We start from the raw sequence: 115,343 nt of genomic DNA on the forward strand, positions 1-115,343 counted from the left end.
ACCTCGGCACAGGTCACCGATACCTATCTTCTTGCGCTCGCCAAGGCGCATGGCGGCCAACTTGCGAGCTTTGACCGCAAGCTGTCGGGGGCGGCGGTGAAGGCCGGGAAGACTACACTGCACCTGATCCCCACAAGGTAGACCGCGGGGCTCTTCGGTGCAGTCTGCCTTTCGATCTTCTTGGCTTTGAATTGAGGATTCCGCAACTTGTCGCGCTCAGCGCACTCCAGTGGATCGCGAGCGGCTATCTGACCATAGTTTGCGGGGCATTCATCTCTCCCCTGCGCGTTCGCGCTTGGACGCGCGGCGCTGACACTCGTCGCCGTCTCTGTCGCCGTAAGACGACAACCCGATCACACGATCATGTCACCCATCACTTCCCCAGGCCCGCTGCCCATCTGGACAGTTCGGCCTTGCCCCAATTGCCCTTTCAGCTGAAACGATTAGGGCGGAAGGTCGCAAGCATGGGATGCGGATTGCCTGAGGCGATTTCTTTGGCAAGCAATTCGCCGACGATCAATCCAAGCGTGGCGCCGCTGTGGCTAAAGGCGACGTGAAGCCCGGCGACGGTCTCGACGGAGCCAAGCACTGGCTCGCCGTCGCCCGGGATGGGCTTCGGGCCAACTGCATAGGTAGCGAGTTGGAGCCGCGGATTGCCCTGGAGCACCGCACTAGCCTCGTCGAGCAGTCCTTTGATGGTCTTGCCGTGCACGGTGTAGGTGCCGTCCGGGTTGACCACGACTTCTTCCTCCGACCACGCCGAATCCAAAACAAGTGCGCCATCCGACGCCGGGCGCACCGCCACGCGCGGCGTATTCAGCACGGCACGGAGCTCGGTCCTGATCGGCTTGGTTTTCAAGAGGAGTGAAATCGGCGTAGCGTCGGGGATATGGACTCCGATCTCAGCAAGCATAACAGGCGTCGCTGGCCCAACGGCAAGGACCACTGCATCCGCCTTTATCGGCGCACCATCGGCAGTGACGACGCCACGCGCGCGACCACCTGTGGCACCTATCCGCACGCGTCCGGCGTTCTGGACGAGCTTGCCGCCGCGGGAGCGGAACTCATTGAGCAGCAGATCGATCAGGCAGGGCAGGTCAACCCATCCTTCGCCAGGATTGAAGATGGCACCCTGCGGGGTGATGGCGCTGGCGTTGACGCCGGGCGTCACTGCGCCGACTTCGGCAGGGCCGAGCAGAAGCGCGTCATAGCCAATATCCTGCTCCAGCTGGCAGATGGACGCGATCTGGTTCGCCTCATCATCCCGATCCCAGGTGAGGCCGCCGTCAAAGCGAAGCCACGACGCCGTTTCCGGCCTTGTGGCGGCCAGGGTCCGATAACGGTCGATGCCTGCAAGCCTCAAGCGGTGGTAGGCAGTGTCAGCACGTCGCGCTGAGTTCAGCCAGGAAAGTGAACGGCCGGATGCACCGTTAGCCGGCGCGCCGTCGTTGACAATGGTTACATCAACGCCAAGACGAGCAAGGTGCAACGCGGAAGAGATGCCGAAGATGCCCGCGCCGATAACAACGACATGGCGCAGCTTTGGGGAGGCAGTCATAGAGATATCCTTCTTCGCAGAAGACGGGCTGGGGGTTGTTGGATCGCTGCAGAGCGCGGCGGAACTAGTAGTCGGTGAGCTTCTTCATGTAGCGCCGGCCCTCAAGCATTGGCCGGCCGCGCAGACCGGCCAGCTCGTAGGCAAAACGCCATAGTGTGTCAAAAAAGACCAAGGGAACGAGATAGGGTTTGATGTGTTCTGACATACCACTGAGGTCGAGTTCCGTTCCATCGAGCACCAGGATGTTTTCCCGGCTGCCGTGCTTGAAAAGGAAATCGCGAGCGCGTTCCGTAAGGTGCCTCGTCTCGTCCAAACCCAGCAAGACCACGAAGCAAGCGTCCCGGTTCACCACCTCAAATGGGCCGTGAAAGAACTCGTTGGCGTGTATGGCTTGCGAGTCGTACCACTGCATCTCCATCAACACGCAGATGGCGTAGGAATACGCCGCACCATAGCTGGCACCGCTGGCCAGTGTGTAGATCGCATTGCGCGGCGCGAAACGGGGGGCGAAGGCCTTAAACCGGTCGGCATAGGTCCGGTGCGCACGCTCTATCGCCGGCTGAAGATGGCTCAGGCTCATCAGCACATCGGCAGTTAGCCCGGCATCCCCCCGAGCATCGATCAGGCCGGCGAGCAACATGTAGAGCACGCCGTAGTTGCTGCAGGCTGCATCGATTGCTTTGCCCGTCGTGTAGGAGGCCTGGTAGGCGACGGCGTGGTCGACCGCCCGCGCGAGGGGCGATATCTGGTCGAGCGTCATGCCGATTGTCGTTGCGCCTCGATCCTTTGCATGATTGGCCGCTCGCACGGTCTCGTGGGTGGTGCCGGTCTGCGAGCAAAGGACAACGAGCGCGTCGGGTCCCAGCCGTCGCGGGTCTCGGCAGACGAACTCATCCGCGTTGTAGATGTCGCAGGCGAATGTGCCGCTGTGACGGTCGACGAAGTATTTGCCTGCCATCATGATCGAGAGCGAGCCGCCGCACGCCACGAGGAATAGGTGCGAAAACTGCCTGCCCGCCGTAGCGATCAGGGCGCGTTCCACGTCGGCGGGCAGGGCGAAAATCATGAGGTTCCTCTTCTCGTTGACAGAGCGTGGGCCGGCGCACAATTGACAATGGCGGGCCATTGTGCGAACGTTATCACACCCTTTAAACTGAAAGTCCTGCGATGGTCAAGATTGCCGCGATGGGCGACAACGTGGTCGATTGTTATCTCGCTCGCGGCGAGATGTATCCTGGCGGAAATTGCCTCAATGTCTCGGTCTATGTCAGCCGCTTCGGCGGGCAGTCGGCCTATGTTGGGGCGATCGGCAAAGACCGGGCAGGGGACTTGATTCACGCCGCACTCAAGTTCGAGCGCGTGGACGTCACCCGATTGCGGCGCCTTGAAGGGCCGACCGCCTACTGCCTCATAGGTCACCGCAACGCCGATCGGATTTTCCTGGACTTCGATCTCGGAGTTTCGGCGTTCACGCCGACGCAAGAAGATCTGGATTTTCTCTCGGGTTTTCAGGCCGTCCACATCGGCCAGTCCAGCGGTCTGGACCCCTGGGTTGCCGCTGTATCAAGTAAGTCACTGTTGTCTTATGATTTTTCCACCCGGCGGGAACCGGGACACCGACGCGAGATTGGGCCCTATTGCTATCTGGCTTGCGTCTCGGGTGACGGTCTCGACGACGAGGAATTGGCCGCAATCGCAGCCGAATTGCTTGCATTTGGTTCAAAGTGGGTTCTTGTAACTCGCGGTCGGGCCGGCGCGGTGCTTCACGGCGCCACCGTCTCTTACCGAACCCCGGCGCGGTTGGTCGAACCCGTCGACACCCTGGGCGCGGGCGACACCTTCATCGCGAGGACGCTATTCGGCCTGCTTAAGGAAGAGACGCCTCAGGACATTCTTGGCCAAGCCGCGGAGGCGGCGGCTGCTACCTGCCGGTACTACGGGGCCATCGGCTATGCGGCGGCAATCGATCTAGGAAAGATCACGCCGGAGGTCCTCCGCGGAGCTCGGCGCATTCAAGACGAGAGAACTGTCTAGCTGCGAAATTCAACTGAGCAATTGACGCGAGAAATGGACAATGCTAGTTCAAGTGATAACGTTCTCATTCATCCAATCAACGCCATGAAAGAGCGTTTTGATGGATGAGTCGTCGAGTGGGACCGCAGGCCGAGTTCGGCCAATCGTAAGAGGAGAAGACATGCAAACGAATTCGAGCAGGCGCCAATTTGTGAAATCCGGTCTGGCGCTGACGATCGCGCTGGTGACAGGACTTGGCACGTTGGCCGCATCAACGCAGGCAAAAGCGGCCGACAACCCCTACAACCTCATCGACCCGACGATGATCAGCGTCGGAACCATGGGCGATGCGAAACCCTATGTCTTCACCGACGCCAACGGCAACTTCACCGGCTTCGACGCTGAACTCTTCCGCGACGTGGCGCGCCGGCTCGGGTTCAAAGAGGAGCAGGTCGTTTTCACCGGCCAAGAATTCTCGGCGCTGCTGCCGTCTGTCGCCAACGGCCGCTTCGACGTCGCTGTCGCCGCCATTGGCACGACCGCGGAGCGCAAGAAGACCGTGGATTTTGGCGACGGCTATCTCGCTGGCTACCTGTCGATCATTTCGGCTGATCCGGCTCTGACGACCAATGAGAGCACCGCCGGAAAGCGCATCGGCGTGATCCAGGGAACGCTGCAGGAAATCTATGCTGAGAAGAACCTGAAGGGCGACATCGTCAAATTCCCCGACAACAACACTGCGGTGGCGGCGCTGAACAACGGGACGATCGATGGCCATTTCACCGACTATGAGTCGGCCAAGCAGTATGTGGAGCGCTACAACAACCTTAAGATAACAATGAATGTGCCGTCCTTCGACGCGCCTGCCGGGTTCGTGGTCAAGAAGGGCAACGACGCTTTCCGAGAAGCGCTAAACAAGGCACTGCGCGAGGCCATGAACGATGGCACCTGGAAACGGCTTCACGAGAAATGGTTCCCGGGTACCCCGATGCCGGATCAATATCTGCCAAAGAAGTAAATTCGCACGTCTCGTTATCGTTTCCGGCCGGGCCCGTGAGCAACGGTGCCCGGCCGAGTTATAGATGGACTTGATATGAGCTGGTTCGACAACTTCGCCCGCAGCTTTCTTGATTTCCAGGCGATGGCAGAAGTTCTGCCAAACATGGTGATGGTCGGCCTCAAGAACACTTTGATCCTGGCCCTTGCCTCGACGTTTTTCGGGACGCTGATCGGTATCGTACTCGCCATGATGGGGATTTCCGAGAACCAGCCGCTGAAACTCCTTGCCCGAGTCTACACCGATATCTTCCGCGGGCTTCCTGCCATTGTCACAATCCTAATCATTGGCCAAGGCTTCGCGCGGTTGGGCCGAGATCTGTTCGGTCCATCGCCTTATCCGCTGGGCATTCTGGCGCTCAGCCTGATCGCCGGCGCCTATATCGGGGAGATTTTCCGCGCCGGCATTCAGAGCGTCGAGCGTGGTCAGATCGACGCCACGCGCACTCTCGGCATGACATATGGCCAAGGCATGCGCCTGGTGGTGATCCCGCAAGGCATCCGCCGCGTCCTGCCTGCACTGGTCAACCAGTTCATCGGCAACGTCAAAGACTCCAGCTTGGTCTATTTTCTTGGTCTGCTCGCCTCCGAACGCGAATTGTTCCGCGTCGGCCAGGACCAGGCCGTGCTGACCGGCAACTTGTCGCCGCTGTTGCTGGCCGGCGTGTTCTATCTCGTGATCACGGTGCCGCTGACCCATCTCGTCAATTACATCGACGCGCGCATGCGCGTCGGCAAACGTATCACCGCTGCGCAAAGTGGCCTCAAGGAAGTCGCCGAGCTTGCCGAAGCGGTCGTGCCGGGCACAGAGACGTTGCCTGCAGCAGCGCCCACACGCTTCAAGGGTGGCGGTATTGAGGTCAAGAATATCGACATGGCCTATGGTGTCGTCCAGGTCCTCCATGATGTCAGTCTGAAAGTAGAGCCGGGGACCGTCACCTGCCTCATCGGGCCGTCCGGCTCGGGCAAGTCGACCTTGCTGCGTTGCCTCAACCGCCTCGTAGAGTGTCGAGCCGGTGACATTCTGCTCGATGGCGAAAGCATCTACAAACAGACCCCTGACCAACTCCGGCGGCGCGTCGGCATGGTTTTCCAGCAGTTCAATCTGTTCCCCGACCGCAGCGCGCTCGCCAACATCACCTTGGCGCTTCGCAAAGTTAAACGCATGTCGCGCGAGGAGGCTGAGGGCGCGGCCTTGGCGAGGCTGAATGAAGTCGGACTGCTGGAGCGTAAGGACCATCGGCCGGCCAATCTCTCGGGCGGGCAACAGCAGCGGGTGGCCATCGCGCGCGCCCTGGCCCTCGAACCCGAGATTATGCTGTTCGACGAAGTCACCAGCGCGCTCGATCCGGAATTGGTCAAAGGCGTCCTGAACTTGATGGCCGATCTTGGTCGGGGCGGGATGACGATGGTGGTCGTTACACACGAGATGAACTTCGCTCGCAAGGTCGCGAACCAGGTCGTATTTATGGACGAGGGGCGGATTGTCGAGGCAGGCCGACCAGAGGACCTATTCGATAACCCGCAAAGCCCGCGTCTTCGGCGCTTTTTGTCCGAGGTGCTGTGATTGCAATGGTGTGCGCAACGGGGGCTGTTGCGGTGTTCGCCCTTGCGGACGGGCTTAACTGCCGCTAGGTCGCCGGCACAACGCGCGCATGGGCGCTAGGTTTGCCGAGTGACTCAAAGATCACCCAAAAACGCAACTATCATAGAGGTCGCTCGCCGGGCCGGGGTGAGTTCCGCCACGGCCGGGCGTGTTCTTGGTGACTACGGCTACAGCAGCCCCGAGGTTCAGGAGAAGGTGCGCGCCGCAGCAGTTGAGCTGGGCTACCGCCCCAATCGCCTTGCCAAAGGTCTGATCACCGGTAAAACGCAGACTATCGGCGTAGTGGTTGGCGACATCGAAAGCCCATTCTACGCCAGCGTGCTGCGCGGAATAGGGGATGTCGCGCGCCGTGGCGGCTTCGGGGTTGTCGTTACAAACAGTGATGAAAATGCCGAACTCGAGCAAGAGGCGGTGCAACTGCTGCTGGAAAAGCAGGTCGACGGTTTAATTGTCTCATCGACCTTCGTGGACGAGCCGGATCACCTTCATGAAGCAGTCGCGGCTCGCTGTCCCGTCGTGCAGTTCGACCGCATGGTGGCGGGCCTGGAAACCGATTCAGTCGTGGTCGACAACGTTTCTGTAACGCATAGCAGCATCGCGGCGATGATAGCGGCCGGACACAGCCGCATCGGAATATTGGCGGAACTCGGGCCGGGCCAACGCGACGATGTTGGCTCGTTTGTGGCAAACGTTGATCTCTCCAGCGCTGATCTTCGCTACCATCATCCAAGCTGGCAGAGGCTATTGGGTTATCTCGAAGCCCATCGCGCCGCGGGCATTACGCCGGATCCGCAATTGATCCGTCGCGTGGCGCTCTATTCTAGCGAGGCAGCCCGCAAGGAGGCGCTCGATCTGCTGACAATGCGCAATGCACCGTCCGCTCTGTTTACGGCCGATGGTGTGATGTCGACAGGGGTTCTGGAGGCCATTTCCGCATTGAAGCTTGCGATTCCAGGAGACGTTTCGCTGCTCTGCTTCGACGATCTCGACTGGATGCAGTTCGTGGCCCAGGGTATCACAGCCATCGCGCAGCCGGCACATTTGATTGGAGCGGCGGCAGCGGAGCTTCTCTTGAAGAGGCTGGCGGAGGCCACGTTACCTTTCGAGCACCGTGTCCTTGCGGCCCGCTTGGTGGAGCGCAATTCAATTGCGGTTTATCTCACCCGCGAGCCCGTCTGATCCGGCCGCAACGGTCTATAGCTGGGGCTGAATTGCAGCCCCTCTCTATATCGAGGTCGATGCCATACAGGGATATTGACCTGCCGTATGTTTCTTCGCTTGCCTACACGCCATCGGCCATCTGCGGCTCGGCTCGGCTGAATGACAGCCCACCGCGGAACGCTGGATTTCAAAGAGGAATGTGTTCGGTGTGGTTCGGCCGACTATGTCCAGGATCACGGTTTTGATCCGCTATTGCGTGCAACAGTCCTAGCATGCTGCCGGGCGCAGGCCCCTTCAGGAATTTGAGTAGTCCTGAAACGCTGGTTCGCGCCGCCTCATCCAATAGGAATATGCTCGCCGATGGCCCAAAGGAGATCTCGTGCAACCAGGGCCATTTGCATGCTCCAAGATGCGTTCTGCTCGGGCGCCAACAACAAGGATGGGGCTACAAGATGCCGTACCCATTCAGGTTTTCCCTTCCCCGAGAATGTGTCGAAGAAAGGTGTTTCGGGACGCCTGGCTCAGCTTCTTAAAGGCATTCTAGTGGATCGAGAGCTATCCGCCGACCGCCCGTCGGAGAAAGGGATGATAGACTGTGCCGCGTTCGTCTTGGATGCGATGGGAATATGGCATGTACACAACCATCAATACCCTCGTGCGAACGATCGACGGCGGACGGCAGGTCTCGTGATACAGCAGATGGTTCGTCTACAGGACGAGAGGACGTTTTCGGGCCGATATCGACGACCATGATCTCCGGCGACACGCCGAAGCGCACCGGCAGCCATGATACGCCCAAACCCCCGGATACGATCATGTGCCTCCCACCCTCGACGACATGCCCATAAGCGAAGCGCTGTCCGTAGGCTGAATTGATGATGGGGGGGCCAACGAATGGCAAGCGCACCTGTCCGCCATGTGTATGGCCGCATAACGTCAGGCTGACACGGTCAGGGACAGTAATGAAGATGTCCGGTTCATGCGCAAGGAGCAATATCGGATTGCCGTCGTTGGGTATTCCGGCCATTGTTCCAGGCAGATCGTCGACGCCCTTGTACACGCCGCGAGAAAACTGCATGGCCCACTGGTCGCCAAGACCCGCGAGCCAGAATGCTGGGCCATCCTGCTGACGGATAAGCGTGGCGGTGTTCTCGAGGACCGGAATGCCATTGTCGACGAGGGCTGCGCGGACACTATCGACACCGTGCCACCAGTCGTGGTTGCCGAGAATGGCGTGGCAGCCGAGTGGCGCCGAAAGTTTCGAAAGAGAATTCCCCCAAACAGTGTCGGGCACGATCCCGGTGGCATAGCGTGGCAGCACGCCCATCACGTAGTCGCCAAGGAGAAGGACGATGTCGGGCTGCAGGCTATTCGAAACACCAACGATCTCGTCGATCCTGGAAACCGGCATCCAAGGCTCGCAGGCATGGATGTCAGCGACCACGACGATGCGCAGGGGCTTGGCAGTGGTCGGCCAGCGCGGCGGAAGGAGCTTGTAGTGCGTGACACTCAGTCGAAACCGAGGCTCAATCGCGATGGCATAACTCGCCAGACCGAATGCCGCGAGCGACACGGCGCCAAAGAGCTTCAGGAATGAGCGCCGCGACGTCAGCACTTGTGTTTTCCAGCAGAACTAGGTTGGTACTAGAGATCGCTGCGTATTCAGCTGCGGCAGCCTGGACCACATCAACCGCGTGAGAGGCCTCGCTGGTCAATAGTTTCCCAAATTGGCATCACCTGCAAGCATTGGTCTTTATTGCGCAGGGAAGGGAGCTCGGGCTAGGACCAGTCAACTGCTCCGAATTGCCACTGATCTCGGGCGGATGGTGCAGTTCCATTCCGGATGAATGCGTCGCCTTAGATGGCGAGCGCCTCCATCTCGACATCGTTCATTTGATCCCGTTTTTCGTCGGCCGCGGAATCGACCGCGCGCCCGCTTCGGGTCCGCTTGGTTGTCGCGACTGCGATCAGCTCGACCAGGGCCACGCGATTGAGGAGGCGCCGTCCGCGCCAGCTTTGCGTGATGCGGCAGAACAGGGGTGTTCGATGTTGCGCCATGTCGATGTGCCCGTCGGATGGTGATGCAATGTGGAGCGCAAGGCCTGTCTCGCGAGTGAGTTGTTGCAGTTCGACCTTCCACAACCGGCTATGGTCATCCAGCTTCGAGCCGACCGCTTCCCGCCTTTGACCTATCGCCTCGACAAGATTGCGGCGCTCTCGAGTTGAAGCCGGAGGGCGAACTTTCGTCGGCTGCAAACCGGCTTCTTACCGCTCTCGCAGTGTTTCCTGCTTGTATCGCATCATTGGCGAGAGAAAGTAGCTGATGATGCTGCGCATGCCAGTCTGGGATGGTCATTCGGACCCGAAGCTTGGTAACTCCAGTCTCCTCGGTTCGGTCCGAATGGACAACCTGCGCAAAGCTCACAACTAGAGCGGTTCCATCCCGATGGCATCGGGATGGAACCCCATCTCTTTTGCTTGAGCAGATCATCGCCGAAAACCGGGCTCCCGCCTTTGGTACGCTGACTTCGGTTCGGCACCATGGCTTTGAGGTGCTGTTCATCCAGTCCTTATTTGGCCATGGCAGCCCCGCGTAGTCCTTCAGGTCACATAGAACGAGGCTGCGCTGAGCGACAGATGTGGGGAAAGGCTGGCGAACTGTATTTGAGATGCGCCGCCGGCCCCGTCACTGTCGAAAGAGAGCGCCCCGGTTGCACTGTCGTAGATGATGTGATCGGAGCTGTCATGCGCGGCTGCACCAATAAAGAAAGCTTTGGATGGAAGCCCTCCCGGCTGAAGCCCGGCAAAAACGGTATCGCTGAGATGGAACGTATCCTGGGAGCGCTTGAAGTCGGTGATCTTGTCGACATTACCGGCTCCAAGAGCAGTATTGAACGAGAAGGCATCGTGGCCTCCGTAGCCGGTCAAGACGTCGGCGCCGAGGCCGCCGTTAATGACATTGTTGCCGGCATTGCCCTGGATGGTCTGGGCGAACTCGTTGCCGGCGAGGGTCATTGCTTTCGTGCCTGACGCGTTATTGGTAGCGAGGAGCTCGATCTCCGAGCCGGCGGAAAGCGCATAGCTCACCGAGGCGAGCACACTGTCGTTGCCGCCGCCCACCGCCTCAACCACCTTCTCGTTGGCATTATCGACATAATAGGTGTCGTTGCCGCCATAGCCAATCATCGTGTGGCCGCTGGTTCCGTGTAATACATCGGCGTCGCTGGTGCCGTACAAGGTGCCATCGCTGGTGCTGCCGGAAGAAGGAACCGTCCCGGTGCCAGACACGGGCTCGGTCCCGGTCGAGCCAGTGATTGGGGGAGTGACGTTAGCACCCGTCACCGTGTCACCGCTGCCTGCCTTCTGGTAAAGCTGAATCTGATCGACTTGCATCTGCATCGACGAAGGAGTCGAACCATCCAGAGCCGTATGCCATCCGGTCACGTTCGAATTCGCGACCCCATTGTTCATGATCAATTCCATCGGTTCATCCGGGATCGGCGCCTGTGCGCTGGTCACTTGCGCCATCTGATGCCCGTCGAGATACCAGGTGATCGATTGACCGGGCACCCAGTTGATGCCGTACGTGTGGAAGCCGGCCGTGAGGTCGGTCCCCGTATCAATGCTGTTTCCTACCCACCCTGACGGCGAGTGGAGGTGCCAGGAGAACATCTGGTCCGCCGGCCCCGAACCGGTAAATCCGCCCTCCTGCATGTCGATCTCGAAATTGTCGCCGCTGCTGCCGGCGCCATGGCCGGGCAACAGCCAAAGGGCCGGCCATGCGCCATCGCCGCTTGGCGCCTTCATGCTGATCTGAAGGTAGCCGCCATTGAATTCGAAGTTGCCGTAGCTGCTGACCGCGCCGGACGTGACCGGGTATGTCTGTGTGGTCCCCTGATTTATGCCGCTGATGGGCTGCTTGATCGCCGTGAGATCCAAGGCCCCGTTGCTCACGGAGACTTGGCTCGGCACATCGTAGTCGGCATAATATTGCGAGCCTGCGTTGCTTCCTCCTGATCCATTACTATTCCATGGCCAGCCATTGGCGGCATTGCTGGTGATGTAGGTATGCCAGTCGCTGTCGAGCGCCGTACCGGAGAAGTTTTCCTCGAAGACGAGATCGCTAGAGGCAAAGCCTGCGGGGGCGGAAAGAGTCATTCAGTGATCCTCTTTGGTGTTGAAAACAGGGAATTCCACTGCCGCGCATCGCCAAGGCGCGCGGCAGATCGCATGCTCGCAGTTGGGCACTGCGAACGGAGTTTCAAAGTAGCGGAGATTTGGAAGTCCTCGCCCAGACATTATTGTCGAGCAAGCTGAACGTTGAACTCGCCATCCGAAGACGAATTTTGTCGAGGGTGCTGCCGCGCACGCAAGCTGTTCGGCGGTTCCAGCCGCAGCCAAATTGAAGTCGAGCGCAGCTCTTCCGGCACCGCCGAGCTGTTTAGTAAAAACACGGTGTATCCTTGGTTAGTTGTGTTTTTTGTTGTAATTACGCCTGCGCCCTAAGTAAAACGCAGGCATTCCGCTCGTTGGACTTATCCCGCCTACCGTCTTATACTATCGAGAAGTGATTAATCTGAGGACGATGTATCGAGCTAACACGAGCTTACTGCCATTTGCGGCGAGAATGAGGCTCAGTGAGAACTTATTAACACATTCTAATGTAGGACGTGTGTCGAACGGCCGCACCGAAGCGCCCTTCCGGACGTCCTACCAAAACCGTGTCCGTCGGCTGAAATGTTGCGCCGGTTTGAGCGCATGTGTTCGCGGGGTCGTTCGCATGTGAGGTCGTCGACAAGGATGGCCAGGATGTCTTCCGAGTTGCGTGGCGGACGAGCCGTCGAACCTATGGCTGGCGCTGCCGGTCCGAAGTTCGACCGTGCCGTTTGCGCGGCCGATGCAGTCTCTACACGTATTGCTGAGGGATCTCGCCAGCGCCACGGCGGCGATGTCCCACATGATCCGCCTTCAATGATCGAAGGTGAGAGCTGGCCCTGCTATCGAGTGCAGGCCTTACAGCGCCGACAGGCCGTTCAATCGAAACGCCAGCGTGCCTGCATGTAACGCGCCGAACCTGCAACCGCATCCAGGGGAAGTGCGATCGCTTAAGCGGCTTGTTGAAGTGGCTGATACTTGACCCCTATGGCGCGGCGCGTTCTCGCCGCGTGGCGCCTGCCGCGAGTCTGAACCGCGCAGCCAGTGGCCAAAGCTCCACCTGGGGCACAGTCGATTAGCGTGCTCTTTTGCTGCATGGTCGTCTATGCAGGTTGACCGTCGTTCAGAACGTAAAGCCGACAATGCGGCATCGCTTGTCCCTGATCGGCGAAAATTTCTGCCAGTCAGCCTCGCTGTGGAACGAGAGGAGTTGGATTCCCATGAGCTACCTCAGATGGGCCGCGTGCCTTACGGGACCTCCCCGGAAGCTTCGCCGCCGGCGGCTTGACGCCATCGAGAGTGTCGTTACATTTGTAATGGCTAGGTTTTGCTTTTATCCGGTTGCGCCACTGAGATGCGCGGTTCGCATGTAGCGTGTAGCCCCGAGGCAACGGAGGAACCCTGAGCGACCTCAAGACTGGTGCGGCTGCCTAACATTCGTCCATTCCCGAAATGTGAAGTGCGATCGACAGGACGACTTAGGATCCCCTTCTGGACCTGGCCTTGTGGCCATGCAGCGACCTCGATCGCTGGTCGATTTCAAGCCAAAAGAAACTATTAGTAACACCGAAATATTTGAAGAGGCAACTTAATCTGGCTCAACCACAAAAGGTGGCAGAGATGATGTCAAGTAATGACCTCTATACCGGAATAGATTATGCCGCTGCTAATCCGACTTGGCATGACGAAGATGGCGGTGTTAAGGCCGCGAACATCGCCAAGATCGTGCGCGCCAACAACATCAGTTGCCAGAAAATCGTCGATACAGGTTGTGGGACGGGAGGCGTTCTGGATGCTCTTCTTCGGCATGATATCTTCCGTGATTCAACAGCCATCGGCTACGATATCGCTCCCTACGCTATAAATTTGGCCAAACACCGAGAAAAAAACAACCTCAAATTTCACTGCGGCGACTTCTTTCAGACCGGCGAGAATTGCGATCTTCTTTTGTGCATCGATGTTTTCGAGCACGTTGATGATTATATTGGCTTCCTTCGAAGACTAAGAGGACGATCAAGATACTATACGTTCCATATTCCACTTGACATGAATGTCGTCGGACTTCTACGTGGTCAGCATCTTAAGCAACGCAAGGAGGTTGGTCACCTGCATTACTTTGATCAGGCAACGGCGCTAGCGACCCTGCGCGACACAGATTTTAAAATTATTGACGCACAGTACACTAGGACCGCGGAAGATATTCTGCAGATCCATCCCGAATGGAGAACCACTACAGCCATCCTCGGTAATGCCGCCCGAGGCATTGTCCGGACTATGGCCGGAGAGGACCTGTCGGTGCGCTTACTCGGCGGCGCCTCGTTGATCGTCCTCACGAGCTGAGGTGGTGTTCGTGCGCGTCGAGCGCGAACCGACCTTTGTGTGCTGGAGGCTCACGAAGGTGAAAGTTGCAGTGCCCGGGAAGTGTCAAAACGCTGTCACCCGCAGGGCTGGGCAAATCTCCCATATTTTTAACGTCGATCTCCGTCCAGCGAGAAGCTTCGAAACCTGATTCCGAGCTGCTTGAGCTGCCCTACCCCGGGAACCTCTGCCGCCGGGTGCACGAGCCCCAGGATGGAGTCGGATCGGAAGGGTAGGGGGACGTGCAGGGCCTCTCCTGCCCGGAGCATGCAACTGACAAGCTGCGAGGGCACCGGGACGGCACGCAGTGTTCTGCCTTGTGACGCGGCGATCTCGTTCATGAGCCGTCGGAACGGCACCGGTTCGGGGTTGGCCAGCCCTACCGGTTCCGGCAGGGGCATGTCCGACTCGGCAATACGCACCATGGCGGCTGCCATGTCTGCCTCATGCACGGTGAACTGATGGGAGCGCGCCCCGATGAGAGGTGTAACCGGCAGTTTGGTGAGTTTGCGCAGCGCGCCGGCCATCCCGGCCCAACCGGGGCCGTAAACCAGTCCGAGGCGGGTGGAGACGCCTCCCATACTGCTGGCTGTGCGCTCACACGCCAGCTTGGCCTGGCCGTACAACTGTCGGGTTCCCTTGTAAGCGGACATCGAGGAGATGAAAATGACCCGGCGAACCCCTGCGTCGGCGGCATTGCGGAGGAGGTGCTGCGAGCCGGACACATTGACACCCCATACATCGCCTGCACTAATGAGACTCAGGTCCCATGCACTATGTATGAGCACATCTAGGTCGCTGAATGCGGCCCCCGACGGCGGGCGCTTAATCTCATATGGACGCCATTCGGCGACGCCGGCCATTGCGGCGGCAGATGCGGAGGTCGCCCGGTTCGGGCGGGCGAACGCGATGACCTCATGCCCTTGCTGGGCGAAGGTAGCACGCAGGATGGACCCGACATACCCAGTCGCTCCGGTGATGCCGACCCGCATTGATGCTCACCCCGTCAGTTCCATCGCCTCGCAGGCGATGCGATGAGAATTGGCCATCACAGTCAGCGTAAAGGTAGTCGCCGGAACATTTGGGAAAACCGAACCGTCGATAAGATGAATCCGGTCCCAACGCGCCAGCCGCCCGACGCGGTCTGTCGTCGCACTCCGGGCGTCCCGCTCACTAGCGTGGGGAAAGCTGCCGCCAAAGTGGTAGCTCTTGGCCCCACCCGACCACAGCATTTGCGACGTGACCGGCCACAAATCAAGGTAAGGTGCTGCCCTATAGATGCGCTTTATTACGTCAGGCAGCGTCGGAGGCACGTCTTTGCCCCTGACCCTGGTCTCGCTGAACCCCTCGGAAGTAAGGGTAATCCGGGGTAGCTCATCAGGAGCTGCGGGCACCTGGGCTGTGATCCGTATCTTGGGTGACGCCCAGGATGGCAAATAGCCGAGGCCTACCGTCAATCGGCTCAGCAGCCGATCTGTCGCGAAGGCGGCGGCGGGATGTTGGAGGAAGCCGGGCAGCGCATCGTAGTATGCGTGGTTGAACGGGTAAAAGTGAACCTGTGAGACGTCGAAGCCTTCGTCGTCCCGGCCGATGACCATGTTGAACTGGTTGAGTGTGAACTCGCGCCTTGTACGTGGGTCGGGAGTCGGCTTCACGGACATCATTGGAAGAACGAACTGAGCCGATTCCGAAAGATGGACCGGCTGGTCCGATCCGAGCGAGCCCAGGATCAGCCGAGTGGTGCCGATAGCTCCGCAACCCACGAAGACCCGGTCGGCTGCGAATCGCTGGATCCGGCCGCTGGATAGCTCCCGAGCCTCCACGACTGCCGTGTCGGCCTCCTGGCCGACTCGAACCGCGAGCAGCCCGCTGTGGTAGTCAATCCTCCCGCTGCGCCTGAAGCGGTCGAAGCTGTGCGAGGCCGAGTAGATCAGCGACCTCGGGCATCCAGTCATGCACAGGCCGCAGGGCTGGCATTCGGGCGCCGAGAAAGCGAGCCGCGCGCGCCCTATGGTTATTCCGGTGGAGCGTACACGATCGCGGTGCCGGTCGTAGTTGGCCAGCACCATCTGCGTCCGCGGTGCCAGCGGCGGAAGCGGGTGCGGAGATCCGATGAGCGGAAACCACTCATCGAGATCGTCGGACTCTCCGGCGAACGGAATGTGACCAAGGATCGTCCGATAGTGCTCTTCCATATCCGAGAAACCGAACGGCCATCTCTTGAATGTGGCAGCGCTGAAGGGCATGATCTGGGCCCCCCAGACGTTGCTGAACCCTCCGTAGGCGCATGAGATCACAGCAGAGTTGACTCTACCCTGGGAGTGGACTCCGTCGAGTTGGCCCTTGTTGACAAACGGAAAATCGGATCCGTAGCTTCTCTTTTCAGGGAGCGAATCCGACTGTACGCGCTTGGGTTGCAATCCGATCCGGCGGACGTCCTCCTCATCCCAGTCGCCGACACGCAGCTTGGACAGCCTGGAGATTACCTCTTGCGTCTGGACGTCCAGCACGGTGCCCGGATCGAACACAGTTATCTTCTCGTCAGACTTCCCGGACAGCGCCAACACGGCGGCGGCTGCAGCCGGACCCGAACCAATGATTATCGAAGAAGGCATTCACTTCTCTCGCCCATTGGCTCGCGCGGCTGTGTTAAATACCTGCCTGGTGGCCTGTCGGCGCTGCCGGCGCAATCGCCGCGCCCGCTCGACATGACCGGCGACGTGGCCTGCTGCGGCCAGACCTATGCCAATGATTATGGCCGAGGACCGGACCAGCCCGTGGGGGTCACCCTTGGCGGCTTGCCAAATCCCTCGCGGTACGCCCTTGGTCAGCGCGTACCAGACGAAGCGGGTTTCCGCACCCAGAGTTGCGGCGTCGCCCATCTGGGCAAGAGCCTCGATCTTCCCCTTGTTGACGAAGAAGCAGCGGCGCCAGAAGTACTTCCAACTCGGCCGTGAGGCGGGTACAAAGTGGCGGACGGTCGCTGCCGGTTCGTAGATGACAGCCTCACTACCCTTGATCTGCGCCACGCGGTGGCACATGTCCATGTCGTCGTGATTGTCGGAGTGGAACCCTCCCACCTGCTCAAGGAGGGTTCGCCGCACCGACATGTTGGCACCTATAAGATGAGCCAAGGGGCCTCGGCTTGTCGGAAGACCGTCATAAGCGCATCCGAACACCCAGTCGAACTGCACGGGAAACCAGGCCGGGCGGCTAGACTCGAAAACCGGTAGGGGGCGCCCGCCGACGGCGCCGATGCGCTCATCCTGGTACGGGTCTGTGAGAATCCCGAGCCAGTCCTTGTCGGCCGCTGCATCGTCATCCAAGAACGCCAGAATGTCTCCCGCTGCTCTCTCGGCTGCAGTGTTTCGGGCCGACCCCAGGTGCCCGTCATACTTGTTCTGGATCACCCGAATCGGAGGGGTGGATGCGGCGAAGCCAGCCCAGTACGCGGCACAACGGTGAAACAGGATTTCATTGTGGTCGATGCATACGATGATCTCGCAGGGTTGCAAGGTCTGCTCCTGAACCGAGGCCACCGACTGAAGCATCAGCTCCCATCTGTCCTCGGTGTAGGCACAGATAATCACCGAGATCGTGGGGGGGCGCGGGACCTGCCGGCGTTCGCTGGTGACGCCATGCTCGGTCTGCCCGGTTTTCGATCCAGGCTGACCGGTTGTGGCAACGGCAACGTCATTACCGCGGCGGGCGAAACCGATACTTAGGTTCCGGACGTGGCCCCGCTGGCCAACGCCAATCGGCGTGCAGGATTGCGCAAGCATCAGAATACGCATCTAGGAATTCTCCCGACTTGAGCTGCCAATGTCTGCCCCAAGCTTTTCGATAGACGATGCGATAAAGCCAGACTTCCACGCGCTGGATTCGGCTTACCCGGAAGCCGGCTCTCAGCATAAAGAAACCACGAGGGCCGAGGTTTGCGCCACAGAGGCTCGAGGCGGCCGCCGACGCCAAGCACGCGCGGGTCGGCGTAGGGCATCAGCAACTCGTCCAGCCAGCGCTCATCGGCGATCGCATCGTCATCGAGAAACGCCACGACCGGCGCGGCCGCCAATCCGGCTCCCGTCGTGCAACCGCCGCACAGTCCACGCACGTTGGTATTAGGTGTGACGACGACACCTTCGATCTCGCGCCGGGCGCGCTCCAAGAGCGCCTCATCGTTGTCGACGACGAGGACGATCTCGCGGGCCGGGCAGGTCTGGCGGCGCACCGACGCGATGGCCGCGTTCAAATCGTCCCAGCGATCGAGTGTGTCGGCGCAGATCACGACGGAGGCTTCGGTCATGGCAACTGCCGGCTGGTTTCTGAGGCCGGGCTGGTTTCGCGTGTCTGCGTCGCCCGAGCCGTGGCGGCTTTGAGGATGTTCCAGAGGGGACCTCCGTCGTTGTGAATATCGAACTTGTCATATTCGTCGACGGGATAGCGCCCGCTGTCCTGCCGCGACACCAGCCGCCACACAATCCAGCCGGCGCAGTTGCGCTCGCGCGTCAGCGTGTCGAGCCACATCGCGTAAGCCTGGGCAAAGTTCTGATTGGAGCGGGCATAGCCGAACTCCTCCAGAAGCACCGGCTTGCCGGCGCGAACTGCCAACCGGCAGAACTCGGTGATCAAGCTGTCGAACTGCTGGACGGTGAGCTTGTAGTAGAGCGGGTAGCCGTGCCAGGTCCCGAAATCGAGAGTCGGGATCGTCAGATCCGATAGCTTCGACTCGACGTTAGCGTGCCCTGAGGTGACGAGATGGTTCGGATCGAGCGACTTCACGTAAGCCGTCATTTCGGTGGTCCAAGCCAATCGTAAGGCCTCCGGCTGCGCATTGCCTTCGTTCATTAGCTCCCAGGCCATGATGGTCGGATCATCCCGGTAGGCGAGCCCGGTGAGCGGGTTGACTCGCTGCACGACGTGGCTGACCCAGGTCCTGTAGTCGCGCTTCGTGCGCGGATCCTGGAAGAAAAACTCCGACTTCTCTTTGCTGAGGTCGGTGTCGTACTGGCTCTGCACGCCTGGGGCGTCCCGGCTCCCATACCAGGCCCGCATCTGCTGGGCGCCGCCTGTGAAGGCCCAGAAATCCAGGACGGCGATGATCAGCCTCAGGCGTCGCTTGCCGGCCTCGGCGATGAGGAAATCAACCTTCTGCATGCCGTCGGCGCCGTCATTGATCGCCATCCTGTTTTGGCTCGGGTCCCAGTAGAGCAGGTACGTGCCCTTGACCGCGAGATTGCTGGCTTCGCCTTCAAGCCGCCAATCCCAGATCGTAGGCTTGCTTCCGTCGAGCGACCCGATCACCGGCTGGAGGAAGGTGCGGACCACATTGGCGCCCATCGCCACCGCGTCATCGAGAACGCGGGTGACCTCATCCGGCGACCCGTAGGTCAGATAGTGGTTGTTTACGCCAGTCACGAAGAACGGCTTGCCGTCCAAGGTGAAGTTCGTTCCGGAAGTCTTGATGAAGGACGTTGCCGACGGGTCATCCGCGGCGCTCACGACTGCCGGAACGGACAGCAACGCGCACACCAGCACCCGCAGTCCGGCGTTGCGCAGCCTATTTTTCACTCGTTGCCAGCCAACAATCACCCGGGCATGTGGCTCTCGCCGGGCGCCGAGTGCAACAGCCCCGAGGGATTACCTCCTCTGACCTCGCACAGCCCGGGCGTCGTTCGGGCATAGTGGTGCTTGGCCGATTCCGGTCGCTCGAGTATGGACCCGTGCTGTCAGACATCGCTCCCAACCAAGAGTTCGGCTCCTCTTATTGGCGAGTCCCCGCGGTAGTAATAGGTGGGAAATATTCTCGCGCTGTGACACGCGCCATCGCTTTCCATCTACCTCCCTGGCCCGCGGGCCCGCGGCGGAGTCTTGGTAAGGCGGATCGCCGCAGGCGGTTCTCGTCAAGCTGTGAGCCGGCGTCCTTTTGAAATCCGCGGTCAGAACAACAATGCGCATTTGCCTGAGTCTCGATCCATCGCGGCTACTTCGGTGGCACCTCTGGCTGGCAGAAGCGCTTGCTGAAGTGCCCGGCAACGAGGTCTCCTGCGCTTTGGCGGCCGGTCGCCGCCCGCTGCCGTTGACCTGCCGTCTGCTGCTCGAACTCGAACGACTGGTCTATGGCTTTCGCGGGAACGGCGCCACTGACTCCGTCGAGGCGGCGCTGCGGTCCCTGCCGCCGCCTCCGTCCGACCAAGTGGACGTGGTGATCGATTTGAGCGGAGAGGAGATGCGCCCGGCGGGGCTGCGGGTGCTGACGCCGCTCTTCAACGGCGTACCCGGCGAGATCGGCGTCATGGCGGCCGTGGCGAATGATCAGGACCTTCTCGTCGACCTGCACGACACGGCGCGCCCGTTGCGGCCGTGGATGGCCCGTCCGGCCAGTGTAGACCGTGGAGTGTTCTCAGCGAGTCTAGACAGCGTCCTCTCCTGCGCTGTGCTGCTGATCCTCAAAGCCTTGCGCGAGGAAACCGGTTCAGCTGCGTCCGGTGTCCCCGGTTCACGGACGGCCGTGCCTTCACTTGGCGCATCCTCGGCCCTTGCAAGGGCGACCGGCACGGTGGCATCGAAAGCGATCAGGTTTTTGGACGTCCTGGCAAGAGGCGGCAGGATGTGGGGGGTTGGCTGGCGCTTCGATGAATCGGCGAGCCTGCTCGACAAAGGCGAAGCAACCTTCTCGGTGCTCACCGGAAGCACCGACAGCTACCTTGCCGACCCGTTCCCGTTCCGGCGCCAGGGGCAGGATTTCATTTTTGTCGAACAGTACCTCTACTCGAAGAACCGGGGGTGCATTGCGGTCGTGGCAGCGGACCGGGACGGGACCGTCGGCGCACCCCAGATCGTCTTGGAGGAACCGCATCACCTCTCATACCCGTTCGTGTTCGAGCAGGACGGGCAGATCTGGATGATCCCCGAATCGGGGACGGCCAGGAATGTTAGCCTCTACAGGGCAGTGGAATTCCCTTACCGGTGGACGCGGGAGGCCTGCCTCATCGAGGGGATCGAGGGCTACGATACCACGCCTCTCTGCCATGAGGGCGGCTTTTGGTTTTTCGTCAGCCCAAGGCGGTGGAGGTCCACGTCTTGGGATGTCCTCAGCCTCTACCGTGCCGAGAGCCTGACCGGGTCTTGGACGCCCCATGCCGCCAACCCGGTCCTGATCGATGCCAGGCTCAGCCGCCCCGCAGGCGCCGTCATCCGACACGGCGGACGCACGCTACGCCCAGTCCAAGACTGCGCGCGCGGCTATGGCAGCGCGGTGACGTTCTGCCAGATCGATGCGCTCGGGGCGTCGGAGTTTGCCCAGACCCCGGTCGGTCGCATTTGGTCCGGAGCGTTGGGGTGTCACACCTACAACCGCCGGTCTGGCTTGGAGGTGATCGACCTGTTCGGGCATATCCGGGGTTTGCGAGAGGTCACGACCTCCTATCGTTTGCTGGTACCCGACGCGCCGGTCTCGGGACCGCGTGGGCAGTCCCTCTCTTGGGCGGTCTCGTCCGGGTCAGCCACCCGTAGCCAGGTGGTCGAGCGCAAGGTACCCCGCCTGAGAAGGGCCGGGCGCGCCCGACCCTTCTCGGGCACAGAATAAGCTCGGAAATCACGGCCGAGTGAAGGAGCGAGCCCACCTGCACATTGCAGCTTCTGGCCAGTGGCAATGTCAGCGTTGTCTGGACGTTCATTTCTTCGCGCCGACGATCTTCGCTGCCTTCCGCACGGTTCGCTCAGTAGAAAATTGTCGCTTGTGAGCTAGTGGCGGCCGCGGGTCGATGGATGTCCTCGCCGGCGTTGGAAGTGGCCCCAGAGGTCTGAACGGGTTTGGCAACGCTGCCAACACAGCTGCTGAAGTGATCGGTGCCGCTGCCGTGCTAAACGCGCTGGTGGTATGGGCTGCAAATAACCTGAAGAGATACCCCAAAAGAGCTAATCATCTATTGTCTTTTCCTAACCATCCATCGTCCTTCCATTTAAGATATGCATAGGTAATGCTCGCATACAAACTAAAATTAGGAGGCTGCAACCGATCTTCTTTCATCTCATCTTCATTCTTCATTCCACTATGGCCGGGAGCCCGCATATGATTGGATCAAGCACATCCGTGGATGTGGCGGTCATTGGAGCTGGCCCCCACGGCTTGTCGCTGGCCGCGCATTTGCGCGCGCGCGATGTGGAGCACCGGACGTATCACCCGGCCCATCATCTCGCCCGATACCTATCGGCAGTCCTGGCGCGCTTTCAGCCCGCCCCCTGGGTTCCATCGTACGACCTTAAAGCGCTGCCATGAACGCCCGTCTTTCCAGCATTGTCGCCCCCATCGGTGCCGCATCGCCGCCTGACTCGATCAATTTCGCGCTGCGGCGATCGTTGATTCTGCCTCGAGTCAGCTTTGTCGTCCCGACGCTCAATGAAGCCGAGAACCTCCCTTGGCTTCTGCCGCGCATCCCCAACTGGGCGCATGAGATCATTATCGTGGATGGCCGTTCCACCGACGACACGGTCGCGGTCGCGCGCCGCCTGCGCGAGGACGTGAAGGTTGTCATGGAGCCCCGCCGGGGCAAGGGCGCTGCACTGCAAGCGGGATTCCTGGCCGCCACAGGCGACATCATCGTCATGCTGGACGCCGACGGCTCCATGGTCCCGGAGGAGGCGATCGTGTTTGTCAGTGCGCTGATGGCCGGCGCGGATCTCGTTAAGGGTTCACGATTTATCCAGGGCGCCGGCACCGGTGACATGTCGTTGTTCCGGATGTTCGGCAACACGGGCCTGACCCTGTTCGTGCGGCTGCTCTATGGCGGTTGGTTCTCCGATCTATGCTACGGATACATAGCCTTCTGGACCAAGCACGTCGCCACGCTGAACTGCGATTGCGACGGGTTCGAGATCGAGACCCTCATCAACGTGCGAGCTTTGAAGAACCACCTCAATATCGTCGAGGTGGCAAGTTTCGAGGCTCGGCGCATCAGCGGTGTGAGCCACCTGCGCCCCATCCCGGACGGCTGGCGCGTCCTCAAAACCATCCTGCGCGAGAGGCTGCACCAACAGCACAGGCGGAGCGCCACAGCCTGTGATGACGGTGGACAACCCCGATGCGAATCCTGATGGTTGCCGCTCGCTGCTACCCCTTCATGGGCGGCATCGAAACTCACATCCAGGAGGTCGGCCCTCGCTTGGCTGCGCGTGGCCACGCGGTTGACGTGCTCACTACCGATCCTTCGGGGGAGCTGCCGGTTGAGGAGGCGGTGCCCGGCATGCGCGTGCAGCGCGTGCCGGCCTGGCCGAGGGAGCTGGACCTCTACGTGGCGCCCCGCATTTATACCGCCATCCGGCGCGGGGTTTGGGATCTGATCCATTTCCAAGGTTACAACAGCTTCGTGGCGCCGATCGGGCTGCTGGCGGCCGTCCGCGGGGACCTTCCGTTCATCCTGACCTTCCACAGCGGCGGGCATTCCTCCCGGCTGCGCAACGCCATGCGCGGCACGCAGCACGCGCTGCTCCGGCCGCTAGTGGCCCGGGCCGCGCGGCTGATTGGCGTCTCCGAATTCGAAGCCAGCTTCTTCAGCGCGAGGATGGGCGTGCCGCGGGAACGGTTTGTGGTCATCCCGAACGGTGCCGCGATGCCGGTTGCGAGCCCCGGCGTCAAGGTCGATCCGCACCTGATCGTCTCGGGCGGCAGGTTGGAGCGTTACAAGGGCCATCACCGGGCGATTGCGGCCTTGCCCGAACTAATCCGCCGGGTACCGGATGCCCGACTGCACATCGTCGGAAGAGGCCCGTACGAGGGAGAATTACGACGCCTCGTCGCGACGCTCGGCCTCGAAAAGCGGGTCACCATTGCGGGAATCCCCGGATCCGAGCGGCAGAAAATGGCAGACCTCCTGGCGAGCGCCGCGCTCTTCATACTGTTCAGCGAATACGAAGCCCATCCGGTCGCCGTGATGGAAGCCCTTTCACTTCGCCGTCCGGTCCTCGTCAGCGACACGTCCGGTCTGCGGGAGCTGGCCACCAATGGCCTGTGCCGGGCGATCCCGTGCAACGCCGGTCCGGGAGAGCTGGCCGCCGCCATGGCCGAGGAACTCGAGTCCCGTCGGGAGGTCCCGGATTTGGCGCTGCCCGACTGGGATGCTTGCGCGCACGCGCTTAGCGACGTCTATTATGATGTCCTCGGCAACCGATCCACTGTCCCCTTGCCCCCCGGTGGCCTGACATCCTGGTCTCCTGCGAGGAGAGTATGATGCTGATGTTGCCAGCTCATTTCACCGCAGGAACCAGGATCAACCCGCTCCAGGTCGGGATCCGATTCGTCTCGGCCGTTGTCGGTCCCGACCTTCGCGACGGCAGCGCCGATGCCCCATCGCAACGCGCCAGTTCCGGATGGATCGCGGCTCTATGCCTAACGATCGCCGCGGCTCTACTCCTGGTCGTGGCCGGGCACGCAGCCGGGCGCCGGGACTATGACGTGGCGGCGCCGCTCTTCTGGTCCGGTGTCGTTCTCCTGGTCGCTCCGATCAGCCTTCGCATCGCCTGGCCGACAACAGCCAGGGGTGAGCGCCTGGTGCTCCTGTTCCTGCTTGCCGAAGCCCTGTTCTACTGCAAGGTAGTCTATTCCCCGACAAGCTTCAGCGGTTACGACGAGGTTTTGCACTGGATCGCGGCCGAGGATCTCATCACGGCCCGGCGGCTGTTCCTGTCCAACCCGCTTTTTCCTATCGGGTCAAGCTACCCCGGCCTGGAAATCCTGACGACCGCGATCGTCGATTTGACGGGACTGCCCTTGTTTGTGGCGGGAGCGCTCTTGTTGGTCATCCTTAAGGGCACGTTCATCGGTGCACTGTTTCTGTTCCTTGAAAGCATCGCCGGATCGCCGCGTATCTCGGCCGTCGCCTGTCTGGCCTACATGGGTTGCTCAACCTTCTTCCTGTTCGACTCGATGTTCTCTTACGAGAGCCTCGGCATGGTGCTGTGCCTGCTGACTTTCGCGGTTGAAGCAGCGTCCAAGGATCTCGTCGGGCAACCGAGGCTGAAGTCGCTCGGGTTGATTGCATTGCTGTTGGCAAGCCTCGCGGTCACGCATCACCTCTCGGCCGCCTTCGCCGCCATCTATTTCGGAGCGCTAGCCGCCCTCGAGGCTTTGCGCCGGCAAGACTCCCTTCGGATCAAGACCAGCATTGCCGTGGGTCTCGCCGCCATCCTCGCCATAGCCCTGCCGATCCTGTGGGTGCAGGCCCGTGACGTCCCTCTCACAGGCTATCTCGGTCCGGTGATCGAGTCCGGCTTCGACACATTGCTCGGGAAGATCCGAGGCGCGCCCACCCCGCCGTCGGAGCACCTCGGAGCGCCGGACAAGGCCCTCTACATGCGGCTCACCACTTTGCTGGCGCTCCTGCTGGTGGCGCTCGGACTGGCAACGGGATTCTTTCGGTCGCTGGCCCTGGCAGCGCCGAGCGGTGCGCGATCCGGTTGGCGTCCCATCCACGGCATTCTCAAACGCCGCTGGCGCGACAGCCGCCTCGTGCTGCTCAGCTTGCTGGCCTTCGGCCTCCCAGTCTCGGTGGCCTTCCGACTGACCGTCGCCGGCTGGGAAATCGGCAACCGCATGGGAACGTTCGTGTTCATCGGCGTTGGACTGGTCGTCGCGGTGAGCATCGTCCACTTCTGGCAGGGTCGCGCGCCACGCGGGTGGCGCCGCATCGCGCCTGCCGTTGCCTTGGTGATCATGGTCCTAGGCGGCGTGACGAGTTCTTCGATTAATCCGATCCATGGGCGCTACAGGGTGGGTGCAGATCAGGAATCGATCGAGCCGATGGGGATCGAAACGGCACTCTGGGCCAGGGAATGGCTCGGTGCCGGCAACCGGTTCACCACCGACCGTATCAACCGACTTCTGCTTGCGGGTTACGGCCGGCAGGACGTCAGAGTCACCATCGTCAAAGGGATCGATCCCGCGCGCATATTCGATGCCGAGACATTGGGGCCTGACGAGTTTTGGGCGTTGGCGCGAAGCGACATCGATTTCCTGCTCATTGACCTTCGCCTGACCACGGCTCCGCCGGTGCTCGGCTTTTACTTTCAGCCGTGGCAAGCCCAGCAGGGAACTCCGCTCTCGGGCGCAGCGCTGCTCAAGTTCAATGACGTCAAGGGCGTCACCCGCATCTACGACAACGGCTGGATCGTCATCTACGATGTGAGAGGATTGCATGAGAATTGGTAGCAAGTGGGACCTTCTGGCCGCGTGCCTGTGGGCGGGGGCCGCAGTGGCTGCCGTTTCGGTTAGCGACAGCTTGCTCCTGCGTACTGCCCTGAGCGCGCCCATGGTGTTTTTCGTCTCGGGCCACGTGGTGCTGCGGGCCATGGGTGTCAGGACCACCTCCGCCTTGCAACACCTGGTCTACGCGGTCGGAGCAAGCCTCGCCGCCGGCATTGCCGGGGGCTTTGCCCTGAACGCCGCAGGCTTCCTTACACCGCTCGGGTGGGCGCTGTGGTTCTGGGCCGTGACGGCCGCCGCGGCGCTGCTGGCGGCCGGGCGCCGCGACACTCCCGATCTGCCAGCCTGGCCGGCACCAGCGCGGATCCGGTTCTGGCAGGGGGCCGCGCTCATGCTAGCGCTGCTTGTGGCGACCGGAGCCTACGCGGTTGCTGTCCGGGACGAAGCGACCTACCGCGAATTCAAATACACCGCGTTCTGGTTGTTGCCGTCGGCCAGTGGCGAGTCCGGCCAGATCACCGTCGGCATCAGGAGCGCCGAGACCCAACCTCAGCGATTCGACCTGGAAATCACCCTTGATGGGCAGCCGTTCGCCATCTTCCGATCGCTCACCATCGCGCCGGGCGACACCTGGACACGGAAAATCCCGGTGCCCGTCTTGGGAACTCGCCAGACGGCCGAGGCGCGGCTCTATCGACCGGAAGACAACCGGCTCTATCGCAGCGTTTCGACGATGGTGCCGCGCATCTAGAACGAGGCTGGACCATGCGCATCCTGCTGCTATCACAGTTCTATCCTCCGGTGATCGGGGGAGAGGAGCGGCACGTCCGCAATCTCGGTGCGGCGCTGGCGCAGCGGGGCCATCATGTCAGCGTCGGGACTTTGATGCATCCTGGATCGCCTGAAACCGAGCTGGACGGCGCGGTCCGCGTGCATCGCCTGCAGGGAACGCTCCAGCGCCTGTCGGGCCTTCACACCGATCCCGAGCGGCGCCATGCACCGCCCTTTCCAGATCCCGAATTGGTGCTTGCCCTGAGGCGGCTGGTCGCTCGGGAGGAGCCGGACATAGTCCACGCCCATAACTGGATCTACGCGTCCTTCCTGCTGCTCAAAGGTTGGAGTAGGGCGCGCCTCGTGGTTACGCTCCACGATTACGGCCTTGTCTGCGCCAAGAAGAACTTCATGCATTTGGGCGCCCGTCTCTGCAGTGGCCCAGCGCCGGCCAAGTGCCTGCCCTGCGCCGCAGGACATTACGGGGCGGTGAAGGCAGCCGCGACCACTTTGGGCAACTGGGCGTCGAGTTTTGCCGCTCGGCGCGCGGTGGACCGTTTCATCGCGGTGAGCCACGCGGTGGCGCGCCACACCGGACTGACCGAAGGCCGCGCCCCCTACGAGATCATCCCCAACTTTGTGCCCGATGATGTTGCGATGCTTGGCCCGGAACATCCCTGTCTGCGTGAGCTACCCCGGGGTGAATTCATCCTGTTCGTCGGTGATATGATGCGCCTCAAGGGCATTGACGTTCTCCTGCAAGCCTATGCCGGCCTGGAACGGGCGCCGCAGCTGGTCCTGATCGGGCGCCGGGTCGCCGATACGCCAACAGAGTTTCCGCCGAGCGTTCGCGTCTTCAATGCATGGCCGCATTCCGCCATCATGCATGCGTGGCGGCGCTCACTGTTCGGGGTGCTGCCGTCGGTCGGGCCCGAAGCCTGCGCGACGGTCATCATGGAAGCGATGGCTTCCGGCAAGGCGGTCGTCGCAACCGGCGTGGGCGGCATGCCGGATCTCGTCGATCATGGCGAAACCGGGCTTCTCGTGCCGCCCGGTGATGCGCACGTCCTTGCCCACGCAATGCAGACCCTTCTGCAGGACCGCGCCTTGCTCGCTCGCCTGGAGGCGACAAGCCTCGCCCGAGTCGGGCGCCTCAAGGCAGGAGCGGTCGTGACTCGGATCGAGCAGGTCTACCGGGACGTCGTGTGCCCAGCCGCTAGCAGGTCCGCGGTACCGGCGCAGCAAGGTTCGGGGGAGCCATCATGCCAATAGGTCTCGTGGGGACAGCCATTATTCGCGTCCGGCGAGAGCTTCAAAAGAGCGCCGCGCTCGTTCTGAATTCCGGCGCTGTGGCGATCGGAACGATTGCAACGGCCGGTCTTGGGTTTGTCTATTGGTGGCTCGCGGCCCGGCTGTTTCCGCCGGAGGTGATCGGCAAGGCCTCCGCCCTCCTGTCCGTGATGGCGCTCGTCGGCCTGCTGGGCGAAGCCGGGCTCGGGACCCTGCTGATGGGTGAAATCGTACGGCATCCCGGCAAGGGGCGCGGCCTCGTGGCCGCTGCAGCATCCGTCGGGGTGGCGCTGGCGGTCGGCCTGGCCTTGTTGTTTGTCTTCGGGGAGGCGTACCTCAACAGCTCGACCGGGCCGATCGGCGGCTGGTTCGAGGGTGTTACGTTCGTCCTCGGCTGCTGCCTGACCGTACTCTGCGCGATGGTCGATCTGGCGCTCGTCGGCAACCTGCGCAGCACCGGCAGGATGATCCGGCAGGTGCTGTTCTCCACGTTCAAGCTGATGCTGATCGCCGTCGCCGCTGCCGCTGGCTACACCTCCAATGCCGCGCTTCTTCTGAGCTGGGTGGCCAGCCTGGTGGCGTCCTGTATCGGCGTCGATCTCTTGACCCGGGGCGGTGCGCGTCGCCTCGTTGGGCCTCCCGATTTCCATCTGCTCCATACGCTCCGAAGCAAGGTCTTCGACCACTACGCGCTCGATGTCGCCTCGCAGGCACCAGTCGTCATCATGCCCTACCTTGTGCTGGTTCTCCTGTCGCCGATCACAAATGCCGCCCTCATGCCGTTGTGGATGCTGGTCTTCACGGCCTCGTTGATTCCAGCAGCCATGGCCACGATCCTGTTCCCTGTGATCAGAACAAGCCCGAAACAATCCAGACACGACATCCTTGTGTCGCTGTCGGCGTCATTGCTCTTCTCACTGGCCTGTGCCGTCTTCGTCTTTACCTATTCGCAGGAGATCCTTGCGGTCTTCAATCCGGTCTATCCTGAGATCGCCGGTTCGAGCCTACACTTCCTCGGCTTCAGCCTGTTGGGATCAACGCTCAAATTTCATGCCTGTACGCTGGCGCGGTTGGGCGACAGGATGCGCAAGGCATCTCGCTGGTTCGCGCTTGGCGGATTGTTGGAGCTGTGCTTCGTGGTCGCGGGGGCGAAGCTTGATGGACTTCAAGGCCTGGTCCTAGGCTGGACGCTCGCGGTCAGCATCGAGGGTGCATGTGCCGCCCTGATTTTGGCCTTCGCGATGAAACTGGATTCTGCGGCCGGCCCCGCGCACGACCGACCGACCGCGTCGCCGCTCCAGACTTGAGGAGACACCGATTATGGCGCTGGATTGTCGACTGCAATTGGATGGCCGGTGGGCCATCGCGATCGGACTCGTCGGCGTCGAGCACTTCGGCTGGCCGTGGGTCAAAACGCACTTCCGCATCGGGGCGGGAGCGCTGCGGGTCCAACTGTTCTTCATTTTGAGTGGCTTCCTGATCACGCGCAACTTGCTGCTCAGACTGGAGCAGCCTGCGGGCGAAGTCATCCGCAAGTTCTTCCCTATAATTCGATCGGCGATCCGGACAAGGCACGCTACCTTTTGGGATTTCAAGCAGAACATTCTCTAGCAGCAGGACTGGCTAAACCTTTGTTACATAGGCACACCCAATGACAACGGCGAATATTGCTCTGCAAATTTTCACCGATATGGACTCGGTGGAAGCTCAATGGAGAACATTAGAGCAGCATGCGGATTGTACCGTATTCCAATTGTTTGATTGGCAGATGGAATGGTATCACCACATCGGCTCCAAAGAGAGACTGATCCCGGTGATCGTGCTGGGTCTCGACGATACCGGCGTGGCGGTTTTTATTCTGCCATTGGCGATCGAACGCCATAGTCTGATCCGCCGGCTGGTCTGGTTTGGATCGGAATTGTGCGATTATAATTCGCCCATTCTGGCGACAAATTTTAGCGATCACGTGAACCCTGGGCGATTCGGCCGCCTGTGGAAAGACATAATTCGGGCGATTCAAGACTATCCTCGACTTCGTTTCGACACTGTTGAATTTTGCAATATGCCCAGTGTTGTCGGCTCTCAACCTAATCCCTTTCTCGAGTTGCCGGTCTTGCTGGCTAATTGCGCCGGACATGTCGCAACCCTCCCGGAAGCGAACTGGAATCGGTTTTATGCGTCAAAGTTTTCGAATTCGACGCTGCATACCCACCGGCGCAAGGCCAAAAACCTCGCCAAGCAAGGTGGCGGCGCGATTCGCTTTGTAGACGTGCAAGATCAGGCCGAGATCGAGTGCACCATTGCAAAGCTGATCGAACAAAAACGGAGCAGCTATGCCCGAATGGGTGTTCATGATATGTTCGAACGTCCGGGTTTTCGCGAATTTTATTTGGCGATTGTCGCCAATCCTCGGTTGCGCGAGGTCATCCATGTCACGCGGCTGGATGTGGATGGGATTCCGGTGGCGACAGGTCTGGGTCTTCGGTTCAATTCCAGTTATTCACTGGTGATGTCGAGTTATCTGGAGGAGTTTGCCAAATACAGTCCCGGGCGTCAGCATATTCAGGAAATGATGCAATATGCCATTGGCCGGAAGATTCAGAAATTCGATTTCACGATCGGCGACGAGCCTTATAAGCTTTCGTGGTCCGATATCAATTTGCTTCTGTTTTTCCATTTTGATAGCAGAACTTTGCTCGGTCGTATTGTCGTTGCGGTGCGAATGGCGATCCATTATATAGATACATGGTATGCCAAAACGCCGTTAGTAAAGCCGCCGCTGCGGCAGGTTTTTCGCAAGACAAGGCGATCCTTGCATCGCATGTTTCTCTGACTGGACGATCGTGAGTTTGAACTCGGTGTGGGATACATCATAGCGCTTCGCGAAAAAGTATAGTATAATGGAATTTATCTGCGGGAGACGATGATGTATAGTGCAGATATTGGGATTGTAGGAGGCGGTCTGGGGCGGCTCTATCGCCGCCGCGCCGCTCGGGCGAGCCGGATTTCGATCGTCCTGATCGACGTGCATCATCCCTGTGCGGAGGATTTTTGCTGCGAGAAAATTGAGGAGAAGCACTTCAAGTTGCTTCGCGAGACTGGCGGGTCGATGGAGGGGATTGCGTCAAAGCTGTTTACCGAACTGTGGATTGCGCGGTTTGGTCGCGTGATAAACAAGCGCGCTAGTTTGGTTTTGCAGCAAAAGACGGAGTCTTGAATTTTCTTCGACACCGTTTGGTGCCGTCATGATCGTGCTGTCAACGAAGTGGTGAGCGGAGGAGCGGGAATTGAATAATATTGATGTAGCGGTCCTCGGGGGTGGTACCGCCGGCTCGTTAGCCGCTGCTATGCTTGGCCGGATGGAGATTTCGACCATCCTTGTTGATATCCATCAAGTCTATCCAGTGGAGTTTCGCTGCGAAAAACTCGATGACGATCAAGTCGACTTGCTCAAAAAAACCGGGCTGGCGGATGCCGTATTGGCGGCTGCGACACCGATGACTGAGATATCGGTGGCCCGTCACGGTTATGTCATCGGTAAAAAGCATGGGAAACACGGCGAGCCTTGCGAATATGGGATGGCTTATCAGGATTTGGTAAATGTTATTCGCCGCCAGATTCCAGATAGTGTCCAATTCATCTGCGCTAAAGTGACCAAAATAATGACGAGCTCCGACCGGCAGAAAGTTACCCTGTCAAATGGTGACACATGGTCGACCCGATTGATTGTGGTGGCGACCGGCTTAAACAATGTCGTCCGGGGTGCGATCACGCGATCCGAGATCAGCAAATGCCACTCGATCAGTGTTGGTTTTGATCTCACCTCTAAAGCTGGTTTCAAATTTCAAGCTTTAACGTATTTTGCGGAAAAGCCAGGGCCCATGGGTTATGTGAGCATGTTTCCGATTGGTTCAAGAATGCGCGCCAATGTGTTCGTCTACCATGGTGATATACGCCATCCGTGGTGTCAGGAAGTGCGCACATCGCCATTATCTGCATTGTATGCGGTAATGCCCCGATTGAAGCGTCTCCTTGGTGATGCTGTCGTGTCAAGCGATATTCAGATTCGACCCGTTGATCTTTACGCCGCGCAGAATCACGAACAGCAACCCGGTCTGGTATTGGCTGGTGACAGTTTTGCTACCAGCGATCCGGCGGCGGGTACCGGTCTCAATAAAGTGCTAACCGACGTTGATCGGTTACGCCATCATATTCCGACATGGTTAGCCACACCCGGAATGGGGGTCGAGAAAATCCGGACATACTACAATGACCCCGTCAAAGTTGCCTGTGATGAATGGTCGCTTGCTGAAGCATCTTACAACCGATCACTGGCGTCCGATACAACGCTTTTATGGCGTATTCGTCGGATGGGCAGGATTGGTCTCGACATGATGGGAATCTCGATCCCACAACTTCGCTTGGCGGCAAGCGCAGTTCGTTGGGGAGCAGGCTGAACTTGGCGGTATCGACAGCGTTGTTGGCAGCAACGAGCTCATTAACGCCCCATGGCCGAACAGCACAGCCTGCTTTCGAGGCCAATCCCCGTAAACGCGCGTGACAGCTCACGATAGCTATATTCCTTCAGGTGGAATCCACATGCAACTTTGTCAAAGTATACCGGATGTCGTGAGGACCCGTGACCGCGTGTGTAGTGATGCAGTAGTAGGCACCGCCAGGTACAAGAACACGGTATAGCTGCGAAAGCTGCCTTACTGCGTCGTCGGGGTGGAGGTGCTCCATCAAAGACTATTATCGGCGAAAAGTAGATGGATATCATCGATCTTGGCAAATTGAAAATTGGCAGGCTTCTCCTAGGTGGCGGTAACGCGTCAGTTACGTCTGAGCAATTATTGCACATGCTAAGGCTAATCTTACAATAACCGGCCCCCAATTCGCCGAAACGCGCGCTTTTCTGGACGAAAAAAGCTTGCTGTACACTTTAGAAGGGAGGCTGAGCCGAGCGTCTTGATCTGAATTCAGCAGCTGAGTAGTCAGAGCCTTCTCGATTTGATAGTGCGCAAATTTCGCTCGGGCGTACGCGCGTCGTGACAAAATTCCGAGATCTTTGACCAATCCCCCTTGATTGGCCTGCATCCCGTTCGATGTCATCTCACTGCAACCTTTGTCAGTGATCCGAACTCCTGAGCGGAGGCGGACATGCAAGCGGAGGCGGACATGCTCGATCATGAATCGGTTCAAGCTGTCGGCGACGGCGAGTGGTCGGTTCGCGCTTCCCACTTCGTGCCGACGAGTTCATCCACGCAGACCAGCCATGCAGACCAATGTCCTTGCCGGGCGTCAATTCGGACCGATCCTCTCCTCCCTCACCACGCGGGCAGGCTCGACATCGTTGGGATTGCACGCTGCCGGCAAGCTCTCGCAGCTCGGCGACACGGTTGGGACCGACGAACCGGCCGGCTCTCTTGGCTCGCTTTCGCCTATGATGATGTTGACGAGGTCGCCTGGCTGTAACAGGGTCATCCCAACGGTCTCGATGCTGACCGGCCCGGCAGCCGATTGCCGCACGATTTGATAAGTTGCGCTGTTTGCGTCCTTCGCAAACTGGGCGCGGGTCACCGGCAACGTGTACAGGACGCCTTCGCTGGCGTTCAACTCGCGCTGATTGGCCGCGATCTGACTCTCCATGGTCTCGATCTCGACCTCCAGATCGATCCTGAGGTCGGCCCTGGTCCGCAACACCTCAGATTCCAGCGAAGCGAGGCGCTGCTTGGCGGCCGCGTACTGGTTGAGGGCGTCCTGCCGGCGCTGTTCCGCGTCGGACAATTCGCCCTGGACTTGATCCATCACGGTCATGCTCACAACTTTGCGGTCCACGAGCGTGCGCATGCTGTTGACGCGCTCCTGGCGCAGCTTGATGAGTTCGTTGAGCGACTCCATGCGTCCATACGCGACAACGTCCTGCTTGGCCGCGTCCAGCGCACGCAGGGTCGCGCGCTCGCGATCCTTGCGGGCCGTGGCGACGGCCTTGCGCCGGTCGCTCTGCTCGTTGACGAGTTTGGCAGCTTCGGTCGCGCCGGCCAGCTCCAGCAACTGGCGCGGGATTGTGGGTCTCGTACCGTCGCGCTCGGCCTTCAGCACGGCCGCGCGCGCGAGCAACTTCAACATGGCGTCGATTGCCCCGCTCCGCTTCTGGATCTCGCGTACGGCTTCGATCTTCTGCCACGGCTCGCCCTCGGCCCGGTCCAGTCCGCCTGCTAGCGCGATCGCGTGCAGGACGGTCATGCCGGCCGCGTACTTGAACGAGCCTGGATTCTTGACCGGCCCCAGCACGTAGATGGGCGGGCGTTCCAGCGGCAGGACGTTGACCAGTCCCTCGCGGCCCAGCAGTTGATTGAAGGTTTCCACCAGGTCGGCCTGTACCTGTTGCGTAGACCTGTTGGCGACCGGAATGGAGCCAAGCAAGGGCACGGAAATCGTGCCGTCCTCTTGGATAATATATTCGCCGCTCAGTTCCGGACGCTGCAGGATGCCGCGTAAGGCCGAGGGCGCGCGCCCCCACTTGTCTTCCTCGACCTCGACGCGCTCGTAGAACGCGACCTTGAGGCGATCGCCGACGCCAAACAGGTATCCGGTTGGCACGCTTGGTGCCTTGCTGCGGGTTTTGGGGAGTTCGGCATTGGTTTCGACACTCCGTTCGACTGACGCCACGCCCGCCGCATTCGGTCCTGACGCGATCGGACGGGAGGGTTCGGCCATGGCTTGAACCGGTTGTTCTTGCCAGCCATTGATGACAGCAGATACCTTCTGCATCACGGCTCCCGCGGCTCCGGAGACATCCTCGGCCTTCTGCATCACGACTCCGGAAACATCGTCGGCCGTCTCCATCATGGCCCCGGAGACATCCTCGACCCTCTGCACAACGGTTGCGGAGACTTCCTCGACCTTCTGCGCCACGGCTGCGGAGGCAGCCTCGACGTTTTGTACCACGGCTGCGGAGGCCGCCTCGACGTTTTGTACCACGGCTGCGGAGGCAGCCTCGACCTTCTGCGCCACGGCTGCGGAGGCCGCCTCGACGTTTTGTATCACGGCTGCGGAGGCGTCTTCGACCTTCTGTCTCACGGGCTGCATCACGGGTCGGGAGACTTCCTTGACCTGTGCCACGGCTCTGGAAACAATCTCTAGTGCCCCTAAGTTTTTGGCCGCGGCCCCGCCCAAGGCGGCGACCCCGGAGAGCCCGAAGACAAGCAGGATGGCCTTCAATCCCCTGCGCTGGGCCGCCTGTGACGAGGGAGCGACGGGCTCGCAATTGAATTCTGTATTAACGGCCATGGCGTGTGGCTTTCTCTTTCGATGGTGGCCATCCCGCCCCGCCCGATGCGTCCGATCCGGTCGAGCAAGGCTCGACCGTATCGTGACCCTTCACCGCCGGCAGCACAACTGTCCCTTTGTGGGCACTCCATTCGGATAAAGGAGAATCTGGGGCAAACTCGTCCAACCGGATTGCTGCGCTCCAGGAGAGCTTCCTCGATGGTGACAGGACAAACGCGATCGAACGAAACGGAGGGCCGGAAACTTGGTTTGCCGACGTGCGTCTCTGTGGCTCCGACATGCATTGGCAGGATAGCTGGGCCGTTTCCCACTATGTTGTCCGGGCCCAGAAGAACGACGCGACGAAGCCGTCAGTCTTGGCAATCCTATCGGGTAATCATAGCGAAACTGGCCGCATCGCGTTTCTTTCGTCGGCTCTCACGTCTGGCTAGAATTCCGGCCCCGACAAAGCAAGATCCCTTGCAGCGTTACCCTAAATCGGCCGCGGCAGGCAACGCGTCCATTGCGGGCCGCAGGGGTGCTGCAAAGGAGCGACTTGGCAGACTTCCCCATTTTTTAAGCCGAAAAGCATCTGCGCTGTGTGTCAGTGCTGCGTCGCGCGCTTGACTCACACCCAGTTCGCTTCGCCACGGCCGGCCGCGGCACGCATTGCCTCAGCTGCTGAAGCTCGGCGTGTGCGGCGTGTGCTCAGATCAGCGTGCCCGCGTCAGTGTCGGCTTCACCCGGCCCTGCGCGACATCCCCGAGTGGTCGACTGCCGCGGGGCGGCTCGCCTGAGCCCGCCGCTCGCCGCATAAACCGCGACGCTCTCCCGCCAGATCGGGGGCACCACCACGCCCACCGGAAAACAAGCCCTAGCAATCCTCACGGCCGCGCAGTCCTTTGCTACGATGGCCGCCTCCCTGAGCTGCTGAAACCAAGAGCTCGTGCGCTTGACCCAAAAGCCCCAGGTTGAAGAATTCGGATACGCCTCGATGATGCTGCCCTACGCCTAAAGATGGTATTTGGGTGCAAGGTTTCCGAGCGTAACATTGAGAACAAAAGAAACTGTGCGGCTGGCGCTTTGGAGCATCCCAATCGACATGTGCATCCCAATCGCGCCGAGCGAGAATGCGATGATGACAAGAAAATCTTTCATAACGGTGCTTGTCGAGCCGAGCGAGTTGCTTCGAGAAGCGCTTAGTCGAACCCTGAATGCGGCAAATTTTCGTATTCTTTTCTCCGCGGCGACTGTTCACGATCTTCTGCAGAAGCCGCTACCCCAGCACCGTTCCATCTTGCTCATCATAGATGTCGGCGATACTGATGCGGATGCTGAGTTCGCACAAATTGCAGACTTTAAGGCGATCTACCCGACCAGCCATGTCGTTGCGCTAGCCGATCACTGTCGAACGACCAATATAATCTCAGCTTTTCGTGCCGGGGCTAACGGGTATCTGACAAAGGTCGCTGCTTACGACACGTTCATTAAAGCTCTCGAATTGGTTACGCTAGGGCAAATCGTGTTGCCTACGGAAACTTCGATGGTAATTGAAGATATCAGACAAGGGTTGAGAAATGATGCTGTAGCTGCTGAGTTACCGAGCGCTGCAGTTAAAGTGGAGATTGAAGGTGAAGAACTAGTGATTTTGTCAAATCGGGAGAAGTCCATTCTGCGTCGCTTGATCGGAGGGGAATCCAACAAAGTCATCGCGCGCGAGATTAATATCGCCGAGGCTACAGTGAAGGTACACGTCAAGGCCATCCTTCGAAAGGTTCGGGTTCGCAACCGAACACAGGCCGCAGTTTGGGCAATGAACCATGGTATGCTTACTCCAGCGTCTGGCGACGGCCCGACGGGGAACGACACGATAGAACCTCAGTCAGCTCACCATCCGCATGACCTGCCTGAAGCACAAAACGGATACCTCTTTCTCGATGATGATCATCCAATATGACCTGCGATAGATCTTCGTTCGGGCTGGCGCATCCCTGTGCCAAACTTCGTTGCCGATCAACAAGGCATAGGGCTCAAATCGTTCCCGGGCTGGGCGAAGGAGCGCGGTGGAGACCGCACGCATCATGTGGACGGCGCCGATGTGACCACGACCCGGCCCTTTGTATTGGCGGCGGTCGTCTCAGATCCGGTTTCCTTACGCGTTGTCGCCTGTACTCAATAGCGTCGATTGCCGAATTAGATCGCCTCAAACGGCTCGAACTCACTGCGTGATTTGATAACAAATTGCAAAGCTCACGGATTTTATTGCCATTTTGAATCTGAGGAATTCATCAAAATGGGCCAAGCGAAGACTGTTTCTGGATTGTCATTCAGCGAAGTCCGGATCGGAACGGTTGAAGGCGGAGAATCCGGGGTGCTGGTGTGGAAACGCGACCAATTGGTGGCGGTCCTTACCCAAATCGACGAGGAAGCATATTCCACGAAAGGCAAATGGTTCCTCGAAACGGGATTCGGGCTGCTGAGCGGGCAGCACAAGAATTTCGATACGATCGAGGAGGCCATAGGATGGGTAGGAAGACACACCTTCCCCGAGCCTGCTTAGACAGCCGATTAGCCGCCGATTCCGCCCTTCGACTTTCACAATACATGTTTGATAGGGCGAATAGCCGAACATGGCCACAGGATTCACCCAAGGTGGGCAGTGTTATACTTGGGCTCACTCTTCAGGCAGAGTTCCTTCTGAGAGAAGATCGTTGACCTTGCAGGCGACTTCCGTGCGGTTGGTCGCCTTTAGCTTCTTCATGATATTGCGGATGTGGACCTTCACCGTGCTTTCGCGCAAATTCAGTTCGTAGGCGATGATCTTGTTCGCCTTGCCGCGCCGGAGCGCTAGCGCAACCTCGGCCTGCCTAAGCGTGAAAATGCCCGCCAAAGGCTGCGTGTCGCGGCGGCCCGACTCTATCAGGTGCCGCATAGCAAGGACACTGCTCGCCGGCACGAAGATGCCTCCCGCTGCCGCCAGGTTGATTGCCTCGACACAGACATCGATTCCAACAGAGGTCGGAATGTAGCCGCGTGCACCGCATTCGAGAGCGGTCAGTATCTGGGCAAGGTCTTCTGTCTCGGCCAGGACGACCACAGGGACCGATTTGAACTCGGATGAAATGTGCCTGATCTCGTCAGCGAGGCCATAATCTGTAACCTTCCGACTGCCAAGGTTGAAGAGTATGGCTGCAAGGGGAGGGGCAGAGCTCTTTCCGACGCGCCACTCCTCGACGGAACGCCACGCGGTGACATCCATACCAAGTTCGTGGTCCACGAGAGCCGATGCGAGACACTCGCGGTCTAGTGCCCTTCCGTCCAGAATGAGGAGGCATTCCCTGCCTGTCTGCCCGCGGACGGTTTCCGTTCCACCGGACGGGACTCCGGATCGATTTGCCGAAGTGTAATTGTGCAGTCCTGCTGTGGAGCCCATATCAATACCCGCTCTTCCACACAAGCCGCCTTGCGCCGGCCGATATGGTTTCCGCATTCTCTGGCATTGAAAAACTTGGTATTGCGCCTTGTGAAACGTCGAGGCTCGATTACTCCATTTGCGTCCTGTTTAGTTCCCGACCCAGCAGACACCCAACTTGGGTAAGTGTAGGGTTTATTTATAAGCAGTCTCTAACATAGGTTGCTTTTTTCATAATTTTCCGGGAACCGGCGCCAAGCCGGACCAAAAGGGCTGCAATCCGCCTGAAGACGCATGCACAGGATCACTTGGCCATCTCACCTAGCAGGCAGCCGAATGTTGATCGGCTGGTACCTGCGGCGATTCCCGCGGTAGACCAGAACTCCTGAAGGTGCCGTTGACATGGTTAGCGCACAGCGCTGATAGCCATGGCTCAACAATTTAGCTTGAGCCCCACCCGTGGATCTGCCGCAGTAAAAGGGCTCCGCGCATATTTCAGCAACACACCGGCCTCGGGGCGACAGGCCGAGTTGCCGCCCGTCATGATAATCTCTTCAAGAGAGATAGCCGCTACCTGAGATACTCGCTGTCGAATCCGGCTGTTTCGACCAGCTTCTTGCGATTGATCACCTCTACATGGCCTGACTTGAAAGAGACGAGATCGGCCTTGCGGAGCTCCCTTAACGTTCGGTTGACGTGAACCGTGGTCATGCCGAGTATGTCGGCCAGTTCATGCTGGGCAAGAGGACACTCATACCTTCCATGCGCCGACAGCCCAACCCTGGAGAGCCTCACCTCCAACTCTAGCAGGAAGTGGGCGGTACGCCTCATCGCGTTCCGCCGCCCGGTATTCATGAGATGTTCGGCAAGGATGGCGTTCAGGCGCGCCAGGGAGCAGGCGATCTTCTTCCCGATTCGGCCTTCCGACAGGATGGCCTCGACCAGTTCCTTACTGGAAATTTCATAAACAGCTAGTTCGGTTATGGACGCCAGCGACGCAAGACGGGGTCCGTCCAAGCCACGGAAACCGACGACATCCCCCTTGAGGGGAGTGTCTATGATCTGCCGCTCTCCGTCCGGCAGTGCCTGATAAAGTATGCCCCAGCCCGATTTTACAATGAATATCTCACTGTTGTCGTCCTCCTGCCGGCATATCACCGAATGGGGTTTATAGATTTTTGCGGTAACACCGAGAAAATCGTTGTTCCCCCACTCGTCCTTCGACAACGTTCCCCCTATGGGATGCGAGCACATGAACTCCAATAGTGTCTGCATGAAGAATCGCGAACTTGCTTCTGGTTCCACACGACTTGCAATAGTTTCTCCCGAACAAATCGACAGAACGACCTCTTACCCTAGGGGCGGGGTTGCATACTGTCCTCGTCTGTTTGAATGAGGTAAACTGCAATTAATTTAAGGGGTTCAGCGGCGGTGAACTCTCCCGTGCAGCCGGACAACAGGCTCCGAAACGCTAATCACATTGCGGTCGCAACACTATGGCTTGGCTATGGAACGCAAAAGCTGACCCGCGATGCGGATGGCAATTACAGGTCAAGCAAAACGTCGCCTTGCGGGCGGCTGCAGCACGCCAGGACGTAGCCTGCCGATTTGGCTTCCGATGTCAGCCCGCCTAAGTCATCCATGACGACTTCGCCGGACAGCTTGGCGATCCGACAGGTCCCGCAAACTCCCTGCTGGCAAGCGGTCGGGACGTAGACGCCACATTGGCGCGCCGCTTCGAGCAAGGTCTCTCCGGGCACGCAGTCATGCGCAACGCCAGACCTGACGAAGCGGACCGAAGACGAAACCTTTGAAGCCGGTACCGAACGCGAACTGTTGCCGCCTCCGAAGCTCTCCTCATGATACTGTGAACGGGCGAGGCCGATTGCCTCCAGGCAGCCGCGTGCTGTCTTCATATAGGATTCCGGCCCACAGGCGAAAACGGTGCGGCTATGGAGATCGGGAACCAGGTTCAGGAGCATTTGACTGCCAATGCGTCCAGTTGGACCCCTCCATGCCGGGTCATCCTGACTGCAAATGCAAGTCACTTTAACATCGGGAAAGCGAGCGGCAAGTGCGTCCAGTTCAAGCCGAAAGATGATGTCTTCCGGCGTTCTCGCACTGTGAATGAAGCGGATATCCTGGTCGGCCGCGCGGTCGGTAAATGCGCGCAGCATCGACATGACGGGAGTTATCCCGCTGCCACCTGAAAGGAAGAGGGACTTTCCATGCGGCATGTCGTCGAGATTGAACGAGCCGAGCGGCCCTTCGATCTCGATCCCGTCGCCCGGCATCAAATTGTCATGGAGCCAATTCGAAACGAGCCCGCCCGGCGTCCGTTTCACGGTGATCTGCAGGTCGAGCGGTCGCGTCGGCGGTGACGAAACGGAGTAGGAGCGCGTCACCGCGGCACCGTTGATCCTAAGGTGCACCAGAACATACTGGCCAGCGCTGAAGCAGAACATCCGATCTGAAGCGGGTGTGAGAACGAATGTTTTCACATCGTGCGTTTCGTCGATCACGCGCCGGCAGAGCACAAGCTGCGGTGTGGTCTGTGCCCAATGCCGGTGACGCTTTGTTGGGACGAAGCCGGAGGCTGCAAAGGTCGCGTATGCATTCATCAGTCAACTCGGGTTTGAAGTCGAGCCAAGATGCCACTTCAAACCCCGCTGAACAGCCGCGCAATCCTGCCTTTATGATCGGCAATTTCGATTAGACTTCCAGTGACATTACAGCAATCTGGAGAGCTCGGATGCCTTTGCGAATAATTGGTTCATGTTTGCGGCGCGCGAGTATCGCGGTGTGGACTGGCTGGTGCAGCGTCGGCGCTCCCTCGACGAGAAACGATGGGAGTTCAGCAGTGAACCTGCGCGCATCGTCGCTACGCATATAGCAGGTGCCGCCCGTTCGTCGGAGCATGATCTCCGCCAGAGTTTCCGATCCCGTCGAAAGCCGACAGATCGCCAACTCGGCCAGCAGCTCTGCGTGCGTCTTTTCCAGCACGGCGGTGTAGCCCGGGCGAATGTAGGTTTCAGGGTCGACGTCGGACAGCCTTCTGGCAGCCGTCGAAACCATCACATATTCCTCGACCATCAGGTGTTCGTAGGCGATCTCAGGCAGGTAGCGAGGCGCATAAAGCACGGCGATATCCAGATTTCCCATGCTTAGGTCGCTGACCATCTGGTTCGAATAATCCGACTCGACATGGATCGAGGATTTTGGAAGGGCCTGGCACAGTGTCTCGACCCATCCCGGCAGGACCGACCGGGTCATGCCTACCTGTGCGGCGATGCGCAAGGTGCCCTCGAACCGGTTGAACGCTCGCACGTCGTGTCGAGCTTGCGACCAGGTCGACAGCAGGGATCTGGCGTAGGCTTCGAACCGCCGTCCTGCGGCTGTCGGCTCAGCACCGGCACGCCCGCGCTGGAAGAGCTCGGACCCGATCGCGCTCTCCAGATTCTTGATCCGGGTGCTGATCGTCGACTGGGTCAATCCCAGCCGATCGGCGGTGCGATTGAAATTTCGCGATTCGATGATGTCGAGAAAGGTTTCGATGTGATCTAGCTGCACGTGACCTCCAATCGAAAAAGTCGATCATATTGCGCTGGATCATACGCTTGATCAAACAATACTCAAGGCGGAAGCTGCATGGGAGAAATCGGCCGGCAGCATCGACCAGGCTGAAGCTACGGAGCTGAGCAACGTGTTCATAGTCGACTGCGATTGTCACAATTACTGGTCAAGCGCCACTGTACTGGAGCCCTACCTTTCCGGCCTATGGAAGGACATGTTCGTTGAAGGCGAGAAGACAGGTCCCGTTGGCGCCTTCCCGCATGGCCATCGTCCCTGGTTTCATCCGCAGGACTTCTCCCGCAAGGACGTCCGTCCGAAAACGGAAGCCGACAACTATCTCATCATGAAAGAGAAGCACCTCGACAAGTACAAGGTCGACGTGGCGATCCTGACCGGCGACGAGCCGATCGAGGCGTCTACCCTCGCCAACCCCTATTATGCCAGCGCTCTCGTCAGCGCCTACAATGACTACCAGATCGACCACTGGCTGCCGAAGGACGATCGCTTCGTGGGCTCGATCATCATTGCGCCACAGGATCCGAAGCTCGCGGCCGCCGAGATACGCCGCTTGGGCAATCATCCGCGCATGGTTCAGGTTCTTGCCTCGCAAGGCTCCGTCAAGCCGTATGGCGACCCGTTTTACCACCCGATCTATGAAGCATGCGCCGAAGTGGGGCTGCCCTTTGCCATTCATCTGGGCGGCCATGGCGGCGTGAATTCGACCGCGATTGCTCCTGCCCCAACGACGTTCTTCTGGGAGACGCACGCCATCCTGCACATGTCGGCGATTTCACATGTCGCAAGCATGATTGCGCATGGCGTCTTCGAAAAATGGCCGGACCTCTACTTCGTCGTCATCGAATGCGGCGTGGCCTGGGTGCCGTCGGTATTGTGGCGCCTGGATGCGGATTACAAAGCGCTGCGCAAAGAGACGCCATGGCTGAAGATGCTGCCGTCGGAATATTGCCGGCGCAACATCCGCTTTTCCACGCAGCCGCTGGAGCAGCCCGCAAACATTCAGCATCTCTGGTCCACTCTCGAAGCGATGGACGGCGAAAATACGCTGATGTTTGCCTCCGATTATCCGCATTGGGATTACGACGACGCCAACACGCTGCAAATCCCTCCCGCCTGGAAGAGCAAGATCATGGGGCTGAATGCGTTGGAGGTCTACAAACGCATTCCCCGCGCGCAAGCGGCGAATGCCGCCTGAGGAAGCAGACGATGCCTGAGAAGACATATATTTGCCGTGTCGACGAGATCGAAACCGGATCTCCCTTCATCACCAAGATCCGCAGCCTTTCGGTCGGGGTTTTCCGCATCGGAGATTCATTCCACGCGCTGCTGAATGTTTGTCCGCACCGCGGCGCTCCGCTTTGCGAGGGGCCGCAATGCGGAACAACTGCGCCGGTCGAACAGGCGCAATTCATCTATCATCGCGAAAACGAGATTGTGCGCTGCGCCTGGCATGGCTGGGAATTCGACATCAAATCAGGTGCGGCTTTGGTCGATCCGTCCGTTCGCGCGCGCACATTTCCAGTCACCGTCGAGGCGGGCAGCATCTATGTGACGGCCTAATTGAGCTATGGAGTCGAGGAGTTAGAAGAAAAGATGATCGCGGCTGACGAGCAGATTTCTTCACAGGTGATTGACGAACAATAACGCGGAAAATCCGCAATGGGAGAGTCAAATGTCAGAATCTGAATACAAGCTTGGTATCGCTCAAAGCCAGATTGGCCGCGGCAAGATTTCCCGTCGCGACTTCATTCATCTTGGGCTGGCCGCTGGGCTGACGCTTACTGCTGCGGACAAGCTCTTCGTCAGCACGGCCCGGGCCGAACCGCTGCAGGGCGGCTTCGCCAAGCTCGGCATGGCACATGGGGCAACAACGGATTCGATCGATCCGGCCGGCTACCCGGATACGTTCACACAAACCGCGTTCTCGGGCTCGATGTCCAACAGCCTCACCGACGTCGACGCGAAAGGCAACGTCCAACCGGACCTGGCCGAGAGCTTTGAATCATCGGATGGCGCCAAAACCTGGGTCTTCAAGCTGCGCAAGGGCGCAACCTTCCACAACGGCAAGAATGTCACGGCGGACGACGTCGTGGCTTCGCTGCGCTATCATATGGGCGACGAAACCAAATCGGCGGCGAAGCCGCTGCTTGAACCGGTCGCCAGCATCAAGGCGGACGGCCCGGAGACGGTTGTCTTCACGTTGAAGAGCGGCAATGCCGACTTCCCCTACATCATGAGTGACTACCATCTGGTCATCATGCCGGCCAAGGACGGCAAGGCGGATTGGGGATCGGGCGTTCGCACCGGTGCTTTCGTGCTCGAGAACTTCCAGCCCGGAGTTTCGGCCAAGCTCAAGCGCAATCCGAATTACTTCAAAAATGGCAAACCCTATCTCGACGAGGTGGAGTTCATCGCCATCACCGATCTCGCCGCTCGCATGGCCGCGTTATCGACAGGGGAGGTGGACTATATTGGCCGCGCCGACCTCAAGACCCTCGGCATGTTGAAACGCAATCCCAAGGTGGAGATCGTCGAGGTCACCGGCTATGGCCACTATACCTTGCCGATGAATGTCACGATGGCGCCGTTCGACAATCCGGACGTCCGAATGGCTTTGAAATGGGCGATCAATCGTCAGGAGATCGTCGACAAGATCTTTCTCGGCCACGCCACCGTGGCCAACGACAACCCGATCGCGCCGGCAATCAAATTCGCCACTAATCCGCAGCCGCAACACAGTTTCGATCCGGAGAAAGCCAAGCATTATCTGAAAAAGGCCGGAATGGAAAAACTGAAGGTGGATCTCTCGGTTGCCGATGCCGCTTTTGCAGGCGCTGTGGACGCGGCTGCGCTCATCCGCGAAACGGCAGCCCAGTGCGGCATCGACGTAAACGTCGTGCGTGAGGCCGAGGACGCCTATTGGGATAATGTCTGGCTCAAGAAACCTTGGTGCGCTTCCTATTGGAGCGGTCGCGCGCCCCCCGACTGGATGTTCACACAAGCCTTCGCCGCAGACTCCAGCTGGAACGAGTCGTTCTGGAAAAATCCTCGCTTCAACGAGTTGCTTGTCCAGGCGCGCGCCGAGACCGACGAGGCCAAGCGGGGGGCAATGTATGCCGAGATGCAGCAACTGACCCATGATGATGGCGGCAGCATCGTACTGGTCTTCAACAATTTCGTCAGCGCCAAATCCAATAAGCTCGCACATGGCGAGGTGGCGCCGAACTGGGAGAACGATGGACTGAAGATGGCCGAACGCTGGTGGATCGCCACTGCGTGAGAGTGCGGGCCGGGCCCGCGATGGTTGCGAGGGTCCGGTTGGCCCCGGTGTGCCCTGCCGGATGTGGCAGGGCAGTGGCCGCAACGGGAAACGCGTGCAAATGAACCCCGTCGCAAGAACGGTTCTGCAGCGCCTTGGCCTCGGCCTCGTCACGCTGTTCATCGTGTCCATCATCATCTTTTCTGCGATTGCAATGCTTCCGGGCGACTTCGCCAAGGCGATGCTCGGGCAATCCGCCACACCCGAAACGGTCGCCGCCTTCCAGCGAGAAATTGGCATCGACCGTCCGCCTGTCGAGCGCTACTTCGTCTGGGTCGGGCAGATGCTCCACGGGGATTTCGGCTCTTCGTTCGCGAGCCGCACCGGGTATCGGCGCACTGTCGCCGAGATCATCGCGCCGCGCCTCTACAATACGATGTTCCTTGCATCGATGACAGCGCTGATAGCAGTTCCGCTGGCCCTGGGACTTGGCATCCTCGCTGCGCTCTACCGCAATGGCTGGTTCGACCGGCTGGTGAACGCAGTGACGCTGACAACCATTTCGTTCCCGGAGTTTTTCGTCGCCTATATGCTCGCCTACCTGGTCATCTCGCGCGACACGTTCATCGGATCCGAGTTCGCACAATCCCTGCCGCACTGGCTCGCAGTGTCACTGAGCTGGATGCTCAACGCAGTTCCCAAGTTCCCGACATTGTCGAATGTGAACGACCAGACGCCATTCTGGGAGCATGTCTTGAGAGTAGCCTTGCCGGCAATCACACTTACGCTCGTCATCGTCGCCCACATGATGCGCATGACACGAGCGGCGATCATCAACATGCTGGCAAGCCCCTATATCGACATGGCGCGGCTGAAGGGAATGTCGCCCATGGCCATCGTACTCAGGCATGCGTTGCCCAACGCCTGGGCTCCGATCGTCACGGTGGTAGCGTTCAATCTCGCTTATCTGGTCGTCGGAGTCGTCGTTGTCGAAGTGGTGTTCGTCTATCCCGGCATTGGTCAGCTGATGGTTGATGCGGTCAAATCCAGGGATGTTCCGGTTGTCCAGGCCTGCGCCCTGATTTTCGCGGCGACCTACATCCTGCTCAATCTGACCGCCGACATCATTTCGATCGCCACCAATCCAAGGCTCTTGCATCCACGATGACCAGCTACGAACCCATCGCTCAGGTTCACAGGCTGAGGCGCTCGCGCGCCACCCGGGCCAAAACGGCGCTGAAGAAGGCACCCTTCAGTGCCTGGTTCGGCATCCTCGTCATCATCGGCTATGTCATCGTTGCGGTGTTCGCGCACTGGATCGCCCCATACGGCGAAACGCAGGTCTTCAGCGAAGCCTTCGCACCGTGGAGCCAGCAGTTCAAACTGGGAACCGACCAGCTCGGCCGCGATATGCTCACACGCTTGATTTACGGTGCGCGCAACACCATCGGTATCGCCGTCGCGACCACACTGCTGTCCTTCGCCGTTGGCGTCTCGCTCGGCCTTCTTGCCGCATTGTACAGGGGATGGCTCGACCAGATACTGTCGCGTGCGGTGGACGTGTTGATGTCGATCCCAAGCCTGATCTTCGCCCTGGTGCTGCTTTCGATCTTCGGGTCGTCGATCACCAGCCTGATAATCATCATTGCGCTGCTCGATTCCACCCGCGTCTTTCGGCTCGCACGCGCCGTCGGGCTTAACGTAGCAGTGATGGAATATGTCGAGGTGGCGCGATTGCGCGGCGAAGGCCCGAAATGGATCATCGCCAAGGAAATCCTTCCCAACGTGATGCCGCCGCTGGTCGCGGAGTTCGGCTTGCGATTTTGCTTCGTATTCCTCACGATCGCGGCACTGTCCTTCCTGGGCGTCGGCATTCAGCCGCCGACCGCCGATTGGGGATCGATGGTGCGCGAGAATGCAACCCTGATCACCTACGGCGATGTCACGCCGCTGCTGCCGGCCGGCGCGATTGCCCTCCTCACGGTATCCGTGAATTTCGTCGTCGACTGGTTCCTGCACGCAACAAGCGGGTTGCGGGATGAAAGGTAGCGGTCCGGCCTCGCGCGAAAAAGGTAAGGATCTACTTCAGATCCGCAATCTCCATGTGGAGGGCTTCTCGGACGAGCGATGGCATCCCATTGTCCGCGGGGTCGATCTGGCGCTGAAGCGGGGGGAGGTTCTTGGCCTGATCGGCGAGTCAGGCGCCGGCAAATCCACCATTGGCCTCGCCGCGATGGGTTACGCCAAGCCGGGCTGCCGTATCACACAGGGCTCGATCCTGTTCGACGGGATCGATCTTCTGGCACTCAGCGAAACAGGGCGGCGTCGCCTCAGAGGCTCCCGTATCGCCTATGTCGCACAAAGCGCCGCGGCCTCTTTCAATCCGGCCCACCGGCTCCTCGACCAGACTGTCGAAACTGTGGTGGCGCATGGTATTGCCAGCCGAGAGAAAGCGAACCGGAGTGCCGTCGATCTTTATCGGCGTCTTCAGCTTCCAGACCCGGAGACCATCGGCTTTCGCTATCCTCATCAGGTTTCCGGCGGACAGTTGCAACGGGCAATGACCGCGATGGCGATGGCCTGTCGTCCGGACCTCATCGTCTTCGACGAGCCAACGACGGCGCTCGATGTGACGACGCAGGTCGAAGTTCTCGCCTCCATTCGCAATGTCGTGGAGGAATTCAACACGGCTGCAATTTATGTGACGCATGATCTGGCGGTGGTGGCGCAAATGGCGGACCGCATCATGGTTTTGCGCGATGGACTTACCGTGGAGGAGGCTGAAACACGCCAGATGCTCGCCTCGCCCAGCCAGGAATATACCAAAACGCTCTGGGCCGTGCGCAAGCTCGCCAAGCCCGAAGTTCCGGCCGATGAATATCTGCTTACGATAGACAACGTCACCGCGGCTTACGCGCGGAGGGTCAAGGTGCTCCAGGATGTCTCCATCAAAGTTCCACGTGGACGAACAGTGGCTGTGGTCGGCGAATCCGGTTCCGGGAAATCGACGCTCGCTCGCGTCGTTACCGGCCTGTTGCCGCCGCTTTCGGGGTCGATTTCCTTTGCCGGCCAGGCCCTTTCCAAGACCCTGGAGACCCGCCCAAAAGAGATTCTGCGTCGCATACAGATGATTTATCAAATGCCCGACAACGCGCTAAATCCGCGCCAGACGGTCGAAGAAGTCATAGCTCGGCCGCTTGAATTCTATCTTGGCCTCAAGGGAGCGCAGCGGGATCGGCGGATCGGCGAACTCATGCACATGGTCGAGATGAGCGAAACTTACCTGGATCGTCTGCCGGCCGAACTGTCGGGGGGCCAGAAGCAGCGCGTTTGCATCGCCCGGGCGTTGGCCGCCGATCCGGAACTGATCATCTGCGACGAAATCACGTCTGCGCTCGACCAGATTGTGCAGGAGGAAATCCTCAAGCTGTTAATGCGGCTTCAGCGCGAGCTCGGCATGAGCTACATTTTCATCACCCATGACATTGCCACCGTGCGGGCGATCGCCGACGAGATTGTGGTCATGCACCAGGGGAAAGTCGTTGAGCAGGGATTGAAGAGCGAAATTCTCGCGCCGCCGCATGCCCCCTATACCGAACGGCTTTTATCCTCCGTGCCGGAAATGGATCCGGATTGGCTGACAAGGCTGCTGGCCAGCCGGGGCTGAGGACGCATTGTTATTCAACGCGAATGAACGCAAGCTGCGGATCGAGCGGCATGACAGGTCCACCGAAACGCCCTCATTGAATCGGCCTGCTCGGTCTTCCGCCGTGCCGCCTTGACACTGACGGATGCGCGACCAGTGGACTTCCGCTTCGCTTCCACCAGCCGACAGGGCTAGACTGGCATAGAACGACAATCGCAGGATTTTGGCTCAAGTGAGCCCGTGCCGGACGAGGTGGCGAACGACCGGGGAAAACATCTGCTGGCCGATATAAGACCCGATGTTCGCATTTTCGAAGATCGCTTGGGCGGTGACGGCATCCTCGACTATGGGGATACCTGCCTCGCGCGCCTGAGCCATCATATCTTCGGCCGCACGGCCCTGACCCTTGCCGACAATTGTCGGCACAGGCGTTTCGCCCTTGACGTAGCGCAACGCCACGGCGCGGTCGCCTGACACCAAGACGATGACCGCGTTTTTCACACCTAGCTTCGGAGGCTGCATCACTGCTTCGCGCCGCTGTCGCTGCTGTTCACGGCGGATCAATGGATCGCCTTCGAGATCCTTGTGTTCGCGCTTGTATTCGGTTGTTGTCATGCGCATGTCCCGTAGGAACAGCCAGCGCTGAATAGGAACATCGATCAAGCCGATGACGATAAAGGCCAGGGCGGCGGCAGTCCCGAGAGGTGTCATCACCGCCTTGATGATCGGCTCCAGGCATGTCTGACCACAGCCTGGCGCATCGAAGAGAGGCTGTAGCCAGGCGATCAGGATGAATACGAAAAGGCTTGCCAGGAACACCACCTTGACGAGGCCCTTGGCGAACTCGATGACATTGCGGAGCGACAGGATCTTCTGAAGGCCCTTCGCCGGGTTTATGTGATCGAACTGCGGCTTGAGCGGCTCGAACGAGAAGACCGGCCCGAACGTGGCCAGCATGCCGAAGGCTACGGTGAGAACCACAACGATCCCGACTAGCGGCAATGTGGCAAGCATCAGCAATGAGAACGAGTGGTGGATGGCCCGCAGGCTGACCTCCTCGAAAGAGCCGCCGGGCACCGTCACAGTCTGCACGAGTTCCGAAAGATATTTGAAGAGCAGCGGCCAGCAAAAATAGAGATAGCCAAGCGCTGCGAAAAGAGTGAAGCCGGTTACCAGGTCGCGGCTTTGCGAAACCTGGCCCTTGCGGCGGGCGTCACGAAGCTTCTTGTCGGACGCCGGTAATTTCTTTTCCTCAGCTTCTTCGGCCATGTTGCAATCTTACCGCACTATCGTGGTTCCAGTCGGCCGATGCCCTGTGTAAGGTGGGACGGGCTTGAATACGGAGAGGTGGATTTGCGGTTGCGTGTCGTATTCATGCCAGTCGTCGTCGCGCTGGCGCTGAGCGGTTGCCAGACGACCCAAACCGGCTCCGTGCAGGCCAAGGCGCAGGGCCCATCGTCTCAATCCGAGCGCCTGATCAAGCTTGCCGACGATATTGATGCGCGCGGAGAAAGTGATACCGCCATCGCGCTCTACCAGCGCGCCGCAGCAATGCCGGGCGCTAAGGCGAGCGCGCTCGTCAAGACAGGCGACGCTTACATGCGGGCAGGCTATCCTGCCGATGCCGCCAAAGCTTATCGGGCCGCGCTCGCCAAAGCTCCCAATGACGGGGGAGCAATGCTTGGGCTTGGCTCGGCGATGATGGAGGTAGGCGATATCGATGCAGGCATGCGCGCGCTTGCGCAGGCAGCGCCGCTGGTCAACACCAGCGGCGCCTACAACCGATTGGGCGTTGCGCAGACTTTCGCCGGGCAGACAGGGCAGGCGCAGGAGACTTTCGCCCAGGCGTTGAGACTTGCGCCGGGCGATCTTGACGTCGAGACCAACATGGCATTGGCGGCAGCCCTTGAAGACAATTCCGCTGCGGCGCTGCCGCTGGTGCAGAAAATTGCCGCCGCTCCCAATGCGCAATTGCACCACAAGCGCAACATTGTGGTGGTGTACGGGCTTCTTGGCCAGGCCGACCAGGTCAAGGCCTCGCCGCCAATCGGGCTGACGACCAAGGAGGTGGCCACCCTGCTTGCCCGCGCAAGAACCATTCGGCTGAAGGGCAGCACTCAGGCCAAAGCGAAGGCGCTCGGCTCCATCCTCGGCTAGCGAATCGGGCCGGAGGGCCTGAAGCGATCTTCCGCCAAGCGCGACGCGTAGGGTGACACTACGCGGGCGAATACCGCGCCGGCTCACTCGACTGGGAGCGTTGTTTGCGGCACCGACGGCGCGCTGTTGGCGCCGCCTATCGGAGCCTCCTCGCCATCGAGGTAGCGACGGGCCGCGCGCGCGGTCGGTGCCGCCGCCGCCGGGCCCATGCGGCGGCCTTCTACGAGGTCACGCTGGCTTTCGGACATCCGCTGAAGATTGAAGGCATTGGCGCAACCGGGCGGCAGATGGGAGCCGACGCCGGAGACGATCGTCAGATTCGTCTTGGCAGCAGAGTTGTCGTCGTCGGCTGGCTCGGCCAGACAGGCATCGGGAGCAAGAACTGAGCCGCCGACACCTTTCTCGGAGCCGCCTGCATCCGTCGAAACATAGTTGTAGCCAGGCGAATAATCCTGCCGCTTTTGCGGGCTGCTCGCGCAGCCGGCCAGAACCAGCGCTGGAACAACGCAGAAAAATGCGATGGGGGATGTCATATCCGGTCCTCGTTACTTGATGATCAGACCCGTCGCCGATGCGTCATTGGCGTGCTTGCGGCTGCGGTGCTTGGCTGCCGGACGATCAAGCGGCGTGGCGAGGCTGTCGCGCACCGGTTCCACCAGATAGGGCGTAATCAAAATGACCAGTTCGGTCTCTTCGTGCTGGAAACGCTGTGATTGAAAAAGCGGGCCAAGCACCGGTACATCGCCCAGCACCGGAAACTTTTCCAGATTGCGCGAAGTCCGCTGCTGGAAAAGGCCGGCGATCGCAAATGTCTGACCGCTCGCCACTTCGACCGTGGTGTCGGCCTTGCGCACGACGAAACTCGGCATGGCGAAACCGTTGGCGCTTACGGATCCGGTCTCAGATAGAGAACTGACTTCCGGCTGGACATGGAGCGCGATGCGATTGCGGCCGATCAGCGTCGGGGTGAAGCCGAGGGACACGCCGAAGGGCTTGTATTGGACGGTGACGACGTCGGTTCCTTGCGGGATCGGAACCGGAATTTCGCCACCGGCGAGAAAGCTTGCCGTCTGACCGGTCATGGCCGTCAGGTTCGGTTCGGCCAGTATCTTGACGATGCCGTTGCGTTGCAGGGCTTCGATCAGAATGTCGAAGTTCAGGCCATGCGCCTGGTCCATGTTCAAACCGAAATTCCCGTTGCCCGAGGGCACACCGTTGTCCTGGAACATGTTGAATTCGAAGCCGCCGCTCCTGTAGCCGACGGACCAGTCGACGCCGTAGGACTGCAGTTCCGTGCGCGAGACCTCGGCGAAGCGAACCCGAATGTTGACTTGCTGTGAGCCCTGCACGGTCATGTTGTTCAGCGGCGGCTGTTCCGGTGGCGAGAAGGTCCGGGCGACATTGTCCAGATCCGTTGCCTCATCGACGCCTCGCGCCTCGCCTGTTGCAACGATACGGGTCCCGAAAATGTGGAGATTTGTCGCCGAGCTCGGCTGCATTGCTTGCTTGGCCTCGGTAGCAGGCGTGACATCGGGGGTGACGCGGAACTGGGCCGTTGCCTCGATCCGTTCATCGGCCGTGATCGCAATGAGGTTGGTCAGGCCGGGTTTGAGGCCGAACACATAGACCATGCTCGGCGACACGACCTGAAGGTCCGCGATCGTGGTGTCGGCAATCAGCACGGATTCGACCGGTTCATTGAACCGCAATAAGCGTCCTTGCCCGACCGGCAAGCCGACCGTTGGTTTGCTCGGCAACGCTGATATGTTCTGTGCCGTCGCATCGGCCAGTGTGAGCAACAACGCCAGCAGGACGCCAATCGTCGCGATAGCGAGCCGGCCTAAATCTGCCCGCCGCGCGAAAGCGGCTGATCCTACGCCTGCCGCGGTGTTGTGGATGGTCATGCCATTTCTCTCCTGAATCCCCAATGTCGTCCGTCCGGCTGGCGTCAGGAGGGCGCCTCCTGCGCGGCATTCGCCTGAGCCGACGGGAGCGAATGGGAGACGACGCGCGCGCCGGCTTTGCCGGAGCGGCCGGCGATCGTGGCCAGCGGCTGGACGTTGAATTCGTGTGCCAGTTCCTGGAAGGATAGGACCGGAAGCTCGATGCCATTGTGTGCGAGCAGGCTGCGCATGTGACGGCGCACATCCATCGCGGCGAGGACGACCGGTGAAACATCGGTGGCGTTCTGCGATCGGGCTCGCTCGATTTCGGTGACCAATGCCTGCGCATCATCGTCCGACAGATTCAGGAAGGTGCCGGTCGATGTGCTTTGCACCGCGTTTCGCAGGATGTCTTCGGCCGACCGCTGCAGCACATAGGCCGCGATGATGTTGTTGCGGCCGGCGAAGCGGAAGCTGATCTGGCGCTTCAAGGATGTGCGGACATGTTCCGTCAGCAAGACGACGTCCTGTTCGCGTTGGCCCCATTCGATGAGTGCCTCGAGGATAAGGCGCAGATTGCGGATCGGGACGTTTTCCCCGACGAGCCGGCGGAGCACTTCCGCGATCTTCTGGAGCGGCACGGTCTCCTGCGCCTCCCTGACCAGATCCGCATAATCCGGTTCCATGTCCGAGAGCAGCCTGCGTGTCTCCTGAATCCCGACGAAATGGCCGGCATAAAGACGAAGTGCATGGCCGGTCCATTTGGTCGCTATTTGCAACGGCGTTGAGAAGACGAACCCGGCTCCCTTCAGTGCTGACAGGTAGCTGTCATCGGCCCATACGAATTTACGCAGACCGGCAATCGGAGAACCTTTTTCGTAAGGTATTTCGAGCAGATCGAGATGCGTCGTGTCCGCTTCGACAAGAACACGGTTGGCAGGAATCTCAGCATCCAGGATGGGCGCACCTTCCAGATCGACGCGGACGCTTCGTTGCGAAAGCATCTCGTCGACCTGCATGCCGATGGCCGGAACGTCGACACCGAGATCACCGAAGAGTTCACGGCGCACGCCGTCGGCGAGCGCGGCAAATTCGGGCTCCGGGACTAAGTGTGCGAGCTCGGTTCCGAAGCGCACGAGGACGCGGTAGGATGGAGACAGTGTTGCGGTGGAGATTGCCGAAAGCGACGCGGAATTCCCGCGCTGTGCAGGCGAGGCGGTATGGCCGATGTCTTGAGGCTCGGACTCCTGGGCGGAGCGGCGATTGATTGCATAGGCGCCGGCGCCGCAGCAGCCACCAAGGACCAGGAAGGTGATGGAGGGGAAGCCTGGCACCATGGCAAGGCCGACCATGATCACGGCTGCGAGTGCGAGCGCGCGGGAGTCGCGGAGCAGTTGGCTGGTTATTTGCTGGCCAAGATCGCCCGTTCCGTCCGCGCTGCCGACGCGCGTCACCATTGTGCCGGCGGCCACAGCGACGAGCAATGCGGGTATCTGCGCCACCAGGCCATCACCCACGGTGAGCAACGTGTAGGTCGCAGCCGCGTCGCCGAGCGACATGTCGTGCTGCAGCGTGCCGACTGCGAAACCACCTATCAAGTTGACCAAAATGATCACAATGCCTGCAATCACGTCTCCCTTGACGAATTTCATGGCGCCGTCCATTGCGCCAAACAGCTGGCTCTCGCGCTCCAGCTGCCGGCGCAGATGGCGTGCCTCCGCCTGGTCGATGTCGCCGTTGCGCAGCTCGGCATCGATGCTCATCTGCTTGCCCGGCAGCGCATCGAGCGCGAAGCGCGCGGCCACCTCGGCGACGCGTTCGGCACCCCGCGCAACAACGATGAACTGCGCAACGGTGATGATCAGGAAGATGACGAGGCCCACGGCAATGCTGCCGCCAACGACAAAGGTGCCGAAGGCGGTAATGATCTCGCCTGCGTCGGCCTGGAGCAGGATGAGTCGCGTGGTCGTGATCGTGATCGCCAGCCGGAACAAAGTGGCGATGAGGATGACTGACGGCAGTGACGAAAACTGCAGCGGATGAGAGACGTAGAATGAGGCCAGCAGAATAAGCACGCTGATGGCGATGTTTGCAGTGATGAGACTGTCGACGAGAAACGTCGGCAATGGAATGAGCATCATTACCACCGCGACGAGCATCAGAATGGCAATGACCAGATCACTGCGGCGTGACAGCCTGGCAAGGAATTGCATCAGGCGTTCCGAGACGGTCATCGGATGCCTCGTTGCGACAGGAAGTTAAGCAAGGCACTGCGCGCCTCCGTCTTGCGCCCGGCCACGAGCAAGGCGCGGCTCTTCAGCAATGTAAGCACCGGGTGATCCATTCCTTCCAAGGTCTCCAGCCTGGCAATCGTGGCAAGCGCCTTTTCCGCCTCGCCATCGAGTATGAGAAGGTGGGCCAACGTTCTGAGGACGCCGGCATTTCCCGGCGAGAGCTGTGCAGCAATAAGCAGGTAGGCCGCGCCCCGCTTTGCCTGCCCGTGACACCCGTAGAGATAGCCCAGGACATGCAAAAGATGCACGGTGTCACGCGGCTCGGTCAGAGTTCGATCCTTCCTGCATGCGACCAAGCAGATCGCGATGACGCTCGATTTCATCCTCCATCAGCGTTTTGGCCAGCGTCTTGAGTTGCTCCCCGCCCTCCAGGCTTGGGACCAGGTGCGTTACAAGATACTGGAGAATAGGCACGGAGCGACGCAGGATGGCTGGTTCGGGAATATTGGGCATGACGAAATTGGCGAGTATCTCGTCGAGCGACTCGCCGGCCGCACCTTGAGAAGCCTGGAATTCCGCCGTTTCCGGCCTTTCTGCACCGGCGGCTGATTTCGCCCCCTGAGCACCGTTGGCTGCTTTTTTGCCGACCCCGTTTGTCCGTCGCCGGCTGATGGCCTGGCCCCGCACACCTTCCGCCTGCCGCCCCTCGCGGCCCGCCGTGTCAATCCGTGCCGTGTCGAATCGTGCCGCTTCAAGCCGGCGGTTCACGGATATTTCAGCGCGACCGTGGCGCCGCCCTTGGTCAGGAGAAGTTCGGTTTCGCCGATGTGTTTGACGGCCCAGCCGTCGTCGGTGAATGCACCTTCGTGATAGCGCGCGCCGTCGGTTGCGATGACGTAGGGCCGCTCGCCGTACCAGATCGCCTGCAGCCTCAGCCGCGGCGCCTGCGGCGCATTGCCAACCATGACGTTGGACATGAGGGGAAGGTGAGCGCCGAACGACTGATCGAACCAGGATTGCGTTTGTGCCCAGACATCACTCTTTTCATTCGGGATCATACCCGAGACCACGAGGCGTCCATTTGATTCCAGAACCGTTAATGTGCTTATGCCGGATTGCTCGAGGCGCAGCTTGAGCTGCCTTTCCACTTCTGCGGCAGTCTGGATTTGTGCTGGCGATGAATCGTCCAGGACTTTTTCCCCTGCCTGGCCGGCCAAAGCCACTCTGATTGGTTGCTCGTCTTGAGAGGAAGAGGACGCCTTTGCGCCAATCTCTTGCTTGGCGAAAGAGAACCCGTTCGCGGCGACGGAAACTGCCAGGACCGCACAGAGAACGCTGCTCGCGACCAGCAGCGGGCGATTGGCAAAAGACCCAAAAGACCAGCGATTGGATGCGCTGCGCAGGCTGATCAGCCGGACCCGCGCTTCGCCTAAGCTTATGGTGAGCGGCAGCCTGCAGCGGCTGCCATGTCCCTCACGGATGGTCTCGCTCGTGGCCAGCATGACATCGCCGCCGACCGCTTCGATTTCAACTTGGGCGCCCTTGCGCCGCAGCCTTGCATGAATCGGTGCGATGCCGGCATCCCGCAGGACAATGTCCGACTCAGTACTGGAGCCGATCGTATATTGCGGCTCGACCAGACTGACTTCGGCGCCGGCGTGAAATCCGTGGGTCACGCTCAGCGCTATGGAATGACCGGTATCCGGGGAGGGGGCGATGATCGATCGAAGTCGGCGCGCCGGCACTGCTGCTTCCAGATATTTGCTGATAGGACGAGCGGTCATGCCACTTCATCTCCCGCCGAATGACCATTTCCAACGCAGCCTGATGACGGCGCTGAAAATTGCGCCGTGCAGGTACGCCGCCGGGTGCTTGCGGCGGCGCATGGTTCGGGAATCCGCCGCCTTAGGCCTTTTCAGCCGACTGGCCGAGCGTCCTGGCGGTGCTCATCAGCATGTCATGCTGGGATTTCGCGATCTCTTTCGTGATCTCCAGGCCAAACATGCGCTCCTGGTGCTTGATCATCTTGTCCAGGTTCTGTTCCGGCGACCCTGCAGAGCCGGAGGTAATGGGAGGGGTAGCAGCCATCATTGTCTCCTTGAGGGACTATCCAAGTTGCAAACTCCGGACTCACATCGCTGCAGTCCGGAGGGTTGCGAAGGCAGCTTAAGGCAGCATGGCCGAAAATGAAAGTCCAGTTGGAATATTTGAGACACTTCGGTTCCAACTGTTGCGTCGCCTGTGTTCAAGGAGTACCTTGGCAGGTGGGTGAATGGGGTTTCAGAATGGAAAAAGGTCCTTTGGCCGAGCTTTTGGTCGAACGGTTCGAGACTATGCCACCGCAGTTGCGGGTCGCCGCACGTTTCGTGCTGGATCATCCCAAGGATGTCGCACTGATGTCGATGCGCGAGCAGGCGCACCAGGCCGGCGTTTCGCACAGCACGATGATGCGGCTGGCGCGATGGATTGGCCTTGAAGGCTACGAAGATATGCGCAGCCTTTATGCGCGCGCGCTGCGCGAGACCATCGCGGGCGAGCCGGCGCGACAGGGTATCGGACAGCATGGCGATCCGGGATATTCGACTGCCGGCGTCGTTGCCGACACGCTCGCCGCCCAGATCTCAAGCCTTGGCGAATACGGCAACGCCATGCAGTTCATCGCGGCAGCCGGTCTGCTCGCCCGTTCACGCGATCTGTTCGCTGTCGGCTCGCGCGCCGCCTATCCGGTCGCGAGCCACTTCGTTCACATCATGTCCTTGCTGGCTGGCACCGACTGCAAGGTGACGCTTGTCGGCGAGATGGCCGGACCGGGCCTGGATGCCCTCCAGCACGCGGGACGCGGCGCGGTACTTCTTGCGGTGGGCCTATCGCCCTACGAGCGCACGACGATCGACGTTGCGCGCCAGTCGGCTCGGCAGGGCATCGGCGTGGTGGCGATCACCGACAGCAGCGTGTCGCCGCTGACACAGATCGCGCGGGAAACAATTATCGTTACGTCAAATTCGCAGTCGTTCTTCCGAAGCATGGCGCCGGCGTTCGCCGCCGTCGAGATTCTGGCGGCGCTGGCGGCAGCGCAGTCTGAAACAAACGCCGCAGAACGGGTAAAACAGTCGGAAGAGCAGCTTGCTGCTTTCGGCATTTATTGGAAGCCCCCTCGATAACATCCGAAAGGTTGCGATCGGGCGGGCGTGACGGCAGCCAGGCTGCCGGCAACGTTGATTTCCGGAGATCGTCCTCATGGTTCGCCCGATAACGCCCACCAAGCCGCCGGTCCAGCCGCAAAAGGTCAATGCCAAGGCAAACGCCGCGCAGATAGCGCGGCTGGAGGCCCAGGCTGCCAAGCTGCGGGAGCAGATCAGGCTTGCCAACAGGATGGGCGAGCGTGATTGGGCGGCACAGGCCCGCCAGGAACTGGCCCATGTGAGCACGCAACTGGATTCGCTCCAGTCGCCGCCGGTTGCGGCTTCGGCAGCGCCGAGTGTCAACGTCGTCAACGCCAGCAACGGCACATCCGTCAATGGCAGGACGGTGACGCCGGCTCTCTACACGCAGACCGATCTCGCGCTGGCCGCGACACCGGTGAAACTGGATGGCAGCACGCCCGAAGACAACGGCGCGGAAGCGACGGCTGCGCGCAACATTGTCAGCGACGTTACCGGCGGCAAAAGCATCGACCAGATCGCATCTGCCCGGGGCGTGACGCGCGAACAGGTTATCGCCGCGCTCAGGTCCGGCGGGATGACCGTTTCGACCGCTGACCCGAGCGGCAATGGCGACGTGCTGACGACGAAGATCACGGATGCCAGCGGCCGCACCATCACGCAATATTACGACTACCAGCACGACAGCTACTACACGAGCGTGGAGCAACCCAACGGCACGGCAACCACTACGCCGATCCGGGATGGGCTCGGGCGCAAGGAAACCAGCAGCTATAGTCCCGACACCGGTGCCATCACGACGCGTTACGAAGACGATCTGCGCACCGGAACCGTCACCGAGCGGACCACCTTGCCGAACGGCGCTTCGGTGGAAACCGTTACACCCGGGAACGGGCCGGCCTTGCCGGTCACCACCGTCAACGGTCCAGATGGTCGCAAGACCGTCCTCGCTGCATCTCAGGATCCGGGCGGGGCAACCACCCAGGGCATCAAGGATGATCTCGCGGACGGCAAGAGCATCGAGCAAATCGCGCAGGAAAGGGGTCTGACCAACGAGCAGGTGATCGCCGAGCTGCAGGCCGCCGGCTATCAGGTCACGACGCGCGAACCGACGAGCGACAATGGTGACGTGCAGTCGGTTGAAGTCGTCGATCCGCACACCGGCGACAAGACCGTCTACTATCACGACTACCAGCATGATGAGCGCACCGTCGTGACGACGTCTGACGGCAAGGAAACGACGGTGTCGGAGGACGGGAACGGCAGGACGCGCAACAGTGTTCGCAACACCGAAACGGGCGAGACCACAACCACAATGGTCGATCCGAAGGCCGGAACTGAAACCACGATCGTCACCGACAAGGACGGTCGGGTGACGACAACGACTACCGAGGAGATCAATGGCGGCGAGCCCGTCGAGTACGAGGTCAAGCCAGGCGACAACCTGACCCTGATAGCGCAGCAATATGGCGTGTCGCTGGACGATCTGAGGAGAACGAACCCCGAGCTCTTCAATTCCCCTCGTGACCCCGACATCATTCACCCGGGCGAAAAGGTTACCATCGAAAACGGTACCCGCACGACCGTGGAAGTCACCTTCAACGGTTATACGCTGACCACGAGCCCTGATGGCAGCATGACGCTGCACAACAACACCACCGGGACCGACCTGAAGATCGAAGCAGGAAGTACGCAGGAGGCGTTGGCCAGGACGCTGTTGGCGGTGAACCCCAACAGCAGTGATGCCACGGAGGCAAAAGAGGGCGAGGTCGTAAAGACCTTCGTCGAAGGGCTGCTGGCGGGTGAAGCCTTGCCCAGTCTCATCGACGCGGCAGAAGAAGCCGGACAAAACAAACAGGACCTGATCGAGAGATATGGTCTAGGTACCGTCGCCACGCCCGAGCTGGACGGTGAGAACAGGGTTGTCGATCCATTCGGCGATCCGCCGCAGGGTAATGCACCCTCCGGCGGAAAGTGGACGCCGATGAAGATCGATGGCGTCTGGACCTGGGTCGATCCCGAGGTGGCCCAGGCCATCATTGCTGAGAACATCGCGCTGTCCCAAATTACAGAGACGCGAGCTCTGGCCGGTCAGCGGCAGGAACAGTTCAATGTCTATATGCTCGACTCCGCCTGCAAGGATGCTGTTGATGGGGCGCAGACAGTTATAAACGAGGCGTTGGCACCCCATGGTCTGCAATGGACCCCGCAGAAACCGGAAGGCACGCTTGCCGATGCGCAGGAGCGGCTTACCAAGGCCAACACCTTGCTGCAAAACGCGCAGGATGCCCGTGGCGAATATGAGACTGCTGGGCGCATTCTCGCCGACGCCATCACCCAGCAGAGCGAACTTACGCCGCTGATTGATCCCAATGCAGACGTTGCATCCGCGCAAGGGCAGCCAGGTCCCAATCGGCAAACGCAGTACGCGCAAGGTCTCGCGGATCATGCGGCTGTCGATCAGCTGTTCTCCGAAGTCGGCCTGCATCTGAGCAAGGGCGACAAGCTCACCATCGACTTCCTGGTGGGGCAAGCCGAGCTTGACGGCATTCCGACCGACTCGAAGGAATATCAGGACCTCAAGGCGCTGCAGACGACAGCAGGCAATCAACTCGAATTGGCGGAAGCCTATCAAAGCTACTTCAACGCCCATGCCGATGCCACGCAAGTGGGTGCGCAGCAGACGGACCTCGAGCAGAGACTGCTCGCCGAATATAATAGCGAGCACCAGTTTCTGTTCGAACAGGGAAAGAAACATCAAAGGGTCAGTGGCGATTATCTGGGTCTCTTCCAATCGCAAAAACTTGAGGTCCGCGACGGCCAGCTGTGGGTGGTCAACCAGTTCGAAGAGGGCACGACCGAGCAGCAGCTCACCTACAATCTGAGCGAAACGAACGTCAGGGATGAGTACCGCGATCGGCAACTCAACAAGGACTGGCAGCAGCTTTTGGGCGGCAGCAGTGCCACCGGGCCGGTGTGCACGGCAAATGGCCTGGAAGCGGTGAGGGCCAGCGAGGCGCAGGCGGCGCAGAATCTCAGCGATGTCCTGGATCGGCAGCTCGGCGACAGCATTGAAGACCTGAACTCCGAGCTGTCAACGCTGCAGACCAACTTCAACAATGCGTTGACGGAGCACGGGCCAGGAACAGTCGATGCTCCTGAAGGCACCCTGCCCAATGGCGTGCAGCCTGTCGAGATCAATGTCGGCGGACAGACAATCAAGGTGGCGCCGGAGGTTGCCCAGACATACAACGAGATAGGGATCGATGCGTTGACCCAGAGCGGGAAGGCAGTCTGGATCGACCTGGATACAAAAGATGACGATGCCAGTGGACGCTGGGTTGATCCCGAACTAGCGGTCGCCAAACTCAAGCTGGACGCGACAAGGCTTCAGATAACGCAGGCCGAGGAGCTGCGCGGGCTGGTGCAAGGCTTCAGCGACTATCATGAGCTTCGGTCCACCGATCCCTCGTTGCTGGTTGACCGCAACAGCACGGTGGATAAGACCTATCTAGACGAGCATGAGCAGCAGACGCTTGACGGCATCTATCAGCCGAAGTTCCAGCAGCTGCTCGACAGCGGCTACGACAACGAGTTCCGTGAACAGCGCGGCACGGCCCTTGAGGAGACGGTCGCCAAAACGCTCGGCATAGATCGTTCGACCGAGGAAGGTCGCGAGGCGATCGAGAATGTGACGGAAGAGATCCGCGATATCGGCGGCGACAATCCTTATGTGCGCAGCGTGCCGATTTTCTATGTTGACGACGAGGTCGGGACACAGCAGGTCGCGCTGTTTGCTGTGCGTGACGGAGACGGCAACACTCGCTATGTCGATGTGACCGGCAAAAAGTTCGACGACCTCGGAGATTTCCAGGACAACAACAACCAGTTCGGCGAAGATGGCAAGCTCGTCGTCCCCAAGGGTCTGGAGATGAAGGCCGGCGATGACGGCAGGATCGAACTGGAAGTCGTCAAGTCGCGCAATGTTTCTGCTTGGGACAAGGTCGTCGATCCGCTGGTTGGCATCGGGACGGGTATAGCCACCATTCTGTCGTTCACGCCGGCCGCGCCGATTGCAGCACCCTTGGCCTATACGGGCGCTGCCTATCTCGGCACCCGAGCGGTCATAAATCAGGTCAACCATCTGGAACATGGCGGCGAGTGGGACGATACCGAGTCGCTGATGAATGTCGCCAGCGTGGCAACCACGGTTCTGCCGATGGCTTCCAGCGGTCTGCGCACCATTGGATTAGCAGGAAGGGAAATGACGGCCGCCGGATTGGCGGGAAAGGAAATGACGGCCCTGCAGGCCTTCCGTGGCAGCATAGGCGCAACACGGTCCAGCTCGGCCCTGGCGCTCGAAACCCGAACCTACATGCAGTCGACTGCCGGCCTGAATAAGCTGGCGTGGGGAGCGGATGTCGGCTCCGTGATTGTCGGTGCACCTTTGCTGGCGACATCGGCCTACGATCTCGCCGTCAACGGAGACCAGATGAACGGTCTTCAGCTTGCCAACGCGCTTACGGGCCTTGGCACCGGCATTGCCGGCACGGGCCTCGGCATTCACGGTCTGCGGACACTGCGACCTGGAACGGGCACGCAGGCAAGCGCCAATGGTCCCGGCGCCAACCAGCCACCGGGCAGCGGCGGACCGCACCAGCCGCCGCCATGGTCCGACGGCAGAGGACCACGGCAGTCGCCTCCGGCGCTGGAACCCGGCCCCTCCGGACGTCCGATGAATGTCTATGAAATTGGCGCCGACGGCGTTTACAGGCCGACGGGGGAGCGGGTCTTCCAGGATCCCAACCATCCTGTGATACCCGGAGAAGTGATCAAGACCAGCGATGCCAGCGGTGACCGTCCGACGATGCTGCCGGGCCGCGATCCGCATGGATCGACCGGGCGCAATTCAGGGCATCCCGCTGATAGCGATCCCATCATTGTGCCGAACAAGCCGGCAGGAAAAGACGACACGATGCGCCGCCTCGTCTGGGATCCGGAGACGCGCAGCTTCACCGGCATGCCGGAACCCGACACAAGCGGGCACATCTACACCAGTGGCAAGGATGCCAAGACTCCCTCAGCCTATCTTGACGGGCTGAGCGTCGAGCAGCTTGTAGCGCGATACGAGGCAGAAAAGAGCTATTATTTGAACCGCGAGTTGGCCGAGCGCTACGGCCCGGATGGCGTTCAGATACCGCGCACGCCGCTCCGCGACATACTGCCCGACTTCCGCATCGGCGTCACATTCCGGACGCGCTTGAATACGGGCCAGGCCTTCGACATCGGCTCGCCGACGGTGGCGGCCGTCGGCTTCGGTATTGGGACAAAGACCGATGTCGGCATGATCGGGTGGTCGGTCGTCGACAGCATCAGCCAGCGCAGCCTGACACCATTCACGGATGCGCTCGGCACTCAAGGCGTCGTATCCTACCGGGCACGGGAATACAGGAACATCACCGGCCTTCAGGCCGGTGTCTGGCCGGTGTCCAATCAGACGGCTTTCCCGGTTCGCAGCAGCGATCTTTCGGCGGCGGCAACCAAGGCGCTATTCAGCGATGCGACTGGCTACAACGCCAAGCCGCTGGATGCTGCCATCGTCGGCATGACGCCAGACGGCGAAGGCACCGTGATCGAGATGACCTATACGCCTTCGCTCAAGGGCGAGGAGGTCACGCTCGCCCCCGGCCAGCACGATTTCCTTGGCGTGCCGGCGGAAAACAGCGCTGGTCACGTCAAGCTGGAAGGCGCGCTTCCCTTCGACCGTGTCATGACCGAAACAAAGGTCGGACTGCGGCTGCCGATCGTGGCCAATCATGTCGGGGCGGTCGACCAGATGCCGCGCGTCGGCTTCGAGAAGCGCCCGGAAGTGCCCGTCAAGGACACGCTCCAGCCGGGTGACATCGTGTCGAAGCAGACCTACGACCAGATCCAGTCCGCTCTCGGCTCGACAAGCCTGAAGATCCAGTTCGCGGTCAAGGATCCGACGAAGGCGTCCGAACTCATTGCAGCGATCGGACAGGGTGATGGCATCCGGTCGATCCGTGACCTCGTCAAGTCTGGTCAGATTGATCCGTCGAACACAGTTTCTTTTGTTGATGAACCGACGCTAAGCGGATTGCGGCTTTCAGCGGTACCGGGCAAGGCGCCCACGGCAGACATCGTTTTGCTGACCGGTGAGAAGGCACGCGTCGTCAATCCCGAGGCGATGCTGGTCGACATCATCTTCAACGACCGCAACAGGCTTCCCGGTGTGCTGGGTTTCAATCCCGACCGGACGGTAACTTCAGCGGCCTACAAGGTGAAATCGACGGTACAGTCATGGCTGCCGGCGCGCTTCAGTCCCGACGGGACGCCGCAGCCCCGTTATATGCCGAGCGCCGGCAACATCTATCAGAACCTGTACGGTTCGCACGGCACGCCGGCGACACGCTATACGCTTTCACTGTCGACACCTCCTCTGCCTGCCGGGGCGGTGGCTTTCAGTGCTGAAGTGAGAATCCAGTACAAGTCCAAGGCTGCCAAGGTCGCTCCTTCAATCGCCAAGGATGAAACAGCGACGCTGACCTTCGATCGAGCCGATGGACAGAATGAAACGCTGACGGTCCCGGCCTGGCTTGCTCATGCCTTAGAAACCTCGCGTGACGGCGCGGCGACAGCCATTCCGAAGGGTGGCAAGGCCTCCCTGGAGCAGTTCCTCGGTCAACTGGAAAAGAAGGCGAGACCCGACCAGCGCGCGGCGATAGAGCAATTCCGGACGGAATTCGGCCCGTCGATCGTCGATGGCGGCTTCATGCGCCCGAACGTTGCCGACGGCGTGCTGACGTTCCTCTCCTCGCAGGTGGGCAGCCGCCGAAGCGGACCGATCCAGATAAGGGACGAGAACGGGCAGTCCGTGACGGCAACCCGTTACGGACCGCTGCCAAAGAGTCCGGAGAATGTGTATGTGCCGCCGGCTGATGCTCCGACAGCACGGGGCGACGAACCGGAGTTGATGCACAAGTCACATATTCTGTTCCGGGATCGGGAAACCGGAGAGCCCTATGTTCTACCCTGGATACGTGGTGCTTCCGACGACCATGTGCCGGGCAGTCCGGGACAGCCGGAGGGAGAAGCCGTGCCTCCGGAGGCAACGCCAGCCAGGAAGGCGATCGAAGCTGCCCCGCCAACCACCTACTCGCTTCAACAGGTCCGCAACATGCGGCAGCCTGAAAAGTGGAAAGCCGGCGAGATCTACACGCGCGAACTCAATGGTTCGACCGGCGAAGCCCATTTCCCAGTCGCTGCCGATCCCACGGGTGTTCACCCCGTCCTTGGCGAAGGTGGGCGATACGTGGATGCGCCGGTGTTCAAGAGCCAGGACGAGATCGAGGCGATTGAGGTCAAGACCTACCATCGCTGGACGACGATCAACGGCGTTGCCCAGATGCGCGAAGTACCGCTCACGTCGAAATTGCAGGAGCAGATCAACAAGGATGTGGCGCTGCGAAATGAAAACCCGGGCTACCAACCGCGCTGGGTTTTCCTCGATGCCCCGCCTTCTGCGGAATTGCAGCGGGCGCTCGACGATGCGGGAATTGTCGGCAACATTTTTGGACACAACAAGCCAGCCACGGCAACACCGCAACCTCAGGCGACATCAAACGAGGTCGCTCCGGGTCGAACCTTGCGTCTCCAGGACAAGAACGGCGAGGTGATCGTCGCAGCAATGCTGGGCACCGAACCGAGGAGTCCGGAACAGGTGTATGTGCCGCCTTCCGACGGACCGCGCGCGCCGGCCGATGCGCCGGAGGTGGCGGACAAGACGCACATACTGGTGTACGACCCCAATACGGGCGAAGCCGTTGTCCTGCCCTGGACTCGCGGTGCTTCCGACGGCCATGCGCCGGGGAGCCTTGGGCAACCGGAGGAAGGCAATCGGCCTGTCGCCGCGGAACCAGGATATGCAGAACCGGTGCGGGCGCCGACGGGGCCGGAGGTCAGGGCGCTTTCAGCCGATCAGATTTCCGAACTGACCGGCACGCAATTGCACGCCATCAAGCCGGAGCACATCGCCAAGCTGGCGCCTGAGCAGGTTGCTGCACTGAGCCCCGAGCAGATCGGGCAGCTGACGTTTGATCAACTTGCGGCGCTTCGGCCGAAGCAGTTGCGGGCGCTTAGTGCCGAACAGCTCCAGGCGGTCAGGCCAAGCAGATTTCAGGCCGTTGCCCCTGGGCGTATCAGCGGCCTGCGACCGGATCAGGTCGCTGCCTTTTCACCCCAGCAGCTCGCTGCCTTGACCGTCGAGCAAGTGCGCAAGCTGACGCCCGACCAGATCACCAAGCTCAGCGATGAGCAGCGCAATGCCCTTACGTCGGAACACGTCGCCGCCATGAGACCTGCCCAATTCGGCCATCTCGATGCGACCCAGTTCGCGGCGTTGAACCCTGATCTCGTCGCAGCACGCGATCCCGTGGCAACGGCAAAGCTGTCGCCGGACCACATCTCGGCGCTTACGCGGGAGCAGCTTGGCGCTCTGACCATTCATCAGATCGAGGCGCTGACGAAGCAACAGATAGCGGCTCTCACACCGAAGCAGCTTGGCGAGTTAAGCCCCGGCCAGTTGCGCAAGTTCACGCCTAAGCAGTTTGCCTGGATGTCGACGGAGCAAACGAACGCGTTTTCCGTGCTGCAACTGACGACCTATCGGGCGACCCATAAAAGGGCGATGACGCCGGATCAGGCCACCAGCGTCGATCTGGCCCTCAGCCATGCCAGGATGCCGGAAAACGCTCAGGCGCTCGCCACCTTTGGCGGCATGTCGACCACCTCCTACATGTTGTGGAGTTCGTTGCCGCCAACCTGGACCGCCACCGCCGGATCGGTGGCATTTGGCGTGCGAGGCATCGTTTTCGGCGCGCAGGCGCTCTTCCCCAACGCAACCGCAAATCACAAGCCGTTCGGGCGATTCCTCAACGCGCTCGGCGGAGCCACATTCATTGCCGCAGCGCCAGGTGCCGCGACCGGGATGATCCAGGGCAAGGATCTTATCGTCAACAGCACGTTCACGCTCGGCAACGTCGTCTACGGCACGAAATCGATGCTGCAGTCGTTCACCGGCAGGCCGGTGATCCGAAACCTGGCCGAATATCTGGCTGGACCGGGCTATGTGCTTGGCTGCGCCGTCTACACGCTGCACTCCTGGCCGGCGCCGATCGCCACAGTCGCCGGCACCATGTTCACCTTCGGCTGCGCGGAATTCTGGGCTTCGGCCATAAGGACGGACCGGATGAATCGCCGTTCAGTGCCGCGAACCGATGCCGATATCGCGGCGGCGGAAAAGTCCGACAAGAGATGGGCTGCATGGGATCGGTGGACTCTCGGCATCACCTTCGGCGTTGGAATGCTTCTCTTTTCGCTGGACGCCCTGCTCGGGGAACCTTGGGAGGGCGCGAAGACGCCCCCTCCACCCGATCCGAAAAAACCGGATGGCGATGCCTCGTCCCAGCAACCCGATGATCCTTCGGATGGTCCAGGTGGGCCGCAGATCCCGGGGGAGGATTTCCCGCAACTTGTCGTGGTCGCCGATGACGGCCTGAATTTGCGGATCCAGCCTGACGGGGAGTCGACCGTGGGAACGGTTCTGCAACCCGGCACATTCGTCGAACAGACCGCGAAGCCATCGACCGATCCGTCAGGGGAGACCTGGATACCTGTCGAAGGTTTCGGACCGGATGGCGAAATGCATAGCGGCTGGGTTTCCGGCGACTATGTCGAGGCTCATGCCGAGGGCAGCAGCAATCCTGAGGGCCGCACGAACCCAACGCTGGAGAAAGACGGTTATCAGTGGGTCGAGGTCAGGGATGGCGACAGCATTCGCCTGATAGCCAAGACCCATTCTGCGGATGTGGCGGACACGGTTGTGCTCAACATGGATCATATTCTGAGACCGGACGTGATCTTCTCAGGCGACCGCGTCTATCTGCCGATCACCTCGATCGGCTGAGAAACCGCGGGCCGAGCCTATCGTCCATTGACTCCTGCGCCTTGTCGGTTCTCGCGGCATACGCGTTTGCGACACTGGCGGCGAGTTTTGCCGCCCGCTCAGCTGCCGGATTGGACGGTTCGGAGGAGTAGGAGGCGGTAAACTGCAGATCTGACGGATGCCATTCGCAGTCGACAATGCGCAGTTTACCGCTTGCGGTATAGTCCTGGACGACTTCCTCAGGGAGAGAGGCGATGCCGATACCATTGAGTGTCATTTTGATGGAAGCGGCCAGCGAATTAGCGGGAAAGATACGCGGCGTCTCTTCCAGTTCGCCGGTCAGCTTGCGGTAAAGTTCGCTGTAGGGTCTGGTGGTCCGCGCATAGCTGATGATTGGGAATTGCATCAGATCAGTCAGCGTCAGCTTGCGCCGCGGAGGCAGTTTCAGGTGCGGCGAGCAGACCCACACGAGGGGAAAGGACGGCATCTCGATGTTCTCGATGCTGTGTTCCAGAATTGGGCCCATCAGCACCGCAAGATCGAGTCGGTGCGACATGAGTTCGTTGCGAAGGGTGGTCGTCGCATCAACGACGATATCGGTATCGACAAGCGGATAGTTTGCTTGCAGCTCCCGGAGGAAATCCGGTAGCCAGGTGTGAACGATCGTTTCGGCAACCCCGAGCCTAAGCACCCCTGCCGTCTCCGAAAGCGAGCTGGCCGTCAGTTGCAGCCGTTCCGCTACCCGCACGACCCGTTGAGCAGACGGCAGAAGCCGTTGTCCCTGGGCTGTCAGCCTGACATTGCCGCTCTGCCGCTCGAACAGCTTGGCACCTAGCGCTTCTTCCAGCCCGGCAATTCGGTTGGATACTGCGGGCTGCGTGGTGTTCAGGCGTTCGGCAGCCTTTCGAAAGCTTCCGAAAGTCGCCACCAGTAGAAAGGTTTCGAGCTGCTTGATGTTGAAAGGGATCACAATTCAATGCCGGACAATAATCTGAGCGCCGACCTTTACGCGGTCATACAGGTCAATGACGTCTTCATTGGTCATGCGAATGCAACCAGAGGAGTTGGCTTGTCCGACGGTCCACGGCTGATTGGTGCCGTGGACGCGATAAAGCGTGTTTCCGATATACAGTGCCCGTGCGCCCAAAGGGTTGTTCGGGCCTCCGGCCACGTGCGCAGGCAAGATACGGCCTTTTGATGCTTCTCTGGATCGCATTTCGGCCGGTGGCCGCCAATCTGGCCAGTCCTTCTTTTTCGAAATCGTGTCGCGACCGGACCACTCCAGCCCCTCCTTGCCGACCCCCACCGCGTATCGTAGCGCTTTGCCGCCCCCCAGCATGTAATAGAGACGCCGCTCCGTGGTGTTGATCACAATCGACCCCTTCGGCTGAGCCTCGCTGAATGTCACGACCTGCCTAGGAATCTCTGACTCCTCGGGCGTGAATTCTCCGCCCGCCGTCAGGCCGGAAGCGCTAGGCGAGACCAGTACATTTCTTCCCCGATCGTATGTCCAACTTCTAGGGTCATAACCGCTGTTCGATTGGGCCTGCGCCGACGCGATTGCGGCAATCGACGCCACCGCGACCAGAACCGATGCACTCAATGCCTCGATGAGACGCGTTGCCGCAAACCTCTTGCCTCGAGCAACGCCTGCGGGCACGTCCAACTTCGCGAGCAGGCTGTTGGTTGCCGTCACCGAGACCACTCCTTTCCACATTGAACCAATGACCCCGAACCCGGTGGTAACCGATTCCTACGCCGCACTGTATCGTCTTGCGGTTCCTTCGCAACATTTGGCACAGGTCGTCGATATGCAATCCAATTGGACTTCCCATTTTCGAGTGTCCACGATAGAATGACATCGGCGGACAAGCTATGAAGCAAGCGAGGCGGGGCATTACTCGTGGGTCGCTTTCGATAGGACCAATGTGACGGGACCCAGTATCAACCATGCTGATCGGTTATCTCGAGGCAGAGCTGCCCTTGTGGCCTGCCGGCTTGCCGTCGTCCTGGCGCTCGGCTTTGGCTCCCAGCCTGCGTTTGCTGCCGAACCGCGCTGGCCCCCTGGCCCTTACAAATACATCACGATCGATCAGTCGGTGACAGACGCGCTGGTTGAGCTCGGCCGCAACATGCGGGTGCCGATGCGTGTCAGCAAGCTGGTAAAGGGGCGCCTGAGCGCCGGCATGCCGGTTGAAACAGCCCGCGAGTTCCTCGAAGAGATATGCAATCGATACGGATTGATCTGGCATTTCGACGGCATCGTCATGAACGTCGCGACCGAAGCCGAAGTCCAGACGGAAATGATTCCGCTTGATGCCAATATGGCTGCTGGCGCGGAAGACAGGCTTTCACGGCTGGGCGTCAGTGACCCGCGGTTTCCAATAAAGGTCTCCAAGCAAGACGATGTCATCTCGGTATCGGGTCCGCCATCCTACATCGAGCTCGTCAGGAAAACCCTCGGGGTGCCTGCCACGCCGAGCGCCAAGCAGGAGACCGGCAAAGCTGTGTCGGTTCGCGTTTTCCGCGGAAAGCAGGCGGAGGCGCAGATTGTCCCCTCCGTCAAACCGAACTAGGACAGGAGGGCAGATTCTTGCAAATCGCACCGATCGGAGCCCTAGAGGCTACGCTTGCAAACTTAACCACCAGCATAAGTTCGCAGCAGCAAATCACCGTCGGCGCGTCAGCCCAGCCCGGCAACCGAATGGTGGGCGCCAAGCAAGAAAAGCACGCGAAGGTCAATACACCTGAGCGCAGTGATGTCGCCACGCGGGCAGGTCAGCAGGTGGCGCAGACGCCCGGCGCCAATCCGGCAATAGGCGGCCAGGCTTTCAAGCCGGAGAAGACCGAGCCAATCCTCGAGCACAAACTCTTCGACTACATGGCCGAGACGGAGAAGGCTGCAGGTAGGGTGTTCACGGATCCATCGGCCCTTTTCGGTTCTGCCGTCAAGTCGCTGGAAGGAACCATGCAGCAGGTACAGAAGGCTCTTGGCCAGGCTAACGCCCCCGAAAGTGCTGAAACGGCCGCCGCGCAGGATCGCGCCGACAAGATGGCTCTGTCCGGCAAGGAAGGCGAAGACTCCCGAGCCAAGAATGCAGAGCAACTCCTGGAACGATCGATTTCGGTGATGTGGGCGGCCGCCAATCTCGAGGTGGTTACGAGCAGCGTGACGGCTGTCACGTCGTCCACCAGCACGCTGATCAAGCAACAGTAAGCGCCGCGGAGTGTTCGCGCCCATGCCAACCTCGCTGCGGCGTTTAACGCGATTGGATCGATGCGGCGCCAGGTTTCGCGTTGCGCTCGTTGTCATGGGTATGCTTGTGCTCCAGGGGTGTTCGGTGGAGTTGTATAGCAACCTCAACCAGCGGCAGGCCAACGAGATCGTGGCCACGCTCATGCGTCACGGGATTCCAGCCCAACGCGAGGCAGGCAAGGACGGCAAGATGACGGTTTCGGTACAGAAGGGCCGCTTCGCCGAAGCTATGGCAATTCTCGACGAGAGCGGCTTGCCCAAACAGGAATTCCAGACGCTCGGCGAGGTGTTCAAGCGGGATGGGCTTGTATCCTCGCCGGTGGAAGAGCGGGCAACGATGATCTACGGCTTGAGCCAGGAGCTGTCGCAGACGATCTCGGACATCGACGGCGTGCTTTCGGCTCGCGTTCATCTCGTCCTGCCCGAAAACGATCCACTGAGGCAGCAACTGCTACCGTCGTCTGCCTCCGTGTTCATCCGGCATCGCGCATCCGTTCCGATGAATGAGCTCATCCCGCAGGTCAAGATGCTGGTGGCCAAGGGCATCGCCGGACTGACCTATGACAACGTTTCGGTCACCCTCATTCCGGTTGCAGCGACGGCTCCCAACCAGGAAACCGGCGAGGCCGGTCTCACCACCTTCCTCGGCCTGTGGCTGCATCCAGACAGCGTCGCCGCCGCGATGTCACTGTTTTATGGCATGGCGGCGGCCATATTCGTGCTGGCTGGTCGGTTGGCCTACATGCAGTGGTATCGACGGCCCGGCGTCTACGCGCTCGATGCTGCCGCAATGCCGGTGAAGAAAACATGACCCAGCCCGGCTCGGAGCAAACTGCCAGCCCGGAATGGCAGGCATTCATCTCCAAACCCGCGTCCTATGTGGATGCGGCTTGGCTCGCGGAGTGCTTTGACGGCGCGATCGGCGAGGCTGCCTGCGAGCGCATGCTGCGCTCGCAACGCTTGCAGGAGCGACTGTCGAAGCTTCTGCTCGATCGGCATAGGCTCTCTCCAGTGGTCGAAGAGCCGGCCGATGAGGTGGATCGAGCGATCGCCTTGTCGTCTGGCGAAGAGCTGGAGGAACTTGTACTTCGCTCGGGCGCGATCTACTGGGCTGGGAGTCTGGCCGCTGTCATTGTTGGGCGCGAAGCGGCCGCATTGCAGGCGGCGCTTGGGGCTGATCTGTGCGCTTTCGCCCTCGCCAACCGCGATCTGGCCGGCCCGATTGAGCGATTGGGGCCGCTGGAGGACATTTCCGGTCGCGTCTACGGCGACGGCCTGAGCTGCCTTGGCGCCTGGTGTCAGATCATGCCGGGCGATACGAGCATGCGGGTGCGTCTCAAGCTGGTGCCGCAAGAGCTCATCCACCAGCCGTCAGCCGAACAATTTGCCGAGGTCGGCCCCGCGATTGTTCGACGAGCGATGAGCTAGACGAGATGATCGAATCGGGCAAAGCGTCGGAAGCTCTGAGGCGTCCCTACGCTCGGATCCTGCGGGCCGCCGAGGTACGCGCTCTGCAGGATGGGCATGCGTTTCTCGATGAAGCAAGGCGTGATGCGCAGCAGTTGCGCGACGCCGCTCGGCGAGCCTATGCGGCCGAATATGCGCAGGGCTATGACGACGGCAAGACGCAAGGCGATGCCGAGGCCACGCGGCTAGTCAGCGAGACGGCGGTCAAGGTGGATCGCTATTTTGGTGGGCTGGAATCCGAAGTCGTTGGCCTTGCCATCGATATCGCCAGGCGAATTCTGGGAGAATTCGACGTCGGCGCGCTTGTCGCCAAAGCCGCAAGACAGGCGGTGACTGAAATCCGCCGCGCCAAGTACCTGAAAGTCCGAGTTCATTCCGCGTCCATCGAAAGGGTTCGTGATGAGCTGGACGCAGTCTTGCGCGAGAGTGATCTGGCGATGACGGTTGAGATCGACGCGGATGACGCGCTGGCTCCGGACGCCTGCATCGTTTCGACCGACTTTGCCGTCGTCGACGCGAGCATCGACGCGCAGCTCAAAGCCATAGCTGCCGCGATTGCGCCGAAGACGGAGGTCCGATGACCGCGCCCGCCGCTGATATCGAAAGCCGTCTGGCCTCCATCATTCCGAATTTGCGTTCGGGCCTGCGCGACGATACCGGCCGGCCCAGGAAGGGGCGTGTACGGCGTGTCGCCGGCACCGTCATTCATGCGACTGTGGAGGAGGCCCGTATCGGCGAGATATGCGAACTCGTCGACCCTAGGACCGGAAGGGTGACCAAGGCGGAAGTCGTCGGCCTCATGGACGAAATGGCGATCCTTGTTCCGCTGGGCGATTTGGCCGGTCTTTCAAACCTGACTGAGGTCGTGGCGACCGGAAAAGACCAGCAGGTGCCCGTCGGCCCCAGCCTTCTTGGTCGCGTGATCAGCGCGCTTGGCGAGCCATTGGACGGCAAGCCGCTTTCGCCGGACGGCATCACCGGCAGCTATCCGGTCAATGCCTATCCGCCATCTCCGCTGGAGCGCGGCTTGATTTCCCAGCCGATCCAACTCGGAATACGCGCGCTCGATGCGCTGCTCACCTGCGCGCGCGGCCAGCGCGTCGGAATCTTTGGCGAACCGGGCGTGGGAAAGTCGATCCTGCTTTCCGATATCGTCAGCGGCACCGATGCCGATGTCGCGGTGGTCGCCCTTGTTGGAGAGCGCGGACGTGAGGTACGCGAATTCCTCGAACAACAGCTCGGGCCCGAGGGCAGGGCGAGGGCCATTGTCGTTGTTGCGACCTCCGACCGTCCCGCCATTGAGCGTGTCAAGGCTGCCTATGTGGCGACCAGCATTGCCGAATATTTTCGCGACCAGGGCAAACATGTGTTGCTTGCAATGGACAACCTAACCCGGTTTGCCCGTGCGCACCGAGAGATTGGCCTGGCCGCGGGCGAGCCGCCGACGCGTCGCGGCTTTCCGTCTTCGCTGTTTGCGGTCTTGCCCCGTCTGCTCGAGCGGTCAGGCACGGGTCGCGTCGGATCCATCACCAGCCTCTACAGCGTTCTTCTTGAAGGCGACGGTACGCTGGACCCTGTCGCCGAGGAAGTTCAGGCCCTCCTTGATGGCCACGTCTTCTTGTCGAGCGAGCTTGCGCAGCGCAACCATTTCCCGGCCATTGATGTCCTGCGCAGCCGAAGCCGCCTCATGGATGCGGTTGTGGCGCCGGAACATCGGTCCGACGCCGGCCACCTGCGTGAACTGCTTGCCCGCTACGCTGACATCGAGCTTCTCCTGCGCGTCGGTGAATACGAAAAAGGCAGCGATCCCGTGGCGGACGAGGCAGTGGCGAAGATCGATGTCATCAACGCCTTTCTGCGTCAGGCGTCCGCCACTCATGAGAGCCTGGAGAGGACACGCCAACTCATGCGGGAGATCGTCGGTGAAAGATCGTGAGATGATCACTCGATTACGCGAGCTCAGACGCCGCCGTGAGGACCGTGCAAGGGAAGAGGTGATCAAACGGCACGCCGCTTTGGACCGGGCCGCGAGGGAGGGTCGGCAGGCGGCCAGTGCGGTCACGGAGCACCTGCAGCGCACGGTCGATGCCGAAGATGCAGCGTTCGGCTCGCTTATTGGGCATCGGATAAAAGCTGCCAGCCTTCACCAGCTACAGGGCCGGTTTGAAATCGCCGCCAGAAAAACCGAGCAATTGCGTGAAAACGAGAAGATGGCCGGCGTCGCCGAGCAGCAACGGCAAGCGGAACTGTCGGCAGCTCGCAATGATCATCGTGAGGCCATGAAAGCTCTGACGAAGCTGGACGGGGTATTGGAGCATCTGATCAACCGCACCGCACGACGTTGCCTGGCGCTTGCCGAGCTTTCCGAGGAGGAAGAGCGCGGTCCAACGCGCCTGCCCACATAGCCCATTTTGTGATCGTGAATATGGATGTGATGCCCCAAGCCTTTGCGTCGGGAAAAACGAGAGCGCAGGTAAAGTCGGCAAAACGCAAGGCCTCACGGTCGAGCGTTGGCGAGCGGCTGGTGCTGAACTCTGTTGCGTCTGTCGACGTTGAGGCATTGAACGCCTTCTACCGCCGGCGCGCGCACGCGGAAATCACGATCGCGGGCAGGACGGTGCCGATTGCCGCCGTCTGGCCGGCGCCGAACCCTGCGGACCAGCGGTGGTACACCATTGCGTTCTCCGTCGGAGACACGATGGGCAAATTGCGCCTGCCGCTTTCCGTGGTCGAAAGAGGCTTCGCCAGGGCAGACGAACTGGTCGACATGAAGCGGCTGGCCCCCGCCCACGCCGCACTGCTGCTGGAATCCGCGTTTGAAGAGGATCTCGAATGGATTGAGGCCAAGCTGGGCGACAGTATCGCGCTCACCCCGGTCACACAAACAGAAGCAGTTTCGGTTTCGGGCGAGACCCCGTTGGCTTTTGTCCTGACCGACAGCCAGGAGACGATTGACTGCGTCTTGAACACGAGTGACGTCAGCCTGGCGGTTCGGATCGGCCGTCTTTTTGACGAGATCGCCAAGGCCAGACCGCCGATCCCGGCCGAATTTCCTTTGCCGATCTGCCTTCGGCGTGGCGCACTCAAAGTAACCCTTGGCGAGCTGAAAAGCCTCCAGGCTGGCGACGTGGTGCTTTTCAGGAATGAGGCGGAAGAACGCAACGCGGCACTCATCATTGCCGAGCACCTTTATGCATCGGTCGCCCTGACTACCGCCGGGCCGCAATTGCTTGCCGCGCCGACCCTCGTCGCCGGATCCAATTGGGAGTGGACCATGAATCAGAACTCGCCGCCGTCCGTTGGCCAGACCTTGGAAGAGTCAACTCTGGACGAGTTGCCGGTTGTACTCGTTTTCGAAATCGGCCGCACGGCAATGCCTCTCGGAGAGGTGAGGCAGCTTGCGCCCGGCGCCATCGTTCCGCTCGCCGATGTAACGGAGGCGATTGTCGACATCATCGCCAGCGGTAAACGAGTTGGCAGTGGCGAGATCGTGCGGATTGGGGGAAGCCTGGGCGTGCGGATCCTTCGTATGTTCGATAATGCTTGAGAATTCGCCCAATCTCCTTGGTATTCTGATCGCCGTCGGCTTCGTCGGGTTGCTGCCTCTGGCGGTGGTCACGATGACGGGGTTCCTGAAGATTTCGGTCGTGCTGTTTCTCATCCGCAATGCACTCGGCGTCCAGCAGATGCCACCCAATCTGGTGCTGTACGGCATAGCGCTTGTGCTCACCGTCTATGTCACGACACCGTTGCTGAGCGAGATGTCTGGCCGACTTCAGGAAGGGCAAGTTCAGTTCCAGACGACCGATGACCTCGCCAGGGCAGCGCAACTGGTCAGGGAACCACTGCAGCGACACCTTATGAAATTCACTCAGCCGCAGGAGCGGCAGTTTTTTCTCGATGGAACGAGCCGCCTTTGGCCGGAACAGGCGCGGCAGAACCTGAAGGACGACGATCTCTCGATCCTTGTTCCGGCCTTTGTTGCGTCCGAGCTTACCCGAGCCTTCGAGATCGGTTTCCTGCTTTACCTTCCTTTCCTCATCATCGACATCGTTGTCGCCAATATCCTGATGACGCTCGGCATGATCATGGTCTCGCCGGTCCTTATTTCGATTCCCCTGAAACTGTTCCTTTTCGTCGCCATAGATGGCTGGTCGCGCCTGATGCATGGCCTGATCCTGAGTTACGGCTGACGACATGGCGGGTACGCATGAACAATGACTTCATCCTGGCGAAGGTCCAAAGCGCGCTTTTGACGGTGCTGTTCGCGTCCAGCCCAGCGATCATTGCGGCACTGGCGGTCGGCATCCTCGTCGGCCTTGCCCAGGCGCTGACACAGATTCAGGACCAGTCGCTGCCGCAGACGATCAAGCTTGTCGTGATCCTGCTGGTCATCATCGTCTTAGGTCCTGTGCTTGGCCAGCAGATCGCGCAGCAGGCATCGACGGCTCTGGACGAATTCCCCGTCGTCACACGTTGAGGCACGCAGGTGCCGGTCGAACCACTCTTCGCATCTGTCAAAGACCTTCAGGTCTATCTCCTGGCAGGCGCTTTCGCGCTCGCACGCGTGGGTGGTTTCATGCTTCTGATGCCGCTGTTTTCGCGTGTGCCGCTATCAGGGCTTCTGCGCAATGGCGTGGCATTGGCGCTGGCAGTTCCAATCTTTCCAATGGTCGTGAGCAAGCTGACGAACAGCGACATCACGACCACGATGATCGCAGCCTACATTCTCAAGGAGGTTGTGGTCGGTGTAACGCTCGGGCTGTGTATGGGGATACCGTTCTGGGCAGCAGAGGCTGCCGGTGACATCCTCGACCTGCAGCGGGGCTCTACGATGGGGACGCTGATCGACCCTATGATGACGCACGAGACGAGTGCTACCGGCACCTTGCTCGCGGTCATCATGGTCACAATCTACCTGGCTGCCGGCGGCCTGCAGCTTTCCCTGACCAGTCTCTACGAGAGCTACGGCCTGTGGCCGATCGACAGTCTTCTGCCTGTATTCAGCAAGGATGCTGCGGGAATATTCCTGCGTCTGCTGAATCGCATCATGGCGATGGCGCTGACCCTCGTTTTCCCACTCATCATCAGCATGCTCCTGTCCGACATTGTGCTGGCTTTCCTGGCGCGGGCCTCTCCGCACCTGAATGTTTTTGCACTGTCGCTGGTCGTGAAGACGCTGGTGTTCAGTCTCGTCTTTGTACTCTATGCGGCTTTCCTGCTCTTCTACATGAACCGCGATCTTGGTTTCCTGCATGAGGCAAGCCGACAGATAGAAGCGATCGGCTGCCGCGAGTGTCAATGAGAATAAATATGAGCAAAAGCTAATAAAAAGCGCCATCCTTCGCCGGCCAATAAATACGATTTATCAATGAGGAAAGATTCTGATGATTTGACAAGCGGCAGACCCGCCGATGATCTTACGCGCTCTCGACGTGTCGTTGAAACGCGCATCCGTTGGAAGCCATGGCTCGCCCGATCACTTTACCGATCTACGAGGATTTGCGAATGGTCGATGCGGGCAGATTGCGCAGACTCGTCAGGATGGGTGCCTATGAAGGGCATACAGGAGGGCTTGCGCGCGGCAAGCTCCAGGCCAACGTCGTGATTGTACCGCGCAGCTTTGCCGCCGATTTCTATCAGTTTTGTGTCCGCAATCCGAAACCCTGCCCTTTGGTCGGTGTGAGCCGTGCGGGCAGCCCATTTCTGCCTGCGCTGGGCGACATCGATATCCGGACCGATGCACCACAGTACAGCATCTATCACTTCGGCGAGATGATCCGCCAGACCACAGACATCATCGACCTGTGGCGAGATGACTTTGCGGCCTTCGCGCTCGGCAGTTCGCTCACCGTCGAGGCCGCGCTTGTCGAACGAGGCGTGAAACTCCGGCGTATCGGCCGTGGAAAAACCGCCCCCAAGTTCCGCACCAAGATCGAGACGTCCCAAGTCGGACCGTTCGGTGGCGAAATGGTCGTCTCCATGCGTCCGATACGGCATAGCGAAATCGACAAGGTTCGCGTGCTCACCGCGCGCTTTCCGCATGCGCACGGGTCTCCCATCCATGTCGGAGAGCCCACGACGGTCGGCATCCGAAATTTGATGGCTCCCGACTGGGGTGATGCCGTCGAAGTCTTGGACGGGGAGATCCCTGTATTCTGGGCGAGCAGCCTGACCGCCCAAGACGCTCTTGCTCGTGCCGAACTCGCGATCTCCATCACAGTCTCGCCGGGCCATATGCTGATCACCGACGTGGATGCACGAGCGCTGTCTTGGCCTAATTTCGAACTTGGCGCGAGCTTGCAATGATCGTGCTCAAGTCGGAGCTTGCCTGATCCAACGGCTCCGAATCACTTCGACTGCAGGGCGGACGCGAGGATAGGCACCCTTTGCCGCCGTTCGGTTTTCTGAGAGCATGACTCGGGTACGCGCAATCCGGGAGCCGATATTCCATGCCGACAAGAACCGATGCCAGTGAAGCGCGCCGATGGTTTGCCGAAGACCTGCGTGTCGCGTCACCGGTCTTACACAACCCTGCGGTCATCGAGGCCTTCGCAAAGGTTCCGCGCGAACACTACCTTAACAACGGGCCATGGCGCATCCATTCGAGATTACATCATTGCGTCCGAAATTTCCCCGATCCGCGCGCGCGGATCGCAACCGCGGTCCTGGCGGGCTGCAGCCAGGCTTTCTCTTGGCTTCGAGAATGCTTGGCTGATGACCGACACATGCTGGATTCGAAAGCCTGGCGATCGATATCAATCTCGCGTGTCGCCGTCGTAGGGTGTGGCACGCATTGAAGGGCGTTCCACGAAGGATCTATACCATTGTGCCAGTCGTGGCCTTCCCTGCAGGAAGTCGGGCACTCCGCGGAATTCCAGCCAGCTTAGACAAGTGGCTAGCGCGATGTGGCCGGGGAGATAGTGATGCAGCACCTCGCCAAGGTTTCGCTTGTCGAACGTCTGGCCACAAACGGGCAGAACTCGAAAAACCCTGCTTCGTCGTTGGCCGGCGACCCGTGGCGCTTGGCCCCGGTGCCGGGTGCGGGGCTGCCGGCTACGAGCGAATTATAGCCCGTTTCATGCGTCATTAGTAATTCAATAAAATGATAGTGTTCCGTTCCTCTAGCTCGTCTAGCCGGACCGGGCGCGTTCATTGGCCGTATGATGCGGACTCTGGTGGACAATCTGCCCTAAGGGGGAGGGATGGACACTCGAGGTCAAGTTCGACTTCGTGATCGATGACGCCGATATTCGCATTCTCACTCGCCGCGTTGTCGATTGGACGACGAAGTAGCGACACCTTTCGGGGCCGCCAAGAGACTCAACGTGCAAAGCGCTATCATCGATGGCGAGATCATCGTGCTCAACCAGGCTGGCGCTTATGGCGCCTAACTACTGATATCGCTAAAAGAAAACCACACTCATCGAACTGCCAATTCAAGCTTCGTTGCTGCGGCCGAGTAAAGTGAGCCCATCAACCTACGAATCTAGTGTCAGGAGTTCTAAAGTAAGGTAGACGACGTCCGAACACGCCTCCGAGTCCGGATGATCGTACCGCCGGCGTCCTTGAAGATGGCTTTATAGACGACCGCATCATCTAGATATAGATGTCAGGGAAGCGTCCGCTGCGTGTGCCGTTGGGCGACGGGTGTAGCCGAGCTCGAGCTTGCGTTTGTGGCCTTCGTGCGCCAGCCGAGGCCTACATCCTTCACACTCGAGGGCGATTATAGCGATGGTTCTGGACCTCGCATCCGTCGCGACCTCGCCCGACTGAAGATACTCATTAGGAGGTCAATGTTGTCGGGCGACCCGTACTAAAAATCTAGAAATCAAATAATTAGAAGATCTGGTAGCAGGAGCGCGCTGCCGCCTTTGCCATACTCACCGGAGTACCAGTTCCGGCTTCGCTGCTGCGGTTGAACGAACGGAGCCTATCCCGGATCTTCGCGTGCCGATTTTTTACTAGCTTCCCGCCAACGACAACCCACGGGCGCGCTCGCATAGCAGGGCGAGCAATTCGCTGCGCCGCGTTTCCGGCGTGTCGACGGGCAACACGAAACAAAGCGTCTTGTTGATGGCCCCGTTGCCGTCGCGGATGGGCGCGGCCATGCACCAGGTGAAGCGGTCGGCCAGTGCGGCGGTCTCGCTGAAACCTTGCTGGCGCGCCAGAGCGACATCGCCGAAGAACTCGGCTGGTGCAATGACGCGGCCGTCGGGAAGCTTGTAGTCGCCAGGCGCAATGAAGTCCCGTATTTCCTGCTCGCTCATGTGGCCGAGCAGCAACCTTCCGGACGCCGTCCACGGGATCGGAACCTCGACTCCCACATCGCTTGAAATCCGGAACGGGCCAGGAGAGTCCCGGCAATCAAGCACGACGTATTTGTTCCCGCGCAGGCCACACAGTTGGACGGTCTCGCCCGTCTCCGCGCCTAGTCTGTCCAGGGTTTCGATGATGCGCCGGTAATGGGCATTATGATGTGAGTAGGCCCAGCCGAACAGATGCATCGCCTTTCCGAAATAGACATAGCCTTCCGTTCCGACGTTCTCGAGCATTTCGGCTTCCAGCAGGCTGTTGACGATTTCATAAGTGGTTGAACGCGGCGCGCCGATCATCTTGGCGATGTCGCCGACGCGCATCGGCGCACGGTGCCGCAGAAGGGCCTCGAGTAGCATGATGACGCGGTCGATCCCGCGGCGGCGCTCGCCATTGCGCGGCTCTGCGCCGGCTTCCGTTTCAATTAGACCAGTGACGCCATCGCTCATGTAGGCCGCACCCGCGCAAAAATCATTTCGGCCCTCGTCTCAAGACGCTTGAAAGATGTCAAGGCTCAGTCTAGCATCCATTTGTCCGATATACAGGCCTAACGTCTGAAATATCGGACAATAACGAGCCAGGCGCAGAAAGTCCTGACGAGAAAACAGGCGGTTTCCGAGATGCGGCAACCGGCGGGTTTTCTCGTCCCGACCCCGCACGCCCAGGCCATAACCTCAGAAGGGAACAATCATGACGAAATCATCGTTTTTCGCATCCGCCAGTGCCCTTTGCCTCGGCCTTCTCCTCAGCCTCGGCGCCGGTTCGCAAGCCAACGCCGCCGCTAAATGCATCAAGGGCGATCGCAAAGCACCATATACGATCGGCTGGGCCAATATCTATTCAGTGCCGACCTGGATGAAGCAGACACAGGGCACGATAGAAGCCGAAGTCGAGACTTTGAAAAAGCAAGGCTTGGTGGACAAGCTCGTCGTGACCGATGCCCAGGGCGACGCCAACGTCCAGATTCAGCAGATCCAGTCGATGATCGATTCCGATGTCGATGCCATCATCTTGATCGCTGGTTCGTCGACCGCGCCGGCGCGTGTGCTGGCGGACGCCTGCGCCAAGGGCATCGCCATCATCAACTTCGACAGCCTCGTCGATACCGACCAGGTGACCGCCAAGGTCAACACCGATTCCTCACAGTGGGGCGACCAGGCGGCCAAGTTCCTGATCGACGCCATCGGTGGCAAGGGCAAGATCCTCATCCTCAATGGCCCAGCCGGCGTTTCGGTCAGCGACGACCGGCGCAAAGGCGCCGATGCCGAGCTTAAGGCCCATCCCGATGTGAAGGTGCTTGCCGAGACGAACACGCCTTACAATGTCGCGCCCGCCCAAGAGGCCGTGACCAGCCTACTTTTCGCCAACCCCGAAATCGACGGCATCCTGTCGCTGGGCGGCGCGTTGTCGGCGGGCGCCGTGCTCGCGCTCGACAAGCAGGGCCGCGACCAGGTGCCGATCACCGGCGAGAATGCGCGCCAGTTTCTCGAACTGTGGAAGGAAAAGGGCCTGAAGAGCTGGGCGACGATGCAGCCGAACTGGCTCGGCGCCTTCGCCACCTACACCGCCGTCCAGGCACTGGAGGGCGAGGATGTGCCGGCTTTCGTCAAGATCCCGTTGCCGGTGATCGACAATTCCAACATCGACGAATACCTCGCCCGGGCGAAGGATTTCCCGGCTGACGGTTATATCTATTCGCCGTACGATGAGAATCTATTTAAGAAGCTGCTGGCCCAGAAATAAGGCTGAAGGGTTGTAGCATTGACAACCACGGCTCCGCTTCTCGCCGCGCGGGGGGTGTCGAAGTCCTTCTTCGGCAACCCCGTTCTGCGCAACGTTTCCATCGCTCTCCAGCCGGGCCGCGTGCATGCGTTGCTGGGCGAGAACGGCGCAGGTAAGTCGACACTGATCAACCTTTTGTCCGGCGCCTTGCGCCCGGACGGCGGGGCGATCGAGGTCGATGGGCGCCCGGTCTCGCGCATGACCCCCGCTAATGCGCGACAGGCCGGGATCGCTGTTGTCCAGCAGGAACTGAGCCTGACGGCCAGCTTGTCCATTGCCGAAAACATCGGGCTCGGTGCCTATCCCAAACGGTTCGGCTTGATCGACTACAGCGAGCTTGCCGTCCGGGCCAAAGCCGCATGCGATCTTGTCGGGCTTTACGAACCGCTGTCTACGCCGGTGGGGCACCTGTCCCTCGGCCGCCGGCAGATGGTGGAGATCGCCAAGGCGCTTTACCGCCGGCCGCGCGTGCTCATTCTCGACGAACCCACCTCATCGCTATCGGCAACTGAGACAAAAATCCTCACCGACCTGCTGGAGAGGCTTCGGGGCGAGGGCATCGCTATTCTCTACATTTCACACCGACTGAACGAGGTGATGACGCTGTGCCAGCATGTCACCGTGCTCAAGGACGGGACCTGCACGGCGGACTGCTCGCTGGAAGGAACCGATGCCGCCGGGCTGGTACGGCTGATGGTCGGCCGCGACCCCGGCGATCTCTTTCCACGATGGCGGCCTTCGCCATCGCCGGCCGACGCCATCTCGGTGCGTAAATTTTCGGCCGGCCTGATGCGCGACGTCGATCTCGACATCAGGACGGGCGAGGTGCTTGGCATTGGCGGCCTGGTCGGGCAGGGGCAGGAAGATCTGCTGCTTGGCCTCTACGGCGCGATCCCCGCCAGGACGGTATCCGCGACGGTTAACGGTGTTTCGGGTTTGCCCCGCGGCGTGCCGAACGCCAATGCGCTCGGCCTCGCTTATGTCCCAGCTGACCGCAAGCGCGAAGGCCTGCACCTGATCCATCCCATCATCACCAATATGATGCTGCCCGCCTTCGCAAGGCTGCCGGCGCTGAAGCTGCGCAGCCGGCGTGCCGAGCGCGATATGGCAAGGGGTCTCGCCGCCCAGCTTGCCATCAAGGGCGACCTCGACCGCCCGGCGCAGGCACTCTCAGGTGGCAACCAGCAGAAGGTCGCGCTGGCGAAATGGATGCCACACGAGCCGCTTGTGCTTCTCCTCAACGACCCGACGCGCGGCGTCGATGTCGAGACCAAGCGTGAGATCTACATGATGCTTCGCAAACTCGCCGCCGCCGGCAAGGCGATCGTGCTGCTCAGTTCCGACACACCCGAACTGGTGCACCTTTGCGACCGCGTCGGCGTGGTCCGCGAAGGCCGCATCGTGGCCATGCTCGAGCGCGAGGCACTGAGCGAGGAAGCCATCGTTTCCGCCGCAATGGGCGCCGAACAGCAGAAAGTTGCGGCATGAGCGCGGTTGCATCCTCAAGCCAAGCCGGCGCGCTCTACTGGCCGGTTCAGCTGCGCCGCAATGTCGGCGTGCGCAGCCTGTTCGCTGTGGTCCTGGCGTTCGTCATTGCCTACGGTTCCCTGTTTCCCGGCCTCTTGACAGCGTCCGGTTTCGCCAAATTCACCCAGAGCTGGTTTCCGCTGGCGCTGGTCGCCATGGCCCAGGCGATCCTCATGCTCACCGGCGGCATAAGCCTGGCCATCGGCGCCATGGTCAGCCTGGGCGCGGTGATCGCTGCGACGACGATGACTGGGCCGCTGGGCGTAGCCGGCAGTGCCGCAGCGGTGGCGCTGACCGGTCTCGGCATCGGTGCCGCGATCGGGTTCATCGTCGTGAAACTTCGGTTGCCGGCAATCGTGGTGACGCTCGCTGGCTCCTTCATTATCGGCGGCGCTGCGCTGCTCATCCTGCCGAGGCCGGGCGGCGCCATACCCGAGTGGCTGTCGGACCTGCTTGCCGGCAACACGCCGGCGGCATTCGTGCTGCTGGTACTCATCGTGCTTTTGTGGAAACTCTATCTCGCCACGCCGCTTGGTTTGAGCATCTATGCTGCAGGCGAAAATCCCGTCGGCGCCTACCGCTCCAGCGTGCCGGTCGACGGTGCCCGGATCGCCGCCTACGCGATTAGCGGCCTGCTTTGCACAGGCGCCGGCCTGTTCATCGCCGCGCAAACGGGTTCGGGCGATCCAGTCATCGGCACGGCGTTCACGCTGAATTCCATTGCCGCCGCAGTGCTCGGCGGCATCGGTTTCCTGGGCGGCCAGGGTACCATGCGCGGCGCTCTTGCGGGCAGCCTGCTGCTCAGCCTGATGATCAGTGTCATGTTCTTCCTCGGCTTCACGCCGGTCGCCCAATATGTCGCCCAGGGCCTCATCATCATCGGGGCGGTCGCCATCCCGCAATTCCGCAAGGTGCAGCAATGACAGCACGGAAAGACAGCGTGAGCGGCAGGCGCGCACTGACGATTCTGCGCAGCCGGCCCTTCCTTACGATCGCTATAGTTGCGGCGGTATGGATCGCGGCGAGCTTCGCTTCACGTGGCTTCGGCGCTTATGGGCATTTGCGCTATTTGGTTGAATTGGGCGCGGTGATCGGCTTGGTCGCGGCGGGCCAAACTTTCGTGGTGATTGCCGGCGGCATCGACCTTTCCGTCGCGGCGATCGTCACGGTTAGCGCTGTCAGCCTGCCGCTGCTTTCGTGGCAGGCGGATCCGACAGGGCTCACCGCCGTTCTTGCAGTTCTCACGTTGACGAGCGCAATCGGTCTGGTGAACGGGCTGGGCGTGGCGCTGTTGCGCGTTCATCCAATGATCATGACACTGGCGATGGCGACATTCCTGCAAGGTCTGCTGATCATCATCGCCGGCGGCAGTGCCGTGACCGCCGAGAACCCGCTGGTCCGCTGGCTCGGCAATGCGCGGCCGGTCGGTATTCCGGCAGGCGTGCTTTTGTGGATGGTCATTTCAGTGATCGTTCTGACCACGATGCATGCGACATCGCTCGGCGCCCGGATATTCGCGATGGGCGCCAATCCGCTCGCCGCGGCGCTGTCCGGGGTTCCCGTCGCCGCGACCACGCTGGCGGTCTACGGCATCAGCGGCTTCTGTGCGGGACTTGCCGGTGTGTTGGTCCTCGGCATGAACGGACAAGGCTATGTCGGTATCGGCGATCCTTATCTGCTCGCCTCGATTGCCGCCGTGGTGCTTGGCGGCACCTCGATCCTCGGCGGGCTCGGCACCTATGCCGGCACCATTCCGGGCGCCATCCTGCTGGTCACCATCACCGCGCTCATCACCGTGGTCAACGCATCGCCCGGCTGGCGCAGCATCCTGTTCGGGTCGCTGATCCTGGGGCTGCTGCTTCTCTCAGGCAGAGAGCAGGCCCGCCGATGACATATCGTCCAGCCGATAAATGCGCCGTGCATTGCCGTAGAACAGTGCCGTCTGCTCGTCCGCGGAAAGCTCTCCTGCAATGGCCTTGAAGCTGTCATACACCGCATCGAACGATGCATGCAGGCCGGCGACCGGAAAGTCGCTGCCGAACATCGCGCGCCGCGTACCGAAACAGTCGATGCAATGCATGACAACCGACCTTAGGCTGTCGAGCGTCCAATCATGATCGTAGGCGACCAGATCCGATATCTTGATGGCGACGTTCTCGCGCTCCGACAAAAGCCGCAGCCCTTCGCGCCACACCCGCATCCCGTCCGCATCGCGATCGATCGGGCTGCCGCAATGGTTGAGAACAAAGAGCTGGTTCGGAAAGGCCGCTGCGAGGCGCGCCGCGCCGGTGAGCTGGCGCGGAAACACCATCAGGTCGAAAACCAGCCGGCGACGCCCAAGCAGGGACAGGCCGGCACGCCAGGCCGGATCGTCCATGATGCCGTCGCGGGCGGCAAAACGACGGGCGGGATCCGGATCCCAGCTCAGTATGTCGCGTACGCCGACGACACGGTCGAATGCCGCCTGCGCCTGGACCAGCGCCGGCGCTTGGCGGTTCGCCAGAGGTACGTGAACGACGTAACGGGCGGCCACGCCGCGCGACTTGTCGAGGGTTTCAAGCCACCGCGTTTCACCGACGCAGTCATCCCCGGCCCAACCGGCTTCAACATGGACGGTGGCGACGACACTGTGCTGGCCGGCGTCGCGCAAATAATCTTCAGGAAGGTAGTTTCGCCGCAAGGGGCCAAGCTCGCCCAGACCGCCGCGTTCGCCAGCCGTGGGCGTGAGCCAGGGATGGCGGCCGAGGCCGAGATCCCAAAGGTGATGGTGGGCATCGATGATCGGTCCGCAGTAACGCTTTGGCACGTATCTCTCTCATGGTGTGGCCGGCATCGGAAATCGATCCGGACTTCATCCTGCGAAAGCGAAAGGACTAGCATCGGATGACCGAAAACTCACCCGTACTGTCGCTCGCGACCCGTGAAAATTTCCTGCTCGACGATCGTATCCGCGGCGTGCCGCCTGGCACCCTCGGGCTGGACAGCAGCTTTGTCGCATCTGAGCGCTGGCATCCAGCGCATGGACGTATGTCGTTGCCGGTGTTGACCCTCGACGAGGAAGCCTTCATCGCCAATCGTGACCTGTTCCTGGGGTATGCGCGAGAACAGGGCGCCGTGATCGCCCCGCATGCCAAGACCCCGATGGCGCCTGACCTTGCCCGGTCGCTGATCGAGGCCGGAGCATGGGGCACGACCGTCGCCGACATAAGGCAGGCCACAGTGATGCTCAGAGCCGGGCTCTCTCGGCTGATCATCGCCAATGAGGTCGGCGGACCAGGTGGTGCGAACCGACTTGCTGTCCTTGTCGGCGCCTGGCCAAGCGCCGAGTTCTACGTTTTTGCCGACTCTTTCGACGCAGTGAATGCGCTTGCTGAAGCTTGGCGCGCCAATGCGACGCTGCCGCCATTGCGCGTGCTCGTCGAACTTGGTGTGGGGAGGGCAGGCGCCCGGACCACCGGCGAAGCCGAGGCGATCGCCGACGCGGTTGTAGCAGCCGGAGGGCGGCTGCTGATCGCCGGCGTCGCAGCCTACGAAGGTGCCGCGGCGCAAGCCGATCCTGGCCGCACCGATGAGGCGATATCCGCCCTGTTGGCAATGACAGCCGATATGTTCCTGCGGCTCCGCGCCCGCGTCGGCGGCGACACCGCGCTGATCGTCACCGCCGGCGGCTCGGTGTACTTCGACAAGGTGGTCGCAGCGCTTTCGCCCCTCGTCTCCAGGGACGGCAATGCCACGTTGGTGCTGCGCAGCGGCGCCATTTTCTTTCACGACCATGGCGTCTACGACAGGTCGCTCGGCGCACTCGATGCCCGCGACGGTTTTGCGATCGGCGGCGTCAGTGCTTCCGCACGAAATTCCTTCCATCCGGCTTTGCGCCTGTGGGCCGAGGTACTGTCGCGGCCGGAGCCCGGCCTTGCTATCTGCGGTATGGGCATGCGCGACGTGTCGTTCGACCAGGGCTTTCCGAAGGTCGTGACCATCTTTCGTGCCGGCAAGCAGCTGCCGAAAGCGCGTGCCGAGGTCTTCAAGCTCAACGACCAGCACGCCTTCCTGACAATTGCGTCGGGCGACGATATTGCCGTTGGTGACGTCGTTGAATTCGGCATCTCGCACCCCTGCACCTGCCTCGATCGCTATCGCGTGATCTTCGGCGCCGACGCGGCCGGGTATGTCCGCCACGCCTTTCCTACCTATTTCGGCTGACCAGATATCGCGGCCACTTCCAAAAAAAGAGAACCTCGAAAGGATCTGATATGATCAAGTACTTCCAGTCCGGCTCCCGCATGTCCCAGGCGGTCGTCTATGGCGGCCTCGTGCACATCGCAGGCCAGGTGGCAGACGACCGCAAGGCCGGCATCGAGGGTCAGACGAGCGACGTGCTCTCCAAGGTCGAGGCGCTCCTCGTCGAGGCCGGCAGCAGCAAGTCGAGGCTAGTGGCGATCAACATCTTCCTGCCGCAGATCGCCGACTTCGATGCCATGAACAGCATCTACGATGCCTGGGTGGATCCTGCGCGCCTGCCGGCGCGCGCCTGTGTCGAGGCGCGTCTCGCCGATCCCGACCTCCGCATAGAGGTCACTGCGATCGCAGCTGTCTGAGCCGCCGCCATGCACACCGGCCTCAGCCATACGCTCGACTTCGACCGGGACGGCAAGACACTCGGCCATCTCAGCATTCCGTTTTCGATCGACCGTTCGCCCTATTTCCAGGTCAAGGTCCCGATCTGCCTTGTCCGCAACGGCGAGGGCCCGTCGGTGCTTCTGATGGCCGGCAATCACGGCGACGAATATGAAGGCGAGCTGTCGCTGGCAAAGCTGGTGCGCCGGCTCGATCCCAAGCGGATCAAGGGTCGCGTCACCATCCTGCCGATGGCGAACGTGCCGGCGGTGATCGCCGCAAAGCGCTGCTCGCCACTCGACGGCGGCAATCTCAACCGCGCCTTTCCGGGCGACCCGTCAGGCACGCCAACAAGCCGGCTTGCCAATTTCCTGGAGATGGAACTGTTTCCCCGCCACGACGTCATCTTCGACATTCATTCTGGCGGCACCTCGATGGAGCATCTGCCGACCGCGCTTGTCGAGCACAATACCGATCCCGACCGGCACCGGCGCGGTGTAGAGCTAATGCGGACGCTCAGCATGCCATATGGGTTCGTGGCCGACAACGGCCAGGCCTCACCGACCTCCATGGGTGCGGCGCGCCGGGCCGGCGCCATCGGCGTCAGCGGAGAGTTCGGCGGCGGTGGCACTGTCACGGTCGATACGATGGAGATTACCGCCCGCGCACTCGACGCCCTGATGGCCGCCTTGGGAGTGGTTGAGGCGCCGGTTCTTGCACCGGCAACCGGGCCTTCGGCGCCGACGCGGCTCCTTTCGTTGTCTCGGCACAGTCAGGGCCTTTATGCCACAAGCTGTGGTTGGTTCGAGCCGGCAGTCAGGCTGGGCGACAGCGTGACTTCAGGCCAACTGGCGGGCTGGTACCACGACCTCGAACGGCTCGACCTCGCCGAGCAAGCCCTGCACTTTGTCGAAAGCGGCATTGTGCTTTCGCGGCGGCTGCACACGATGTGCGAGGCGGGAGACTGCCTCATGCAGGTCGCCGAGCCGGTCGACTGATAAGAAGCCCTCCCGACCTTACGCCCATATCGGGATCAAGACTGAGGATAACCGGATGCAACTGTCCATGTGGACCTATCCTTGGGATGTCCAGGATCTGGGCTTGGAGACGGTCGAGCGCGATCTTGTCGAGCGTGCCGGGCTCAACATGATCAGTCTGGCGACTTCCTATCACGCTGGCCGGTTCCTGCAGCCGCGCAGCCCGCGCCGGAAAGCCTATTTTCCGGAAGACGGAACCATCTATTTTAAGCCAGATGCGGCACACTGGGCCGACCTTGCCATCCAGCCCAAGGTGGCGGACGTGATCATGGAAGGCGGCGATGTGCTTGGCGACCTTGTCCGCCGGCGCGAGGTGGGCGGGCTCGGCGTTTCGTGCTGGACGGTCTGCTTGCACAACACCCGGCTCGGCATGCTTCATCCGCAGGCCGTAACCCGCAACGCCTTCGGCGATGCCAACTACTACAATCTCTGCCCATCACATCCGGAAGCGCGCGCTTATGTCCGCGCGCTGATCGCCGATATCTCGCACAGCTACAGGCCGGACCGGATCGAGCTTGAAAGCCCGTCCTTCATGGGCTTCGCCCACGAATACCATCATGAGAAAGATGGTGTCGGGCTGACGCCGGAAGACGATTTTCTGTTCTCGATCTGTTTCTGTCCGTCCTGCCTTGCGCGCGCGGCCGAGGCCGGCGTTGACGGCGAAGTAGCGCGCAAGCTCGTCGGGCAATGGATCGTCGAGACCTGCGAGCGCGCCGTGCCCGAACGACGCTTTCCAGACTTTCCGAGGAGCGGCCCCGACACTTTTTTGCCATGGCCGGAACTCCATGGCTACCTGCTGTGGCGGTTCGAACCGGTGACCAGCCTGGTCGCCGAACTGCGCGATGTGGCCAATCCGGCGACCCGCGTTGTAATCATCGATTTGAAAGACGGTTGGCTTGGCGGCTGCGATCTCGCGGCGCTCGGCAAGGTCTGTGACGGGGCGATCCTGTGTGCCTACGACATGCAGCCCGGCGATGTCGCCAGCCTGATGGCGGCCGGACGCGCAGCCCTTGGCGTGGAAAAGTTCCTCGGCGCCGGCTACCGGCTGTTCTATCCGGAAATGGCAAGCCCCGACATCCTCACCGCCAAGGTGAAAGCTGCGACGGCGCCGGATGTCGACGGCATCAATTTTTACAATTATGGCCTTGTCCCTGCCGCACGACTCGATTGGGTGAGTGCCGCAACATCCGTTTGAAAAACCGATCCGTTGCCGCAGTCTGCTAGGACTGACCTCACTTTGCCTTGGAGCTTTATGAGCATGCCGACTATTCGCTTCGGTCACATTGGCCGGCGGCGGCCGGACAAGCTGAAAGCATGGCCATGACGGTCCATGCGGATCGAAGATCATACGCCCGACCATATTTGCTGCTTATACGCTTCCGAGTATACAGAGTTTGATACGGAAAAGCGTATATTGAAATTTATCTGCGCGAGCGTATAATTCCATGGCCAGAGAGGTACGCTGTGGACCAAATCGCCCGAACACCCAAGCAGATTGGAGATGCCGTCCGCCGGCAGCGTCGCAAGCTCCGCCTGAACCAGACCAATGTCGGGGACCAAACGATGCTGCGTCAGGCGACCATCTCGGCCGTCGAGAGTGGCGCGCCTGGGACCCAGCTCGGAACGCTTTGCGACATTCTCGCAGCGCTCGACCTCGAATTCGTCGTCCGCCCTCGGACCAAGGCAAAGCCGGCCGAGATCGAGGACATCTTCTGATGGCTCGTCCGCGGCGGCACATCCCGCTAAATGTCTTCTTGAACAGCCGTCTCGTCGGGCGGCTGAATAGACAATCCAGCGGCGCGATCGATTTTCAGTACGATCCGTCTTGGCTTGCTTGGGAGCACGCGCTGCCCGTCTCGCTATCACTGCCTCTGCGTGAAGATCGTTATATCGGTGCGCCCGTCATCGCCGTCTTCGACAATCTCCTGCCCGACAACGTCCCCATTCGCCGCCGTATGGCGGAGCGTGTTCATGCTCAAGGAATAGACGCCTACGACCTGCTTGCCGCTGTCGGACGCGATTGTGTCGGCGCATTGCAATTCCTGCCGGATGGTGTCGAGCCAGGCCCCGCCGGTATTGTCAACGGCAAACCCGTTGACGATACCGAGATTGCTCATCTTCTCCGCAATCTGGCATCGGCTCCCCTTGGGCTTGGCGAGGACGAGGACTTCCGGATCTCGATCGCTGGCGCTCAGGAAAAGACTGCGCTCTTGTTCTGGAAAGGACGTTGGTACAAGCCGCTGGCGACGACTGCCACGACGCACATCCTCAAACCACAGATTGGACGGTTGCCAAATGGCATCGACCTTTCCTTCAGTGTCGAGAACGAATTTTTCTGCCTCAAGCTGACAAGCGCCCTAGGACTCCCGAGCGCCGTCGTCGCAATCGAGGAGTTCGAAGGCAATCGCGTGCTCGCGGTCGAGCGGTTCGATCGCCGATGGACCAGTGACAATCGTCTCCTGCGTTTGCCCCAGGAAGACTGCTGCCAGGCCCTTTCTGTGCCGCCGTCACTGAAATACGAATCCGACGGCGGGCCTGGCGTTCCGGCTATCCTCAATTTGATGAAGGGAAGCGACCAACCGGAGGTAGACCAAGCTGCGGTTTTAAAAGCCGTGGTTGCCTTTTGGCTTCTCGGCGCCACAGATGGGCACGCCAAGAATTTTAGCGTCTTTCTTTCTCCCGGCGGCCGGTTCCGCATAACGCCGCTCTATGATGTGATTTCAGCGCAGCCCAGCCTTGATGCGGGACAGATCAAGCGCAACAAAATGAAACTGGCGATGGCTATTGGTGACACACGCCACTACCTCGTCGACAGCGTCATGCCACGCCATTTTATCCAGACCGCCGCCAAAGCAGGGATCGGTCCGAAACCCGTCAAGGCGATCTTTGATGAGCTGCGCCAACAGGCGCTAGCGGCGGTCGAACTGGTTTCTGCATCGCTCCCAAAGGATTTTCCTGCGGAAGTCGCTGATGCCATCGGCAATGGGGTCAGGGCTCGTGTACGCAGACTGGAAGAGGCGTGATGCTGAAAGTCGAGACGCAACCAGACTGATGTCGCCATTGCGACAACGTTCAAATGGTCTTCTTCAGCAGCAGCAGCATGGCCACGGCCGCCGCTGCGTCGTCCAGCATGATGCCGAACCCACCCCTTACCTTCTCATGCGCGATAGGATGGGCCAAGGTTTGACCACGTCAAAAAACCGGAAAGCAAGGAACCTGCCGATTACCAGAGCGGCTCGAGCGGCAGCATGGAAAGTGCGACGCGGCGCTACCCGATCCTAGCCAGTGCCTTTCCGGGATAGGATCAACTCACGGATTTGCCAGCCTGTAACTTTCTGACCAGGCCGATCAACTGATCCAGATCAGCGCGTGGAAGCGCAAGTATCTCGGGCGGGGGCTTGTGATATTCCCTCATCAATTCCTTGATGGTTGCAGCACCTTTGGGTGTGAGCTTGACAAGCTTCACACGGCGATCGCCTGGTGACGGAATCCGTTCGGCGAGCCCCGCCTGCTCCAACCGGTCGACCAGCCAGGTCGCCGTCGATGGATCGCACTGCCATTGAGCAGCCAATGCGCCGATCGGCTTGCCCGCGTCTTTGTCGAGGGTGAAGAGGGCGCGCGAGTCGTTGGGCGTCAGGCCCAATTTCCGCTGGATCTCCAACCGGTCCGGCGCGGACCGGATCAGGAAATCAAACATCAGGCGCCATGCCTCGGTGGCGTGCTGCAAGCGATCTTGGCTCGGTCTCATTCCACGCTCCTTCGAGTCTTGACACATACTTGGACCAATCATATGATTTGATCAATCAAAATGTTTTTGTGGTCAAAGCAATGAGAGGAGATCCGAGATGACCAATACCACGGTTCTCGTCGTCGGAGGCGGCCTGAACGGTCTGACGGCGGCCGCCCTATTGGCTCACAACGACATTGCGTGTGTCCTCGTCGAGCGTCATCCCGACACGTTAATCCAGTACAAGTTTGCCGGCATCTCCCCGCGCAGCATGGAGATTTTCCGAAGCCTCGGCCTCGAGGAGGAGATTCGTACAAATCGGACGGGGGACCAGCAGGCAGGCGCTATTGCGCGCGCCAGGAATCTCGCCGATCCGGAGATTCAATGGGGCGGACCGGCGTGGCCGGATGCAAGTGCCCTCAGCCCCACGCAACCGGCGACGTGTGATCAGCACGTCCTGGAACCGATTCTGCGCCGCTACGCCGAGCGGAACGGTGCAGACGTGCGTTTTAGCACGGAGCTGGTGACTTTCGATGAGGACGAGACCGTCGTCCGCGCGGAAATTCGCGATATCGCGACTTACGCAAAGGAGGTCATCTCGGCCGACTATCTGATCGTCGCGGACGGTGCGAACGGTTCCCTGCGAGAGAGGCTGGAGATCAGCCGCAGCGGGGCAGGCGGCCTTCAGCACTGGATGAATGTAGTCTTTGACATGGACATGCCTCCGACGATAGGCGGCAAGCGCTTCACGTCGTGCTTCGTGACGGACCTCAACGGGACCTTCACGCCCAGGGAGGGTGGACGATGGCTTCTGGCGCTCCAGTACTTTCCCGAAAAGGGCGAGAAACCACAGGATTTTGATGAATGCAAGTGCAGGGAACTGATCATACGAGGTGCGGGCCGGTCGGACATCACGACGAGGCTTGTCGATGCGCGCTCCTGGGAAGTGGCCGCCCTCACAGCGCGCCAATTCCGCCGAGGCCGCGCGTTTCTTGTGGGGGATGCCGCACATGTGATGCCCCCAACAGGCGCTTTCGGTGGCAATTCAGGTATCCACGACGCCCATAACCTTGCCTGGAAGCTTGCGATGGTAGCACGCGGGCATGCCGATCCCTCGTTGCTGGATAGCTATGACATGGAGCGCCGACCGGTCATCGAGGCTACGTTGGCGCAAGCGCTCGCCCGCCTACAGAAATGGTTCGACGATCCGTCGAAGCGGTTGCCTCCTCCTGTTGCGATCGTCGAGGATTACGACGTGGTATTTGGCCAACGCTACACTGCAGGCATCGTGGCTCGGGAATCCACACCGGACGATCACCCGTTCCAAAAATCCGCCGAGCTGTCGGGTCGCCCTGGCACGCGTTTACCGCATTTCGCGGTCGGGCGCGCCGGCCAGCGGATTTCGAGTCTCGATTTGTGCGATCGCGATCTTCTTCTCCTCTGCGCCGACGAAGCATGGTGTCAGGCCGCTGACGCCGTAAGCCAACGCCTCCGTATGCCGCTGACCTGCCACGCCTTGGGTGCCAATGAGGATCTGATTGACTTGGACCATCGGTGGCCTTCCGCGCTCGGGGTTGAAAGCGGCGGTGCTGTCTTGGTCAGGCCGGACGGCTTTGTCGCGTGGCGGTCATCGCACGGTGTGCCTGATCCCGTACAGGTGCTGATCGAAACACTTGACGGGTTTGGTTTCCGTACGCAGGCACACGAACACCATCGGTGAGCGGTGCGGATGCCTCCTGCGTTCTGGCACGCCGATGTCGTCGCCGGGAATGCGGGCGATGCCAGGGCGCAGGCGGCCAGCGCACGAAGGCCGGCCGCTACGACTTCCTTGCCGATCCCATCGCCGGGAATGGCCGCGATCCTATAGCTTCGCATTGGTCCAGTCCTCCTCTTGTGGCGCTAAACTCGCATGGACCATCGTGCTGGCCTTTGGCAGTGGGGCCGAATGCCCCCGTTACCGCAAATGGTCAATCAAACCGTTCAGCAGGAGCAGCAACGCCCCAGTGACGACAGCCGCGGCCGCGTCGTCCAGCATAATGCCGGCCCCACCCCTTACCTTGTCATGCATGATACGGATGGGCCAAGGCTTGACGACGTCGAAAAACCGGAAAGCAAGGAAGCCTGCTGCCCACCAGAGTGGGTCGATCGGAAGCATGGAAAGTGTTGCGGCGGCGCCGAAGGTCTCATCGATGACGACGATCTGCGGATCCTCCGTCCCGGTACGGGAGATAACATGCGATGACGCCCATACGCCAACGGCGAACAGGGCCGCATAGGTAAGCACGGTCAGCCAAGGCGATGCAGGTATCAGAGCTGCGGCAACAGCCACTCCAACCATTGCGCCGGCCGTGCCCGGCCATATTGGAGATAATCCCGCGCCGACAGAGGTCGCGAGCAGGTAGGCGAACTTGGGTGGAAATTCATGCATCGATTCTCGGCCGGCTTCCCACGGATCGCAAGCAATCATAGTCACATCGTTCGGGTGCTGCCGCCAGACTGCCGTTCGATTTGCACAACCGTCACAAGGGCATCGCCCAAACCGTGAAAATGCTGTCGGGCAGCTGTCGCTGCGACCGGAAGTTCTGTTTCGCCGTCAGCTTGGCGAGCACCTTAATTCGCCGGCCGCATTCGCCAAACGAGATCGTTTTTGCGGCAAATTGAGAACGTTGCTGAGCCCGGTCTCGGCCCGCTTTGACCAATTGGAACGGTAGCGACGGTGGAACAAACCCGCAAATTGCTGGTAAAGCTCCGTCAACCGACATCATCAGAGGAGCCGCCATGATCGCCGGTCTCATGAAAAGTCGCATCGACCCACTATGGGAGCAGGCCGCCTCTCCGCTGATCGGGATCGGCATGACGCCGAACCAGGTTACGGCCAGCGGGCTGGTGCTCGTCGCTTTGTCCTCGGCGGCCTACGTCTATCACCATTCAAGCCTTGCCTTTGGCCTTTGCCTGGCGTTTGCCTTCAGCTTCGATGCGCTGGACGGTGCGGTCGCCCGCCGGACAAATATGAGCACCAAGGCCGGTGGCTATTTCGACGCCGTCGTCGACCGTTATCAAGAATTGGCCGTCTTTGCGGCTATCGGCTGGGTCGCCGATCTGTGGGCGATCGCAATGTTCGCATTTGCGGGCGGGATCCTCACCAGTTACGCCAAGGCGCGGACGGCGCTGGAAATCCCTGTGAAAAACGACGGTTGGCCGGATTTCTTCGAGCGGATGGAACGTCTGGTGTTCATTTGCGTGCTGCTCGCCACGGACGGAGTCGCGACCGCCATGGGCGCGGCTTCGCCCTGGATTCTGGCGGGCGGGTTCGCGCTGTACGCAGTGCTGGCCAACGCCACAGCCCTGCAACGGATCAGTCGCGCATTTGCGATGCTTAAACGAGCCGACGGCAAGCAGCCGTGAGACGGCAAGAACGCTCGCATTCAGCCTCATGTGAGGCTATATACTGCTTCATATGAATGGGAAGCAGAGATGTTAGCATTTGGAAATATAGCCGACGTGCTGGGGCTGTCGCCCAAGGAAACGGCTGCACGGTCGCCATTCGGGCTGATGGCTCGAATTGAAGGCGGGTTGCCAATCGGCGCGCTGGAACGCGTCTCACAATTGCTGGCACCGGCCGATGCCCAATTCAAATACCGCCTCGTTCCAAAGGCAACCTATGAACGTCGCAAGAGGGGCGCTCTTCGACTGTCTTCGGAGGAGGGCATGCGGGTAGCACGGGTGGCTCGTGCATGGGACTTGGCCCTCGACGTCTGGAAGATCGAAGATCAGGCTCGTGACTTTCTATTTCGACCTCATCCCATGCTGGAAGACCGACGCCCGATCGAAATGGTCATCCAAAACGAGATCGGCGCCGAGCTGGTGATCGATATCCTTGCAGGCCTGAAATACGGCACTGCCGCTTGAAGGCGCAGATACTCGATCGGACGCTGCCGTGCTTCAGGATCGGCGATCCTGCCGGCACCTATCCGATCTTTGACGCGACGGGCTCGACAATCGCGCCTGGCCGCTGGAACACGCCTGGCAGCCCAGTGATTTACACCGCGACCACTATTCGACAGCGTTGCTGGAAAAGCTGGTGCACGGCAGCGGCAGACTGCCGCCCAACCAGCACTACGTCCAGATCATGGTTCCGCGCGGGCTAAGCTACGAGATATTTTCGCAGCCGTCGCTGCCGGGGTGGGATATGATCCCGGCAAAGGTGAGGAAGGAATTCGGCGAGACGTGGTATGCCGAGCGCCGCAGCGCGATCTTGATCGTGCCAAGCCTCGTGGCTCGCCTCGACAACAACGTGTTGATCAATCCGACCCATCCGGAGTTTGCCTTGATCACAGCCAGCCTGCATCAACCCGTATATTGGGACAGTCGCCTGTTCGGCTCCTGAGCAAGTCAGGAGGGGCAGGTTCCTGCCTGCGGCGTCGATTGTTCAAACTCGTCAACGCCAGCCCAAGCCTGGGGCGACATGGGTCAGGATCGCCTCGATGACATGGGCATTGTAGTCGACGCCGAGCTGGTTGGGGACGGTAAGCAGCAGCGTATCGGCCTCGGCGATGGCTTCGTCGCCCTTTAGCTGCTCGATCAGGACGTCCGGTTCGGCGGCATAGGAGCGGCCGAACACCGCGCGTCTGTCTGCCTCGATGTAACCGAACTGATCTCCGCTCTCATTGCCGCCGAAATAGGCGCGGTCGCGATCGTCGACCAGCGCAAAAATGCTCCGGCTCACCGACACCCGCGGCTCGCGCGCGTGACCGGCCGACTTCCAGGCCTCACGAAAAGCGCGGATCTGTTCGGCCTGCTGGATGTGAAACGGCTTTCCGCCTTCATCGAATTTGAGCGTGGAGCTCTGCAGGTTCATCCCCAGTTTCGCCGCCCATTCGGCGGTGGCGTTTGTGGCGGCGCCCCACCAGATGCGCTCGCGCAGGCCCTCCGAGTGCGGCTCGACGCGAAGCAGGCCAGGCGGGTTGGGAAACATCGGCCGCGGGTTGGGCTGCGCAAAGCCTTTGCCCAGCAACACTTCGAGCAGCACTCCGGTGTGTCTGCGTGCCATGTCGGCATCGCTCTCGCCCTCTTGCGGGGCGTAGCCGAAGTAGCGCCATCCCTCGATTACCTGCTCCGGCGAGCCGCGGCTGATGCCCAGCTGCAGACGCCCTCCGGCGATCAGATCGGCGGCGCCGGCGTCCTCGGCCATGTAGAGGGGGTTCTCGTAACGCATGTCGATCACCGCCGTGCCGATCTCGATTCGGCTGGTCTTTGCGCCGACCGCCGCCAGCAGCGGGAAGGGCGAGGCGAGCTGGCGCGCGAAGTGATGCACGCGGAAATACGCCCCGTCAGCACCCAGTTCCTCGGCCGCGACGGCCAGGTCGACGGACTGCAAAAGCGCGTCGGCTGCCGTTCGCGTCTGCGATTGCGGCGAGGGCGTCCAATGCCCGAACGAGAGGAAACCAATCTTTTTCATGAGAACCAGCCTAAAGGGGAGCCAGGTGCAGACTATGCTGCGGCGCGCAGCAAAGCATCGCAAAATCGGTGCCGATGACCGCCTGCCTTGACGCGCAAAGCTTGAATCGGCGGTTGTTGATCAACGATGCCGACCGTGCCGAGCTGCCGTCGGACGCGAGTCCAGGAAGGTGCCGCGAACGCGAGCAATATCGCGATGAGGATCAACAGCGGTCCCATCCATTTGAAGCGAGTCCCAAAGTTGGTCCACCATGCCTGCTGCTGGCCGGGGCGAGCTTGGAACGGGTCCGCGAGAAATCCGAAGCCGACGCCAGCCATCCACAACCCGGCGCAGAACATGATGAACTCGTCGATGTATTCCGCGACCACGCTTCGAAACTTTCGAATTTATGCCGCCGCTACATGCGCCGAATTCGAGCCGATATAGTTACGGATCGTTTCGATGATCCGGTCCTGGTCAGCCTCGCTCAGATAGGGATGCATCGGCAGGCACAGGATGCGCTTCGGCAACTCTTCCGAAACGGCAAGGCCGGTCGGCGTGCGCGGATAATCGCGATAGGCAATCTGGCTGTGCAGCGGTTTCACATAGTAGATAACCGACGGAATGCCCTTTTCACCGAGATGTGCCTTGAGCCCGTCGCGTTTCGGCGTCTCGATGGCGTATTGCGCCCAGGCCGAGCGGCCGCCGCCCAGATTGCGCGCCGCCTTGACGATATCGCCGAGACCTTCGGCATAGCGATTGGCGACCGCTTGCCGCGCCACCATCTCGTCCTCGAGGATGGCCAGCTTCTCTATCAGGATCGCCGCCTGAAGCGTATCGAGCCGTGAATTGATGCCGACGCGGACATTGTCGTATTGCGTTTCGCCCTTGCCGTGAAAGGCGAACGAGCGCAGCTGTTCGGCCAGCGCATCGTCATTGGTGAACATCGCACCGCCGTCGCCATAGCAGCCGAGCGGCTTTGCCGGATAGAAGCTGGTCGAGCCGACGGTGCCGAACGAGCCGCACATCTTGCCGTGAGCCGAGCCGCCGGTCGCCTGCGCCGCATCCTCGATGACCATCAGGCCTTCGCGATCGGCGATGGCCATGATCGCCTCGTAATCGGCGGCGAGGCCGAACAGGTCGACGGGAATGATTGCCTTCGGCCTCAGCCGGCCCTCCGCCTTGATCATGGCGATTGCCGCCTCGAGGCTGGCGATGTCGATATTGTAGCTGTCGGCATCGACATCGACGAACACCGGTTCGGCTTTGGTCAGCGCCACCACTTCGGCCGTGGCGGCGAAGGTGAAGCTCGGCACGAACACCGCGTCGCCCGGGCCGATGCCGGCGGCAAACAGCGGCAGCAGCAGCGCATCGGTGCCGTTGGCGCAAGCGACCACATGCTTGGTGCCGATATAGGCGGCGAGCTTGTTTTCGAATTCGGTGACCTGAGGTCCGAGAATATAGCGGCCTTCGTCGACAACCCGGTCGATTGCCGCTTTCAGCCTGTCGCGGATGCGTTCGCGCTGGGCGCCAAGATCGATGAACTGCATGTCGGCCTCAAACGGTTTAGCCAGATAACCGGCCGCTGGTAGCAGACTTGGCACGGCCGAGAAAGCCGCAGGGCAAAACCCTGAATTGCTCAAGTGTCGCAGCCTGTTACCCCTGATTTCCGATCTGCCCTTTAAACGCGGGGAAATCCGGGCTTCGGCCGGCCTGATACAGGCTTCGCATCCCGCCCGCCAGGCTGGACGAAACATAAAGTGATCGCCGGTGAGCAGTCCATGGGCTGCGCACCAGCCGGTCAAGCGAGTTCATGCCGCCATGGCGGATTGGCGCCGGCCCGCGATACCGTCACCGCCGCGGCCTTGGCGCCGAGCGTCAGCGCCTTTTGGATGGCGTCTTCCGGCAAACTGGCGATTGCCGTCTTCGACAGCAGGCCCTGTTCGTGCAAGGAGGCAAGAATGCCGGCATTGAATGTGTCGCCGGCGCCGACCGTATCGACCACTTCGACCTTGTCCGGCACGACGGTGACCCGGTGCTGGCTGCTGTAACCGACCGCGCCCTCGCTGCCATGGGTGACGACGATCAGCTTCGGACCGCGATCCAACCAGTTCCGGACGACGTCCTCATGCGAGCCGGCTTCGCCGAACCAGTTCAGATCCTCGTCCGACAGTTTCACGATGTCGGCCATCGCCATCATGTTGCGGATGCGCCTGAGGTGCTTGGCCTTGTCGGGAATGAAGTTTGGCCGGATGTTGGGGTCGAGCATCATCACGCGGCGCTCATGCTCGCGCCGCATGAACTCCTCATAGGCCGATCCGGCCGGCTCCGAGATCAGGCTGATGGCGCCGAACAGCATAGCCTCGATCTCGCTGCCGAGTTCCGGCAGGTCCTCGATGGTCAGCATGCGTCCGGCGGTGTTCTCGTCATAGAATGTATAGGTCGCTTGGCCGTTGGTGAGCCGCACGAAGGCGAGCGTGGTCGGCCGTGGCGAGGTGTGCGCATAGGTGGAACTGACCTTGCTGGCCCCCAGCGCCTCCCTGAACTGCCCGCCGAACAGATCCGACGACAGGCCGGAGAAGAAGCCGGCCGGCGCGCCGAGCCGGCCGAGCGCAATGGCCGAGTTGAAGACGGCACCGCCGACATAGGGCGCAAAGGCCGGCTCGCCCTCCGTCGTGGTGCGCGGCAGCATGTCGATCAGGGCTTCGCCGCAGCAGAGGATCATGAAGTCTTGCTTTCCGGCGGATAGATCACGCCCTTGCGAATGATGATGTTGGCATAAAGCCGCGGCTCGCTTGTCGCGACGATCGCGTGCGCGGCCTTGACCCGTGCATAGAAGTCGGCGCCGGCAAGCGCAACCACCTTGCGGCCCGGCGCACGCCTGGCGCAGATCGCTTCCATCTCATGGTGAACCGGATCGGCGAGCAGGGGATCGCCTTTGGCCGAGGCGCGAAACAGCGCCTGCGGCACGGCGTCGTCGACCGGCAATACGCTCAATACCGCATCGAGCACGGGGACGAGATGATGACCGTCGGCGCGGATCAGCCGCTGTGCCTGCTGCTCGGCCGGGTAGTTGCCGTCGACCAAGGCGATCTCGTCGCCATGGCCCATGGCGCGCAATATCGCCAGAAGCTCGGGGCCGAGCAGCGCCGGGATGCCGATCAGCATGCTCAGAAGCTCCGGGAAATCGTGGTCGAGCCGATGAGGAAGCGCTCCGACAGAGGCAGGCTGGCGCCACCCAGCGCCCGCGCATGGATGCCGACGGTTCCCTCGCGAACGGCCGGCAGCCTCAGGCCTTCGCCGTCGATCCGGCCGATGGCTTGGATAACGGCATCGACAAGCCGCCGGCGCACGGCAAGCGGCATCCATCCGTCGATCACCGCGGCTTCGAAGTCAATGACGGAGGAGGCCGAAACGATGGCATAGGCAAGCGCCTGCGAGGCGCTGGCGATCCAGTCGTCAAGCTCGGCGCCGAGCTCGCCCCAGTCCCCCGGTGATGTCCACAGATGCGAGGCCTCGATGCCGCGCGCGTTGAGCGCCTTTTCCAGCATGGCGATCGACGCCACGTCGATCAACTGCGTCGGCTTGCCGTCCGGCCCAGGCACCGGCATCGAGCCCAGCGCGCCGGCATTGCCGGTTGGGCCGCCAAACAACCGGCCGTTCAGCACGATGCCGCCGCCGGCAAAGGCGCCGATATAGAAATAGACGAAATCGCGTGCCGCACCCGCCGCGTGGCCGAACACGAGCTCGGCGCCGCAAGCCGAGGTGGCGTCGTTCTGCAGATAGACTGGAAATTCGCATTGCGCCTGGATATCGGCGCGGATGTCGCGATGGCGCCATTCGTCCATGATTTCGCGCGGTGCGCCGGCGGTGTCGGCCCAGTTCCACAATTCGAACGGCATGGCGATGCCAAGCCCGGCGATGCGTTTGTCCTGCGCCGGGGTGAGTTCGCTGCGCATCTTCTTCATGCCGCTCGTGACGAATTCCACCGTCTCGCGCGGCGCCGGATAGCGGTATGAATGCTGCAGCATCGAGCGCACATTGCCGAGGAAATCGATCAGCACCAGCTCGGCGCTGCGGCGGCCGATCTTCAGGCCGATGAAATAGGCGCCGTCGGGATTGAGCGCCATGGGTATCGAGGGCTGGCCGATCTTGCCGCGCAACGGCGCCTGGCGGACGAGCAGGTCGTCCTCCTCCAGCTCGCGCATGATAACGGACACTGTCTGCGCCGAAAGGCCCGTCATGCGCGCAATATCGGATTTGGCCAGGCTGCCGTGCTGACGCACCAGCGACAGCACCAGCCGCTCATTGTGGTCCCGCATGCCGCTTTGATTGGTGCCGCGGTGCAGGCGGCTTTCGGCCGCATCGGGCGAACCGTGCCTCGTAACGCCGGTCTCCACCCCTGTTCCTCCCGTCGTTTCCCCTCAATGCTTTTGGTCTAGAGTGGGTGAACAATCCTGCGATGTCAATAATAAATAAGAGTGATTTAATTATTGACAGTGCTGGCGGACTGGTGTCTCTTGAGATCGGCGTCGACACTGGGAGATTTCGTCGGACGCGCTGCAGATGCCGGTTGGCCGGCATCCTAAATGGTTCCATGGGAGGAAAATCGTGACCACGTCAAAACTGTTGAAATCCACCGTGTTTGCCGCGGCCGGACTGAGCCTGATGGCCTTTGCGTCGACGGCATCGGCCGCCGGGGTCGGCGCCTGCTTGATCACCAAGACCGACACCAATCCCTTCTTCGTCAAGATGAAGGAAGGTGCCGCCGCGAAAGCCAAGGAAATTGGTGTCGATCTGAAGGCCTACGCCGGCAAGGCGGAAGGCGACAATGAGGGCCAGGTTGCGGCGATCGAATCCTGCATCGCCGACGGCGCCAAGGGCATTTTGATCACCGCCACCGACACTGCGGCCATCGTGCCGGCGGTGAAGAAGGCGCGTGATGCAGGGGTGCTGGTGATCGCTCTGGACACCCAGCTCGAGCCTGCCGACGCCGCGGATGCGACGTTTGCGACCGACAATTTCAAGGCCGGCGAGCTTATCGGCTCCTGGGCAAAGGCCACCTTGGGCGACAAGGCCAAGGACGCGCACATCGCCTACATGGATCTTATCGCCAGCCAGCCCTCCGTCGACGTGCAGCGTGATCAGGGCTTCATGAAGGGCTTCGGCATCGACCTCGGCGATCCCAACAAGATCGGCGACGAAACCGACGCACGCAATGTCTGTCACGATCTGTCGAGTGGCAATGAGGATGGCGGGCACACTGCCATGGAGAATTGCCTGCAGAAGGATCCGGATATCAACGTCGTCTACACCATCAACGAACCTGCGGCCGCGGGCGCCTACCAGGCGCTGAAGGCCGTCGGCAAGGAGAAGGACGTCCTGATTGTCTCGGTCGATGGCGGCTGCCCGGGTGTCAAGAACGTTGCCGAGGGCGTGATCGGCGCCACTTCACAGCAATATCCACTGCTCATGGCCTCGCTCGGTATCGAGGCGATCAAGACCTTTGCCGACAGCGGCAAGAAGCCTGAGCCGTCGCCCGGTCTGAACTTCTACAACACCGGCGTGACGCTGATCACCGACAAGCCTGCCGCCGGCATCGAATCCATTGACACGAAGCAAGGCCTCAGCAAGTGCTGGGGTTGATTTGATCCCCTGATCGGCTCAACTTCAAAAGAACAATAGAGAATGTGGAGCGGTTTCGGCCGCTCCACATCACAGGCGGGGAGGCCGACTTGAGCGTCGAAACAACCAGGAGCAAGGGACCGCAGGAATTCGAGACGGTCCTGGCCACTAGCGACACCAGCGTCGCTTCATTCGAGACGCATTCCCGCTCGACGCTCGAGAGCATCCAGCACCGCTTGCACAAAAGCCCTGCCATGGTGCCCCTGATCATCCTGATCATCTCGGTGGCTCTGTTCGCAGTGGTCGTCGGCGGACGCTTCTTTTCTCCTTTCACCCTCACCCTGATCCTCCAGCAGGTGGCGATAACCGGCATGGTCGGCATCGCGCAGACACTGGTGGTGCTCACCGCCGGCATCGACCTGTCCGTCGGTGCCATCATGGTGCTGAGCTCGGTCGTCATGGGCCAGTTTGCCATGCACTACGGTGTCCCAGCGCCGGTGGCCGTTGCCGTCGGGCTGCTTGTCGGCGCGATTTGCGGCTTGATCAACGGCATTCTCATCGCCTGGGTGAAACTGCCGCCCTTCATCGTGACGCTCGGCACCTGGTCGATCTACGCTGCCATCAACTTCATCTATTCCGGTAACGAGACCATCCGCAGCCAGGATCTCGAGACGACGGCGCCGCTGCTGCAGTTTTTCGGCGGATCGTTCAGGATCGGGGGCGCCGTCTTCACGTATGGCGTGCTGTTGGTGCTGATCATGGCGGCAATTGCCTGGTACGTGCTCAATCACACCGCGTGGGGCCGGCATGTCTATGCGGTCGGCGACGACCCGGAGGCCGCGGAGCTGTCGGGTGTGCGCGTCAGCCGGATGCTGGTCGCGGTCTACACGCTGACTGGTATCATTTGCGCCATCGCCGGCTGGGCCCTGATCGGTCGCATCGGATCGGTCTCGCCGCAGGCCGGGCAGTTCGAGAACATCAATTCGATTACCGCCGTGGTGATCGGCGGCACTTCGCTGTTCGGCGGCCGCGGCTCCATCCTCGGGACCATCTTCGGTGCGCTGATCGTCGGCGTGTTCGCGCTCGGCCTCAGGCTTTGGGGGACAGATCCGCAATGGACGCAATTGTCCGTCGGCGCCCTTATCATCATCGCTGTTGGTATCGACCAGTGGATCAGGAAGATCTCGGCATGAACCAGACTCACGAACCGATCCTTACCGCGCGCAGCCTGGTCAAGCGCTACGGCCGCGTCACCGCTCTCGACAGCGCAGACTTCGACCTCTATCCGGGCGAAATCCTTGCTGTCATTGGCGACAACGGCGCCGGCAAGTCGTCGCTTATCAAAGCCATTTCCGGAGCGGTCACCCCGGACGAAGGTGAGATACGGCTTGAAGGCAAGCCTATTGCCTTCAAATCGCCGATGGAGGCGCGCGAGGCCGGCATCGAGACCGTCTACCAGAACCTGGCTCTGTCGCCGGCGCTGTCTATCGCCGACAACATGTTCCTCGGCCGCGAGATCCGCAAGCCCGGGTTCCTCGGCGAATGGCTGCGCATGCTCGACCGTCCGGCGATGGAAAAGCGTGCCCGCGACAAGCTCACCGAACTTGGCCTGATGACGATCCAGAACATCAGCCAGGCGGTGGAAACGCTCTCCGGCGGCCAGCGCCAAGGCGTGGCGGTGGCCCGCGCCGCCGCCTTCGGCTCGAAGATGGTCATCATGGATGAGCCGACGGCCGCGCTCGGCGTCAAGGAGAGCCGCCGCGTGCTCGAACTCATACTCGACGTCAAACGCCGAGGCCTGCCTATCGTGCTGATTTCACACAATATGCCGCATGTCTTCGAGGTGGCCGACCGCATCCACATTCATCGGCTCGGCCGTCGCCTGTGTGTCATCGATCCGAAGCAGTATACGATGTCCGACGCCGTCGCCTTCATGACCGGCGCCAAGGTGCCGCCGGAAGCGGCGCTGGCGGCCTGAGCAAGAACTTGAGGCCCATCGCCGAGGGACCCGAACGCGATGTTTCCAAATGCCAAATTGCCGCAGGGCAACCCGGCTTGCGATCACCCGAATCGATTGAACATCCGGTGGGATGCACTAGCATTGGCAGAGATGGTGAAAGCCGCATGATCCTGGCAACGTCACGAGAGGCAGCATGACGCGCGCGATGACAACCGAAGCTCCTCTGCCCACGCTCAAAAACCCGGATCCCAAGACGCTCGCCGAAGAAGTCTTGCAAGCCCTCAAATACAGGGTCGGCAAGGGCACCAACGTTGCAACCCAGTACGATTGGCTCACCGCCTCGATCAAGGTTGTACGCGACCGCATAGTCGATCACTGGATGCAGGCGACCCAAGAGGCCTACGCCCAGCAGGAAAAGCGCGTTTACTACCTGTCACTGGAATTCCTCATCGGCCGCCTGATGCGCGATGCCTTCTCCAATCTCGGCCTGATGGACAATATGCGCGAGGCGCTGTCGTCGCTTGGCGTCGACCTCGACATCATTGCAGCGCTCGAACCGGACGCTGCGCTTGGCAATGGCGGTCTTGGCCGGCTCGCCGCCTGCTTCATGGAAAGCATGGCGACCGTCAATATCCCCGCGCATGGCTACGGCATCCGCTACGCCAACGGCATGTTTCGGCAGGAGATCCATGACGGCTGGCAGGTGGAGCTGCCCGAGACGTGGCTCGATCACGGCAATCCCTGGGAGTTCGAGCGCCGCGAACGCTCCTTCGAGGTCGGCTTCGGCGGCTCGGTGGAATCGGTCACGTCGAAGGACGGCAGGCTCGAGCGCCATGTCTGGAAGCCGACCGAACATGTTCTGGCCGTTGCCTACGATACGCCGGTTGTTGGCTGGCGGGCCAACCGTGTCAACACGCTGCGGCTGTGGTCCGGCATGCCGATCGATCCGATCCTGCTCGACAAGTTCAACGCCGGCGATCACATCGGCGCGCTCGCCGAAAGCAACAAGGCCGATGCGTTGTCGCGCGTCCTTTACCCGGCCGATTCCCACAAGGCCGGCCAGGAGCTGCGGCTCAGGCAGGAGTATTTCTTCTCCACCGCCTCGCTGCAGGACATCGTCCAGCGCCATCTCAGCCAGTATGGCGACCTGCAATCGCTGCCCGACAAGGCGGCGATCCATCTCAACGACACCCATCCGGCCATCGCCGTCCCCGAGTTGATGCGCTTGTTGATGGATGTCCACGGCATGGATTTCGACCAGGCCTGGAGCATCACCAAGCGCACCTTCGGCTACACCAACCACACGCTGCTTCCCGAAGCGCTGGAAAGCTGGCCCGTCCCGCTATTCGAGCGGCTGTTGCCGCGCCACATGCAGATCGTCTACGCCATCAACGCCGAAGTGCTGCTCGAGGCGCGCGCCTCCGACCAATTCTCGGACGAACAAATCAGCCGCATCTCGCTGATCCAGGAAAATGGCGATCGCCGCGTGCGCATGGGCAATCTGGCCTTTGTCGGCTCGCACTCGATCAACGGCGTCTCTGCCCTGCACACGGAATTGATGAAGGAGACGGTGTTTGCCGACCTCCACAGGCTCTACCCGGATCGCATCAACAACAAGACCAACGGGATCACACCGCGGCGCTGGCTGATACAGTGCAATCCCGGCCTCACTGCACTCACCCGAGAGGCGATCGGCGACAGCTTCCTCGACGACATCGACGAGATAAAGCGGCTTGATCCTTTCGCTGAGGACGCAGCCTTCCGCGACAAGTTCGCCGCCGTCAAACGGGCGAACAAGACGAGGCTTGCCAATCTCGTTGCCGACCGGCTCGGCATCAAGGTCGACCCATCGGCGCTGTTCGACATCCAGGTCAAGCGCATCCACGAATACAAGCGCCAGCTCTTGAACATTCTCGAAGCGGTCGCGCTCTACGACCAGATCCGCTCGCATCCGGAGCGCGACTGGATGCCTCGCGTCAAATTCTTCGGCGGCAAGGCGGCGCCCAGCTACCACAACGCCAAGCTGATCATCAAACTTGCCAACGACGTCGCCAGGGTCATCAACCGCGACCCGGCGGTGCGCGGTTTGCTGAAAGTGGTGTTCGTGCCGAACTACAATGTCAGCCTTGCCGAGATCATGATGCCGGCCGCCGATCTTTCGGAGCAGATATCGACCGCCGGCATGGAAGCGTCCGGCACCGGCAACATGAAGTTCGCGCTGAACGGCGCGCTGACCATCGGCACGCTCGACGGCGCCAATGTCGAGATCAAGGGATGCGTGGGCGACGACAATATCTTCATCTTCGGCCTGACCACCGATGAGGTCGCCGAGCGACGCAACAATGGTTACGATCCGCGCGCTGTGATCGAGGGATCGCCTGAATTGGCGCAGGCGCTGGCCGCGGTTTCATCCGGAGTCTTTTCACCTGACGATCCGGACCGTTATCGCGACCTGATCAACGGTCTTTACCAGAGCGACTGGTTCATGGTCGCCGCGGATTTCGATGCCTACGCCGCCACCCAGCGCGACGTCGATGGCGTCTGGCGCAACAGCCCGGACTGGTACGCCAGAGCCATCCGCAATGTCGCGCGCGTCGGCTGGTTCTCGTCCGATCGAACGATCCGCCAATATGCGAAAGACATCTGGCACGTGCCCGCCTGATGTGATTGCATGAGACCAGGAACAATGTGGCCCTAGTGGAGTGATTTGACCCTCGCATCCCTTGGAGGGTAAGGCGGCATGCGAATGTCGAATTCAAAACTCCACTAGAAACATACACTTGGTGCCCGGGGAGGGTCACTGCCTGATGAGCAAGCCGCGCGCGACCGTTGCGACAAGCGGGCCGGACGGACTGGCGCCAACCGGCGATGTCGCGGCGATTGTCGCCGGCACGCACGGCGATCCGTTTGCCGTGCTTGGCGTGCATGAGGCGGGAAAGGGCTTTGTCGCCCGCTGCTTCGTCCCTCATGCCGAGTTCGTCACCGCCTATACGCTGACCGACAAGAAGGCCGGCGAGCTGTCGAGACGCGACGACCGCGGTTTCTTCGAAGGCAAACTGTCGCTGCGCAAACGCCAGCCGCTGCGCTATCACGCCAGGAATTCCGGCGGTGACTGGTGGCTGACCGATCCATATTCCTTCGGTCCCGTGCTCGGCCCGCTGGACGATTATTACATCGCCGAAGGGTCGCATCTCAGGCTGTTCGACAAGCTCGGCGCCCATCTCATCGACCATGAAGGTGCATCGGGTGTGCATTTTGCGGTGTGGGCGCCCAATGCAAGGCGCGTCTCGGTGGTCGGCGACTTCAACGAGTGGGACGGCCGCAGGCATACCATGCGCGTCCGCGGCGACACCGGCATCTGGGAGCTGTTCATTCCCGACATCGGCGCTGGCCGCCCATATAAGTATGAAATCATCGGGCCGGATGGCGTGAGATTGCCGCTCAAAGCCGATCCGTTCGCCTTCAAGTCCGAACTGCGCCCGGCCACCGCCTCGGTGACGGCACTGCCGCCGGCGCACGAATGGGGCGACGAGGCGCACCGGAACTACTGGCGCAATGCCGACCACAGGCGCGAAGCCGTATCGATCTACGAGGTCCATGCCGGGTCGTGGCGGCTTCACGACGACGGCAGCTTCCTGTCGTGGGATGAGCTCGCCGACAGGCTGATCCCTTACGTGGTCGAGACCGGTTTTACCCACATCGAATTCATGCCGATCTCCGAACACCCTTATGACCCGTCCTGGGGCTACCAGACGACGGGTCTCTATGCGCCGACTGCCCGCTTTGGCGATCCGGACGGTTTTGCCCGCTTCGTCGACGGCGCCCACCGTGCAGGCATCGGCGTCATCCTCGACTGGGTGCCGGCGCATTTCCCGGTTGACGAACACGGTCTGGCAAAGTTCGACGGTACCGCGCTCTACGAACATGCCGATCCGCGCAAGGGCTTCCATCCCGACTGGAACACCGCGATCTATAATTTTGGGCGCCGCGAAGTGATTTCGTTCCTGGTCAACAATGCGCTGTTCTGGGCCGAGAAATATCACGTCGACGGACTGCGCGTCGATGCGGTCGCCTCGATGCTTTATCTCGATTATTCTCGCAAGGCCGGTGAATGGATTCCCAACGAGAAGGGCGGGCGGGAGAACCTCGAAGCGGTCAGCTTCCTGCAGCGTATGAACAAGGAGGTCTACGGCCACCATCCAGGTGTGATGACCATCGCCGAGGAATCAACCTCGTGGCCGAAAGTCTCGCAGCCGGTGCATGAAGGCGGACTGGGCTTCGGTTTTAAATGGAACATGGGCTTCATGCATGACACTTTGGAGTATTTCTCCAAGGAGCCGATCTTCCGCAAGCATCACCACAACGACATCACCTTCGGTCTGGTCTACGCCTTCAGCGAGAATTTCGTGCTGCCGCTGTCCCATGACGAAGTGGTGCACGGCAAGGGCACGCTGCTCAACAAGATGGCCGGCGACGACTGGCAGAAATTCGCGACGCTGCGCGCCTATTACGCGTTCATGTGGGGTTATCCCGGCAAGAAGCTGTTGTTCATGGGCCAGGAGTTCGCACAGCGCCGCGAGTGGAGCGAGGGGCGCGCGCTCGACTGGAACCTGCTCGATTTCCGGCTCCACCGCGGCGTCTGGCAGACGGTGCGCGATCTCAACTATCTCTACCGCTCGCGCCCCGCGCTGCATGCCCGCGACTGCGAGCCGGAGGGCTTTTCCTGGCTGATCGTCGACGACAGCGCGAACTCAGTATTTGCTTGGCTGCGCAGCGCGCCGGGCGGCAACCCGGTCGCCGTCATTTCCAACTTCACGCCGGTGCCGCGCGACAATTACCGCGTGCCGTTGCCGCACGCCGGAAAATGGCGCGAGATCATCAACACCGATGCCACGGATTATGGCGGTTCCGGCAAGGGCAATAGCGGCGTCGTCGAGGCTCGGTCGGAAGGAGGAGGCATTTCGGCGACGATGCTTTTGCCGCCGCTGTCGACGATCATGCTCGAATTCGTCCCGGACTGAGCTATGTCTGGAGCATCTAACCTGGGAGGATAGGAATGGCTGAAACAAAACGAACACAGCCGCTGGCACGCGACGCCATGGCTTATGTGCTGGCCGGCGGCCGTGGCAGCCGGCTCAAGGAACTGACCGACCGCCGCGCCAAACCGGCGGTCTATTTCGGCGGCAAGACCCGCATCATCGATTTCGCGCTCTCCAATGCGCTCAATTCCGGTATCCGCCGCCTCGGCGTCGCCACCCAGTACAAGGCGCATTCGCTGATCCGCCATCTGCAGCGCGGCTGGAACTTCCTGCGGCCCGAGCGCAACGAGAGTTTCGACATTTTGCCGGCCAGCCAGCGTGTGTCGGAAACGCAATGGTATGAGGGCACCGCCGACGCCGTGTACCAGAACATCGACATCATCGAGGCCTACGGGCCGGAATACATGGTCATCCTGGCCGGCGACCACATCTACAAGATGGACTACGAAATGATGCTGCGCCAGCATGTCGAGGCCGGCGCCGATGTCACCGTCGGCTGCCTCGAAGTGCCGCGCATGGAAGCCACCGGCTTCGGCGTCATGCATGTCGATCCCAAGGACACCATCATCTCCTTCATCGAAAAGCCCGCCGATCCGCCAGGCATTCCCGACAAGCCGGATTTTGCGCTGGCCTCGATGGGCATCTATGTGTTCAAGACCAAGTTCCTGATGGAGCAATTGCGTCGCGATGCGGCGGAGCCCGGCTCGAGCCGCGACTTCGGCAAGGACATCATCCCCTACATCGTCGAGCACGGAAAGGCGATCGCCCATCGCTTCGCCAAATCCTGCGTGCGCTCGACCGCCGAGAACGAGGCCTATTGGCGCGACGTCGGAACGGTCGACGCCTATTGGGAGGCCAATATCGACCTGACCGACATCACGCCGGAACTCGACCTTTACGACCGCGACTGGCCGATCTGGACTTATGCCGAGTTGAAGCCGCCGGCAAAGTTCGTGCATGACGAGGATGGCCGCCGCGGGTCGGCCGTGTCGTCTCTCGTGTCGGGCGATTGCATCGTTTCGGGCGCTTCGCTGAAGCGAAGCCTGATCTTCACCGGCGCGCGCATCAATTCCTATTCGACGCTGGAGGAGGTCGTCATGCTGCCGGACGTCCATGTCGGCCGCAACGCCAGGCTGAAGCGCGTGGTCATCGATCACGGCGTCAGGATCCCGGAGGGTCTGGTGGTCGGCGAGGATCCCGTCCTCGACGCCAAGCGTTTCCGCGTTTCGGAAAAAGGCATCTGCCTGGTGACGCAGGACATGATCAACAGGCTGGGATCGTAGTGCATGCAGGTTCTGTCGGTGGCGCCCGAGATCTTTCCGCTGGTCAAGACCGGCGGGCTCGCCGACGTAACCGGCGCCTTGCCCGTGGCATTGGCCGGCAAGGGCGTCACCATGCGCACGCTCGTCCCCGGCTATCCCCAGGTGATGGGAGCCTTCAGGAAAAAAAAGCCGGTTCAGCAATATCCGTTGCTGCAGGGCGGCAAGGCCTCAGTGCATGCCGTCCAGATCGCCGGGCTCGACCTGTTCGTGCTTGACGCGCCGCATCTTTTCGACCGTCCCGGCGGCCCATACGGCAACGCGACCGGCGCCGACTGGCCGGACAATTGGCGGCGGTTCGCGGCCTTGAGCCAGGTAGGCGGTGATATTGCCGGCGGCGCAATCTCGGGCTACCTGCCCGATATCGTCCATGCCCATGACTGGCAGTCGGCAATGACGCTCGCCTACATGCGCTACGGCAAGGCGGTCGGCACGCCGTCGATGATCACCGTGCACAACCTCGCCTTCCAGGGTCAGTTCGGCGCCGGCATCTTTGGCGAGCTTGGCCTGCCGGCGGCGGCGATGGCGCTCGACGGCGTCGAATATTACGGCGGCGTCGGCTTCCTCAAGGCCGGCCTGCAGGCGGCGTGGGCGATCACCACGGTCAGCCCGACCTATGCGCAGGAAATCCGCTTGCCCGAATTCGGCATGGGCCTCGACGGCCTGATCAACATGCGCTCCGTCGATCTCCATGGCATCGTCAACGGCATCGATACCGAGATATGGAACCCGGAAACCGACAAGCATCTGGTTTCCAACTACACCGCAAAGACGCTCAAGGCACGGATGCCCAACAAGGCCGCGGTCGAGGACCGCTTCAGCCTCGATCGCGATGACAGCCCGATCGTCTGCGTCATCAGCCGTTTGACCTGGCAAAAGGGCATGGACATATTGGCGGCGGCCGTCGACGGCATCGTTGCAAGAGGTGCGCGGCTGGCGATCCTCGGCTCCGGCGATGCCGGGCTCGAAGGCGCATTGCTTGCCGCCGCAGCCCGCCATCGCGGCCGCATCGGCGTCGTCGTCGGCTATGACGAGGGACTCTCCCACACCATGCAGGGCGGCAGCGACGCCATCATTATCCCATCGCGCTTCGAACCTTGCGGGCTGACACAGCTTTACGGCCTGCGCTATGGCTGCGTGCCGGTGGTCGCGCGCACCGGGGGCCTTGCCGACACGATCATCGATGCCAACGAAGCCGCCATCTCTGCCGGCGTTGCGACCGGTTTCCAGTTTGCGCCCGCCAATGCCGGCGCCTTGCTGCACGCCGTCCGCCGCCTTGTCGAGGCGCATGCCAATCCCGCAGTGTGGACGTCGATGCAGCGGCAAGGCATGAAGGCCGACGTTTCGTGGGACAAAAGCGCCGACAAATATGTCCAACACTATCGCTTGCTGCTTTCGAAAAGGGCTGCCTGACTGATGATCCGCACCGTCGCCACCAAACCCTATCCCGACCAGAAGCCCGGCACCTCCGGGCTGCGTAAAAAGGTCCCG

94 protein-coding genes and 4 pseudogenes (1 of these 98 running past the window's edge) are annotated in these 115,343 nt (G+C 60.8%); 62 read left to right on the forward strand and 36 right to left on the reverse strand.

From position 1 onward, the window contains the following. Nucleotides 1-141: pseudogene (locus tag NKJ91_RS01680) on the forward strand (TA system VapC family ribonuclease toxin); the annotation flags it as partial. A gap of 289 nt (nt 142-430) precedes the next feature. On the opposite strand, the gene NKJ91_RS01685 reads toward NKJ91_RS01680, so the two are convergent. Continuing rightward, a complete protein-coding gene (locus NKJ91_RS01685; protein ID WP_352454189.1) occupies nt 431-1,558 on the reverse strand; it encodes an NAD(P)/FAD-dependent oxidoreductase in 1,128 nt (375 codons plus the stop codon). 64 nt (nt 1,559-1,622) lie between these two features. After that, nucleotides 1,623-2,624 (reverse strand): SIS domain-containing protein, encoded by a 1,002-nt coding sequence (locus tag NKJ91_RS01690; RefSeq protein ID WP_352454190.1) that lies wholly within the window; start codon nt 2,622-2,624, stop codon nt 1,623-1,625. A gap of 101 nt (nt 2,625-2,725) precedes the next feature. On the opposite strand from NKJ91_RS01690, the gene NKJ91_RS01695 reads away from it, so the two are divergent. The 4 genes from NKJ91_RS01695 to NKJ91_RS01710 all read left to right on the forward strand — a co-directional run bounded on the left by NKJ91_RS01695 (nt 2,726) and on the right by NKJ91_RS01710 (nt 7,412). Next, entirely contained in the window at nt 2,726-3,592 is an 867-nt protein-coding gene (locus tag NKJ91_RS01695; RefSeq protein ID WP_352454191.1) for a PfkB family carbohydrate kinase, read from the forward strand. Nucleotides 3,593-3,752: 160 nt separating this feature from the next. Continuing rightward, nucleotides 3,753-4,589 (forward strand): ABC transporter substrate-binding protein, encoded by an 837-nt coding sequence (locus NKJ91_RS01700; RefSeq protein WP_352454192.1) that lies wholly within the window; start codon nt 3,753-3,755, stop codon nt 4,587-4,589. A 75-nt stretch (nt 4,590-4,664) separates the two neighbouring features. Next, nucleotides 4,665-6,194, forward strand: a complete 1,530-nt coding sequence (locus tag NKJ91_RS01705; RefSeq protein ID WP_352454193.1) for an amino acid ABC transporter permease/ATP-binding protein — start codon at nt 4,665-4,667, stop codon at nt 6,192-6,194. 108 nt (nt 6,195-6,302) lie between these two features. Beyond that, nucleotides 6,303-7,412 carry a LacI family DNA-binding transcriptional regulator gene (locus NKJ91_RS01710; protein ID WP_352454194.1) on the forward strand — a complete coding sequence of 370 codons (1,110 nt, stop codon included), beginning with the start codon at nt 6,303-6,305 and terminating at the stop codon, nt 7,410-7,412. 715 nt (nt 7,413-8,127) lie between these two features. Here NKJ91_RS01710 and NKJ91_RS01715 read toward each other — a convergent pair. The 3 genes and pseudogenes from NKJ91_RS01715 to NKJ91_RS01725 all read right to left on the reverse strand — a co-directional run. After that, a pseudogene (locus NKJ91_RS01715) lies at nt 8,128-9,006 on the reverse strand (metallophosphoesterase); the annotation flags it as partial. Between the two features lie 245 nt (nt 9,007-9,251). After that, on the reverse strand, nt 9,252-9,650 hold the full coding sequence (locus NKJ91_RS01720) for an ISAzo13-like element transposase-related protein (RefSeq protein ID WP_352454196.1): 399 nt from the start codon (nt 9,648-9,650) through the stop codon (nt 9,252-9,254). A 345-nt stretch (nt 9,651-9,995) separates the two neighbouring features. Next, on the reverse strand, nt 9,996-11,552 hold the full coding sequence (locus NKJ91_RS01725) for a family 16 glycosylhydrolase (RefSeq protein ID WP_352454197.1): 1,557 nt from the start codon (nt 11,550-11,552) through the stop codon (nt 9,996-9,998). Nucleotides 11,553-13,169: 1,617 nt separating this feature from the next. Between NKJ91_RS01725 and NKJ91_RS01730 the strand changes: the two genes are divergently transcribed. Continuing rightward, nucleotides 13,170-13,889 carry a class I SAM-dependent methyltransferase gene (locus NKJ91_RS01730; RefSeq protein ID WP_352454198.1) on the forward strand — a complete coding sequence of 240 codons (720 nt, stop codon included), beginning with the start codon at nt 13,170-13,172 and terminating at the stop codon, nt 13,887-13,889. A 128-nt stretch (nt 13,890-14,017) separates the two neighbouring features. On the opposite strand, the gene NKJ91_RS01735 is transcribed toward NKJ91_RS01730, so the two are convergent. The 5 genes from NKJ91_RS01735 to NKJ91_RS01755 are packed head-to-tail and all read right to left on the reverse strand — an operon-like array spanning nt 14,018 to nt 19,475. Beyond that, nucleotides 14,018-14,899, reverse strand: a complete 882-nt coding sequence (locus NKJ91_RS01735) for an NAD-dependent epimerase/dehydratase family protein (protein WP_352454199.1) — start codon at nt 14,897-14,899, stop codon at nt 14,018-14,020. A 6-nt stretch (nt 14,900-14,905) separates the two neighbouring features. Further along, nucleotides 14,906-16,522: a Rossmann-fold NAD(P)-binding domain-containing protein gene (locus tag NKJ91_RS01740; protein ID WP_352454200.1), complete on the reverse strand. Its 1,617-nt coding sequence runs from the start codon at nt 16,520-16,522 to the stop codon at nt 14,906-14,908. Further along, nucleotides 16,523-17,701 carry a glycosyltransferase family 2 protein gene (locus NKJ91_RS01745; protein ID WP_352454201.1) on the reverse strand — a complete coding sequence of 393 codons (1,179 nt, stop codon included), beginning with the start codon at nt 17,699-17,701 and terminating at the stop codon, nt 16,523-16,525. Then, on the reverse strand, nt 17,689-18,210 hold the full coding sequence (locus tag NKJ91_RS01750; RefSeq protein WP_352454202.1) for a glycosyltransferase family 2 protein: 522 nt from the start codon (nt 18,208-18,210) through the stop codon (nt 17,689-17,691). Before NKJ91_RS01750 ends, NKJ91_RS01745 begins: the two co-directional genes overlap by 13 nt. Then, complete coding sequence (locus NKJ91_RS01755; RefSeq protein ID WP_352454203.1) at nt 18,207-19,475, reverse strand: glycoside hydrolase 5 family protein; 1,269 nt, start codon at nt 19,473-19,475, stop codon at nt 18,207-18,209. The genes NKJ91_RS01750 and NKJ91_RS01755 overlap by 4 nt, the downstream gene beginning before the upstream one ends. 379 nt (nt 19,476-19,854) lie before the next feature. Here NKJ91_RS01755 and NKJ91_RS01760 point away from each other — a divergent pair, with 379 nt between their 5' ends. From NKJ91_RS01760 to NKJ91_RS01810, 11 genes are all read left to right on the forward strand, one after another. Next, nucleotides 19,855-21,492, forward strand: coding sequence for a glucosamine inositolphosphorylceramide transferase family protein (locus NKJ91_RS01760; protein ID WP_352454204.1), 1,638 nt, complete (start codon nt 19,855-19,857; stop codon nt 21,490-21,492). 689 nt (nt 21,493-22,181) lie between these two features. Next, entirely contained in the window at nt 22,182-23,000 is an 819-nt protein-coding gene (locus NKJ91_RS01765; RefSeq protein ID WP_352454205.1) for a glycosyltransferase family 2 protein, read from the forward strand. Then, nucleotides 22,988-24,133: a glycosyltransferase family 4 protein gene (locus NKJ91_RS01770; protein ID WP_352454206.1), complete on the forward strand. Its 1,146-nt coding sequence runs from the start codon at nt 22,988-22,990 to the stop codon at nt 24,131-24,133. Before NKJ91_RS01765 ends, NKJ91_RS01770 begins: the two co-directional genes overlap by 13 nt. After that, the gene (locus tag NKJ91_RS01775; RefSeq protein WP_352454207.1) at nt 24,133-26,109 is read left to right on the forward strand and encodes a putative glycosyltransferase family protein; all 1,977 of its coding nucleotides are present in this window, start codon (nt 24,133-24,135) and stop codon (nt 26,107-26,109) included. The genes NKJ91_RS01770 and NKJ91_RS01775 overlap by 1 nt, the downstream gene beginning before the upstream one ends. 100 nt (nt 26,110-26,209) lie before the next feature. Next, nucleotides 26,210-26,854 (forward strand): hypothetical protein, encoded by a 645-nt coding sequence (locus NKJ91_RS01780; protein WP_352454208.1) that lies wholly within the window; start codon nt 26,210-26,212, stop codon nt 26,852-26,854. A 14-nt stretch (nt 26,855-26,868) separates the two neighbouring features. Further along, complete coding sequence (locus tag NKJ91_RS01785; RefSeq protein ID WP_352454209.1) at nt 26,869-28,146, forward strand: glycosyltransferase family 4 protein; 1,278 nt, start codon at nt 26,869-26,871, stop codon at nt 28,144-28,146. Further along, on the forward strand, nt 28,137-29,471 hold the full coding sequence (locus NKJ91_RS01790) for a lipopolysaccharide biosynthesis protein (protein ID WP_352454210.1): 1,335 nt from the start codon (nt 28,137-28,139) through the stop codon (nt 29,469-29,471). Before NKJ91_RS01785 ends, NKJ91_RS01790 begins: the two co-directional genes overlap by 10 nt. Before the next feature lie 13 nt (nt 29,472-29,484). Next, nucleotides 29,485-29,775, forward strand: coding sequence for a hypothetical protein (locus NKJ91_RS01795; RefSeq protein WP_352454211.1), 291 nt, complete (start codon nt 29,485-29,487; stop codon nt 29,773-29,775). 40 nt (nt 29,776-29,815) lie between these two features. Continuing rightward, nucleotides 29,816-30,997 carry a GNAT family N-acetyltransferase gene (locus NKJ91_RS01800; protein WP_352454212.1) on the forward strand — a complete coding sequence of 394 codons (1,182 nt, stop codon included), beginning with the start codon at nt 29,816-29,818 and terminating at the stop codon, nt 30,995-30,997. A 93-nt stretch (nt 30,998-31,090) separates the two neighbouring features. Beyond that, nucleotides 31,091-31,381: a hypothetical protein gene (locus NKJ91_RS01805; protein WP_352454213.1), complete on the forward strand. Its 291-nt coding sequence runs from the start codon at nt 31,091-31,093 to the stop codon at nt 31,379-31,381. A 70-nt stretch (nt 31,382-31,451) separates the two neighbouring features. Beyond that, nucleotides 31,452-32,621: an FAD-dependent oxidoreductase gene (locus tag NKJ91_RS01810; RefSeq protein ID WP_352454214.1), complete on the forward strand. Its 1,170-nt coding sequence runs from the start codon at nt 31,452-31,454 to the stop codon at nt 32,619-32,621. Nucleotides 32,622-33,465: 844 nt separating this feature from the next. On the opposite strand, the gene NKJ91_RS01815 is transcribed toward NKJ91_RS01810, so the two are convergent. After that, a complete protein-coding gene (locus NKJ91_RS01815; RefSeq protein WP_352454215.1) occupies nt 33,466-35,388 on the reverse strand; it encodes a polysaccharide biosynthesis/export family protein in 1,923 nt (640 codons plus the stop codon). Between the two features lie 1,099 nt (nt 35,389-36,487). Between NKJ91_RS01815 and NKJ91_RS01820 the strand changes: the two genes are divergently transcribed. Next, nucleotides 36,488-37,393, forward strand: a complete 906-nt coding sequence (locus NKJ91_RS01820; protein ID WP_352454216.1) for a LuxR C-terminal-related transcriptional regulator — start codon at nt 36,488-36,490, stop codon at nt 37,391-37,393. Between the two features lie 336 nt (nt 37,394-37,729). Continuing rightward, nucleotides 37,730-37,996 (forward strand): hypothetical protein, encoded by a 267-nt coding sequence (locus tag NKJ91_RS01825; protein ID WP_352454217.1) that lies wholly within the window; start codon nt 37,730-37,732, stop codon nt 37,994-37,996. A gap of 114 nt (nt 37,997-38,110) precedes the next feature. Here NKJ91_RS01825 and NKJ91_RS01830 read toward each other — a convergent pair whose 3' ends face one another. The 4 genes from NKJ91_RS01830 to NKJ91_RS01845 form a co-directional block, all read right to left on the reverse strand. Next, complete coding sequence (locus NKJ91_RS01830; protein ID WP_352454218.1) at nt 38,111-38,869, reverse strand: LuxR C-terminal-related transcriptional regulator; 759 nt, start codon at nt 38,867-38,869, stop codon at nt 38,111-38,113. Nucleotides 38,870-39,418: 549 nt separating this feature from the next. Next, entirely contained in the window at nt 39,419-40,075 is a 657-nt protein-coding gene (locus NKJ91_RS01835) for a Crp/Fnr family transcriptional regulator (protein ID WP_352454219.1), read from the reverse strand. A gap of 317 nt (nt 40,076-40,392) precedes the next feature. Next, nucleotides 40,393-41,469 carry an FAD-binding oxidoreductase gene (locus NKJ91_RS01840; RefSeq protein WP_352454220.1) on the reverse strand — a complete coding sequence of 359 codons (1,077 nt, stop codon included), beginning with the start codon at nt 41,467-41,469 and terminating at the stop codon, nt 40,393-40,395. A 91-nt stretch (nt 41,470-41,560) separates the two neighbouring features. Continuing rightward, the gene (locus NKJ91_RS01845) at nt 41,561-42,418 is read right to left on the reverse strand and encodes a LysR family transcriptional regulator (RefSeq protein WP_352454221.1); all 858 of its coding nucleotides are present in this window, start codon (nt 42,416-42,418) and stop codon (nt 41,561-41,563) included. A 133-nt stretch (nt 42,419-42,551) separates the two neighbouring features. Between NKJ91_RS01845 and NKJ91_RS01850 the strand changes: the two genes are divergently transcribed. From NKJ91_RS01850 to NKJ91_RS01875, 6 genes are all read left to right on the forward strand, one after another. Then, entirely contained in the window at nt 42,552-43,634 is a 1,083-nt protein-coding gene (locus NKJ91_RS01850) for an amidohydrolase family protein (protein WP_352454222.1), read from the forward strand. 11 nt (nt 43,635-43,645) lie between these two features. Beyond that, the gene (locus NKJ91_RS01855) at nt 43,646-43,999 is read left to right on the forward strand and encodes a Rieske (2Fe-2S) protein (protein WP_352454223.1); all 354 of its coding nucleotides are present in this window, start codon (nt 43,646-43,648) and stop codon (nt 43,997-43,999) included. A gap of 112 nt (nt 44,000-44,111) precedes the next feature. Beyond that, complete coding sequence (locus NKJ91_RS01860; protein WP_352454224.1) at nt 44,112-45,719, forward strand: ABC transporter substrate-binding protein; 1,608 nt, start codon at nt 44,112-44,114, stop codon at nt 45,717-45,719. A 100-nt stretch (nt 45,720-45,819) separates the two neighbouring features. After that, the gene (locus NKJ91_RS01865; protein WP_352454225.1) at nt 45,820-46,866 is read left to right on the forward strand and encodes an ABC transporter permease; all 1,047 of its coding nucleotides are present in this window, start codon (nt 45,820-45,822) and stop codon (nt 46,864-46,866) included. Beyond that, the gene (locus NKJ91_RS01870) at nt 46,863-47,747 is read left to right on the forward strand and encodes an ABC transporter permease (protein WP_352449149.1); all 885 of its coding nucleotides are present in this window, start codon (nt 46,863-46,865) and stop codon (nt 47,745-47,747) included. Before NKJ91_RS01865 ends, NKJ91_RS01870 begins: the two co-directional genes overlap by 4 nt. Next, nucleotides 47,737-49,365 carry an ABC transporter ATP-binding protein gene (locus NKJ91_RS01875; protein ID WP_352454226.1) on the forward strand — a complete coding sequence of 543 codons (1,629 nt, stop codon included), beginning with the start codon at nt 47,737-47,739 and terminating at the stop codon, nt 49,363-49,365. Before NKJ91_RS01870 ends, NKJ91_RS01875 begins: the two co-directional genes overlap by 11 nt. 207 nt (nt 49,366-49,572) lie before the next feature. Here NKJ91_RS01875 and NKJ91_RS01880 read toward each other — a convergent pair whose 3' ends face one another. After that, nucleotides 49,573-50,613, reverse strand: coding sequence for an EscU/YscU/HrcU family type III secretion system export apparatus switch protein (locus NKJ91_RS01880; protein WP_352454227.1), 1,041 nt, complete (start codon nt 50,611-50,613; stop codon nt 49,573-49,575). 78 nt (nt 50,614-50,691) lie between these two features. Between NKJ91_RS01880 and NKJ91_RS01885 the strand changes: the two genes are divergently transcribed. Further along, nucleotides 50,692-51,501, forward strand: a complete 810-nt coding sequence (locus tag NKJ91_RS01885) for a tetratricopeptide repeat protein (RefSeq protein WP_352454228.1) — start codon at nt 50,692-50,694, stop codon at nt 51,499-51,501. A gap of 83 nt (nt 51,502-51,584) precedes the next feature. On the opposite strand, the gene NKJ91_RS01890 is transcribed toward NKJ91_RS01885, so the two are convergent. The 7 genes from NKJ91_RS01890 to NKJ91_RS01920 all read right to left on the reverse strand — a co-directional run bounded on the left by NKJ91_RS01890 (nt 51,585) and on the right by NKJ91_RS01920 (nt 57,706). Next, entirely contained in the window at nt 51,585-52,034 is a 450-nt protein-coding gene (locus NKJ91_RS01890) for a hypothetical protein (protein ID WP_352454229.1), read from the reverse strand. A gap of 12 nt (nt 52,035-52,046) precedes the next feature. Next, entirely contained in the window at nt 52,047-53,405 is a 1,359-nt protein-coding gene (locus tag NKJ91_RS01895) for a type II and III secretion system protein family protein (RefSeq protein WP_352454230.1), read from the reverse strand. Nucleotides 53,406-53,449: 44 nt separating this feature from the next. Next, a complete protein-coding gene (sctV, locus tag NKJ91_RS01900; protein ID WP_352454231.1) occupies nt 53,450-55,618 on the reverse strand; it encodes a type III secretion system export apparatus subunit SctV in 2,169 nt (722 codons plus the stop codon). Next, nucleotides 55,615-56,001, reverse strand: a complete 387-nt coding sequence (locus NKJ91_RS01905; protein ID WP_352454232.1) for a tetratricopeptide repeat protein — start codon at nt 55,999-56,001, stop codon at nt 55,615-55,617. Before NKJ91_RS01905 ends, sctV begins: the two co-directional genes overlap by 4 nt. Then, complete coding sequence (locus tag NKJ91_RS01910) at nt 55,931-56,386, reverse strand: hypothetical protein (protein WP_352454233.1); 456 nt, start codon at nt 56,384-56,386, stop codon at nt 55,931-55,933. Before NKJ91_RS01910 ends, NKJ91_RS01905 begins: the two co-directional genes overlap by 71 nt. Then, nucleotides 56,383-57,402, reverse strand: coding sequence for a SctD/MshK family protein (locus tag NKJ91_RS01915; protein WP_352454234.1), 1,020 nt, complete (start codon nt 57,400-57,402; stop codon nt 56,383-56,385). Before NKJ91_RS01915 ends, NKJ91_RS01910 begins: the two co-directional genes overlap by 4 nt. A gap of 121 nt (nt 57,403-57,523) precedes the next feature. Continuing rightward, nucleotides 57,524-57,706 (reverse strand): hypothetical protein, encoded by a 183-nt coding sequence (locus tag NKJ91_RS01920; RefSeq protein ID WP_126092905.1) that lies wholly within the window; start codon nt 57,704-57,706, stop codon nt 57,524-57,526. A 197-nt stretch (nt 57,707-57,903) separates the two neighbouring features. On the opposite strand from NKJ91_RS01920, the gene NKJ91_RS01925 reads away from it, so the two are divergent. Both NKJ91_RS01925 and NKJ91_RS01930 read left to right on the forward strand, forming a co-directional pair. Continuing rightward, nucleotides 57,904-58,779 carry a MurR/RpiR family transcriptional regulator gene (locus tag NKJ91_RS01925; protein WP_352449139.1) on the forward strand — a complete coding sequence of 292 codons (876 nt, stop codon included), beginning with the start codon at nt 57,904-57,906 and terminating at the stop codon, nt 58,777-58,779. Between the two features lie 76 nt (nt 58,780-58,855). Continuing rightward, nucleotides 58,856-68,764 (forward strand): LysM peptidoglycan-binding domain-containing protein, encoded by a 9,909-nt coding sequence (locus NKJ91_RS01930; protein ID WP_352454235.1) that lies wholly within the window; start codon nt 58,856-58,858, stop codon nt 68,762-68,764. Here NKJ91_RS01930 and NKJ91_RS01935 read toward each other — a convergent pair. Together NKJ91_RS01935 and NKJ91_RS01940 are read right to left on the reverse strand one after the other, a co-directional pair. Next, nucleotides 68,748-69,713, reverse strand: coding sequence for a LysR family transcriptional regulator (locus tag NKJ91_RS01935; protein ID WP_352454236.1), 966 nt, complete (start codon nt 69,711-69,713; stop codon nt 68,748-68,750). The genes NKJ91_RS01930 and NKJ91_RS01935 overlap by 17 nt on opposite strands. Nucleotides 69,714-69,716: 3 nt before the next feature. Then, nucleotides 69,717-70,439, reverse strand: a complete 723-nt coding sequence (locus tag NKJ91_RS01940; protein WP_352454237.1) for a L,D-transpeptidase — start codon at nt 70,437-70,439, stop codon at nt 69,717-69,719. A gap of 436 nt (nt 70,440-70,875) precedes the next feature. On the opposite strand from NKJ91_RS01940, the gene NKJ91_RS01945 reads away from it, so the two are divergent. From NKJ91_RS01945 to NKJ91_RS02000, 12 genes are all read left to right on the forward strand, one after another. After that, on the forward strand, nt 70,876-71,319 hold the full coding sequence (locus NKJ91_RS01945) for a type III secretion protein (RefSeq protein WP_352454238.1): 444 nt from the start codon (nt 70,876-70,878) through the stop codon (nt 71,317-71,319). A gap of 17 nt (nt 71,320-71,336) precedes the next feature. Further along, nucleotides 71,337-71,960: a hypothetical protein gene (locus NKJ91_RS01950; RefSeq protein ID WP_352454239.1), complete on the forward strand. Its 624-nt coding sequence runs from the start codon at nt 71,337-71,339 to the stop codon at nt 71,958-71,960. Nucleotides 71,961-71,982: 22 nt separating this feature from the next. Next, nucleotides 71,983-72,810, forward strand: coding sequence for a type III secretion system inner membrane ring lipoprotein SctJ (gene sctJ / locus NKJ91_RS01955; protein WP_352454240.1), 828 nt, complete (start codon nt 71,983-71,985; stop codon nt 72,808-72,810). Beyond that, entirely contained in the window at nt 72,807-73,427 is a 621-nt protein-coding gene (locus tag NKJ91_RS01960; protein WP_352454241.1) for a SctK family type III secretion system sorting platform protein, read from the forward strand. Before sctJ ends, NKJ91_RS01960 begins: the two co-directional genes overlap by 4 nt. Nucleotides 73,428-73,432: 5 nt before the next feature. Further along, nucleotides 73,433-74,047 carry a type III secretion system stator protein SctL gene (gene sctL / locus NKJ91_RS01965; protein ID WP_352454242.1) on the forward strand — a complete coding sequence of 205 codons (615 nt, stop codon included), beginning with the start codon at nt 73,433-73,435 and terminating at the stop codon, nt 74,045-74,047. Next, on the forward strand, nt 74,044-75,402 hold the full coding sequence (locus tag NKJ91_RS01970; RefSeq protein WP_352454243.1) for a FliI/YscN family ATPase: 1,359 nt from the start codon (nt 74,044-74,046) through the stop codon (nt 75,400-75,402). The genes sctL and NKJ91_RS01970 overlap by 4 nt, the downstream gene beginning before the upstream one ends. Next, a complete protein-coding gene (locus tag NKJ91_RS01975) occupies nt 75,389-75,871 on the forward strand; it encodes a hypothetical protein (RefSeq protein ID WP_352454244.1) in 483 nt (160 codons plus the stop codon). The genes NKJ91_RS01970 and NKJ91_RS01975 overlap by 14 nt, the downstream gene beginning before the upstream one ends. 20 nt (nt 75,872-75,891) lie before the next feature. Continuing rightward, nucleotides 75,892-77,013 (forward strand): type III secretion system cytoplasmic ring protein SctQ, encoded by a 1,122-nt coding sequence (gene sctQ / locus NKJ91_RS01980; RefSeq protein WP_352454245.1) that lies wholly within the window; start codon nt 75,892-75,894, stop codon nt 77,011-77,013. Beyond that, nucleotides 77,006-77,659 carry a type III secretion system export apparatus subunit SctR gene (gene sctR, locus NKJ91_RS01985; RefSeq protein WP_352454246.1) on the forward strand — a complete coding sequence of 218 codons (654 nt, stop codon included), beginning with the start codon at nt 77,006-77,008 and terminating at the stop codon, nt 77,657-77,659. The genes sctQ and sctR overlap by 8 nt, the downstream gene beginning before the upstream one ends. Nucleotides 77,660-77,676: 17 nt before the next feature. Beyond that, the gene (locus NKJ91_RS01990) at nt 77,677-77,946 is read left to right on the forward strand and encodes an EscS/YscS/HrcS family type III secretion system export apparatus protein (RefSeq protein WP_352454247.1); all 270 of its coding nucleotides are present in this window, start codon (nt 77,677-77,679) and stop codon (nt 77,944-77,946) included. A 9-nt stretch (nt 77,947-77,955) separates the two neighbouring features. After that, nucleotides 77,956-78,771: a type III secretion system export apparatus subunit SctT gene (gene sctT / locus NKJ91_RS01995; protein ID WP_352454248.1), complete on the forward strand. Its 816-nt coding sequence runs from the start codon at nt 77,956-77,958 to the stop codon at nt 78,769-78,771. 203 nt (nt 78,772-78,974) lie between these two features. After that, a complete protein-coding gene (locus NKJ91_RS02000) occupies nt 78,975-79,775 on the forward strand; it encodes a D-glutamate cyclase family protein (RefSeq protein ID WP_352454249.1) in 801 nt (266 codons plus the stop codon). A 1,655-nt stretch (nt 79,776-81,430) separates the two neighbouring features. Here NKJ91_RS02000 and NKJ91_RS02005 read toward each other — a convergent pair. Then, entirely contained in the window at nt 81,431-82,231 is an 801-nt protein-coding gene (locus NKJ91_RS02005; protein WP_352454250.1) for an IclR family transcriptional regulator, read from the reverse strand. 241 nt (nt 82,232-82,472) lie between these two features. Between NKJ91_RS02005 and NKJ91_RS02010 the strand changes: the two genes are divergently transcribed. From NKJ91_RS02010 to NKJ91_RS02025, 4 genes are read left to right on the forward strand one after another with little or no spacing between them, the layout of a single operon-like run. Further along, nucleotides 82,473-83,525, forward strand: a complete 1,053-nt coding sequence (locus tag NKJ91_RS02010) for an ABC transporter substrate-binding protein (protein WP_352454251.1) — start codon at nt 82,473-82,475, stop codon at nt 83,523-83,525. Nucleotides 83,526-83,543: 18 nt separating this feature from the next. Continuing rightward, a complete protein-coding gene (locus tag NKJ91_RS02015; protein ID WP_352454252.1) occupies nt 83,544-85,052 on the forward strand; it encodes a sugar ABC transporter ATP-binding protein in 1,509 nt (502 codons plus the stop codon). After that, entirely contained in the window at nt 85,049-86,014 is a 966-nt protein-coding gene (locus tag NKJ91_RS02020; protein WP_352454253.1) for an ABC transporter permease, read from the forward strand. Before NKJ91_RS02015 ends, NKJ91_RS02020 begins: the two co-directional genes overlap by 4 nt. Next, the gene (locus tag NKJ91_RS02025) at nt 86,011-86,982 is read left to right on the forward strand and encodes an ABC transporter permease (RefSeq protein WP_352454254.1); all 972 of its coding nucleotides are present in this window, start codon (nt 86,011-86,013) and stop codon (nt 86,980-86,982) included. Before NKJ91_RS02020 ends, NKJ91_RS02025 begins: the two co-directional genes overlap by 4 nt. On the opposite strand, the gene NKJ91_RS02030 is transcribed toward NKJ91_RS02025, so the two are convergent. Next, nucleotides 86,956-87,897 (reverse strand): amidohydrolase family protein, encoded by a 942-nt coding sequence (locus NKJ91_RS02030; RefSeq protein WP_352454255.1) that lies wholly within the window; start codon nt 87,895-87,897, stop codon nt 86,956-86,958. The genes NKJ91_RS02025 and NKJ91_RS02030 overlap by 27 nt on opposite strands. Before the next feature lie 77 nt (nt 87,898-87,974). Here NKJ91_RS02030 and NKJ91_RS02035 point away from each other — a divergent pair, with 77 nt between their 5' ends. From NKJ91_RS02035 to NKJ91_RS02060, 6 genes are all read left to right on the forward strand, one after another. Continuing rightward, nucleotides 87,975-89,294, forward strand: a complete 1,320-nt coding sequence (locus NKJ91_RS02035; protein ID WP_352454256.1) for an alanine racemase — start codon at nt 87,975-87,977, stop codon at nt 89,292-89,294. Between the two features lie 50 nt (nt 89,295-89,344). Next, nucleotides 89,345-89,689 carry a RidA family protein gene (locus NKJ91_RS02040; protein ID WP_352454257.1) on the forward strand — a complete coding sequence of 115 codons (345 nt, stop codon included), beginning with the start codon at nt 89,345-89,347 and terminating at the stop codon, nt 89,687-89,689. A gap of 9 nt (nt 89,690-89,698) precedes the next feature. Then, complete coding sequence (locus NKJ91_RS02045; RefSeq protein ID WP_352454258.1) at nt 89,699-90,706, forward strand: succinylglutamate desuccinylase/aspartoacylase family protein; 1,008 nt, start codon at nt 89,699-89,701, stop codon at nt 90,704-90,706. A gap of 55 nt (nt 90,707-90,761) precedes the next feature. Continuing rightward, the gene (locus NKJ91_RS02050; RefSeq protein ID WP_352454259.1) at nt 90,762-91,940 is read left to right on the forward strand and encodes a hypothetical protein; all 1,179 of its coding nucleotides are present in this window, start codon (nt 90,762-90,764) and stop codon (nt 91,938-91,940) included. Nucleotides 91,941-92,308: 368 nt separating this feature from the next. Continuing rightward, nucleotides 92,309-92,461: a helix-turn-helix domain-containing protein gene (locus NKJ91_RS33790; RefSeq protein ID WP_502896956.1), complete on the forward strand. Its 153-nt coding sequence runs from the start codon at nt 92,309-92,311 to the stop codon at nt 92,459-92,461. Then, nucleotides 92,461-93,768 carry a type II toxin-antitoxin system HipA family toxin gene (locus tag NKJ91_RS02060; protein ID WP_352454261.1) on the forward strand — a complete coding sequence of 436 codons (1,308 nt, stop codon included), beginning with the start codon at nt 92,461-92,463 and terminating at the stop codon, nt 93,766-93,768. The genes NKJ91_RS33790 and NKJ91_RS02060 overlap by 1 nt, the downstream gene beginning before the upstream one ends. A gap of 281 nt (nt 93,769-94,049) precedes the next feature. On the opposite strand, the gene NKJ91_RS02065 is transcribed toward NKJ91_RS02060, so the two are convergent. Continuing rightward, a complete protein-coding gene (locus NKJ91_RS02065; RefSeq protein WP_352454262.1) occupies nt 94,050-94,493 on the reverse strand; it encodes a MarR family winged helix-turn-helix transcriptional regulator in 444 nt (147 codons plus the stop codon). Nucleotides 94,494-94,590: 97 nt separating this feature from the next. Between NKJ91_RS02065 and NKJ91_RS02070 the strand changes: the two genes are divergently transcribed. Further along, a complete protein-coding gene (locus NKJ91_RS02070) occupies nt 94,591-96,192 on the forward strand; it encodes an FAD-dependent monooxygenase (RefSeq protein ID WP_352454263.1) in 1,602 nt (533 codons plus the stop codon). Nucleotides 96,193-96,426: 234 nt separating this feature from the next. Here NKJ91_RS02070 and NKJ91_RS02075 read toward each other — a convergent pair whose 3' ends face one another. Continuing rightward, nucleotides 96,427-96,939: a phosphatidylglycerophosphatase A family protein gene (locus tag NKJ91_RS02075; protein ID WP_352454264.1), complete on the reverse strand. Its 513-nt coding sequence runs from the start codon at nt 96,937-96,939 to the stop codon at nt 96,427-96,429. A 52-nt stretch (nt 96,940-96,991) separates the two neighbouring features. After that, a complete protein-coding gene (locus tag NKJ91_RS02080; protein ID WP_352454265.1) occupies nt 96,992-97,252 on the reverse strand; it encodes a hypothetical protein in 261 nt (86 codons plus the stop codon). Here NKJ91_RS02080 and NKJ91_RS02085 point away from each other — a divergent pair. From NKJ91_RS02085 to NKJ91_RS02095, 3 genes and pseudogenes are all read left to right on the forward strand, one after another. Further along, the gene (locus NKJ91_RS02085) at nt 97,251-97,877 is read left to right on the forward strand and encodes a CDP-alcohol phosphatidyltransferase family protein (RefSeq protein ID WP_352454266.1); all 627 of its coding nucleotides are present in this window, start codon (nt 97,251-97,253) and stop codon (nt 97,875-97,877) included. The genes NKJ91_RS02080 and NKJ91_RS02085 overlap by 2 nt on opposite strands. A gap of 69 nt (nt 97,878-97,946) precedes the next feature. After that, nucleotides 97,947-98,381 (forward strand): antitoxin Xre-like helix-turn-helix domain-containing protein, encoded by a 435-nt coding sequence (locus NKJ91_RS02090; protein WP_352449224.1) that lies wholly within the window; start codon nt 97,947-97,949, stop codon nt 98,379-98,381. Next, nucleotides 98,378-98,859, forward strand: a pseudogene (locus NKJ91_RS02095) (RES family NAD+ phosphorylase). Before NKJ91_RS02090 ends, NKJ91_RS02095 begins: the two are co-directional and overlap by 4 nt. A 51-nt stretch (nt 98,860-98,910) precedes the next feature. Here the strand turns inward: NKJ91_RS02095 and NKJ91_RS02100 are convergent. From NKJ91_RS02100 to NKJ91_RS02125, 6 genes and pseudogenes are all read right to left on the reverse strand, one after another. Then, nucleotides 98,911-99,930, reverse strand: a complete 1,020-nt coding sequence (locus NKJ91_RS02100; protein WP_352454267.1) for an LLM class flavin-dependent oxidoreductase — start codon at nt 99,928-99,930, stop codon at nt 98,911-98,913. Nucleotides 99,931-100,100: 170 nt separating this feature from the next. Beyond that, nucleotides 100,101-100,298, reverse strand: a pseudogene (locus tag NKJ91_RS02105) (hypothetical protein); the annotation flags it as partial. An 18-nt stretch (nt 100,299-100,316) separates the two neighbouring features. Next, entirely contained in the window at nt 100,317-101,459 is a 1,143-nt protein-coding gene (locus NKJ91_RS02110; protein ID WP_352454268.1) for a DegT/DnrJ/EryC1/StrS family aminotransferase, read from the reverse strand. A 251-nt stretch (nt 101,460-101,710) separates the two neighbouring features. After that, nucleotides 101,711-102,634 carry a carbohydrate kinase family protein gene (locus NKJ91_RS02115; RefSeq protein WP_352454269.1) on the reverse strand — a complete coding sequence of 308 codons (924 nt, stop codon included), beginning with the start codon at nt 102,632-102,634 and terminating at the stop codon, nt 101,711-101,713. Next, nucleotides 102,631-103,077, reverse strand: coding sequence for an RbsD/FucU family protein (locus tag NKJ91_RS02120; RefSeq protein WP_023679299.1), 447 nt, complete (start codon nt 103,075-103,077; stop codon nt 102,631-102,633). Before NKJ91_RS02120 ends, NKJ91_RS02115 begins: the two co-directional genes overlap by 4 nt. 2 nt (nt 103,078-103,079) lie before the next feature. Continuing rightward, nucleotides 103,080-104,309 (reverse strand): ROK family transcriptional regulator, encoded by a 1,230-nt coding sequence (locus NKJ91_RS02125; RefSeq protein ID WP_352454270.1) that lies wholly within the window; start codon nt 104,307-104,309, stop codon nt 103,080-103,082. A 229-nt stretch (nt 104,310-104,538) separates the two neighbouring features. On the opposite strand from NKJ91_RS02125, the gene NKJ91_RS02130 reads away from it, so the two are divergent. The 8 genes from NKJ91_RS02130 to NKJ91_RS02165 all read left to right on the forward strand — a co-directional run. Next, nucleotides 104,539-105,555 (forward strand): sugar ABC transporter substrate-binding protein, encoded by a 1,017-nt coding sequence (locus NKJ91_RS02130; protein ID WP_352449223.1) that lies wholly within the window; start codon nt 104,539-104,541, stop codon nt 105,553-105,555. Nucleotides 105,556-105,644: 89 nt separating this feature from the next. After that, nucleotides 105,645-106,727 (forward strand): ABC transporter permease, encoded by a 1,083-nt coding sequence (locus NKJ91_RS02135; RefSeq protein ID WP_023679302.1) that lies wholly within the window; start codon nt 105,645-105,647, stop codon nt 106,725-106,727. Continuing rightward, nucleotides 106,724-107,512: an ATP-binding cassette domain-containing protein gene (locus NKJ91_RS02140; RefSeq protein WP_023679303.1), complete on the forward strand. Its 789-nt coding sequence runs from the start codon at nt 106,724-106,726 to the stop codon at nt 107,510-107,512. Before NKJ91_RS02135 ends, NKJ91_RS02140 begins: the two co-directional genes overlap by 4 nt. Before the next feature lie 175 nt (nt 107,513-107,687). Beyond that, complete coding sequence (locus tag NKJ91_RS02145; RefSeq protein ID WP_352454271.1) at nt 107,688-110,156, forward strand: glycogen/starch/alpha-glucan phosphorylase; 2,469 nt, start codon at nt 107,688-107,690, stop codon at nt 110,154-110,156. A 145-nt stretch (nt 110,157-110,301) separates the two neighbouring features. Beyond that, on the forward strand, nt 110,302-112,515 hold the full coding sequence (gene glgB / locus NKJ91_RS02150; RefSeq protein WP_352454272.1) for a 1,4-alpha-glucan branching protein GlgB: 2,214 nt from the start codon (nt 110,302-110,304) through the stop codon (nt 112,513-112,515). Nucleotides 112,516-112,550: 35 nt separating this feature from the next. Next, entirely contained in the window at nt 112,551-113,816 is a 1,266-nt protein-coding gene (gene glgC, locus NKJ91_RS02155) for a glucose-1-phosphate adenylyltransferase (protein ID WP_023679306.1), read from the forward strand. A 3-nt stretch (nt 113,817-113,819) separates the two neighbouring features. After that, nucleotides 113,820-115,265 carry a glycogen synthase GlgA gene (gene glgA, locus NKJ91_RS02160; protein ID WP_352454273.1) on the forward strand — a complete coding sequence of 482 codons (1,446 nt, stop codon included), beginning with the start codon at nt 113,820-113,822 and terminating at the stop codon, nt 115,263-115,265. Nucleotides 115,266-115,268: 3 nt separating this feature from the next. Further along, nucleotides 115,269-115,343: the beginning of an alpha-D-glucose phosphate-specific phosphoglucomutase gene (locus NKJ91_RS02165; RefSeq protein ID WP_352454274.1), read on the forward strand. The gene runs 1,554 nt beyond the window's last position; 75 of the gene's 1,629 nt are visible here — the first part of the coding sequence; it begins with the start codon at nt 115,269-115,271; its stop codon lies off the right edge, out of view.

The sequence above is a fragment of the Mesorhizobium sp. M0040 genome, from assembly GCF_040323505.1.
Taxonomy (GTDB): domain Bacteria; phylum Pseudomonadota; class Alphaproteobacteria; order Rhizobiales; family Rhizobiaceae; genus Mesorhizobium.

Excerpts from the sequence above, each read along its gene's own strand:
- NKJ91_RS02045 (WP_352454258.1), top strand. The coding sequence starts at position 89,699 with ATGCACACCGGCCTCAGCCATACGCTCGACTTCGACCGGGACGGCAAG.
- NKJ91_RS01795 (WP_352454211.1), top strand. The coding sequence starts at position 29,485 with ATGGCGCTGGATTGTCGACTGCAATTGGATGGCCGGTGGGCCATCGCG.
- NKJ91_RS01880 (WP_352454227.1), bottom strand. The coding sequence starts at position 50,613 with ATGGCCGAAGAAGCTGAGGAAAAGAAATTACCGGCGTCCGACAAGAAG.
- NKJ91_RS01990 (WP_352454247.1), top strand. The coding sequence starts at position 77,677 with ATGAACAATGACTTCATCCTGGCGAAGGTCCAAAGCGCGCTTTTGACG.
- NKJ91_RS01760 (WP_352454204.1), top strand. The coding sequence starts at position 19,855 with ATGCGCATTTGCCTGAGTCTCGATCCATCGCGGCTACTTCGGTGGCAC.
- NKJ91_RS02080 (WP_352454265.1), bottom strand. The coding sequence starts at position 97,252 with ATGGCGGCTCCTCTGATGATGTCGGTTGACGGAGCTTTACCAGCAATT.
- NKJ91_RS01785 (WP_352454209.1), top strand. The coding sequence starts at position 26,869 with ATGCGCATCCTGCTGCTATCACAGTTCTATCCTCCGGTGATCGGGGGA.
- NKJ91_RS01740 (WP_352454200.1), bottom strand. The coding sequence starts at position 16,522 with ATGCCTTCTTCGATAATCATTGGTTCGGGTCCGGCTGCAGCCGCCGCC.
- NKJ91_RS01730 (WP_352454198.1), top strand. The coding sequence starts at position 13,170 with ATGATGTCAAGTAATGACCTCTATACCGGAATAGATTATGCCGCTGCT.
- NKJ91_RS02005 (WP_352454250.1), bottom strand. The coding sequence starts at position 82,231 with ATGAGCGATGGCGTCACTGGTCTAATTGAAACGGAAGCCGGCGCAGAG.
- NKJ91_RS01830 (WP_352454218.1), bottom strand. The coding sequence starts at position 38,869 with ATGGGCTCCACAGCAGGACTGCACAATTACACTTCGGCAAATCGATCC.
- NKJ91_RS02060 (WP_352454261.1), top strand. The coding sequence starts at position 92,461 with ATGGCTCGTCCGCGGCGGCACATCCCGCTAAATGTCTTCTTGAACAGC.
- NKJ91_RS01960 (WP_352454241.1), top strand. The coding sequence starts at position 72,807 with ATGACCCAGCCCGGCTCGGAGCAAACTGCCAGCCCGGAATGGCAGGCA.
- NKJ91_RS01690 (WP_352454190.1), bottom strand. The coding sequence starts at position 2,624 with ATGATTTTCGCCCTGCCCGCCGACGTGGAACGCGCCCTGATCGCTACG.
- NKJ91_RS01780 (WP_352454208.1), top strand. The coding sequence starts at position 26,210 with ATGGTGTTTTTCGTCTCGGGCCACGTGGTGCTGCGGGCCATGGGTGTC.
- NKJ91_RS02000 (WP_352454249.1), top strand. The coding sequence starts at position 78,975 with ATGGTCGATGCGGGCAGATTGCGCAGACTCGTCAGGATGGGTGCCTAT.
- NKJ91_RS01870 (WP_352449149.1), top strand. The coding sequence starts at position 46,863 with ATGACCAGCTACGAACCCATCGCTCAGGTTCACAGGCTGAGGCGCTCG.
- NKJ91_RS01685 (WP_352454189.1), bottom strand. The coding sequence starts at position 1,558 with ATGACTGCCTCCCCAAAGCTGCGCCATGTCGTTGTTATCGGCGCGGGC.
- NKJ91_RS02145 (WP_352454271.1), top strand. The coding sequence starts at position 107,688 with ATGACGCGCGCGATGACAACCGAAGCTCCTCTGCCCACGCTCAAAAAC.
- NKJ91_RS01895 (WP_352454230.1), bottom strand. The coding sequence starts at position 53,405 with ATGACCATCCACAACACCGCGGCAGGCGTAGGATCAGCCGCTTTCGCG.
- NKJ91_RS01970 (WP_352454243.1), top strand. The coding sequence starts at position 74,044 with ATGACCGCGCCCGCCGCTGATATCGAAAGCCGTCTGGCCTCCATCATT.
- NKJ91_RS02100 (WP_352454267.1), bottom strand. The coding sequence starts at position 99,930 with ATGAAAAAGATTGGTTTCCTCTCGTTCGGGCATTGGACGCCCTCGCCG.
- NKJ91_RS33790 (WP_502896956.1), top strand. The coding sequence starts at position 92,309 with ATGCTGCGTCAGGCGACCATCTCGGCCGTCGAGAGTGGCGCGCCTGGG.
- NKJ91_RS01920 (WP_126092905.1), bottom strand. The coding sequence starts at position 57,706 with ATGGCTGCTACCCCTCCCATTACCTCCGGCTCTGCAGGGTCGCCGGAA.
- NKJ91_RS02040 (WP_352454257.1), top strand. The coding sequence starts at position 89,345 with ATGATCAAGTACTTCCAGTCCGGCTCCCGCATGTCCCAGGCGGTCGTC.
- NKJ91_RS02120 (WP_023679299.1), bottom strand. The coding sequence starts at position 103,077 with ATGCTGATCGGCATCCCGGCGCTGCTCGGCCCCGAGCTTCTGGCGATA.
- NKJ91_RS02020 (WP_352454253.1), top strand. The coding sequence starts at position 85,049 with ATGAGCGCGGTTGCATCCTCAAGCCAAGCCGGCGCGCTCTACTGGCCG.
- NKJ91_RS02090 (WP_352449224.1), top strand. The coding sequence starts at position 97,947 with ATGTTAGCATTTGGAAATATAGCCGACGTGCTGGGGCTGTCGCCCAAG.
- NKJ91_RS01805 (WP_352454213.1), top strand. The coding sequence starts at position 31,091 with ATGTATAGTGCAGATATTGGGATTGTAGGAGGCGGTCTGGGGCGGCTC.
- NKJ91_RS02110 (WP_352454268.1), bottom strand. The coding sequence starts at position 101,459 with ATGCAGTTCATCGATCTTGGCGCCCAGCGCGAACGCATCCGCGACAGG.
- NKJ91_RS01825 (WP_352454217.1), top strand. The coding sequence starts at position 37,730 with ATGGGCCAAGCGAAGACTGTTTCTGGATTGTCATTCAGCGAAGTCCGG.
- NKJ91_RS01800 (WP_352454212.1), top strand. The coding sequence starts at position 29,816 with ATGACAACGGCGAATATTGCTCTGCAAATTTTCACCGATATGGACTCG.
- NKJ91_RS02070 (WP_352454263.1), top strand. The coding sequence starts at position 94,591 with ATGACCAATACCACGGTTCTCGTCGTCGGAGGCGGCCTGAACGGTCTG.
- NKJ91_RS02085 (WP_352454266.1), top strand. The coding sequence starts at position 97,251 with ATGATCGCCGGTCTCATGAAAAGTCGCATCGACCCACTATGGGAGCAG.
- glgA (WP_352454273.1), top strand. The coding sequence starts at position 113,820 with ATGCAGGTTCTGTCGGTGGCGCCCGAGATCTTTCCGCTGGTCAAGACC.
- NKJ91_RS02140 (WP_023679303.1), top strand. The coding sequence starts at position 106,724 with ATGAACCAGACTCACGAACCGATCCTTACCGCGCGCAGCCTGGTCAAG.
- NKJ91_RS01930 (WP_352454235.1), top strand. The coding sequence starts at position 58,856 with ATGGTTCGCCCGATAACGCCCACCAAGCCGCCGGTCCAGCCGCAAAAG.
- NKJ91_RS01695 (WP_352454191.1), top strand. The coding sequence starts at position 2,726 with ATGGTCAAGATTGCCGCGATGGGCGACAACGTGGTCGATTGTTATCTC.
- NKJ91_RS01875 (WP_352454226.1), top strand. The coding sequence starts at position 47,737 with ATGAAAGGTAGCGGTCCGGCCTCGCGCGAAAAAGGTAAGGATCTACTT.
- NKJ91_RS01865 (WP_352454225.1), top strand. The coding sequence starts at position 45,820 with ATGAACCCCGTCGCAAGAACGGTTCTGCAGCGCCTTGGCCTCGGCCTC.
- NKJ91_RS01790 (WP_352454210.1), top strand. The coding sequence starts at position 28,137 with ATGCCAATAGGTCTCGTGGGGACAGCCATTATTCGCGTCCGGCGAGAG.
- sctV (WP_352454231.1), bottom strand. The coding sequence starts at position 55,618 with ATGACCGTCTCGGAACGCCTGATGCAATTCCTTGCCAGGCTGTCACGC.
- sctQ (WP_352454245.1), top strand. The coding sequence starts at position 75,892 with ATGGATGTGATGCCCCAAGCCTTTGCGTCGGGAAAAACGAGAGCGCAG.
- glgC (WP_023679306.1), top strand. The coding sequence starts at position 112,551 with ATGGCTGAAACAAAACGAACACAGCCGCTGGCACGCGACGCCATGGCT.
- NKJ91_RS01905 (WP_352454232.1), bottom strand. The coding sequence starts at position 56,001 with ATGAAATCGAGCGTCATCGCGATCTGCTTGGTCGCATGCAGGAAGGAT.
- NKJ91_RS01750 (WP_352454202.1), bottom strand. The coding sequence starts at position 18,210 with ATGACCGAAGCCTCCGTCGTGATCTGCGCCGACACACTCGATCGCTGG.
- NKJ91_RS02115 (WP_352454269.1), bottom strand. The coding sequence starts at position 102,634 with ATGATCCTCTGCTGCGGCGAAGCCCTGATCGACATGCTGCCGCGCACC.
- NKJ91_RS01745 (WP_352454201.1), bottom strand. The coding sequence starts at position 17,701 with ATGCGTATTCTGATGCTTGCGCAATCCTGCACGCCGATTGGCGTTGGC.
- NKJ91_RS01925 (WP_352449139.1), top strand. The coding sequence starts at position 57,904 with ATGGAAAAAGGTCCTTTGGCCGAGCTTTTGGTCGAACGGTTCGAGACT.
- sctR (WP_352454246.1), top strand. The coding sequence starts at position 77,006 with ATGCTTGAGAATTCGCCCAATCTCCTTGGTATTCTGATCGCCGTCGGC.
- NKJ91_RS01890 (WP_352454229.1), bottom strand. The coding sequence starts at position 52,034 with ATGACATCCCCCATCGCATTTTTCTGCGTTGTTCCAGCGCTGGTTCTG.
- NKJ91_RS02065 (WP_352454262.1), bottom strand. The coding sequence starts at position 94,493 with ATGAGACCGAGCCAAGATCGCTTGCAGCACGCCACCGAGGCATGGCGC.
- sctL (WP_352454242.1), top strand. The coding sequence starts at position 73,433 with ATGATCGAATCGGGCAAAGCGTCGGAAGCTCTGAGGCGTCCCTACGCT.
- NKJ91_RS02075 (WP_352454264.1), bottom strand. The coding sequence starts at position 96,939 with ATGATTGCTTGCGATCCGTGGGAAGCCGGCCGAGAATCGATGCATGAA.
- NKJ91_RS02010 (WP_352454251.1), top strand. The coding sequence starts at position 82,473 with ATGACGAAATCATCGTTTTTCGCATCCGCCAGTGCCCTTTGCCTCGGC.
- NKJ91_RS01860 (WP_352454224.1), top strand. The coding sequence starts at position 44,112 with ATGTCAGAATCTGAATACAAGCTTGGTATCGCTCAAAGCCAGATTGGC.
- NKJ91_RS02035 (WP_352454256.1), top strand. The coding sequence starts at position 87,975 with ATGACCGAAAACTCACCCGTACTGTCGCTCGCGACCCGTGAAAATTTC.
- NKJ91_RS01915 (WP_352454234.1), bottom strand. The coding sequence starts at position 57,402 with ATGACCGCTCGTCCTATCAGCAAATATCTGGAAGCAGCAGTGCCGGCG.
- NKJ91_RS01700 (WP_352454192.1), top strand. The coding sequence starts at position 3,753 with ATGCAAACGAATTCGAGCAGGCGCCAATTTGTGAAATCCGGTCTGGCG.
- NKJ91_RS01735 (WP_352454199.1), bottom strand. The coding sequence starts at position 14,899 with ATGCGGGTCGGCATCACCGGAGCGACTGGGTATGTCGGGTCCATCCTG.
- NKJ91_RS01725 (WP_352454197.1), bottom strand. The coding sequence starts at position 11,552 with ATGACTCTTTCCGCCCCCGCAGGCTTTGCCTCTAGCGATCTCGTCTTC.
- NKJ91_RS01945 (WP_352454238.1), top strand. The coding sequence starts at position 70,876 with ATGCGGGTGCCGATGCGTGTCAGCAAGCTGGTAAAGGGGCGCCTGAGC.
- glgB (WP_352454272.1), top strand. The coding sequence starts at position 110,302 with ATGAGCAAGCCGCGCGCGACCGTTGCGACAAGCGGGCCGGACGGACTG.
- NKJ91_RS01840 (WP_352454220.1), bottom strand. The coding sequence starts at position 41,469 with ATGAATGCATACGCGACCTTTGCAGCCTCCGGCTTCGTCCCAACAAAG.
- NKJ91_RS01775 (WP_352454207.1), top strand. The coding sequence starts at position 24,133 with ATGCTGATGTTGCCAGCTCATTTCACCGCAGGAACCAGGATCAACCCG.
- NKJ91_RS02050 (WP_352454259.1), top strand. The coding sequence starts at position 90,762 with ATGCAACTGTCCATGTGGACCTATCCTTGGGATGTCCAGGATCTGGGC.
- NKJ91_RS01770 (WP_352454206.1), top strand. The coding sequence starts at position 22,988 with ATGCGAATCCTGATGGTTGCCGCTCGCTGCTACCCCTTCATGGGCGGC.
- NKJ91_RS02025 (WP_352454254.1), top strand. The coding sequence starts at position 86,011 with ATGACAGCACGGAAAGACAGCGTGAGCGGCAGGCGCGCACTGACGATT.
- NKJ91_RS01765 (WP_352454205.1), top strand. The coding sequence starts at position 22,182 with ATGAACGCCCGTCTTTCCAGCATTGTCGCCCCCATCGGTGCCGCATCG.
- sctJ (WP_352454240.1), top strand. The coding sequence starts at position 71,983 with ATGCCAACCTCGCTGCGGCGTTTAACGCGATTGGATCGATGCGGCGCC.
- NKJ91_RS01855 (WP_352454223.1), top strand. The coding sequence starts at position 43,646 with ATGCCTGAGAAGACATATATTTGCCGTGTCGACGAGATCGAAACCGGA.
- NKJ91_RS01705 (WP_352454193.1), top strand. The coding sequence starts at position 4,665 with ATGAGCTGGTTCGACAACTTCGCCCGCAGCTTTCTTGATTTCCAGGCG.